The sequence below is a fragment of the Kutzneria buriramensis genome (assembly GCF_003387475.1).
In the GTDB taxonomy this organism is placed as follows: Bacteria; Actinomycetota; Actinomycetes; order Mycobacteriales; family Pseudonocardiaceae; genus Kutzneria; species Kutzneria buriramensis.
Genome location: NZ_QUNO01000031.1, coordinates 1 through 83,415, shown reverse-complemented (window position 1 = coordinate 83,415; position 83,415 = coordinate 1). Strand labels below are relative to the sequence as shown.

The 83,415-nt window shown below is 67.6% G+C and carries 79 protein-coding genes and 12 pseudogenes; 42 read left to right on the top strand and 49 right to left on the bottom strand.

From position 1 onward, the window contains the following. Positions 1 to 670: 670 nt before the first annotated feature. The gene (locus BCF44_RS51110) at positions 671 to 1,153 is read left to right on the top strand and encodes a hypothetical protein (protein WP_116181852.1); all 483 of its coding nucleotides are present in this window, start codon (positions 671 to 673) and stop codon (positions 1,151 to 1,153) included. A 962-nt stretch (positions 1,154 to 2,115) separates the two neighbouring features. On the opposite strand, the pseudogene BCF44_RS51100 reads toward BCF44_RS51110, so the two are convergent. The 3 genes and pseudogenes from BCF44_RS51100 to BCF44_RS59455 all read right to left on the bottom strand — a co-directional run. After that, positions 2,116 to 2,452, bottom strand: a pseudogene (locus BCF44_RS51100) (transposase); the annotation flags it as partial. A 270-nt stretch (positions 2,453 to 2,722) separates the two neighbouring features. Continuing rightward, positions 2,723 to 2,902 carry a hypothetical protein gene (locus BCF44_RS51095; RefSeq protein ID WP_116181850.1) on the bottom strand — a complete coding sequence of 60 codons (180 nt, stop codon included), beginning with the start codon at positions 2,900 to 2,902 and terminating at the stop codon, positions 2,723 to 2,725. Between the two features lie 177 nt (positions 2,903 to 3,079). Then, positions 3,080 to 3,211 (bottom strand): annotated as a pseudogene (locus tag BCF44_RS59455) (MbtH family protein); the annotation flags it as partial. 351 nt (positions 3,212 to 3,562) lie between these two features. Between BCF44_RS59455 and BCF44_RS51085 the strand changes: the two are divergent. Both BCF44_RS51085 and BCF44_RS51080 read left to right on the top strand, forming a co-directional pair. Further along, positions 3,563 to 3,745, top strand: coding sequence for a winged helix-turn-helix domain-containing protein (locus tag BCF44_RS51085; protein ID WP_116181849.1), 183 nt, complete (start codon positions 3,563 to 3,565; stop codon positions 3,743 to 3,745). A gap of 50 nt (positions 3,746 to 3,795) precedes the next feature. Then, the gene (locus BCF44_RS51080) at positions 3,796 to 5,202 is read left to right on the top strand and encodes a sensor histidine kinase (protein WP_170218209.1); all 1,407 of its coding nucleotides are present in this window, start codon (positions 3,796 to 3,798) and stop codon (positions 5,200 to 5,202) included. 82 nt (positions 5,203 to 5,284) lie between these two features. On the opposite strand, the gene BCF44_RS51075 is transcribed toward BCF44_RS51080, so the two are convergent. Further along, positions 5,285 to 5,716: an ABC transporter permease family protein gene (locus BCF44_RS51075; RefSeq protein ID WP_116181847.1), complete on the bottom strand. Its 432-nt coding sequence runs from the start codon at positions 5,714 to 5,716 to the stop codon at positions 5,285 to 5,287. Between the two features lie 56 nt (positions 5,717 to 5,772). After that, complete coding sequence (locus BCF44_RS55065) at positions 5,773 to 5,964, bottom strand: hypothetical protein (RefSeq protein ID WP_147329002.1); 192 nt, start codon at positions 5,962 to 5,964, stop codon at positions 5,773 to 5,775. 753 nt (positions 5,965 to 6,717) lie between these two features. On the opposite strand from BCF44_RS55065, the gene BCF44_RS51070 reads away from it, so the two are divergent. Then, positions 6,718 to 7,830, top strand: a complete 1,113-nt coding sequence (locus tag BCF44_RS51070; protein ID WP_116181846.1) for a PucR family transcriptional regulator — start codon at positions 6,718 to 6,720, stop codon at positions 7,828 to 7,830. Positions 7,831 to 7,880: 50 nt separating this feature from the next. Beyond that, complete coding sequence (locus tag BCF44_RS51065; RefSeq protein WP_147329001.1) at positions 7,881 to 8,105, top strand: hypothetical protein; 225 nt, start codon at positions 7,881 to 7,883, stop codon at positions 8,103 to 8,105. A 93-nt stretch (positions 8,106 to 8,198) separates the two neighbouring features. Here BCF44_RS51065 and BCF44_RS51060 read toward each other — a convergent pair whose 3' ends face one another. Together BCF44_RS51060 and BCF44_RS55060 are read right to left on the bottom strand one after the other, a co-directional pair. After that, complete coding sequence (locus BCF44_RS51060) at positions 8,199 to 9,329, bottom strand: ATP-binding cassette domain-containing protein (protein ID WP_170218208.1); 1,131 nt, start codon at positions 9,327 to 9,329, stop codon at positions 8,199 to 8,201. A 206-nt stretch (positions 9,330 to 9,535) separates the two neighbouring features. Next, the gene (locus tag BCF44_RS55060; protein ID WP_147329000.1) at positions 9,536 to 9,721 is read right to left on the bottom strand and encodes a hypothetical protein; all 186 of its coding nucleotides are present in this window, start codon (positions 9,719 to 9,721) and stop codon (positions 9,536 to 9,538) included. 483 nt (positions 9,722 to 10,204) lie between these two features. On the opposite strand from BCF44_RS55060, the pseudogene BCF44_RS58345 reads away from it, so the two are divergent. Beyond that, positions 10,205 to 10,627: pseudogene (locus tag BCF44_RS58345) on the top strand (hypothetical protein). 403 nt (positions 10,628 to 11,030) lie between these two features. Here the strand turns inward: BCF44_RS58345 and BCF44_RS59450 are convergent. From BCF44_RS59450 to BCF44_RS51015, 8 genes are all read right to left on the bottom strand, one after another. Next, complete coding sequence (locus tag BCF44_RS59450; RefSeq protein WP_394468244.1) at positions 11,031 to 11,240, bottom strand: transposase; 210 nt, start codon at positions 11,238 to 11,240, stop codon at positions 11,031 to 11,033. A gap of 236 nt (positions 11,241 to 11,476) precedes the next feature. Next, positions 11,477 to 11,863: a thiol-disulfide oxidoreductase DCC family protein gene (locus BCF44_RS51045; protein ID WP_211353635.1), complete on the bottom strand. Its 387-nt coding sequence runs from the start codon at positions 11,861 to 11,863 to the stop codon at positions 11,477 to 11,479. Between the two features lie 11 nt (positions 11,864 to 11,874). Next, positions 11,875 to 12,528: a response regulator transcription factor gene (locus tag BCF44_RS51040; RefSeq protein WP_147328999.1), complete on the bottom strand. Its 654-nt coding sequence runs from the start codon at positions 12,526 to 12,528 to the stop codon at positions 11,875 to 11,877. 11 nt (positions 12,529 to 12,539) lie between these two features. Then, the gene (locus BCF44_RS51035) at positions 12,540 to 13,082 is read right to left on the bottom strand and encodes a DUF5819 family protein (protein WP_116181842.1); all 543 of its coding nucleotides are present in this window, start codon (positions 13,080 to 13,082) and stop codon (positions 12,540 to 12,542) included. An 11-nt stretch (positions 13,083 to 13,093) separates the two neighbouring features. Next, positions 13,094 to 14,122 carry an alpha/beta fold hydrolase gene (locus BCF44_RS51030; protein ID WP_116181841.1) on the bottom strand — a complete coding sequence of 343 codons (1,029 nt, stop codon included), beginning with the start codon at positions 14,120 to 14,122 and terminating at the stop codon, positions 13,094 to 13,096. Further along, positions 14,119 to 15,894 (bottom strand): ABC transporter ATP-binding protein, encoded by a 1,776-nt coding sequence (locus BCF44_RS51025; protein WP_116181840.1) that lies wholly within the window; start codon positions 15,892 to 15,894, stop codon positions 14,119 to 14,121. The genes BCF44_RS51030 and BCF44_RS51025 overlap by 4 nt, the downstream gene beginning before the upstream one ends. Before the next feature lie 3 nt (positions 15,895 to 15,897). Then, a complete protein-coding gene (locus tag BCF44_RS51020; protein ID WP_147328998.1) occupies positions 15,898 to 16,740 on the bottom strand; it encodes a hypothetical protein in 843 nt (280 codons plus the stop codon). A gap of 82 nt (positions 16,741 to 16,822) precedes the next feature. Then, a complete protein-coding gene (locus tag BCF44_RS51015) occupies positions 16,823 to 17,098 on the bottom strand; it encodes a hypothetical protein (RefSeq protein ID WP_116181838.1) in 276 nt (91 codons plus the stop codon). Between the two features lie 330 nt (positions 17,099 to 17,428). Here BCF44_RS51015 and BCF44_RS51010 point away from each other — a divergent pair, with 330 nt between their 5' ends. Together BCF44_RS51010 and BCF44_RS51005 are read left to right on the top strand one after the other, a co-directional pair. Further along, on the top strand, positions 17,429 to 18,730 hold the full coding sequence (locus BCF44_RS51010; RefSeq protein ID WP_116181857.1) for a M16 family metallopeptidase: 1,302 nt from the start codon (positions 17,429 to 17,431) through the stop codon (positions 18,728 to 18,730). Beyond that, positions 18,727 to 19,998, top strand: coding sequence for a M16 family metallopeptidase (locus BCF44_RS51005; RefSeq protein ID WP_116181837.1), 1,272 nt, complete (start codon positions 18,727 to 18,729; stop codon positions 19,996 to 19,998). The genes BCF44_RS51010 and BCF44_RS51005 overlap by 4 nt, the downstream gene beginning before the upstream one ends. Positions 19,999 to 20,716: 718 nt before the next feature. Here the strand turns inward: BCF44_RS51005 and BCF44_RS51000 are convergent. The 4 genes from BCF44_RS51000 to BCF44_RS50985 form a co-directional block, all read right to left on the bottom strand. Continuing rightward, positions 20,717 to 20,983 carry a hypothetical protein gene (locus BCF44_RS51000; RefSeq protein WP_116181836.1) on the bottom strand — a complete coding sequence of 89 codons (267 nt, stop codon included), beginning with the start codon at positions 20,981 to 20,983 and terminating at the stop codon, positions 20,717 to 20,719. A gap of 807 nt (positions 20,984 to 21,790) precedes the next feature. Beyond that, the gene (locus tag BCF44_RS56285) at positions 21,791 to 22,147 is read right to left on the bottom strand and encodes a hypothetical protein (protein WP_170218207.1); all 357 of its coding nucleotides are present in this window, start codon (positions 22,145 to 22,147) and stop codon (positions 21,791 to 21,793) included. 495 nt (positions 22,148 to 22,642) lie between these two features. Then, positions 22,643 to 22,945, bottom strand: a complete 303-nt coding sequence (locus tag BCF44_RS50990) for a hypothetical protein (protein ID WP_147328997.1) — start codon at positions 22,943 to 22,945, stop codon at positions 22,643 to 22,645. A 245-nt stretch (positions 22,946 to 23,190) separates the two neighbouring features. Then, the gene (locus tag BCF44_RS50985; protein ID WP_116181833.1) at positions 23,191 to 23,439 is read right to left on the bottom strand and encodes a transposase family protein; all 249 of its coding nucleotides are present in this window, start codon (positions 23,437 to 23,439) and stop codon (positions 23,191 to 23,193) included. Positions 23,440 to 23,781: 342 nt separating this feature from the next. Here BCF44_RS50985 and BCF44_RS50980 point away from each other — a divergent pair, with 342 nt between their 5' ends. The 14 genes and pseudogenes from BCF44_RS50980 to gltD all read left to right on the top strand — a co-directional run. Further along, positions 23,782 to 30,075, top strand: a complete 6,294-nt coding sequence (locus tag BCF44_RS50980) for a non-ribosomal peptide synthetase (RefSeq protein ID WP_116181832.1) — start codon at positions 23,782 to 23,784, stop codon at positions 30,073 to 30,075. Then, on the top strand, positions 30,072 to 30,284 hold the full coding sequence (locus tag BCF44_RS50975; protein WP_116181831.1) for an MbtH family protein: 213 nt from the start codon (positions 30,072 to 30,074) through the stop codon (positions 30,282 to 30,284). The genes BCF44_RS50980 and BCF44_RS50975 overlap by 4 nt, the downstream gene beginning before the upstream one ends. A 34-nt stretch (positions 30,285 to 30,318) precedes the next feature. Beyond that, the gene (locus BCF44_RS50970; protein WP_116181830.1) at positions 30,319 to 30,570 is read left to right on the top strand and encodes an acyl carrier protein; all 252 of its coding nucleotides are present in this window, start codon (positions 30,319 to 30,321) and stop codon (positions 30,568 to 30,570) included. A 5-nt stretch (positions 30,571 to 30,575) separates the two neighbouring features. Continuing rightward, the gene (locus BCF44_RS50965) at positions 30,576 to 31,814 is read left to right on the top strand and encodes a beta-ketoacyl-[acyl-carrier-protein] synthase family protein (protein WP_116181829.1); all 1,239 of its coding nucleotides are present in this window, start codon (positions 30,576 to 30,578) and stop codon (positions 31,812 to 31,814) included. Then, complete coding sequence (locus tag BCF44_RS50960; RefSeq protein WP_116181828.1) at positions 31,811 to 32,878, top strand: beta-ketoacyl synthase N-terminal-like domain-containing protein; 1,068 nt, start codon at positions 31,811 to 31,813, stop codon at positions 32,876 to 32,878. Before BCF44_RS50965 ends, BCF44_RS50960 begins: the two co-directional genes overlap by 4 nt. Before the next feature lie 16 nt (positions 32,879 to 32,894). Beyond that, positions 32,895 to 33,989 (top strand): methyltransferase, encoded by a 1,095-nt coding sequence (locus BCF44_RS50955; RefSeq protein ID WP_116181827.1) that lies wholly within the window; start codon positions 32,895 to 32,897, stop codon positions 33,987 to 33,989. A 19-nt stretch (positions 33,990 to 34,008) separates the two neighbouring features. After that, a complete protein-coding gene (locus tag BCF44_RS50950; RefSeq protein WP_170218206.1) occupies positions 34,009 to 42,042 on the top strand; it encodes a non-ribosomal peptide synthetase in 8,034 nt (2,677 codons plus the stop codon). Then, the gene (locus BCF44_RS50945) at positions 42,039 to 43,256 is read left to right on the top strand and encodes a beta-ketoacyl-[acyl-carrier-protein] synthase family protein (protein WP_116181825.1); all 1,218 of its coding nucleotides are present in this window, start codon (positions 42,039 to 42,041) and stop codon (positions 43,254 to 43,256) included. The genes BCF44_RS50950 and BCF44_RS50945 overlap by 4 nt, the downstream gene beginning before the upstream one ends. Then, entirely contained in the window at positions 43,253 to 44,233 is a 981-nt protein-coding gene (locus BCF44_RS50940) for a beta-ketoacyl synthase N-terminal-like domain-containing protein (RefSeq protein WP_116181824.1), read from the top strand. Before BCF44_RS50945 ends, BCF44_RS50940 begins: the two co-directional genes overlap by 4 nt. A gap of 5 nt (positions 44,234 to 44,238) precedes the next feature. Next, entirely contained in the window at positions 44,239 to 44,595 is a 357-nt protein-coding gene (locus BCF44_RS50935; protein ID WP_246016290.1) for a 3-hydroxyacyl-ACP dehydratase FabZ family protein, read from the top strand. Next, positions 44,592 to 45,011, top strand: a complete 420-nt coding sequence (locus BCF44_RS50930; protein WP_211353634.1) for a 3-hydroxyacyl-ACP dehydratase FabZ family protein — start codon at positions 44,592 to 44,594, stop codon at positions 45,009 to 45,011. The genes BCF44_RS50935 and BCF44_RS50930 overlap by 4 nt, the downstream gene beginning before the upstream one ends. Then, a complete protein-coding gene (fabG, locus tag BCF44_RS50925; protein ID WP_211353637.1) occupies positions 45,008 to 45,748 on the top strand; it encodes a 3-oxoacyl-ACP reductase FabG in 741 nt (246 codons plus the stop codon). Before BCF44_RS50930 ends, fabG begins: the two co-directional genes overlap by 4 nt. Positions 45,749 to 45,757: 9 nt before the next feature. Further along, complete coding sequence (locus tag BCF44_RS50920) at positions 45,758 to 47,377, top strand: phytoene desaturase family protein (protein WP_116181821.1); 1,620 nt, start codon at positions 45,758 to 45,760, stop codon at positions 47,375 to 47,377. A 148-nt stretch (positions 47,378 to 47,525) separates the two neighbouring features. Beyond that, positions 47,526 to 47,721, top strand: a pseudogene (gltD, locus tag BCF44_RS59060) (glutamate synthase); the annotation flags it as partial. Between the two features lie 103 nt (positions 47,722 to 47,824). On the opposite strand, the pseudogene BCF44_RS59445 reads toward gltD, so the two are convergent. Continuing rightward, a pseudogene (locus BCF44_RS59445) lies at positions 47,825 to 47,995 on the bottom strand (lasso peptide biosynthesis B2 protein); the annotation flags it as partial. A 1,396-nt stretch (positions 47,996 to 49,391) separates the two neighbouring features. On the opposite strand from BCF44_RS59445, the gene BCF44_RS50900 reads away from it, so the two are divergent. Then, a complete protein-coding gene (locus BCF44_RS50900) occupies positions 49,392 to 49,760 on the top strand; it encodes a hypothetical protein (RefSeq protein WP_147328996.1) in 369 nt (122 codons plus the stop codon). Positions 49,761 to 50,519: 759 nt separating this feature from the next. Here BCF44_RS50900 and BCF44_RS56280 read toward each other — a convergent pair. Both BCF44_RS56280 and BCF44_RS58335 read right to left on the bottom strand, forming a co-directional pair. Then, positions 50,520 to 50,720 (bottom strand): hypothetical protein, encoded by a 201-nt coding sequence (locus BCF44_RS56280; RefSeq protein WP_170218204.1) that lies wholly within the window; start codon positions 50,718 to 50,720, stop codon positions 50,520 to 50,522. Between the two features lie 167 nt (positions 50,721 to 50,887). After that, positions 50,888 to 51,116: pseudogene (locus BCF44_RS58335) on the bottom strand (IS5/IS1182 family transposase); the annotation flags it as partial. 926 nt (positions 51,117 to 52,042) lie between these two features. Here BCF44_RS58335 and BCF44_RS57135 point away from each other — a divergent pair. Then, on the top strand, positions 52,043 to 52,210 hold the full coding sequence (locus tag BCF44_RS57135) for a hypothetical protein (RefSeq protein WP_211353633.1): 168 nt from the start codon (positions 52,043 to 52,045) through the stop codon (positions 52,208 to 52,210). A gap of 14 nt (positions 52,211 to 52,224) precedes the next feature. Further along, complete coding sequence (locus BCF44_RS57130; RefSeq protein WP_211353632.1) at positions 52,225 to 52,374, top strand: hypothetical protein; 150 nt, start codon at positions 52,225 to 52,227, stop codon at positions 52,372 to 52,374. A gap of 159 nt (positions 52,375 to 52,533) precedes the next feature. On the opposite strand, the gene BCF44_RS50895 is transcribed toward BCF44_RS57130, so the two are convergent. After that, positions 52,534 to 52,818, bottom strand: coding sequence for a hypothetical protein (locus BCF44_RS50895; protein WP_116181818.1), 285 nt, complete (start codon positions 52,816 to 52,818; stop codon positions 52,534 to 52,536). A gap of 343 nt (positions 52,819 to 53,161) precedes the next feature. On the opposite strand from BCF44_RS50895, the gene BCF44_RS58885 reads away from it, so the two are divergent. The 3 genes and pseudogenes from BCF44_RS58885 to BCF44_RS58330 all read left to right on the top strand — a co-directional run. After that, on the top strand, positions 53,162 to 53,284 hold the full coding sequence (locus BCF44_RS58885; protein WP_281283267.1) for a hypothetical protein: 123 nt from the start codon (positions 53,162 to 53,164) through the stop codon (positions 53,282 to 53,284). 3 nt (positions 53,285 to 53,287) lie between these two features. Continuing rightward, positions 53,288 to 53,626, top strand: a complete 339-nt coding sequence (locus BCF44_RS59440) for a transposase (protein ID WP_379796329.1) — start codon at positions 53,288 to 53,290, stop codon at positions 53,624 to 53,626. Positions 53,627 to 53,633: 7 nt separating this feature from the next. After that, positions 53,634 to 54,011: pseudogene (locus BCF44_RS58330) on the top strand (transposase family protein); the annotation flags it as partial. 92 nt (positions 54,012 to 54,103) lie between these two features. Here the strand turns inward: BCF44_RS58330 and BCF44_RS58325 are convergent. From BCF44_RS58325 to BCF44_RS50845, 8 genes and pseudogenes are all read right to left on the bottom strand, one after another. Beyond that, positions 54,104 to 54,345 (bottom strand): annotated as a pseudogene (locus BCF44_RS58325) (IS256 family transposase); the annotation flags it as partial. Positions 54,346 to 54,589: 244 nt separating this feature from the next. Beyond that, a complete protein-coding gene (locus tag BCF44_RS50875; RefSeq protein ID WP_116181817.1) occupies positions 54,590 to 55,171 on the bottom strand; it encodes a helix-turn-helix transcriptional regulator in 582 nt (193 codons plus the stop codon). A gap of 9 nt (positions 55,172 to 55,180) precedes the next feature. Beyond that, positions 55,181 to 55,852 carry a helix-turn-helix transcriptional regulator gene (locus BCF44_RS57115; protein ID WP_211353628.1) on the bottom strand — a complete coding sequence of 224 codons (672 nt, stop codon included), beginning with the start codon at positions 55,850 to 55,852 and terminating at the stop codon, positions 55,181 to 55,183. Positions 55,853 to 55,971: 119 nt separating this feature from the next. Further along, positions 55,972 to 56,568 carry an SDR family NAD(P)-dependent oxidoreductase gene (locus BCF44_RS50865; protein WP_116181815.1) on the bottom strand — a complete coding sequence of 199 codons (597 nt, stop codon included), beginning with the start codon at positions 56,566 to 56,568 and terminating at the stop codon, positions 55,972 to 55,974. Then, the gene (locus BCF44_RS50860) at positions 56,555 to 57,241 is read right to left on the bottom strand and encodes a hypothetical protein (RefSeq protein ID WP_170218203.1); all 687 of its coding nucleotides are present in this window, start codon (positions 57,239 to 57,241) and stop codon (positions 56,555 to 56,557) included. The genes BCF44_RS50865 and BCF44_RS50860 overlap by 14 nt, the downstream gene beginning before the upstream one ends. Further along, positions 57,220 to 58,005, bottom strand: coding sequence for a beta-ketoacyl synthase N-terminal-like domain-containing protein (locus BCF44_RS55055; RefSeq protein ID WP_147328995.1), 786 nt, complete (start codon positions 58,003 to 58,005; stop codon positions 57,220 to 57,222). Before BCF44_RS55055 ends, BCF44_RS50860 begins: the two co-directional genes overlap by 22 nt. An 87-nt stretch (positions 58,006 to 58,092) precedes the next feature. Beyond that, the gene (locus BCF44_RS59435; RefSeq protein ID WP_379796336.1) at positions 58,093 to 58,284 is read right to left on the bottom strand and encodes a thioesterase domain-containing protein; all 192 of its coding nucleotides are present in this window, start codon (positions 58,282 to 58,284) and stop codon (positions 58,093 to 58,095) included. A 35-nt stretch (positions 58,285 to 58,319) separates the two neighbouring features. Then, on the bottom strand, positions 58,320 to 58,727 hold the full coding sequence (locus tag BCF44_RS50845) for a phosphopantetheine-binding protein (protein ID WP_116181811.1): 408 nt from the start codon (positions 58,725 to 58,727) through the stop codon (positions 58,320 to 58,322). 582 nt (positions 58,728 to 59,309) lie between these two features. Between BCF44_RS50845 and BCF44_RS50835 the strand changes: the two genes are divergently transcribed. The 6 genes and pseudogenes from BCF44_RS50835 to BCF44_RS59525 all read left to right on the top strand — a co-directional run. Further along, a complete protein-coding gene (locus BCF44_RS50835; protein ID WP_246016285.1) occupies positions 59,310 to 60,257 on the top strand; it encodes an ATP-binding cassette domain-containing protein in 948 nt (315 codons plus the stop codon). Next, the gene (locus BCF44_RS50830; RefSeq protein WP_116181809.1) at positions 60,254 to 61,051 is read left to right on the top strand and encodes an ABC transporter permease; all 798 of its coding nucleotides are present in this window, start codon (positions 60,254 to 60,256) and stop codon (positions 61,049 to 61,051) included. The genes BCF44_RS50835 and BCF44_RS50830 overlap by 4 nt, the downstream gene beginning before the upstream one ends. A 107-nt stretch (positions 61,052 to 61,158) precedes the next feature. Then, positions 61,159 to 61,257: pseudogene (locus tag BCF44_RS59430) on the top strand (hypothetical protein); the annotation flags it as partial. Positions 61,258 to 61,460: 203 nt separating this feature from the next. Beyond that, positions 61,461 to 61,529 (top strand): annotated as a pseudogene (locus tag BCF44_RS59530) (hypothetical protein); the annotation flags it as partial. Between the two features lie 209 nt (positions 61,530 to 61,738). Beyond that, positions 61,739 to 61,921, top strand: a complete 183-nt coding sequence (locus BCF44_RS59425; RefSeq protein WP_394468243.1) for a Rossmann-fold NAD(P)-binding domain-containing protein — start codon at positions 61,739 to 61,741, stop codon at positions 61,919 to 61,921. Further along, positions 61,861 to 62,031: pseudogene (locus tag BCF44_RS59525) on the top strand (SDR family oxidoreductase); the annotation flags it as partial. The gene BCF44_RS59425 and the pseudogene BCF44_RS59525, both read left to right, overlap by 61 nt. Positions 62,032 to 62,058: 27 nt before the next feature. Here BCF44_RS59525 and sbnA read toward each other — a convergent pair. Genes sbnA through BCF44_RS50805 form a run of 3 tightly spaced genes read right to left on the bottom strand, consistent with a single transcriptional unit; the run spans position 62,059 to position 65,165 of the window. Continuing rightward, positions 62,059 to 63,012 (bottom strand): 2,3-diaminopropionate biosynthesis protein SbnA, encoded by a 954-nt coding sequence (gene sbnA, locus BCF44_RS50815; protein ID WP_116181806.1) that lies wholly within the window; start codon positions 63,010 to 63,012, stop codon positions 62,059 to 62,061. A 4-nt stretch (positions 63,013 to 63,016) separates the two neighbouring features. Beyond that, complete coding sequence (sbnB, locus tag BCF44_RS50810; protein ID WP_116181805.1) at positions 63,017 to 64,045, bottom strand: 2,3-diaminopropionate biosynthesis protein SbnB; 1,029 nt, start codon at positions 64,043 to 64,045, stop codon at positions 63,017 to 63,019. 25 nt (positions 64,046 to 64,070) lie between these two features. After that, the gene (locus tag BCF44_RS50805) at positions 64,071 to 65,165 is read right to left on the bottom strand and encodes a PucR family transcriptional regulator (protein WP_116181804.1); all 1,095 of its coding nucleotides are present in this window, start codon (positions 65,163 to 65,165) and stop codon (positions 64,071 to 64,073) included. Positions 65,166 to 65,617: 452 nt separating this feature from the next. On the opposite strand from BCF44_RS50805, the gene BCF44_RS50800 reads away from it, so the two are divergent. After that, a complete protein-coding gene (locus BCF44_RS50800) occupies positions 65,618 to 66,598 on the top strand; it encodes an aldo/keto reductase (RefSeq protein ID WP_116181803.1) in 981 nt (326 codons plus the stop codon). A 94-nt stretch (positions 66,599 to 66,692) separates the two neighbouring features. On the opposite strand, the gene BCF44_RS50795 is transcribed toward BCF44_RS50800, so the two are convergent. Next, positions 66,693 to 66,965, bottom strand: coding sequence for a hypothetical protein (locus BCF44_RS50795; RefSeq protein WP_116181802.1), 273 nt, complete (start codon positions 66,963 to 66,965; stop codon positions 66,693 to 66,695). Positions 66,966 to 67,559: 594 nt separating this feature from the next. Here BCF44_RS50795 and BCF44_RS56255 point away from each other — a divergent pair. Both BCF44_RS56255 and BCF44_RS50790 read left to right on the top strand, forming a co-directional pair. Next, on the top strand, positions 67,560 to 67,730 hold the full coding sequence (locus BCF44_RS56255; RefSeq protein WP_170218200.1) for a hypothetical protein: 171 nt from the start codon (positions 67,560 to 67,562) through the stop codon (positions 67,728 to 67,730). A 153-nt stretch (positions 67,731 to 67,883) separates the two neighbouring features. Next, complete coding sequence (locus tag BCF44_RS50790) at positions 67,884 to 68,150, top strand: hypothetical protein (protein WP_116181801.1); 267 nt, start codon at positions 67,884 to 67,886, stop codon at positions 68,148 to 68,150. 61 nt (positions 68,151 to 68,211) lie between these two features. Here BCF44_RS50790 and BCF44_RS50785 read toward each other — a convergent pair whose 3' ends face one another. Both BCF44_RS50785 and BCF44_RS59420 read right to left on the bottom strand, forming a co-directional pair. Further along, positions 68,212 to 68,481: a hypothetical protein gene (locus tag BCF44_RS50785; protein WP_116181800.1), complete on the bottom strand. Its 270-nt coding sequence runs from the start codon at positions 68,479 to 68,481 to the stop codon at positions 68,212 to 68,214. A gap of 141 nt (positions 68,482 to 68,622) precedes the next feature. Then, the gene (locus BCF44_RS59420; protein WP_116181799.1) at positions 68,623 to 68,865 is read right to left on the bottom strand and encodes a LuxR C-terminal-related transcriptional regulator; all 243 of its coding nucleotides are present in this window, start codon (positions 68,863 to 68,865) and stop codon (positions 68,623 to 68,625) included. A gap of 18 nt (positions 68,866 to 68,883) precedes the next feature. On the opposite strand from BCF44_RS59420, the gene BCF44_RS55050 reads away from it, so the two are divergent. Further along, positions 68,884 to 69,555, top strand: a complete 672-nt coding sequence (locus BCF44_RS55050; RefSeq protein ID WP_147328994.1) for a hypothetical protein — start codon at positions 68,884 to 68,886, stop codon at positions 69,553 to 69,555. A gap of 269 nt (positions 69,556 to 69,824) precedes the next feature. Beyond that, the gene (locus tag BCF44_RS55045) at positions 69,825 to 70,034 is read left to right on the top strand and encodes a hypothetical protein (protein WP_147328993.1); all 210 of its coding nucleotides are present in this window, start codon (positions 69,825 to 69,827) and stop codon (positions 70,032 to 70,034) included. Between the two features lie 93 nt (positions 70,035 to 70,127). Here BCF44_RS55045 and BCF44_RS50775 read toward each other — a convergent pair. From BCF44_RS50775 to BCF44_RS50765, 4 genes and pseudogenes are all read right to left on the bottom strand, one after another. Further along, a pseudogene (locus BCF44_RS50775) lies at positions 70,128 to 70,373 on the bottom strand (VirK family protein); the annotation flags it as partial. Positions 70,374 to 71,495: 1,122 nt separating this feature from the next. Continuing rightward, on the bottom strand, positions 71,496 to 71,633 hold the full coding sequence (locus BCF44_RS56250; RefSeq protein WP_170218199.1) for a hypothetical protein: 138 nt from the start codon (positions 71,631 to 71,633) through the stop codon (positions 71,496 to 71,498). 141 nt (positions 71,634 to 71,774) lie between these two features. Next, a complete protein-coding gene (locus tag BCF44_RS56245) occupies positions 71,775 to 71,927 on the bottom strand; it encodes a hypothetical protein (protein WP_170218198.1) in 153 nt (50 codons plus the stop codon). Between the two features lie 166 nt (positions 71,928 to 72,093). Next, positions 72,094 to 72,276, bottom strand: coding sequence for a hypothetical protein (locus tag BCF44_RS50765; RefSeq protein ID WP_116181796.1), 183 nt, complete (start codon positions 72,274 to 72,276; stop codon positions 72,094 to 72,096). A 486-nt stretch (positions 72,277 to 72,762) separates the two neighbouring features. On the opposite strand from BCF44_RS50765, the gene BCF44_RS55040 reads away from it, so the two are divergent. Continuing rightward, complete coding sequence (locus BCF44_RS55040; RefSeq protein WP_147328992.1) at positions 72,763 to 72,951, top strand: hypothetical protein; 189 nt, start codon at positions 72,763 to 72,765, stop codon at positions 72,949 to 72,951. Here BCF44_RS55040 and BCF44_RS50760 read toward each other — a convergent pair. Continuing rightward, positions 72,936 to 73,241 (bottom strand): hypothetical protein, encoded by a 306-nt coding sequence (locus BCF44_RS50760; RefSeq protein WP_116181795.1) that lies wholly within the window; start codon positions 73,239 to 73,241, stop codon positions 72,936 to 72,938. The two genes, BCF44_RS55040 and BCF44_RS50760, sit on opposite strands and share 16 nt — an antisense overlap. 500 nt (positions 73,242 to 73,741) lie before the next feature. On the opposite strand from BCF44_RS50760, the gene BCF44_RS57110 reads away from it, so the two are divergent. Further along, complete coding sequence (locus BCF44_RS57110) at positions 73,742 to 73,984, top strand: hypothetical protein (protein ID WP_211353627.1); 243 nt, start codon at positions 73,742 to 73,744, stop codon at positions 73,982 to 73,984. A gap of 251 nt (positions 73,985 to 74,235) precedes the next feature. Here the strand turns inward: BCF44_RS57110 and BCF44_RS50745 are convergent, their stop codons facing one another. The 4 genes from BCF44_RS50745 to BCF44_RS50730 are packed head-to-tail and all read right to left on the bottom strand — an operon-like array spanning position 74,236 to position 78,484. Beyond that, a complete protein-coding gene (locus BCF44_RS50745) occupies positions 74,236 to 75,348 on the bottom strand; it encodes a glycoside hydrolase family 68 protein (protein WP_281283269.1) in 1,113 nt (370 codons plus the stop codon). Between the two features lie 13 nt (positions 75,349 to 75,361). After that, a complete protein-coding gene (locus BCF44_RS50740) occupies positions 75,362 to 76,186 on the bottom strand; it encodes a carbohydrate ABC transporter permease (protein WP_116181793.1) in 825 nt (274 codons plus the stop codon). Then, positions 76,183 to 77,130: a carbohydrate ABC transporter permease gene (locus BCF44_RS50735; protein WP_246016283.1), complete on the bottom strand. Its 948-nt coding sequence runs from the start codon at positions 77,128 to 77,130 to the stop codon at positions 76,183 to 76,185. The genes BCF44_RS50740 and BCF44_RS50735 overlap by 4 nt, the downstream gene beginning before the upstream one ends. 1 nt (position 77,131) lies before the next feature. After that, the gene (locus tag BCF44_RS50730; RefSeq protein WP_116181792.1) at positions 77,132 to 78,484 is read right to left on the bottom strand and encodes an ABC transporter substrate-binding protein; all 1,353 of its coding nucleotides are present in this window, start codon (positions 78,482 to 78,484) and stop codon (positions 77,132 to 77,134) included. A gap of 121 nt (positions 78,485 to 78,605) precedes the next feature. On the opposite strand from BCF44_RS50730, the gene BCF44_RS50725 reads away from it, so the two are divergent. Further along, the gene (locus BCF44_RS50725; protein WP_116181791.1) at positions 78,606 to 79,664 is read left to right on the top strand and encodes a LacI family DNA-binding transcriptional regulator; all 1,059 of its coding nucleotides are present in this window, start codon (positions 78,606 to 78,608) and stop codon (positions 79,662 to 79,664) included. 119 nt (positions 79,665 to 79,783) lie between these two features. Here BCF44_RS50725 and BCF44_RS50720 read toward each other — a convergent pair whose 3' ends face one another. From BCF44_RS50720 to BCF44_RS50715, 3 genes are all read right to left on the bottom strand, one after another. Next, positions 79,784 to 80,356: a hypothetical protein gene (locus BCF44_RS50720; protein ID WP_211353626.1), complete on the bottom strand. Its 573-nt coding sequence runs from the start codon at positions 80,354 to 80,356 to the stop codon at positions 79,784 to 79,786. Positions 80,357 to 81,271: 915 nt separating this feature from the next. Beyond that, a complete protein-coding gene (locus tag BCF44_RS56240; RefSeq protein ID WP_170218197.1) occupies positions 81,272 to 81,718 on the bottom strand; it encodes a hypothetical protein in 447 nt (148 codons plus the stop codon). Positions 81,719 to 82,086: 368 nt separating this feature from the next. Then, positions 82,087 to 82,314 carry a hypothetical protein gene (locus BCF44_RS50715; protein ID WP_147328990.1) on the bottom strand — a complete coding sequence of 76 codons (228 nt, stop codon included), beginning with the start codon at positions 82,312 to 82,314 and terminating at the stop codon, positions 82,087 to 82,089. Positions 82,315 to 83,415 lie beyond the last annotated feature (1,101 nt).

Genomic DNA, 83,415 nt, shown 5'->3' with positions numbered 1-83,415 from the left:
TCCTGGATCGGGTGGCACCGTCACGTCACCCTGGTCTCGACCGCACACCTGTTCCTGACCGAGTTGCGTCTGAGCGACCCAAAAGCTGTTGGGGCAGCTTGACTTTCTACAAGATCCTGCACGTGCTCCAGGTGTTGCTCGCGACCTGGAGTGGTCGATGCCCCACATGTCATCAGCGGCCACCATGACGACCTAACAAAGTCCTACTAGCCGGCTGCGACCTCGATGGCGGGGGCAAGTTCACGGAAGCCGTGCCAGAACCATCTTTCGCGCGTCGCTGACACAATGCGATTCGGCGGGCTGAGGTGCCTGTCGATCATTCGGTCCAACAGGCTGAGCAGATGCTTCTCAGCGACACCCGCCTCGGCGGCGTTGAAGCACGAGCCCCGCCACGCCAACTCAGCGTGAAGCACAGCTCGCGCTGACGGTTCCTGAGCTGCGGTGGAGCGAAACTGTCAGTGCGTGCCTCTACAATATGATCATATCGCATCGCACGAGGGGCCCGTCAGTCGGCAGGTACCGGGCACAGTGTCCACCGGGGCACTGCGCGGCGGAGCTGGCTCCGGGACAGTCGAACATTGAACGTGAACTGTTCACGCTGCTTGAGCTTGTCCTTGGTCGCGGCGAGCGAGACTACTGGCCGAACGGCATCGGCGTATTGCGCGCAGACATGGCCTTCCGCTTCTGGGACCAGCTCATCGTCGTCATCGAGTACGATGGTGCGTACTGGCATGAGGGCAGAGAAGATGGTGATCGCGGGAAGTCAGAAGCAATTGCAAGCCTGGTTGGGCCTGCCGGCGAGGCGCATGAAGTTGTCCGGGTTCGAGAACAGCCTCTCTCTCCCCTGAGCGACAACGACATCGCCGTCCCGAAGCGCGCCGACGCGAAGACCTGCGCACGCCTTGTCCTGCTGCACCTTGCACACCTGTTCTTCGCCCAGCCGTCAGGCCACGACGTCCTCGCCCGGATCGACCTCTTCCTTCAAAGCTACGCGAATCCGGGCAAGGACGAGGATATTTGGTGCCGCCGCTGCTGGCCACGGGCTGAGGCGATCAAGCAGGAGCACCGAGAGCCACTGCCGGCCTCGTACGTGAGTTGGTTCGGCAACGTGCGGTACCGCCGCCGGCCACGGGCTGGAGCCAGAAGGCGCTAGGAGGCGCACCGATGGGCCCTTTGGCCCGACGCTACACCATTCAGTGCCACAGCCCGAGTCGCTCACAGACGCTTCGGAGCCTCGCTTCCCGAGGAGCCCCAAACCATGTTCGAGCACAGCGATGTCAGCTCTGCCAGTGCCAGGCCACAACGGCGTCGGCGCAGCCAGCGCATCGGACCACGACTGCAGCCGGCCCCCTGTCATACGCACGGCACCAGCTTCACTCATCCTCGGTCCCCCACAAGATCCACCGGTACTTGTGCCGGTCAGCGCGAGCGGCCCGCCAGCCTTCGGCATCAGACGGCCGCGTGTCGGGCTCCTCGCTGTCCGGATGCACGCTACTCGGCCGCCACACTTGTGCCTTCTGTGCCACGTAGAGCGTGCTGCCGATCCGGGGCGATCGTTTCAGCGAACACTTCGAACTCTGCCGGCTCCGACGAAAGGTGCTGCACATCGGCTACGACGGCTCCGTGTGTGCTGGGGAGCCCCAAGACGCTCAGCAGCGCGGCCAGTCCCGGCCGCCCCGCCCTACCGTCCGGCAGCACCTGGTCGACGAACGTGGTGCCGAGCAGGAGACCACGGTTGCAGGCGAAGGACGCAATCGCGCCGCGCGCCTTGGCCAGCTGAGAGGGTTGATTCACGGCAGCCGCGGCGTAGCTGTAGAACGCGAGGAGCTTCAGGATCGCCGGCGGGAACGGTCGGCGACTGTTTCGACAACGCGGTCATAGAGTCGTTCTGGGGGCGCCTGCAGACGGAGTTGTTCAACGCCCGCAAGTGATCCCCGACCCTGGAGCTGACCGTGGCGACGGCCGGCTACATCGACAACTTCTACAACCTCTACCGGCGCCACAGCTACCTCGGCAACATCAGCCCCGACGAGGATGAGACGCCCTCAACTCTCATAACCGTGGCTCAGCAACAGGGGGCCACATCACCTGGATCAGCCCAGCGGGGTCATGCCGCCGGCGGTAGCCCAGCAACCAGGCGATCGTGAGCTCGGTGTCCTTGCGGGCGATCCGGGCCGTGCTGCCCTGCTCACGCACCCACGCCCGTAACTCGCGTGTCATAGGCCTTGTCCTCGTGCAACTTCCCGGGCTTACACCGGCGCGGACCACGCCTCGACCGCGCCGCCGGGATGGTCCGCACCAACGGCTTGAGCCCGTATGCGTCGTTGGTGTTCGCAGCAGAGATCGCCACCGAGAACGGCAGACCGGTCCGGTCGAACAGAACATGGATCTTCGAGCCGGGCTTGCCGCGATCGACGGAGCTCGGCCCGGTCAACGATCCCCATTTTTTCGCGATGGTGGCGATCTCGGCGCCGAAGAAGGAGAAGACCACCACGAACATCGCCGAGGAAGCCGGCCCGGTCCCGTTGGGGACCAGGCCGCCGGGCCGACCGAGGTCCACAGGTAGCACCACGCTGGTGATGATCGCGCCGAAGCCCACCAGCGGAATGGCCACGATCGCGGCGACCTTCTTCGTGGAGAGCCAGTACTCGAACGCACCTTAGGACCTCGTCGAAGACAGGTTGGTCACCATCAGCGTGGCCACCAGCGCCAACACCCACAGTCATTGCAGCACGGCAGGCACCCAGCGGTCCACGATCGCACCATCGGCCGTGGCTTCGGCGCCGACCGTCATCACCCAGAACCACCGGTACAGCCACTCCATCGGGAAGCCGGCCCACCGACCGATGGCCTTCTCCGCGTGGCCGGAGAACGAGCCGGTATGCGGGTCGGCCGTGGCCATCTCGCCCGGCTGCGCGTCACCAACAGGATCATCACCTCGGTCAGCGCGCAGCTCAGCACAACGGCCAGACCACCGAACAGACCCCGCCGATCATCCCTCCGATGGCGATCATCGACAGCTGCCATTGGGTGAGCTCACGGGCCAGACCGGCACCCGGCCGCCCATCAGGGATGTCGGTCACTCCCCCATCGCCTTGGTGAGGCTTTTGGGCCACGTGTCGGTCAAGTTCCGCTCCACGTAGTTCAGGCAGTGGGCCAGCGTGTCCGGACCGTACGCCGTGAGCCAGCGAGCCGGAACCGCGGCGAACGCCGGCCACGGGGAGGCGTGCCCTCGTCGTTGACCAACACGAGAGTTTGGATGGTGTCGCCGTCGAAAGGGTTGGTGCCCGCGAGGTTCTTCTCGGTCAGACGATCATGGAACGGCATGATCATAGGATGACCTCCACATGATTATAGGACGACCTCGACGCCGGACGGCATGCCCACCAAACGAGTTCAGAACAATTCCGAGGCGGGCTCCCCACCCACTCGGAACGTCCACTCCAAACCGTCAATACGACGAAGAGGATCCACGAAACACGCAAAGCCGGTGGTTCAGGCCATGAGGACCGGAAGATGGCATGCAGAACGTTGACTGCGCTTGCCCATGGGGGCTCGATGAATCCGCCGACCACTGCCGACAGTCCAGGTCACCGACGACGAGCAGATCCTGGACGGGGTGTGGCAGAACACCGTCGGCAGCGGCACGTCCCAGGTCGACACCCACGTGGGGTGCCTGCGGAGCAAGCTGGAGGGCCTGATCCGCACCGTGCACGGATTCGGCTGTCTGGCTGGCGCCGCATGAGGCGCCGCGGTCGGTCTCTGCGTGCGAAGCTGGTTGTCAGCTTCGTGTGGGTGACTGTGGCGGGACTGGTCGCCGTGCAGGTGATGACCGTGGTCGCCGGCCACCAGGCCTTGTTGGACAAGCTCTCGCGGGGCGTGGAGAGCAGCCGGACCCTCATGGTCGCCTACCTCGACAAGGTCTCCGAATCGCCGCAAGCACGTCCCGATTCGCACAATAGCGCCGGGAACGAGTGCGCCACACTGCTCATCTCACCTGACGGGCAGCTCGTCCGGTACTACGCCGACAACGAGAACGGCGCGCACGACGTGCCAACCCCGGCTCTGGCGCAGCTGCGGGACATGGCCGACTCCGGCCGGGCGCAGATGCTGGGCGGCAACTCGTTCATCGGCGCGGCCGGCAGGCTGGCCACTGGCGAGTACGTCGTGGTCGCGGCGCCCGTGATCGGCTACCTCCAGCTGTGGCAGGACTTCAGCACGATGGAAGGCATAGTCGCGCTGGTCGTCCTCGGTGTGCTGATCCTGACGATCCTCACCATCACCAGGCGCGCGCTGCGCCCGTTGCACTCGATCACCGTGGCGGCTGAGCACATCGCGGAAGGCAGCCTGTCCCAGCGGGTCGACGAGGACGAATCCAGCGCCGAGTTCGCCAGCCTCGCTCGATCGTTCAACACGATGCTGCAGCGGCTCCAGGACTCGTTCACCCGACGCCGGGAGGCCGAGCAGCGGCTGCGTGAGTTCGTCGCGGCAGCCAGTCACGAGTTGCGGACCCCGTTGACCGCGATCTCCGGCTACGCGCAGCTGGCCCTGCTCGGGGCATTGGACGATCCGGTGGAGTTCCGGCAGGCGATGCGTCGGGTGAGCAGCGAGTCGGACCGCATGACCTCGCTCGTGCAGGAGATGCTGTTGCTGGCCGAGCTGGACCAGGGGCGGCCACTGGAGTACGAGGTGGTCGACCTGGCCCTGCTGTGCCAGAACGCAGTCCATGACGCACGGGCCGCCGACCACGGCAGGGAGCTCACCTACTCCGAGGCCAACGGGCCGCACCTGGTCGGCGGCGATTGTCAGCGACTGCACCAGGTCGTGGCCAACCTGCTGGCCAACATCCGCGCGCACACGCCGACCGGCACACCCGCGCAGGTACGGCTGTGTGGCGAGGACGGACTACATTTCATCGACATCGTCGACGACGGTCCCGGCATTCCGCCGGAGCAGCGCGAGCTGGTCTTCGAGCGGTTCTTCCGCGGAGACCGGTCCCGCCACGACGAGCACACCAAGGAACGATCGGGCATGGGGAGCGGGCTCGGGCTGAGCATCGTGGCGGCGATCGTGCATGCGCACAACGGTTCGGTGCGGGTTCTGCCCTGCATCCGGGGCGCCTGGTTCCGCGTCGCGCTGCCCGCGCTGCCCGCCGACCGGTTCACCGACCTGGCGAGCGCGGAGCCAGGCAAACGCCCCTGACCATCGACGCGAACCCCTCAGCCTTTCGCTGCGGCGCTGGCCAGGCTATGCACGAACCACCGCTGGAACACCACGAACACGATCAGCACCGGCAGCACCACCACACCGAAGGCCATGACCTGGCCCCAGTCGTACGGCGGCTGCCCCGCAGCACACTGATGGCCAACGGCGGCGGACGCACGGTCGGATCACTGACCATGAGCACCCGCCACAGAAAGCTTCCCCACTGGGTGAGGAACGTGAGGACCGTGGCCGAGGCGAACGCCGGCTTGCTCATCGGTGCCACGACGGCGAAGCAGGTCCGCCGTACACCCGCGCCGTAGAGTTCGGACGCGTCCTCACGTCCGCCGCGACTTCGCGGAACACGGGTGCAGAACCTGTATGTGTAGGCGTTGGCCATGGACGGCAGCACCTGCGCGGTCAGGCTGTCGCGCTGGCCGGCCAGCAGGTAGGACAGCGGGATGGCCAAGCCCGCGAACGGAACCACCGACACCGCGAGCACCGAACCGAGCACCAGTCACCGCCCGCGCCGGCGCAGCCTGACCAGCGCGTAGCCGGCAAGCGAGTTGATCAGTAGCCCGACCAACACGACGGCGCCGGTCGTGAGCAGGGCAACTCCGACGAAGCCCAGGAATAGCCGGTGTCGGGACCGCTGAACCGGGCAAGCAGTCCAATGAAGTTGTTCAACGTCAACGGATGGGGCACGAACACCGACGGCCCGTCGAGCACCTTGTCGGTCGGCGTCACGCTGCCGATCAGCATATAGAACACGGGACTAACGAACATGCCCACCCGTAGTGCCGGCCGACCTGCGTGGTCCCACTCGAGGCCAGTCAGCTCGTGATGTCCGCCAACATTGTTGGGCCGACGACATCGTCAACGAGGCGCAGCTTTCCGTCGTACGCCAGGCTGCGCATGGTGGGTCCGTCGAACTCGACCACATCGGGCACTGGCGTGGGCTGGGTGACTGTGAGCACCTTGGGTAGTCAGCCTCCGGGATCAGCCGCAGCGTCGCCAGGGTCCCGTGATGGTTCCTGTTGAAGCCGCCCACGATTTTCTGCAACGCCGCCACCTCGCCGCCCCCCGCGGGTGAGCCCATATCGTCGGTCCGCGGCCGTCGACAGCGAGCGAGCATGCGGTTGTGGCGGCCACCAATGCCATCACGATCACTGGCGGTGCGAGCCAGCGCAACAATGAAGCCTCCAACCGACTCCGGTCGGTCGGCGGGCCGTACGCTAGATCATCCGTTGGCGGCGATACAAGCAGCGCCGAGGATTCCGCACATAGTTGACGCGCCTCCTCGGGGCCGCCGATTCCCATCCCGAACCGGAGTGCCACATCATCACAGCCGACACACATACGCGAGCTCACATAGGCAAATATGTGAATAAAGTTCATGTTGTCGCTGCGCATGCGCCCAATACCGAAGGATTTCCCACATTCTCTGGAGAGCTCAGTCATCCGCCCGAGGTAGGGTGGGAGCCCGGTCATACCACGTCACCCCGGGGGTGCGCCATGGAATCCTCCCATCATGAAACAGCGTTGTGGCACATCGCGGAGGGCGTGCGGTCCGGGCTGCCGGAGCCCGGCAGGTCGGTACTCGGCTCACTGTTCGAGCTCATGGTTCCGGTCTTCGCGGACGTGCTCGCCGGTCGCCGACCACAGCCGGGCAACACGGTCCGACGAGCCCGAGTTGTCGGCATTCGCTGCGCCGAGGGCTCGATCCCGCATGAGCCGCTGGCCACCGCACTCGACGAGTTCTGCCAATCGGTGCTCACCTTGCTCTCCGACTCGGCTGACTTCACCGCGGCCGCCCGTGTGGTGACAGAACTGGCTACAGCCCTGGTCAGCGAGCTGCTCGGCGGCGCCCACCAGACCGTCGTCCACACGCCCAACACGCTCAGCCGGGCCAATCGCAACCGCCGCGCGAGGGCCCTGTTGTCCGGGGAGAACTGCCAGCACGGCGAGGGGTACGACATAGCTCCCGCCTACGCTGTGATCGCGGCGCACTACCGTGACGTCGAGGACAGCACACTCGAGCGTGCCATGGAGTCGGTCGGCGGTCCGGGAGTCCTCACCGCGGTCTCGGGCCGCGGCGGCTTCGCCCTGCTGCCGGCGGCGGACGGCGAACGAGCCTACGAGCTGGCTCGCAAGGCACACCGGCAACTGCCCGGCAACGCCTGGCTGGCGGTGAGCTGGCGGCCGGCCGCCGAGATCCCGCTCGGCCGGCGCGAGGCCGGCAACGTGCTGTCGCTGGCGATGGGGGCGGACCTGGATCCGTCCGTCTACCGCATCGACGACGTGTTGATCGAGTACGCGGTGGTGCGGGAGTCCTCGGTGAGCGTCGACCTGAAACGCATCATCGAACCGTTGCTGGAACAGCCGGCCCTGCTGGAGACCCTGCGGGCGGTGATCGCCTCCGACGGAAACCGCAGCCAGGCCGCCGAACGTCTCATCGTCCACCGCAGCACCCTCGACTACCGGCTGCAGCGGATCGAACAGCTCACCGGGCACAATCCCAACAGCATAAGGGGAATCCACCTGTTGTCCGCCGCGTTGACAGTGTGCACGGTTCAGGCCCAGATCACCGTCCCACCGCGGCCGGCGGCCGCCTCGGCGGCCGGCTGAGTCGCCGGCCACCCGGCTCGATGACCTTGGCCCGGACGGACCATGGCGTCATGGCGGACGTGCGCTGGCTGACTGATGAACAAGGAGATGCCTGGATTTCCTTCGTCACGATGGGCCATATGGTGCGCCATGCCACGGAACGTGCGCTCCAGGTGGCCGGCACCGACCTGACGCTGGCCAAGTACGAGCTGCTGCACTGTGGGACCTGCGAGTCGGAGCGACGTATCCGGATGGGCGAGTTGGCGACCGTGTCGCGGCACCCTGAAACCTGTTGACCACCCGCCGCGGCGGTAGCCGGCTTCCAAACTGTGCCGGGGATCTGGTTTCGTCGTGTGCGGAGCGAGGGCACGACCGCGCCACGTGGGGGATCACAATCCACATGCGGAGCCAAGCAGCGCCGGCGAGGTGACCTCACTACCGACCAGTTCGTCGCGGACTTGGCCGTGTCGAAAGACCAGCGCGCGATGGCACACTGTGGCCGCCTGCGCCAGATCGGTGGACACCAGCAGCACACCGGCGCCACGGGTGACCAGTTGTCTCAGCACTCCGCGAAACTGGGGGCCGTGCGTCGACTGTTCCAGCACGATCACGTGCCGTCCGATCTCCAACAGGCGCGAGATAACGACGCCCTTGTCACCGTCAACCATCGCGAGGTCGCCCGTGGTGACGAATCCGACCCCCCGGTCGACTGCGCCGGCAAGGTTGCCGGGCTGAAAGTCTTTGCCACACAACCGCATCCGGCCACCATGGGCTGACGCCAGACCGGCCACCGCACGACCGATCAGCTCCGGTCCCGGTCCGTCGACGCCCAGCAACCCGACGACTTCCCCGGCGCGGACGGTCAGGCACACCGGACCGGCTACGCCGACGCGCAGTTGATCCAGCTCGAGTCTCACCGAATGACCGACTGCCCCGACCTCCAGGCGCGGGGTCGTTTCCGCCGTCACCGCGCGAACCAGCTCCACCGGTGTGAAGCGGGCCAGCGGGCCGGCGCGCACCACCCGGCCGTCCCTGAACACCAGGACCTCGTCAGCCAGCTGGCACACCTCGTCCACACGACGCGAGACCAGGAAGATGTCCACGCCAGTGGACCTCAACTCGTCCAGCAGGTCGAACAGCCGCCGCACACCCCGCGGCGGCAGGTGAATGGTGGGCTCTTCGAGCACCAGCGTGTCCGGATGCCTGGCGAGTGCTCGCGCCATCGCCACCAGCATCCGCTGGGTCGGCGCGAGATCGAATACCCTGTCCTCGGCATCGGCGGGCAGACCGACCACGGACAACGCCCGATCGGCCCGCTCGCGCACCGCCGGCCAGTCGATGATTCCGCGCCGTCGGGGAAACCCGTTGCCCAGCGCGATGTTCTCCGCGATCGTCATCCACTCCACCAGGCCGAGGTCCCGCGCCACAACGGCGGTTCCGGCCGCGGTCGACCGGGCAAGTGATGCGACCGTGGCCAACAGGACCGGCCGGCTCACCCCAGTGTCGGCGAGCAGCGCCACGATCCGCCCGACCGTCAGACCGCGCCGCGCGTCGGCCCAGCTCTGACGATCGCCAGGTTCGAGAGTCACCCGGCCTCCCATTGCCGCACACGGAACCCGATCACCGCAAAACACGGAAAACCCCATTGAGCCAATGGTTTCCGAGCAACAAGCCTCAGCGATGATCGCACACAACCTAACCGAGAAGAGCGCACCTTTTCCCACATTCAGCGGAAGGTGCCGCACAACACCTCCACGCCGACAGTTTCTCCGGAATCGGCGGCCAGATTGCAAAGGATCGTCGACACAACGAGCACAATACCGTTGAATCTTCGAATGCTACTCATTTCTCCTACTTTACGAAAGCTCAAGTCTTCCTCAAGACCATAGGCCGAGGAGAGCGTGAATGCCACAGTCCGGCATCACAGTGAGAGCCCGGCGACACGGGCGGACCGGTTCGGCTGAGGAGCACCTACAGTGAGTTCTCCCGTCGGCAGGGCACCTGTGTCCGAAGACGAGGCATCGATCGGTTACGGCAAGCCGCTGGGCAACCGCCAGGTGCAGATGGTCGCGATCGGCGGTGCGAGGGGTCGATCTCTTCCTCGGCACGGGCGGGCGGCCGGCGAACGCCGGCCCTTCGCTGGTGCTGTCCTACGCGATCTGCAGCCTGGCCGCGTTCTTCGTGAGTTCGTAGGCCCGTGGCCGGCTTCGCTGTCGGCTGGCTGAACTGGCGGGCGCCGGCATCGCCGAGATCACCGCCGTCGGCTACTACATGCACAAATGGCTTCCGCAGATGCCCTACGGGATAACCGCACTGGTCGCGCTCGGCGTGCTCAGTTCGGTGAACCTGTTGTCCGTCAAGCTGTCGCGACCGGCGAGACCAAGCACCCTGCCGGGTGATCCCCCGGGCCGTCAACAGCGTGCTGTGGCGCATCGGCGTGTTCTACGCGGGAACCGTGCTACTGCTAGCGATGCCGATGCCCTGGTCGTCCTATAGCAAGGGGGTGAGGCCCTTCGTCACGGTGTTCTCCTAACTGGGCATCCCCGGCGTCGGCGACGTCATGAACCTGATCGTGCTCACCGCGGCGCTGTTCTCGGCCAACTCCGGGCTCTACTCGGCCGGTCGGATGCTGCGGGCCCTGGCCGATCGCGGTGAGACTCCGGCCAGCGCCATCGGCGAGGACACTGCGACGCCGGTTTGCCTACTGCCTTTGAGGAAAGTAGAAGTAGCCATGACATTTCCTTCTCACAGCAGTCGGGCGTCCCGGCCTGATGCCGAACCGCCCCGACGCGTGCTCGTTCTCTCAGAAGGTGTTTGAGATCTTCGGGTAGCAAGGTCGAAGCGGCGTCGTCCCGGACGCACGGCCGGTGCGCGACGGGCGATACGACGGGTCATCGTGGCAATCGATGCCCACCGAATGACGGCCTCAGACGTGGCGGGATAACGTTCGTAGTCCCGTGCCAGCCGCCGGTAGGCGGTCAGCCAGGCACAACGTCCGTTCGACCGCCCACCTGCGCGGAATGACCGAGAATCCCTTCCGGCCAGGGGGTTTGCGGACGATCTCGATGGTGGTGCGCAGCGTGGTACGGGCCCCGCTCCACCAGTGCCCCGGCGAAGCCAGCGTCGGCGAATAGGTATCGGGTCCGGCGGCGGGTGACCGACAGTAGCGGGTGCTGGCGGTGGTGCAACTCCAGCAGCAGGCGCTTGGCGCCGTTCCGGTCCTACACACACGCCGGAAGCACCACCACCGCCAGCAGCAGCCCGAGGGTGTCGGTGACGATGAACCGCTTGCGGCCGCCTGGTTTCTTGCCCGCGTCGTAGCCGCGGGTGTCCGCACCTACGGTGTCGGCGCCCGTGACGGTCTGGGAGTCCATCAGCCCGGCACTCGGGTCGGGAGACGGCCGGCGTCGGCGCGGACCCGCGCCCCGCAGGGCGTCGAGCAGACGGAAGGTCAGGCGTCGCTGTTCCCACCGGGTGACCTACCTGCACACAGTCCCCCAGGATGGGCAGCCGCCTTGTGGGCGTGCTGTCGGTGGCGGCAACAGAGGCTCGACCACCGCCCACTCGGCGCCGGTGAGATCCGCGGGGTACCGCCGGCCGCGTGCCATCTGATCAACTTTGCCGGAGGTCAGTGGCACTGGGGAGCGGCAGGATCTCAAACACGTTCTCAGCTGTCCCTGGTGATCCGCACCGCGCAGGCGTCGGTGCCGCCAGGCATGCGCTGCCGGTTGCGCGCGATCACGCGGTACACCAGGCCGGCCACGACGCTGACCGGAGGCGTGCTCAACGCCTGGCCGACGAGACGCCAACAGGATCGCTCACTGGCCCGCAGCAGTCGTGCGATGGCGCGGGCACCGCCGACGACTTCGCCGCGCTCCGTCACCCACAGCACCTCGTAGCGCGCGCGCTCCATGGTCAACCCATGTGCCGCGAGGTCGAAGCTCTGGCCGCGAATCGCCTCGACCCCGATCGGCCGCACGTTCCGGAACAGCCACATCACGGACACCGTGCAGAATCCGCAGTCCCCGTCAAACACCAGCACTTCGTCGGACACACGGCCTCCTCTCAGACCCCGACCAGGCCGGACCGGTACGCGCAGATCGCCGCCACGGTCCGGTTCGGCACCTTCATCTTCCGCAGGATGGTCAGCACGTGGCTGCGCACCGTGGCCACCGAAATTCCCAGCTGGCCGGCGATCTCCGGGTTGGTGCGACCTCCGGCCAGCAGCATCAATACCTCCATCTCGCGCTCGGTGAGCAGCCCGCGCAGCTCACGGGCCCGCTCGTTGTACGGGTTGCGCAGCACGGTCTCAGCCAGCACCGGCAGGAACTGCGGCGGCACGAACATGTGCCCGGCGCTGATGGCGCGCACCGCGGTGATCAGTTCCTCGGCCGGCCCGCTGGTCAACACGACACCCATCACGCCGCAGGCGAACAACTCCTTCACCTGCGCTTCGTTGGGATGCACCGCCACCGCGAGCAGACCTCCCTCCGCGACCCGGCGAAAGCGCTCGGCGACCGCGGGAAGCCCTGGTGTGCCGGCATCGACGATACCCACCACCCGGCCCCACACTGCAGCCTCGGCGCAGAGCTGCTCACCGGAGGCGACCAGCTCCACCGAACCGATCTCGGGCGCGATGGTCCGCAGCAGACGAACGTTCTCGTCGGACACGCGCAACGCGCCGAGAACAACGACGGTGATCGCACTGGGTCCGAGCACGAGGCCCCCTCTCAGGGCAGGGGGTGCGGGTTGGACAGGAACAACATCATCGGCTCTTCGGACTCGTCGTAGCCGGCCGAGGTGGCGATGAGGAATTGCACCCGCTTGGTCTCGGGGTGGTGCTTGACCTGGTGGGTGGCGTAGTTGAGCAGCGTCAGGTACGGCACCGTGACCTGCACGTCCTCCTTGCGGTCCTTCAGGTCGGGCTGCATCATGATCAGCCCGGAGACCGCGTCGGTGACGACCTTCTCGGCCCGGCGACCCGGGTACCAGAAGAAGTGCTGCCACTTCCGCTCCTCGACCTGGCAGACCTCCTTCCACGGCGTGGTCTCGCCGTCGGGCAGCTCGTCCCGCACCAGCAGGTGGTAGTCGTGCATGCCGGGGCGGGGCGCGAAGAAGCGCCAGTCCGGGATGAGCGACCCGGTCGGGTCGAACTTGCGGATCTTGTCGAACTTGCGGGTCGGGTCCTGGCTGACAAAGGTCGCGGCCAGCCAGGTGCCCAGCACCGCGTACAGCGAGTACCTGGCCGCCTTGGCGACAGTGGTGTTGACCATCGTGTGCTCCGTCAGTGCTGGTCTGTCGTGGGTTCGGGGTCGACGAGCTTGGGGGCACGGCCGGCACGCGCGGCGTCGACCACCTCGAGCACCACGGCGGCGGTGTGCCGGGCGGCGGTCTGGTCGCACAGGATGCCCAGGTGCGAGACGCCAGGCAGCACCTGGTGCACGCCGGTGTCGGTGAGCTCGGCCAGCTCCTGCTGGAGTTGCAGGTGCACTGGGTCGGCCTGCGCGGTCTCGCCTGCGGTCAGCACGTACAGCGGCACGCCGGAGGAGAACCTGGTGTCCTTGGTCTCGTCGATCACGTGCGAGAGCCAGGCGTCGACCTCGGCTTCGGTTGTCACCCAGTTGCGGGTGCCCATCATCCGCGCCAACGTGGTCGCGCGAGCCGGCTCGGGCAGACCGTCCAACTGCGATTCGGGCCGTTTCCTCGTGCGCCGGCCGAGGCCGAAACGCGACCAGAACAGGCTGCTGCGCACGCTGTTGCGCATCAGCGGTAGTCCGAGGCGCTGTCGGGCCGAGCGGGTCAGCTGCTCGGGATGGGCTGCGTCGACCAACACGACGCCGGCGACCTTGTCCGGGTGCCGCTGGGCGAAATGACGCAGCAGCATGCCGCCGTAGGAGTGGCCGACCAGCACGAACGGCCCCGGCTCTGCGAGCGACTCGAGCAGCAGCTCCAATTCCGCGGTGATCCGCTCGGCCGTGCGGGGCAGCGGGCCGGACTCGCTCCAGCCGACACCGGCACGATCGTGGGACAGGGTCGGCGCCGACACGGCCACGGTCCCCTGGATCCAGGTCCACATCTCCAACGGCGAGGACAAGCCGCTCTCGAACAACACGGTCGGGCCCTCATTGTCGTGCCCGAGCCGGCACGTGTGTATGGCATGCCGGTCCACGGTGACCAGCTCGCCCAGTCCCGGCAGCTCCCGGTCGTCCTTGCGGGTCTGGGACCGCTGGTAGGCGGCGCCGACCGCGAACGGCACGGCGCCGAGCACACCAGCAAGGCCCGCCAGAGCCAGTTTCAGCGTGACGCGGTTCACGTGCTACTCCCGGCAATGGTCTCGGTGAGCTGCCCACCGGGCAGCTCGGGCAGCAGTTGGGTAGTGACCAGCCGCTTATAGAGCTCGTCCTGCTCCATAAGCGACCGGTGGCTTCCGACGGCACGGACACAGCCCTGGTCAAGCACGACGATCCGGTCCGCGTCGACCACCGTGGACAATCGGTGCGCGATCGCGATCACCGTCGTCGACCTCGACCTCTCGTACACCGATCGACGCAGCGCCAGCTCCGCCTCGGCATCGAGCTGCGACGTCGCCTCGTCCAGCAACAGGACTTCGGGCTCCAGCAACAGCATTCGAGCGACGGCGATGCGTTGGCGCTGGCCGCCGGAGATGGCGGCGCCGGACTCTCCGACCGCGGTGTCCAGACCGTCGGGCAGACTGTCGACCCACTCGGTCAGGTTGGCCAGCTCCACCGCACGCCACAGGCTTTCCTCGCTGGCACCGGGGTTGGCGTAGAGCAGGTTCTCCCGGATGGTGCCGTCCATGACCGGGGCGTCCTGCTCGACATAGCCGATCTTGCCGCGCACCACGTCGAGCGGAAGCGCGCGGAGGTCGACACCGTTGAGGAGGATCCGACCCCGGTCGGGTTGCCAGAGGGCGGCGGCCAGCGAGAACAGGGTGGTCTTGCCGGTTCCCGAAGGTCCGACCAGCGCCGTCAGGCCCCGGGTCGACGTCGTGAAGGACACGTCGTGCAGCACGGGTTTGTTCGCCGTGTAGCCGAACGAGACCGACTCGAACTCCAGCGCGGGCGCACCGGCCGGCGGCTCCGGCAGGCCGGCAATGGTCTCGACCGGTTCCTGGGGAAGTTCGAGCAGACCCGTCACCCGGTGGGCCGCGGCCACCCCGAGCTGGACCTGCGACCAGCTGGTGAACAGCGAGATCAATGGGCTGAGCATGTAGAACAGGTAGAGCAGGTAGGAGGCGAAACCGCCGGTGTTCAACGCTCCCGAGGCGATCCGGGCGGCACCGACGGTGAAGACGACCGCGAAGGAGCCGTGGATCCCGAGATTGATCAGCGGCGCCATGGCCGCCTCGAGCCGCACTGCCCGCATGTCGGCCTTGGTGGCCTCATTGGCGTGCCCGATGACCCGCGCGGACTCGCGCTCCTCGGCCCGGCTGACCTTCACGGTGCCGATCGCGACCAGGGCCCGCTGCAAAGCCCCGCCGAACCTGCCGGTCGCCTCCCGGTTCTGGGCCATCGCCCGGCGTACCTGGCGGGCCACCAACAGGTTGGCCACCGCCGCTGCGCTCAGGCAACCGATGGTGACGAGGGTCAGCAGCGGATCGATGAACGCCATCAACCCCACGCCGCCGACGACCATGACCAGGCTGGCCGCGATGTTCATCAGACCCATCACCAGCGAGCCTCGCAGCAGATCCGTGTCGGACACCGCGCTGACGAACAGGTCACCGCGCTGACGTCCCAGATGCGCGCCCATCGTGGCCCGCAGCAGTCGGTCGACGGCTGTGCGTCTGGTGTTCAGCACCAGCATCGCCCCGGTGCGGCCGAGCAGGTACATCTCGATCGCCCGCAGCACGATGTCGGTCAGGAAGACCACGACGAGCACCAGGATCGACCGTCCGGCGAGGCCAGTGCCGGTCAGCGCGCCGACGACATTGCCGACCAGCAGCGGCTGCGCCAGCGAGAGCACCGCGCTGAACAGGCCGACCAGCCCGGTCATCGCGAGCTGGACTCGGTACGGACGCAGCAACCTGGTGATCACGGGGCCGGCCGGAGTGTTCTCGGGCATGGGTCAGCCCCTACGCAGGTGCTTGGAATGGTGCGCGACGGCCGGATACGTGGCGCTGAACGCCCACAGGAACCGGTTGAGGCCCATGAAGGCGGCGTTGCCGGCGTGGAAGGACACGCCGGTGCCCAGCAGGCCGAGCGCGATCGGCTTGGGCGCTAGCAGCGCCAGTGGGAAGGCCATCTCGCCGGCCCACACACTCCAGCCCGCGGCCTTGGCGAACCACGGGAACTTCTGCAGCAGCTCACCGACCTGCTTCTGGCCGTACGTCTTCGTGCGGAAAATGCCCTGCATGCCGCTGCCGTCCCGCCAGTACGGCGAGATGACCTTGGCCAGACCGGCGGCGAAGTAGGAGATCACCGACTGGCCGGCGATGAAGGCGGTGCAGGCGTTGCGGGCCTTCTCGTCGTTGGGGAAGAACTTGCTGGCCGCCAGGGCCGCGCACACCACGATGTTGACGTGGTCCGAGCCGTCGGCGCCGTAGTTGGTGCGCAACTGCAGCAGCACGTTGCTGCCGGCCAGGAACGCGGCGGCGGCCGCCTTGACCTGCCGGCTGCCCGGCAACAGGAGCATCGTCGACGCGGTCAGCCGCATCGCGGTCAGGATCTGGATGCCGGGAGGCGTGAACAGCAGGTCGAACACCTTCGCCGCGCGTCCGCGGACCATGCGCTTGGAGCGGGTGCGGCCGATTCGCCAGCTCAGCAGGCCGCCGTCCTCGACGTCTTCCGGCCGGCACATCGCTTCCAGCGAGCTGAGGATGATCCCCGCGGAGATGAGGATTTCGGTCTCGCGCAGCGCCTTGTCCACGCTGAGCATGTCACCGGCTGGTAGGAGGTCCACCTGTGCCATATGCACTCCAGAGTTCACATTCCACGAAGGAGGGAGATGGGGTGCGCGACCGACGACCCGCGAGCCGCGCACCTCGACCCGGCTACCGCAGGGAGGCCACCTCGGCCCGCATCGAGACCATGTCGCCGACCGTCAGGCCTGCGAGGTCACGATCAACCTGGTAGTCCTCCGGCGCGTTCAGCACGCAGCCGTGGTTCTTGCACTGAACGTAGGCGAAGTAGGTGCCAACGACCGCGCCGATGCCGACGGCGGTCGCCACCACCCACGCGCAACCCACGGGGTCGACGGCGAGACCGGCGAGGTCCAGCGCCGCGATGTCGGCGGTGCAGTCCTGCGCGATCAGCTCGATTCGATTCATGCTTAACTCCTTCTCCACGCGGACGAGCGAGCTCGCTCCCATGAGAAGCTAGAGAGCCAAAGCATTCGCCGACATCAACCAAATTATCGAAACCCGGAACCGCGCCGCCGAGTATCATGTGTGGGGCCATTCTCTGCCCGACACCGCACGGATCGTCAATATGAAGGAGACGGGATTCCGCAGTAGAAGGAAGTTTTTTTCGACACGTGCGCGGATGTCGGCCCCATCGAGCCGAAGCGAGTCAACGACCCTTCCGGCTGAGCTACGCTCGCGGTCACCGGGTCAGTCAGTCTTCCGGATTCTGTCGCGCCGACCGATTCGACGGTGACCATGCACAGTGCTACTCACGCCGCCCACCGCTATCCGGTGCACCGGCTCACGCTATCCAACGGACTACGGGTGTTGCTCTCCCCGGACCATGCCGCCGAAGTGGTCGCGGTCAGCGTCGTCTACGACGTGGGCAGCCGGTCGGAGCCGGCCGACTGCGCGGGCTTCGCGCATCTGTTCGAGCACCTGATGTTCCAGGGATCGGCCAATCTGGAGCGGTCGGCGCATGCACGCTATGTGCAGTCCTGTGGCGGCGCGTTCAACGGCACCACCCACCTGGACTACACCGAATACTTTCAGGTGCTGCCGTCGACCGGGCTGGAACACGCGTTGTTCCTCGAGGCGGACCGGATGCGGGCACCGGCGCTGACCGAGGCGAGCCTGGCCAACCAGATCGACGTGGTGGCCGAGGAGATCACCGGCACGGTGTTGTCGCGCCCCTACGGCGCCTTTCCGTGGTTGCCACTAGCCGCCCTGCTGTTCGACACATTCGCCAACGCGCACAACGGTTACGGGGCGATCGACGAGCTGCGCGGCACGACCGTCGAGCAGGCGCGGCGGTTCTTCGAGCGGTACTACGCCCCCGCCAACGCCGTCTTGTGCGTCACTGGCGACTTCTCGCCAGCCCGGCTGGAGTTGTTGGTGGAGCGCCATTTCGGCGACATCCCATCCCGGGAGGTGCCGGCGAGGCCGGTGATCCACGAGCCCGCCCTGGCGCGGGAGCGCCAGGGCGACTACATCGATCCGCTGGCGCCGATGGCCGCGTTCGCATCCGGTTGGCGCGTGCCGGATCCTGCCGACCTGGTAGCCTATCTGCCGGTCCTCGTCGCTTCGCGGCTGCTCGTTGACGGCCCGCTTGGCCGGCTGTCCAACCGACTGACCAGGGATGAGGAACTGCTGGCCGGACTGGGCTGCGGACTGGGCATCACCGGGGAGATATTCGGCGTGCGTGACCCATCGGCGTTGGTGCTGAGCGGAACCCTGTTGCCCGGAACGGAACTGGACCGGGTCCTGCGCGTCGTGGACGAAGAGGCCGACCGGCTGGCAGTGGACGGTCCCGACGCCGGCGAACTCGCGGCCGCCGTGCGCGTGCTGCGCGCGCAGTTGATTCGCTCACTGGACGGGCTCGCCGCCCGAGCGCAGCAGATGTGCGTGTTCGAACTCCAACACGGCGACGCCCTGCGGATCAATGACTTGGGGCCGCTCGTCAATGAGATCACCGCGGACGAAATCAGGCAGGCAGCCTCCCAGCTGCGTCCCGAGCGCCGTGCCACCATCGAGCTGATTCCGGGGGCTGCCGTATGACCACCACCACGTCAGAGTTCGATCTCGACACCGTTCCGTTTCCCGCTCCGCTGCGCCTGCCGACCGTCGCCGAGAGATCGTTGCCGAACGGCCTGCGCCTGATCTGCGCACGCCGGAGTTCGGTGCCGCTGGTCGAGGCGTGCCTGAGTATTCCCTTCGGCGACACCGAGCCCGGCGCGTCGATGGTGCTGGCCAGCGCCCTCGTGTCGGCGCCGACGCTGCAGGACCGGCTGCGAGCGATGGGTGCCGCCCTCTCGACCGGTGTGGATGCCGACCGGCTGCGGATCGCCGGCAGTACGCTCGCCGAGCATCTGGCGGACTTCCTCGCGCTACTCGCGGAAGTGGCGATCGTCGCCGAGTTTCCGGCCGACGAGATCGCCATCGCTGTTTCGAAGGGCGTGCGGTACAGCGAGATCATCCGGTCGGAGCCGAGTCATCGCGTGCTGGAGGCCTGGAACCGCCGCATGTTCGGCGACCACCCGTACGGACAGGCCGGCCCGTCAGCAGAGGCCATTGCCAGGGTGGACCGGGACACGGTGCTGGACCTGCAAACACGACGGATGCGCCCCAACGACGCGAGTCTGGTGCTCGTCGGAGACCTCGACCCGGACGCCACGCTCGACCTGGTGAACCGATGGTTCACCGGCTGGTCGCCGGGCTCCGATGCCGTAGCGATGCCCCCGGTGCCGCCGTGGGTGCCCGGCGACGAGGTCGTCGACCTACCTGGTTCCACGCAGTCATTGCTGCGCCTGGCGATGCCGGCCCCGCGGCACGCGGAACCCGAGGCCCCGGCACTGGCCATGGCGTGCATGGTCTTCGGCGGCTACTTCTCGTCCCGGCTGGTGCAGAACATTCGCGAGGACAGAGGACTCTCCTACTCTCCGCGCTCCGGCGTGCTACACGTGGCCGAGGCGAGTCTGATCACCATCGCGGTGGACGCGGTCACCGCCAACACAACCGCTGTCGCAACCGAAGTACTGGCCGAACTGGCCCGCATGGTCACCTGCCCGGTCACCCCCGACGAGCTCGACCGCGCCCGCCGCTACACCGCCGGAAGCCTCCGCCTACAGCTGTCCACCCTGACCGGCACGGCGGCAGTGCTGCTCGAACTGGACCAGAACGGCCTCACGCTGGACTGGCTGCGCGACCAGGACGACCGACTGGCCGCAGTGACACCCGACCAGGTCACCGAGGCAGCCGGTCGGCACATGACCGCGTCGAACGCGGTGTCGGTCCTGCTGTGCGACAAGGACAAGGTCTTCACCTGAGCGGAACAGGCGGAAAGCTTGATGGAAATCGACGAGGTCGGTCCGAGTTGGAGTTTCCACTCGGACCAACCTCGGCTGACAGTCTGCCGATCAGATGTGCTTGCTCACGGCATCCAGCAGCGCCTCGCACGACAGCCTGCCCGTCGGCGCCGCCCTGTGCGCGAACTCGGCCACACCGACATGAAAGCCCTGTCCCCGGCAGGTCAGGGTGCTCTTGCGCGCTGGCGCAGGCGTACTCGCGTTACCCAACGCGCTCGGCGGTCGCCAGCCTGATCACCGCCCTCCAGACGGCCGCCCGGGTACACGCGAAGAGCGAACCCAGTTCGAGCGGGGCGATCACCGAACCCACAGATCTCCATAGCGCATCGAACCGCCACCGCCGGACAGAATGTCGCGACCCGGATTGGGCAGTAACCGGTCTCAACGTCGGAGCCGGCCCGACCGGTGGCCCGCCGGATCTCGATCTCCTTGGCGAAGTTGACAGTTTGAACCGCGCGAATTTCCCAAGCGACGACGCAGGACACCGGCCCCGTGGGCACGAACGGGTCCAACGGTTCGATTCCATCGCCGTCGGACGACATACAGATGGCCACAAATGATTCAAGGGAACTCTCGGGACGCGACCGACCCACGGCGGTTGACCGCCTTCACCGCACCACGAACAACGGAGTGGTCTTTTAGCCGCCCACCGCCACGGGTGGTCACTTCATCGAGTCGGTCAGACAGCCGCGACCAGGGCCTCGGTCAGCTGGACGACCGACAGCACGGAACCGTCGCCGGACGCGCTTCCGCTCCGCGTCGGCGCACCGAACTGGCCGCGGGCGCGGGCGCGGGCGAACTGGGCCGTCTCATTCACCACCTCGCCGGCGTAACGCGCAATCCCCTCGAGGCCCTCAACGAGGCAGGCCGTCGGCTCGCCCGGGTTCGCCACAGTCAGCGGCGACAGCACGTCCGACGCCGCGACGGCGCGCTCAACGATGTTCACAACAAACTCCCTGGTAATCGGCGATCCATCCACAGATAGTGGACGCCTCGATCATAAACATCAAATCCGTCCACACGGGCGGTGCTGACGCCCAATAGAGAGAATTCCGAAGCAGCTTGAGAAAAATCCGCGAGATATCCTCCAATCGGAGGATGGACAACTCGCACCGCTCACCACCGCTTGGTGACCAGCGCCTGCGTTCGTCGGTAGTGGGCGATTGGTCGGTTCAGGAGCCTGGATCGCGAGTGGCTCGGCCAGGCCGTCGGGCGAGCGCCACGGTGAGGTGGAGTGATGAGGACAGCCGATCACTGCCGACCAGGATCCTGGAAGCCACGCCCCAGCGACTTGCGACGCTAGGCCATGCGCTCCGACGCGCCCCGAGGAGTGGGACAACAGACGGGGCCAACAGACCGACCGAGTAGGCCTTGGCGACCAGCCTGGCCGATTGGTCACCACAAATTTCCGAGCGATACGGCCGATGTGGTACTCGAATCCCTGCCGGCCCAGGTTCAGTCGGGTGACCAATCTGCTCGTCGCCACGCCCGCGGCGACGCCTTCCAGCACCAGGGCGTCCGGAATCGAGAGGACTCGATGCCGGCCGGGGCGGTCGAGGGTCTCATGCATGACAACGCAGAGCGCAAACAATTCCGTTTGATGATAAGGCGAGAGCGTCATCATGGCCGGCATGGCCTGTTCATCGGGCAACGACAGCATGGTCGTCGTGCCGATCTCGCCGAGACCGGCCCGCGTCAACGGCCCGGGCCCCGGCCTCGGGCTCGCCGCCGCACGGCGTTTTGGGGCTGCCGGTCACCCCGTCGCGCTGATCGCCCTCAGCGGCGAGCGCCTGGCGGAATTGACGGCCAGCCTGTCACGCGACGGGATCCAGGATCGCGCTTTCCCGCCGACGTGCTCAATCGTGCCTCGCTCACCGCAGCGTTGCGGAACCGGCGGGTGCGCGTTCGCAGGAACCCACAATAGGCGACGCCCTGTTCGCGGGCCCAGAGCAGTTTTCGCGCCTTCGGAGTAGGCGCCGGCGCGGTCGCGGCAGATCGCCGCGGCTCCGGAGTCGTCTTGCAACCATTGAGCAGGCGGTTCGGCTTCTCGGCCGTCCAGAAGATCGATTGCCTTGCCGGTGTCGATGTCGAGCAGTACGGTGCCGTACACGTTTCCCTTGCAGGTTCAGCATCTGGCCAGGCCCTCGCAGTACAGTGGGGTGCGGAAGCTCCAACACGCACCTCCGCCGTAACTGTTCCGACGAAGCGCCGAAGGCGGCGCTGAACTTCTCGTGCGCAAAGGTGATTCGGAGTTCGGCGTCAAGACTCGCCGCACACCAGCGGTGCCCGGATTCGTTCATCGTAAGTCCTCAGCACATGTGCTTGGCCGGCACGCGCAGCGGCCAGGCGGTCGGGTCGAGCAGGCCGATGGCGCACGCCCTGGCCATCAATGCCGTTCGGCTCGACACACTCAGCCGCCGCAGCATCGCGCCACGTGGTAGTCCACCGACTGGCGGCATGGCGGCAGTGCTGCTCGAACTCGACCAGAACGGCCTGACGCTGGACTGGCTGCGCGGACAGGACGACCGACTGGCCGCAGTGACACCCGACCAGGTCACCGAGGCAGCCGGCAGGACTCGGACCGACCTCGGCTGGTCAACGACGATCAGCCGTACTGGACCACGGCATCCAGCAACGCCTCGAGCGAGAGGCTGCCCGCTGGCGCTGTCCGGTGCGCCATCTCGGCCGCATTGGCGTGGAACCCCTGCACGCTGAGGTCGGGGTGGCCCTGGGCGATGGCGCGGGCATACTCGCGCTCCCCGACGACGCGCGCCGCCGTGACCAGCGCGGTCACCGCGCGCCAGGCAGCCGCAGGGGTGCACGCGACGGGCGAGCTTACCTCGAACGGACCGAGCACCGAGTCCAACGACACGCCGGCGTGCGCCACCGCGGCTTCAACATGATTCACAATATTCACCTTTCAATCGAAATTTGCTCGGTAATGAACCATTTTCGCCTTGGCCTGGACGCCTTGAGAGGCAGCGGATGTAGCTCAGAAACGGAGGATCATCGCCGTGTCGACGCGACAACGGACGAAGCCTCCAGTAGCAGGGCTGGCGACCAAGAGCAGTCCATACCACCGAACGCTTCGTATGCTGTTCAACCGCGCCGCGCTGTCGCTGTCGCACCAGACCCTGACCTTCACACCCGACCTCATTCGCAGACCCAGCGGCGTTTGCGCCAACACAGCTGGCAGAACCTGCCGCCGACCGGCAGATCCCAAGGACGGGCGGTAACCCATTCCTTGACCCGCGTCGCGACCACCCCACAGCGCCGGCAGACCCGTGCCCGCTCATCAGCGGTTTCCATGTGTACGACTGATAGGCCGTTGTCGTTGTTGTCGTCGACCATGGTGACGACCAAGCCGTCCAGGCCCGGCAGCCGGGTCGTGTCGTTGACCATGCTCGCGGTTCCTCTGGCGCGATCATCCTGCGTAGACAATAGCAATGACCAACAGAGCCACGGCTTCTCCTAGCGCCCAAACAGGTGTCTGACGGCCAGACTGCCACCGCGTAGTCATCAGACCCCGATCAAGCTCGAAGACCCGGATTGTCGGCACCCGCACGGCCTTCGCCGGCAGATTTCGGACTGCCGCAGTGAATCACGTCCGCGATGTACCGGAGTTCCTCTCGGCACTCGCGGATGGCATAGTCCAATTCTCACCGGTAGAACTGTCGCCAGGCAGCACCTATTCGATGTTTTCCTGCCGAACCGCCGTGGAGAGTCCGACGTCTGGAGCGTGCCATGGAAGGCGACCTGCGCACAATGCACCTCCCGTTGTCCAGCGCGCAGGCCGCGATGTGGCTGGCCGAACAGCTGGAGCCGGGCAACCCCGCGCTACGCAGCATCGGCTACCTGGAATTGCTCGGCCCAGTGCACGAGGACCACCTGCTCGCCGCGACGGCGCAGGCGGTCGCCGAGGCTGACTGCCTGCACGTCACCTTCGAGAGCGGCCAAGACGGCACCGTGCAGGTTCCGTTCCCGCCGTCGAACGCCCCAACACCGCTGGTCGACCTGAGCGGCACGCCCGTCCCGGAGGAGGCGGCCAGCGAATGGCTGCGCGACAGGCGGTGGCCCTCGCCCCCGTTCACCGTGCTGCGGCTGTCCGCCGGCCGCGTGTTCGTCGTGCTGCACACGCACCATTCGATGGTCGACGGCGCAGGCTCGCGACTGATCTTCGCTCGAGTCAGCGAGATCTACAACGCACTCGTCGGCGGCTACGAGATTCCCCAAGCGCACGACGCGGGCCTGGCCGAACTGGTCGGTGCCGAGCAGCGCTACCTGACGTCGTCGGAGTTCGGCGAAGACGAGCAGTTCTGGCGGCAACGCTTCGAATTCACGCCCACCCTGACGCCGATCGCCCGCGGCCCATGGCGGGCCCCGCGATCCGGCATGCACCGGACCGCGGAGATCGACGCCACGACTGCGGCCCGTCTGCGGGACCTGGCTTGGCAGTCCCGGATCGCCTGGCCGGCACTGATCACCGCGGCCGTCGCCCGCTACACGTCGATGGTGACGGGCAGCGACGACGTGTTGCTCACGTTCACCGTCAACACCAGGACCGCCGGCCGGACCGAGCGGATTCCCGGCATGTGCACCAACTTCCTGCCGGTGCCGGTTTCCGTGCGGCCCGCGGCAACCGTCGGCGACCTGCTGCGTACGGCGTCGACCGCCATCCGCAGCACGTTGAAGCACCGACGCTACCCGGCCGACCTGATTCGGCGGCAGATGGGTTTGGCCGCCGGTGACGGCCGGCCGTTCGGTCCGACAGTCAACATCATGCCGTCGGCGGCGGCGGTCCAGTTCGCCGGCTGTGTACCGGTGCCGCACGACCTGGACACCGGGCCGGTGGACGACCTCCAGATCACGGTGACCGACACGGCTGCCGGAGGCGTGCTGCTGCACCTCGGTGCCAACCCCGAGTTGTACTCGCCCTACGAGATAGACCTGCACCTGGACCGGCTGCTGACCTGCCTACATGGCATGTCGAACGCAAGCCCGTCGGCGCCCATCGCGCACATCGCCACGGTTGGGCCCGAGCAGCAGCAGTCCGCACTCCGCCAGTTGCGCGGGCCGGCGGCGCCCGTCGAGCCGGTCGACCTGGTCGCCCAGGTCCGCCAGTGGGCGCTGCGCACGCCCGACACGATCGCAGTCGTCGACGACGACACCCGGCTGACCTACCGCGAATTGGTCACCGAGCTGGAGCTGGCCGCTGGCCGCCTGCACGCGGCCGGCGTGAGTGCCGGCGATGTCGTGGCCGTGCTCGCAACGCCCGGAACGCCCTTGGTGACAACGATCCTGGGGACCTGGGCGGTCGGCGCGGCCTACCTCCCCGTCGCCGCCGGGGGTGCGGTCGCGCGGTCCGCGAGGCAGCTCGCGGACGCCGCGCCGCGGTGCCTGCTCACCACCGCCGACATGCGGGACCTCGGCGCGCGGCTGGCCCCGGCCGGCACTCAGGTCGTCGTCCTCGACGAGGTCGACGCACCGCCGCTGGCCGACGGCGGTCCCGATCCGGACGACCTGGCGTACGTGATCTTCACGTCCGGCTCCACCGGCACTCCCAAGGGCGCGATGGTCACCCATCGGGGCATGGCCAACCACCTGCTCGCCAAGGTCGAGGACCTCGGGCTGGGCGCAGGGGACACGGTGGTGATGAACGCCCCCGTCACCTTCGACATCTCAGTCTGGCAGCTGTTTGCCGCGTTGCTGGTCGGTGGTCGGGTGCGCGTCGCGTCGCCGGCGACCGCCACCGACCCGGTCGCCCTGTTCGAACTGGCGGCCGACGCGACGGTGCTGGAAGTGGTCCCGTCCCTGTTACGGGCCGCGCTGGACAGCTGGGACGCAGGAACTCCGGTGTCCCACCTGTGCTCGCTGCGCTGGCTGGTCGCGACCGGCGAGGCGCTGCCACCGGATCTGTGTGTCCGGTGGCTTTCCCGGATGCCGGACATCCCGATGGTCAACGCGTACGGGCCGACCGAGTGCTCCGACGACGTGACGCACGGATTCATCACCGCTCCGGTCGATGGCCACGTCCCGATCGGCCGTGCCGTGCGGAACACGTCGCTGTACGTGCTCGGCGGCGATCTGGCTCCGGTGCCGGCCGGGGTGCCCGGCGAGCTCTACGTCGGCGGGACCGGCGTCGGCATGGGCTACCTCGGCAAGCCCGAGCGCACCAGCCAGGTGTTCGTGGCCGACCCGTACGCGGGCACGCCCGGGGCCCGCATGTACCGCACCGGGGACAGCGTGCTCTGCCGGCCGGACGGCCAGTTGGTGTTCCTCGATCGCCGGGACAGCCAGGTCAAGGTCCGTGGCTACCGAATCGAACTCGGCGAGGTCCAGACCGCGCTGCGCGGTGTGGCCGGAGTGCGGGACGCGGCGGTCGTGGTGGAGACGGACGCGGCCGGCGCGAACCGCCTGGCCGCTCATCTGGTGTCGGCGCGCGATGCGCAGGACGTCCGCGACGACCTCGCCGAACTGTTGCCCGAGTACATGGTGCCGGCGCTGTGGTCCGTGCATGACCGGCTCCCGCTGACTCCCAACGGCAAGCTCGACCGCAGGGCGCTGCCCGCCGCCGCCCTGCTGGCCACCACGCCGTCCCGGCAGGCGCGGTCGCCGCAGGAGCAGTTGCTGTGCGAACTGTTCGCCACCGTGCTGGGCCTGCCGGCGGTCGGCGTCGAGGAGAATTTCTTCCATCTCGGCGGCCATTCCCTGCTGGGTACTCAACTACTCGCCCTCGTCCGTACGACATTCGACGTCGAACTGCCGCTGCGAACGCTGTTCGACGCGCCCACCGCCGCCGCGCTGGCACCGCTGCTCACCGGGCACGCCGACCGGCCGCCGCTACGCGTGATGCCTCGGCCGGAACGGATTCCGCTGTCCGCCGGCCAACGCCGGCTGTGGCTGCTCAACCGCATCGACGAGCGTCAGCCCGTCTACAACGTGCCGGTTGTCGTCGAGTTGACCGGCGAGGTCGACATCCCGGCGCTCACCTCGGCGTTCAGCGACGTGATCGGCCGCCATGAGGCGCTCAGGACCGTCTTCACCGAGGTCGACGGAGCACCGAGCCAGACGGTGCTGGAGCCGGTGCACCCGGTGCTGACGACACATCGGGTGACCGCCGAGGAACTCGACGACGCCGTTGCCGCCACCGTGACGGCCGGCTTCGACCTGGCCACCGAACTTCCCGTACGGGCACGGCTGTTCGTCACCGGACCGGGCCGACACAAGCTCGTCCTGGTGAGCCACCACGTGGCCACCGACGGCTGGTCGTTCCACCGGATCACCGCCGACCTCTCCACCGCCTACCGCGCCCGACGGGCCGGCAAAGATCCACAGTGGACTCCGCTGCCGGTCCAGTACGTCGACTACACGCTGTGGCAGCAGGAATACCCGAACGCCGACGGAATCGCCTACTGGCAGGAGGCGCTGGCCAACCTGCCGGCCGAACTGGAGCTGCCCACCGACCGGCCGCGCCCGTCGGAGGCGAGCCACCGCGGCGACACCATTCACTTCACCGTGCCGGCGAGCCTGCGCAAGGAGATCGGCGCGCTGGCGGCACGGACCGCCACCACGCCGTTCATGGTGCTGCAGGCAGCCACCGCAGTGCTGCTGTCGGCGCTCGGCGCCGGTGATGACATCCCGATTGGCACGCCGGTCGCCGGCCGGACTGACACCGCGCTCGAAGGTCTGGTCGGCTTTTTCGTCAACACCCTGGTTCTGCGCAACGACCTGTCAGGCAATCCGACCTTGACCGAACTGCTGGCCCGCATCCGCGCCGTGGACCTCGCCGCACACGCCAACCAGCACGTTCCGTTCGAGCGGCTGGTGGACCTGTTGGCTCCGGATCGTTCGTTGGCCCGCCAGCCGCTGTTCCAGGTGATGTTGACTCTGAACACCGCACCGGCCGCAGTGTTCGACCTCGACGGCCTGAGCTGCGACACGCAGATGATCTCCACCGGCACGGCCAAGTTCGACCTCACGTTCGAGTTCAGCGAGCAGGACGACGAGCTGGCGGCCCTGCTGGAGTACAGCACCGACCTGTACGACCGCGGCACGGCTGAGCAGTTGGCCGCGCGACTAGTGGCCGTGCTGACGACATTGGTGTCCGACCCGGCCCGGCGAATCGGATCGGTAGACGTGCTGACGCCAGTCGAGCGGCGTCGAATCCTGCGGGATTGGTCCGGCTCGGCGACGGTCGTGCCGCCGAACACGACGACAGCGTTGTTCGAGTCGACCGCACGTACGGTGCCGCACAACAAGGCGGTGGTGTTCGACGGCGTCTCCTTGACGTACGAACAACTCAACAGCCGCGCGAACCAATTGGCCCGCCAACTGCTGCGGACCGGTGTCGCCGTGGAATCCGTGGTGGCGCTGGCGCTCCCCCGCTCGGCCGAGATGATCGTGGCCATGCTCGCGGTGCTCAAGGCCGGCGCCGCGTTCCTACCGGTCGACCCGGAGTACCCGCGCGAGCGGATCGCGCACATGGTCGCCGACGCGCGACCGGCGGCGGTCGTGACCACCGCCGCGATCGCATCCTCGCTCCCGCACTGTGAGGCGCGGCTGCTCATCGACGACGTCACCGTCGGGTACCAGCCATACGGTGACATAGCCGACGACGAGCGGACTTGCGCGCTTGGCGCGGACAACGCCGCCTATGTGATCTACACGTCCGGCTCGACCGGCGCGCCGAAGGGTGTCGTGGTCCGGCACCACGGCGTGAACGCGCTCGTGACGGACTTCGCGACACGGTTGGGGATCGGCAGTGGCACCCGGCTGCTCCAGTTCGCGTCGTTCAGCTTCGACGCGTCGGTCTTCGAGGTCTTCGCGGCGCTCCTCGACGGTGCGACCGTGGTGGTCGCCGGCACCGACGACCGGACGCCCGGCGCCCCGCTGGCAGATTTGATCCGGCGCGAGCGGGTCACGCTCACCGTACTGCCGCCGACCGTGCTCACCGCGTTCCCCGAGAACGTCGAACTGCCGTCCGAGTTGACCCTGCTGGTCGCTGGCGAGTCCTGCCCGCCGGAGCTGGCCGAACGCTGGTCGGCACGTCACCCGGTGCACAACTGCTACGGCCCGACCGAGACGACCGTCTGCGCGACGGTCAGCGCACCGCTGACCGGCACCGGGAAGCCGTCGATCGGCCGGCCGATGAGCACCACCACGGTCAGGGTGCTCGACGGGCAGCTGCGTCCCGTGCCGCCCGGCGTGCGCGGTGAGCTGTACGTCGGTGGCGAGCAAGTCGCCCGCGGCTATCTCGGGCGCCCGGGGCTGACCGCCGCCCGGTTCGTCGCCGATCCCCTCGGCCGCCCCGGCGACCGGTTGTACCGGACCGGCGACATCGCCCGCTGGCTGCCCGACGGCACGCTGGACTACCTCGGCCGCTCCGACGACCAGGTCAAGATCCGCGGCTTCCGGGTGGAGCTCGGTGAAGTCGCCTCGGCGCTGCGCTGCCATCCCGGCGTGGCGCAGGCTGCCGTTGTCGCCCGTGAGGACCCGCCTGGGCGGACCACGTTGGTCGGCTACGTCGTCACGACGGCCGACATGGACAGCCGGACGCTGCGCGCGTTCGTCGCGCGTTCGCTGCCGGCACACATGGTGCCGGCCGCGGTGGTCGTGGTCGCCGAGATTCCGTTGACTGCCAATGGAAAGGTCGACGTCCGAGCGCTCCCGGCACCCGACTTCGCACACACGACGGGACGAAGGCCTTCCACAGCACGGGAGAAGGAGCTGTGCGCGGTGTTCGCCGAGGTGCTCGGCGTTGGGACCGTCGGCGCCGACGACGGCTTCTTCGACCTCGGCGGCGACAGCTTGCTGGCCGTCCAGGTGGCGGCCAGGGCGCAACGGATCGGCCTGGCGGTCACCCCGAGGGAGCTGTTCACCCACCAGACCCCCGAGGCGCTGGCGTTGGTCGTGCGGGCCTGCCGACCGAAGCCGGTGGGCAGGCCCGAGCCGGCCCTGTCACAGCGACAGCTGGCCGAGATCGCCACAGATTTCGACACCGAATTCGACATGGACGCAGAAGGGGAGCCCTGGCTATGACCAATCCGTTCGACGACGAGAACGGCACCTTCCTGGTGCTGCGCAACCACGAGAACCAGCACAGCCTGTGGCCGTCGTTCGCCGAGGTGCCGGCCGGCTGGGACGTGGTCAAGGAGGCGAGCACCCGCACAGAGGCCCTGGACTACGTGCAGCAGCACTGGACCGATCTGCGACCGGCCAGCCTCGTCGCCCGCATGGCCGCCCGCTGACCACCCCTGCCCGCCCCGACCCTGAGGAGCCACCGTGAGCACCGCATTGGCCGAGAACGCCGACAAGATCAAGAGCATCGTCTGCTACATCCTGGAACTCGAGCCGGACGAGGTCATGCTGGACAGCTCGTTCGTGCATGACCACGGCGTCGACTCGATGGGCGCGATCGAGCTGCTCGCCGCCCTCGAGCGTGAGTTCGACGTGGAGATCGAGCCCGAACAGCTGGCCCGGATGACCACCCTCGCCGGCGTGCAGACGGTGCTGGCCGAGGTCGCCGGCTGGTGACGGGGATGGGAACCACACACCACGCAACCGGCCGTCGGGTGGTTGTCACGGGCATCGGGGCCGTCTCCAGCATCGGCACCGGAGCGGCGGAGTTCACCTCAGGCCTGCGTGCCGGTCGCAGCGGCGTGCGCCCGATCAGCCGCTTCGACACCACCGGCTTCGCCAGCGGCAACGGGTGCGAGGTTCCCGACTTCGAGCCGCGGCGCTGGCTCAGGACGCTCGACCCGGACCGGCTCGGCCGGGCCACCCAGTTCGCCACCGCGGCGTCCAGCATGGCCGTCGCCGACGCCGGTCTGACCGCCGAGCAGCTGCGGGCCGTGCGCGGCATGGTCTCGATCGGCACCACCGACGGCGAGTCCGCCGATCTGGACAGCCTGGTGGAAACCGAGATCAGCGACGGCTTCGGCGCGACCGACCGGCTGGTCGTCGAGCGGGTGTCACCGGTGCGGCTGGCCACGGCCACCGCACAGGAGCTCGGATTGTCCAACGTGGAGGCAACGACCTTCGGGACGGCGTGTTCGGCCGGCAATTACGCCGTGTCCCACGGCTTCGACGCCGTCCGCTCGGGCGAATCCGAGTTCGCCCTCTGCGGAGGCACCGACGCGATGTGCCGCAAGACGTTCACCGCATTCTACCGGCTGGGCACGATCGCACCCGAGCACTGCCAGCCTTTCGACGCCGACCGCAAGGGCATCCTGACCGGGGAGGGCGCCGGTGTGCTGCTGTTGGAGAGCCTCGACTCGGCGCTTCGCCGAGGCGCCGAGATCTACGCCGAGGTGCTCGGCAGCGCGCTGAACTGCGACGCGCACCACCCGGTCGCCCCCAACCAGGCAAGCATCGCCCGCTGCATACGCAAGGCGCTGAACAGCTCGGGCGTCAAACCGTCCGATGTGGACTTGATCTCCGCGCACGGCACCGGGACCAAAGCCAACGACATCACCGAGATCGGGGCGATCAGCGAGGTCTACGGCGACCGGCCGCCGCGCACGGTGTCGCTGAAGTCCATGCTGGGACACACAATGGGCGCGGCCAGCGCGCTCGGCGTCGCCGCCTGTGCGCTGGCGATCAAGCACGGTTTCATCCCGCCGACCATCAACCACGTGCGCACCGACCCCGAGTGCCCCATCGACTGTGTGCCCAACAAGTCGGTCGCCACAGAGCTCAACGTGGTCCAGAACAACGGCCTGGCCTTAGGTGGCAACAACGCGATCGTGCTGCTCGGCAGATACGGGGCGACACGATGACGGCCGCTGTGATCACCACCTGGTCCGCGGTGTCCCCGTACGGGATCGGCAGCGCGGCCCTGGTCGACGGCGTGCGGACCGGCCGGCCGACAGCGGCCGATGTGGACGCCGACCGGTGGGCTGTGCCGGACCGGCTGGCCAACCTGCTGCCGGCCTTCAGTCCGACCTCGGCCCTGGGCAGGAAGGGCACCAGGGCGATCGACCGCGCGACCGCCATCGCACTGGTCGCGATGCGCGAACTGGCCGAAGGCCCAGGCGTCGACGAGGAGACGGCGATCGTGCTCGGCACCACCACCGGCAGCCTGCAGAGCATGATGGAGTTCACCAGGACCTCGTTGCTGGCCAGCCGGCCGACGCTCGTCGATCCGGCTGTCATCCCCAACGGGGTGATGAACCGCGCGGCCAGCCAGTGCGCCATCTGGTACGGCCTCCGCGGGCCCAACGCCACGATCGCCAACGGCCGGGCCGCCGGGCTGGCCGCCCTCGCCTACGCGAAACGTCTACTGGACGACAACCGCGCGACCAGTGTGGTGGCCGGCGCGGTCGAGGAATTCTCCGACCAACGATGCTGGCTGGAGCACCGGCGGTGGGGCGAGGTGTGCGACCGCCGCGCCCCGTTGGGTGAAGGCGGCGTGCTGTTCCTGGTCGAACGGGCGGACGCCGTCCCGCAGGGCCGTCGGCCGGTCGCCGAGATCCTCGCCATGACTTCACGCGTGCACAACAACAACGACGTCGACGGCATTCTGCGCACGGCGGTCCTTGACGCACTAGCTGCTGCCGGCATCGATCCGGCGCGGGTCTGGGCCGTGGCGCGCAGCGGATTCGCGCCAGACGCCACACACCGCGCGCTCGACGACGTCTTTGATCACGACGTGCTCACCAGGGCGCCGGACATGACAGCGCTGGTGGGTGACACCGGGGCGAGTAGCGCCGGCTTCGCCGTCGCCGGAGTGCTCGCCTCGGCAACCGATGAACCCGCCATCGCCGTCATCACGGCCGTCGATCCCGACGGTCTGCTCGCAGTCGCAGTTCTGCGGCTGGGCAATCGGCACAAACCGACGTAGTCACCAGGAGCACACCATGACCAACATCCTGCCGCTGGTCGATACCGGTCTGCTGCCAGCGGACGGCGCCAACTCGGACGTCGTGATGGCTGCGCACCGGGTGTACGAGCACCTCATCGCGCTGTGGGCCCCGGGCGTCATCGAGGCTGCCCACGACCTGGGCGTCTTCGACGCGCTCGGCACTGCCCCGGCGCGGGCCGACGAGCTCGCCGAGCAGCTGGGCACCGACACGAAGGCGACCGGCGTGCTGCTCGAGGCCCTGTACGCGTATGAAATCGTCGCTCGCGAGGTCGCCGACGACGGCGTCGTCGGCTACACCCTGGCTCCGGCGATGGCCGAGGTGCTGTCGCCGACCGGGCTTTTCAGCCTGACCGGCAAGATCGGCTACGACCGCAAGCTGGCCTGGGACGCCTGGCGCGGGCTGGCCGACGCCGTTCGGTCCGGCCGCTACGACGCCAGCGGATCCGAGCAGGGCAACCGGATCTCCGAGTACGAATACGAATCGCTGGTCACCGGCATCAACTTCTGGGCGCCGCCGATCGTGCGCGAACTGGGCCGCGCGCTGCGCGAGCTGGGCTGGCCGACCACGGAGTCCGCCCGGATGCTGGACATCGGCTGCGGCTCCGGCCTCTACAGCCATCTGCTGCTTCAGGAGTTCCCCGGACTGTCCGCCGTCGGCATCGACGTGGAGCTCATACTCAAGATCGCCGTGGAGCAGAGCCTCCGGCTGGGCGTCGCCGACCGGTTCGCCACCTTCGACGGCGACTTCACCAGCGACGATCTCGGCCGCGACTTCGACCTGGTGCTGTTGGTGAACATCTTCCACCTACAGAGCGGCGACAGTGCAGGGCTGCTGGCCAAGCGGGTCGCCTCGGCGTTGGGCGACAACGGGATCGTCGCGATCGTCGACCAGATCATCGATGACCGGCAGGGCCCGCGCTCGACACACAACCGCTTCTTCCGGCTGTTCGCCACCTCGATGCTGGCCACCGGCGGCGGCGGCGCGTACACCGTCGACGACTATGACGCCTGGTTGGAAAGCGCTGGGCTGCATCGGATCGCACTGGTGGACACACCGATGCACCGGGTGCTGCTGGCCAAGCGAAGCTGATCCCAGAAAGGACGAACGCGTGCGCACGAGTCTGTCCGACGTCCTGGCGGTCACGCCGCTCCAGGAAGGCATGCTGTTCCACTCCGGTTTCGACCAGCACGGCGTGGACGTCTACTGCGAGCAACTGGTCGCCGAGCTCGATGGCGAGCTGGACTCCTCGGCGCTGCGCGAAGCGGTCCAGCTGCTGCTGGCCCGACATGACAACCTGCGAGCCGCGTTCCGCTACGGCCGGTCCGGCCGGGTCGCCGCGTTGATTCCCGACGCCGTCGCCGTACCCTGGCGTGAGATCAACGCGCCAGCCGGCGAGGTGCCCGCCGTCGCGCTCGCCGAACGTTCTCGACGGTTCGACCTCGGCCGGCCGCCGCTGCTCCGCGTCGCCCTCGTCCACACCGGTCCCGCCGCGCACAGCTTCGTCTTCACCATCCACCACCTGTTGATCGACGGGTGGTCGATGCCCTTGCTGGTCGACGAGTTGCTTGCGTACTACCAGCACGGCGCGGCCGCCGTACTGCCACCTGTCACCCCGTACCGCGACTACCTGGCGTGGCTCGCGGGCCGCGACCGCGACGCCGCAGTGACTGCTTGGCGGCGGGTATTCGCCGACTTCGCCGAGCCGACACGGCTGTACGCCGACGGCCCCGCCATGATGCCGGAGCGGGTGACGGTGGAGCTGTCGGCGGTGGACACCGACCGGCTCACGCGGTGGGCGCGGTCGCGTGGCCTGACGTTGAGCACGGTGGCTCAAGGCTGCTACGCCGTCCTGCTCGGCATGCTGACCGGCAAGACCGACGTCGTCTACGGCACGGTCAACTCGAGTCGGCCGCCGGAGCTGTCCGGCGTGGAGGCCATGATCGGCCTGTTCCTGGACACCGTGCCGGCCCGGGTCCAGCTCGACCCATCCGCGACCGTCACCGAACTGCTGACCGGAATCCAGGATCGGCAGTTGTCATTGCAGCCGCACAACCACATCGGTCTAGCTGCGGTACAACGGGCCGTCGGCGTCGGCGAGCTGTTCGACACCATGTTCGTGTTCCAGAACAAGTCGCTGAGCGGCCAACGGCGCGAAGAGGTTGCCTCCGGCCTGCGGCTCCGCGGCGTCGATATGTTCAGCGGCACGCACTACCCGCTGACGGTCTTCGTCGAGCCCGGCACCGGACTCAGCCTGCGCGTCGAATACTCGCCGGCCCGAGCGACCCGCGCGCAGACCGAGGCGCTGGCCTCCAGGCTGGCCATGCTGCTGCGCCGAGTGCCCGAGAACGCCGACCTTCCCCTTGCCTGGCTGAGCTTCCTGGACCTGGCGGAGCACGACAAGATCGTCGGCCAGTGGAATGAGACCGAGCGTGCGCTGCCTTGGCAGGGCTTTGTCGAGCTGCTGGAACGCCACTGCGAGAGCGACGCGGCCGCCGTGGTGTGCGACGGCCAGCAGCTGACCCACCGCGAGTTGCACACCAGGGCGAACCGACTCGCCCGAATGCTCGTCGACCGTGGCGCCGGCCCGGAACGTCCGGTGGCGGTGGTGATTCCCCGCTCGATCGACATGGTCGTAGCGGCGTTGGCGGTGTGCAAGGCGGGGGCGGTGTGCCTGCCGATCGATCCGGGATATCCGGCCGACCGCGTCAAGTTCATTCTCGACGACGCGCAACCTGTTGTCGTGCTGACAGATACCGCCGGCGCGGACGGCTATGACGCCAGCAGCCTCGGCGTTCAAGCCGATCCTGACGGCGCGGCCTACGTGCTCTACACCTCCGGCTCGACCGGTGTGCCCAAGGGTGTAGTCGTCACCTGGTCCAGCCTGGTCAACGTGCTGATGGACATGTGCGGACGGCTGGCGGCGCACAGCGGTGATGTGCTGCTCAGCGTCAGCACCTTCGGCTTCGACATCTGCAACACTGAGCTGTTCGTCCCGATGCTGACCGGCGGCCGGCTGGTGCTGGCGACACACAGCGAGGTCCGTGACCCAGACCAACTCGCGGACCTGGCCATCGCCGCACGCGCCACGATCATGCAGGCGACGCCGACGCTCTGGAAGTCACTTGTGGACAGTCGTTCGGACTGCCTGGCGGGCATCACCGTGCTGACGGCCGGCGAGCCGCTGACCGACGCACTGTCCGAAGCGCTGCGAACGGCCGCGAAGGCCGTCATCAACGCGTACGGTCCGAGCGAGACCACCATCTACTCCACGTCCAACGAGCAGGGCACGCCGTCGATCGGTCGTCCGTTGGCCAACACCAGCGTCTACGTGCTGGACGGCGCGCTGCGACCAGTGCCGGCTGGCGTCCTCGGCGAGCTCTACATCGGCGGCGCGGGACTGGCCCGCGGCTACCTCGACCGCGCCGAGCTGACCGCCCAGCGATTTGTCGCGGATCCGTTCGGGCCGCCCGGCTCGCGCATGTACCGCAGCGGCGACCTGGCCCGGTGGACGGACGGCGGTACGCTGGAGTATGCCGGCCGGATCGACTTCCAGGTCAAGCTGCGCGGTCACCGCATCGAACTCGGCGAGGTCGAGGCGGCGCTCGCCAGCCAGCCGGGCGTCACACACGCGGCCGTGCTGCTGCGCGAGGACAAGCCGGGCGACAAACGTCTGGTTGGCTACGTGGCCGGTGCGGTCGAGGCGACCCTGCTGCGCAAGGCGGTCGCCGAATTCCTGCCGACCTACATGGTTCCCGGCGTGGTAGTCGTGTTGGACGCGTTGCCCACCAACGGCAACGGCAAGCTCGACCGAGGTCGACTGCCCGCCCCGGAGTCGACCGTGAAACCAGTCGATCGCCCGGCCACCGATCCGCGCGCACAGCTGTTGGCCGGCCTGTTCGCCGAGGTGCTCGACGTGCCAAGCGTCGGCGTGGACGACGACTTCTTCGCCCTGGGCGGACATTCACTGACGGCCGTGCGGCTGGTGAAGCGGGTCCGGTCGGCGCTGGGCGTCGAGCTGTCCGTACGGACGCTGTTCGAAGCGCCGACCGTCGCCGGCCTCGCCCGTCGGCTGGACGGGACAGCCCCGGCCCGGCCGCCGCTGCGGGCGGTCGAGCGACCGGATCCGATCCCGCTGTCCTATGCGCAGCAACGGCTGTGGTTCCTCAACCGGCTGGAGCCGGACAGCCCCGCCTACAACATGCCGCTGACCTTCCGGTTCACCGGCGGCCTCGACGTCGCCGTGCTGCGATCGGCGATCGGCGATCTGAGCCTGCGACACGAGAGCCTGCGGACGGTTTTCCCGGACGTCGACGGTCTGCCGTACCAACACATTCTCGGCCAGCCGGTGACCATGGACGTGATCGAGACGCACGATCCGGATCGGGCGGCGTGGGACAGCGCACGCCGCGGTTTCGCCCTGGTGCGGGACGTGCCGTTGCGTGCCGAACTGTTCGTCGGTGACGAGGCCAGCGTGCTTCTGCTCGTCCTGCATCACATCGCGGGCGACGAGGGCTCGCTGCGGCCGCTCAGCAACGACCTGACGGACGCCTACACGGCACGGCTGGCCGGCCAACCGCCGAACTGGACCGACCTGCCGGTGCAGTACGCGGACTACGCGCTCTGGCAGCGCGACCTACCCGTCGACGACACCTACTGGCGGGAAGCGTTGCGCGACCTGCCCGAGGAGATCACCCTGCCGACCGACCGACCGCGGCCGGCGGTCGCCAGCCAGCGGGGCGGCGTCGTCACGGTCGACTGGGACGCGGCCGCACACCGCGGCATCGTGGAGCTGGCTCGCACGAGCTCGACGACCGTGTTCATGCTGCTGCAAGCCGCGGTGGCGGCGTTGTTGAGCCGCCTCGGCGCGGGCCAGGACATCCCACTGGGTACGGCCGTGACCGGCCGTCTCGACGAGGCGACCGACGACCTGATCGGCGTCTTCGTCAACACCCTGGTGCTCCGCACCGATGTGTCGGGCACACCGACTTTCCGTGAGCTGCTGGAGCGGGTGCGCGTCGCCGACCTCGCCGCGTACGCGCACCAGGACCTGCCCTTCGAGCGGCTCATCGACGCCGTCGGGCCGGAGCGGTCAAGGTCCCGCGAGCCGCTGTTCCAGGTGTTGATCGGCGTACACGACGACAGCTGGACGCCGCCGCCGCTGCCCGGCGTCGAATGCACGATCGAGCCGATGTCCACCGGCACCGCCAAGTTCGACCTGTCGTTCGAATTCGTCGAACACGGCAAATCCGGCATGCGACTGCAACTGGAGTACGCGGCCGATCTCTTCGACGCCTCGACGGCCGAACGGATCGGTGGCTGGCTGCGGCGCCTGCTCGCTGAAGTGGTCCGCGACCCGGATCAACCTGTCGCGGCGATCGACGTCTTCAGCGCGTCGCCGCTGGTCGGACCGGCGGGCGCGGAACACCCAGGGGTGCTGGCCAGCATCGTCCGGCACTCGGGCGATGAGCCGGCCGTCGACTCGGTCAGCTACCGAGAGCTGTTGGCACGCGCGGGTTCCGTCGCGACGCGGCTGTCGCCGGGCCGGCTGATCGGCATCCTGGCGGAGCCGGGCCCCGACGTCATCGCCGGTGTGCTGGGCGTCTGGGGCGCCGGATCAGCGTACGTCCCGCTGGACACCCGGGCCCCGCTGGGCCGCCTGAAGACGCTGGTGGCCGACGCCGGCGTCGAGCTGCTGCTCGTCAGTCCAGGCTTGGCGGATCTCGGTTCGCAGCTCGCCGAGGTTATGGTCCTCGACGGCTCCACAGTGGACGACTGGACGCCCGTCGTGCCCGATCCGCTTGATCTGGCGTACGTCATCTTCACCTCGGGCTCGACGGGCCGACCCAAGGGCGCGATGGTGCACCACGGCGGGTTGGTCAACCACCTGCTCGCCAAGGTCGACAACCTGGCGCTGGACCCCGACAGCCGGGTGGTGCAGAACGCCCCACTGACCTTCGACATCTCCGTCTGGCAGATGTTCGGCGCTCTGATGGTCGGCGGCCGGGTCATCACCGTGCCCCGGGAAACCGCGGCGGATCCGGGCGAGTTGTTCGGCGTGACCCTGGATCGGGCCATTACTGTGCTGGAGGTCGTGCCTTCGCTGCTGCGCGCGACGCTGGATGCCTGGGACTCGCTCGCCCAAGTCCCTCAGCTACCGACGCTGCACTGTCTGATCGTGACGGGCGAGCTGCTGGCACCGGACCTCTGTGCCCGTTGGTTCGCCCGATTTCCCCGAATTCCACTGGTCAACGCCTACGGACCGACTGAATGCTCCGACGACGTCACCCACGCGGTGCTGCTCGAGGCGCCCGCCGGCCGGACGCCGATCGGCGATCCGATCCTCAACACCCGGCTGTACGTCCTGGACGAAAGGCTCGCCCTGGTCGGCGTCGGTGTCACCGGCGAGCTATACGTGGGTGGCCACGGCGTCGGCCTCGGCTATCTCGGCGACACGGACAAGACCTCGCGGGCCTTCGTCGCCGACCCGTTCGGGCCGCCGGGCGCCCGGATGTACCGCACCGGCGACCGGGTACGGCAGCGTGCCGATGGCCAACTGGAGTTCATCGAACGGCTTGATCATCAGGTGAAGGTGCGTGGGCATCGGATCGAACTCGGCGAGGTCGAGGTCGCGCTGCGCACGCTGCCCGGCGTGCGTGCCGCGGCGGCGGCCGTGCGCGGATCGACCCTGGTCGGCTATCTCGTCGGCGGCCCCGAGCCGGCAACCGCCCATGCGCTCGCGGCGGAGGTGCTGCCGGACCATCTGGTGCCGACGGCGCTGGTCACGCTGGACCAGCTGCCGCTCACCGCCAACGGCAAGCTGGACCGCAAGGTGCTGCCGACGCCCGATCTGGTCTCGAGGTCGAGTCGGCCCGCCCACACACGGGTCGAGAAGCTGCTCGCGGAGGTGTTCGAGTCCGTGCTCGGCGTGCCCGAAGTCGGTGCGGACGACAGCTTCTTCGACCTCGGCGGCGACAGCATCCTGTCGATCCAGCTCGTCAGTCTGGCCCGCCGCGCCGGTCTGAGGATCACGCCCGCCGACGTGTTCACCCACCGGACCGTCGCCGGTCTGGCGACCGCGGCCGGCCGCGGCGCCGCTGTCGTCGCGCCGGACGATGGCGTCGGACGGGTCGAGCTGACGCCTGTCATGCACGACCTGCGGGAACTGGGCGGCCCGGTAGACGGATTCAGCCAGTCGGTGCTGCTCGACGTGCCGGCAGGGCTTCGCCTCGACGCCCTGACCTCCGCCGCGCAGAAGGTGATCGACCACCACGACATGCTGCGCATGCGGTTGAACGACGACTGGACTATCGACGTCCTGCCCGTCGGCTCGGTCGACGCGGCCAACGTCGTGTCCACAGTGGACTTCGCGGCGGACGGCTTGCCCGATCTCGTCCGCGAGACGGCACGTGCGACGCGCGAACTGCTGCAGCCGCCGGACGGCGTTGTCGTTCAGATCGTGTGGTTCGACGGTGGCCCTCGGGAGCGGGGACGCCTACTGATCACCGTGCATCACCTCGCGGTGGACGGCGTGTCCTGGCGCGTGCTGCTGCCGGACCTGCTCGCCGCCTACCAGGGCGAAACCCTTGAACCGACGCTGACATCGGCGCGGCGTTGGTCCGAGGTGCTGCGGGACGCAGCTGCCGATCGCGGGTCCGAGCTGCCGCTGTGGACGGCTATGCACGCCGGCCGCCTGCTGGAAGCCGACCTTTCCCCCACGCGCGACAAGACTGCCACCATGGGTACGTTGCGGACCGCACTGCCCGCCGCACCACTCAACGGCCTCGACATCGAGCGGACACTACTCACGGGGTTGGCGCTGGCACTCACGGACTGGCGCGGTGAGGGTCCGGTGGCCGTCGAACTGGAAGGGCACGGACGCGAGGCGCTGATGTCCGATGTGGACCTGACCCGGACCGTCGGCTGGTTCACCAGCGCCTACCCGGTCAGCCTCGACGTCACCGGGCGCTCCCCCGCCGAGGCGCTCGACGAGGTGACACGCAGGCTCGACGCGGTGCCCGACAACGGGATCGGCTACGGCTTGCTACGACACCTCAATCCGGAGACCGCGCCGGCACTGGCCGCGCTATCCGCACCACAGATCGGGTTCAACTATCTCGGCCGGCTCAAGCCGGTCGCCGGTGACTGGTCCCCGGCAGCGGAGAACGAGTTCATCGGCGCAGGCGCCGATGACGAGATGCCGCTGCGTCACGTGCTCGCGGTCGATACCCTGATCCAGGACGACACCCTGGTGGCGAACTGGACCTGGGCCAATGAGCTGCTGGCCACCGAGGACGTCGAGACGATCGGCTTTCTGTGGGCCGGCCGAGTCGCCGAACTCTGCGCCCGGCCGTCGATCCGTAGCCGGGAGGCGTTCGCGCCGGTGTTGCCGATCCGGCCCGGCGACGACCAGCCTCCCCTGTTCTGCGTGCACGGCGGCGTCGGTCTCGCGTGGCCGTATCTCGGCCTGTCCGCTCATCTGGACACGCCGATCTACGGGTTGCAGACCGGCGGCATCCTCGAACCCGCCAGGCCCGCGAAGAGCGTGTCGGCAATCGCGGCCGATCATGTCGAGCGGATCAGGCGGATCCAGCCGAACGGACCGTACCGGCTTCTCGGGTGGTCGTTCGGCGGCTACGTCGCCCACGAGATCGCCGTGCGGTTACAGGACCAGGGCCAGCAGGTCGACCTGCTGGCCATCCTCGACACCTACCCGGCCGAACGGGCACAGCCGATCCTCCCGGAGCGTGAACTGCTCGTGCAGCTGTTGGCCTACCTGGGATATCGCGCCGACCACTTCGGCGACGACCAGGACGTCGGCTCGATTCTGGCGGCGGTAACGGCGGAGAACCCCGCGCTGGCCGGCTTCGGCGCCGACCAGCTGCGCAACCTGATCGCCGTCATCGGCAATCACGGGAAGCTCGGTACCCGGTTCGTGCCGCGCCGTTTCGCCGGCGACGTGACGTTCTTCCGGGCCGGCCGGGACGCGCCGCCGGCCGACGAAGCGGTCCGCCGCTGGTCACCGCATGTGGCCGGCGAGTTCACGTGCCACGACATCGACAGCGAGCACGAGCTCATGCTGTTGCCGGCGCCGTTGGCGACCATCGGCCCGCTGCTGGCGGCGGAACTGGGGAGGCGGCCATGAGGACCAACCGGGTCGTGCTGACCGGACTGGGCGTGATCTCCAGCATCGGCATCGGTGTGCCGGAGTTCACCGACGGGCTGCGCTCCGGCCGCAGCGGTGTCCGGCCGATCACGGTGTTCGACACCACCGGCTTCGCATCGGGAAACGGCTGCGAGGTGACCGATTTCCGGCCGGAGCACTGGATCCGCACGATGCCGGTGGGCGAACTCGGCCGAGCCAGCCGGTTCTCCGTCGCGGCGGCCCGGATGGCCGTCCGGGATGCCGGTACCGACGAACAGACCCTGCGCGACCGTCGGGGGCTGATCTCCATCGGCACCACTGACGGCGAGGCGCACGAGCTCGACACGCTGACCGAGTCGGAGCTGGCCGGCGGGAGCGCGCTCGATCCGCTGCTGGCCCGCCGTGCCGTGGCCAGCCGGCTGGCCACCGAGGTCGCGCGCGAGCTGCGACTCTCCGATGTGGAGATCATGACCGTCGGGACCGCTTGCGCCGCAGGCAACTACTCGATCGGCGACGGTTTCGATGCGGTCCGCGCCGGCGAAGTCGACTTCGCGATCTGCGGCGGCGCCGACGCGATCTGCCGCAAGACCTTCGCCGGCTTCTACCGGCTCGGCACGATCGCGCCCGAGCACTGCCAGCCGTTCGACGTCGACCGCAAGGGCATCCTGACCGGCGAGGGCGCCGGCGTGGTGTTCATGGAGACGGTGGACTCCGCGCTCGCCCGTGGTGCGCGCATCTACGCGGAGGTGTTGGGCTGGGGTCTGAACTGCGATGCCTTCCACCCTGTCGCACCCGACCAGGACAGTGTCGCGCGCTGTGTCGAACTGGCCCTTGCCGACGCCGGCATCACCCCGGACCAGGTCGACTTGATCTCGGCGCACGGCACCGGCACCAAGGTGAACGACGTCTCCGAAACCAAGGCGATCCGCCAGGTCTACGGCGACCGGCCGCCCCCGACGGTGTCCCTGAAATCGATGCTGGGGCACACCATGGGCGCGGCCAGCGCGATCGGAGCCGTCGCCTGTTCGCTGGCGATCACACACGGCTTCATCCCGCCGACGATCAACCACGTGCGCACCGATCCGGAGTGCGCCATCGACTGTGTGCCCAACGAGGCCGTGGCCGCGGAGTTGGACATCGTACAGAACAACGGACTCGCGTTCGGTGGCAACAACGCCGTCGTGATCCTTGGCAGGCACCGGGAGCGGTCGTGACCAAACTCGTGCTCACCGGATGGTCCGCGATCTCGCCGTACGGACGGGGCCGCGAGGCCTTCCTCGGACGCAGGGCCACCGGCCACGATGTGCCGGACTTCAGCGCGCGGGAGGCGCTCGGCAGCAAGGGAACGCGGTCGATGACTCGACTCACGGCGCTGGCCATCGCCACCGTCGGCGATCTGATCGCCGACACGGGCTGCGACACCGGCGCGGATACCGGGCTGGTGCTGGGCACCACCACCGGCAGCGCGCAGAGCATGATGGACTTCACCCGCTCGTCGCTGACCGCCGCGCGACCGCACCGGGTCGACCCGGCACTGTTCCCCAACACGGTGATGAACTGCGCGGCCGGTCAATGCGCGATCTGGCACGGGCTGCGCGGCCCGAACGTGACGATCGCCGGCGGCCGGACGGCGGGTCTGATGGCTCTTTCCTACACCGGCAGGCTGATCCGCTCCCACCGTGCGAAACGTGTGCTGGTCGGCGCCGCCGAGGAGTGCAGTCCGGCGCGGGCACGGCTGATCGACCTCGCCCGTCCGCCCCACGAGATCCCGAAGCCGCTGACCGAAGGCTGCGCCGCGACGCTGGCCGAGTCGGTCGACCACGACGCGCCAGGCCGCGCCGAGATTCTCGCGGTCCGGTCGCGGCTGTGTCTGGACGGGAGTCCGGGCGCTGCCCTGCGTGACTGTGTGGACGCCGCCCTGGTGTCGGCTTCCTGTGCCGGGAACAGGATCTGGGCCGTGTCCGGCACTGGAACCACGCAGGAAAGGGAACTGCTGGCGGGGCGGCCGACGTGGATCGACGGCCTGCCGGGGGACGCGTCGTCGGCCTCAGCCACCTTCCAACTCGTCTCCGTACTTGCCGCCGCCGAGCTCAATCCGTCTCATGTGGACCGATTCGCGCTGGTCACCGCGGTCGACACGGACGGATCGTCGGCGTGCGTGGTCCTCCGGCTGATCGGGAGCCCGCGTTGAAGACTGTGAGCCCCGTCATCGGGCAGCTCCAGGTGGTGTCCGGCGACACGGTCCGCGTGCCGATCAGTCCGGACGAGCCGGTGTTCGCCGGCCACTACCCGGACTCCCCCATCTTCCCCGGCATGTGCCTGGTCGAGTACGCGCGACTCGGCGCGCTGCTGCTCGCGCCCGAGGCCGGCCTCGAGCTGGCTGCACTCGAATCGGCGCGGTTCAGGGCGCCGGTGCTGCCTGGCGACGAGCTCACCATCACCGTCAGCTGGCGCCGGGACGGCCAGCGGTGGCGCTGTTCCGCACACGCGTCGACCGGTCGCGGTGCCGTGGCCACAGTCCGGCTCCGTCTGCGAGTGGGAGGAACGGCGTGACCGAGATCAGCGAGATCCTCGCGCACCGACCGCCGATGTTGCTCGTCGATTCGGTGCGAGAACTCGTTGCCGGTCGCCATATCCACACCGTCAGGAAGATCACCCGGGATGAGCCCTGGTACCACGGCGCCGATGGCGCGTATCCCCAGGTGCTATTGGTCGAGTCGTGGGCGCAGAGCGCCGGCGTGCTCGCCGGCAAGCCCGACGCCGGCGCCACGATGCTGCTCGGCGCCGCGACCGAGGTCGAGTTCCATCGCCCTGTCCTGCCAGGCGACCTTCTGGAGCACCGCGTCAGCGTCGCCGCGGTGCTCGGCGACACGATGATCTTCACGGGCGGCAGCTCGGTCCGGGGCGCACCCGTCCTCACGGTGTCCAGGATGGCGGTCAGCTACCGGAATCTCCACAAAGGATGGTGAGAATGTCCAAAGTGGCATTGGTCAGCGGCGGATCCCGTGGAATCGGCCGGGCCTGCGTGCTCCGGCTGGCCGAGGACGGGCACGACGTCAGCTTCTGCTTCCGCTCCGACGAGCGGGCAGCGGAGGATCTGATCAAGCAGGCGGCGGAGTTCGGCGGCCGGGTGCGGGCCGAGCGGGTCGACGTCACGGACCCGCTCGCCGTCCAGCTCTGGATCCGGGCGACCGAACGGGACCTTGGGCCTGTTGACGTGGCCGTCACCTCGGCGGGAATCACCCGGGACGCGCCGCTCGTGCTGATGAAGGACGAGGACTGGCACGCCGTGATGAACACCAACCTGGACGGGGTTTACCACGTGTGCAAGGCGGTCGCGTTCGGCATGGTCAAACGCCGGTCCGGCAGCCTGGTCACCATCTCGTCGGTGTCGGGCGTGTACGGCAATCCGACCCAGAGCAACTACTCGGCGTCCAAGGCGGGCGTGATCGCCTTCACCAAGACGCTGGCCAAGGAGGTCGGACGGTATGGAGTGCGGGCGAATGTGGTCGCACCGGGCCTGATCGAGACCGACATGACCGGCGAGCTCACCGACAAGGCCCGCGCGCGGCTGCTCGACGCCGTCCCGCTCGGCCGGTTCGGCACGGTGGACGAGGTCGCCGGGCTCACCGCCTTCCTCGCCTCCGAGCGGGCGGCGTACGTGACCGGATCCGTTTTCCATATCGACGGCGGCATCGCCATCTGAGGAGCCATCATGGGCTGGGACGCGATCGTCGTCGGCGGCGGGTTCGGCGGCCTGACATGCGCCGCCTATCTCGCCACGCACGGATACCGCGTGCTCGTCGCAGAACAGCACGATGTCGCGGGCGGCAACGGCCACGTGTTCCGTCGGCGCCGGACGTACGAGTTCGACGTTGGCGTGCACTACCTCGGCGACTGCGGCCCCGACGGGACACTGCCTGCTGTGCTGTCCGGGCTCGGGCTACGAGACCGGGTCCGGTTCCTGCCGATGGACCAGGACGGCTTCGACCGGATTGTGCTGCCCAGCCTGGCCGTGGACGTGCCGACCGGCTGGCCTCGCTACCGCGACCGCCTGGTGCGCGCCCTGCCCGTCGAGACTAGCGGGATCGATGAGTTCATCCGCATCTGTTCCTCGATCTGCGACCCGGTGCGCACGGCGAGCGTCGAGTCCCTGCTGGCCAACCCCGAGCTGACCGGATGGCGGCGACGCAGTCTCTCGGAACTGTTCGACCACTGTGGGCTGACGCCCCGAGCCCGGACAGTTCTCGCCGCTCAGGCCGGTAACTACGGCGCCGCACCGTCGAAGATCACCGTCGGCAATCACCTCGACATGCTCGACTCCTATCTGCGCGGCGCCTACTATCCCGAGGGCGGCGGCCAGACGATGGTCGCCGGTCTCGTCGAGGTGCTGGAAAGCCACGGCGGCGAGCTGCGCACGCGCACGCCCGTCGCGGAGATCCTCATCGAGGACGGCCGGGCTCGGGGCGTGCGGCTGACCGACGGCGCCATCGAGCACGCGCCGCTGGTCGTCTCCAACGCTGACTATCGCGCCACCGTCCTACGTTTGGCTGGCGGCGCCCGCAACTTCCCCCAGGCGCTGATCGCCCGCACCGAACGAGCCGCGATGCGGTCGGCCGTCGTTGTGTTGTATCTCGGGCTGGACCGCAGGTTCGAGCTGCCCAATGCCAACCTGTGGTGGCATCCGACCGAGGATGTCGAACGCAGTTGGGCCGGGCTCGACGCCGGCGAGATGCCCGACACTCCGAGCCTGTTCTGTTCCTTCGCCTCGGTCAAGGACCCGTATTCGACGACATGTCCGCCGGGGCACAGCAACCTGCAACTGATCACGCTGGCCCCGACTGGATACCCGTGGGGCGCCGGAGACTATCGCCGTGACAGCAACTACCTGGCCGCCAAGCGGCGATGGGCCGCGGCGATGCTGGCGGCTGGCGAACGAGCCCTCGGCCCGCTGCGCGGCAGCATCGTGCACCAGGAACTGGCCACGCCGCTGACCCAACGGCGCTACGTGGGTTCGAGCGGCGGCACCCCGTACGGAGTGGCCAACTGGGGCGGCATCAGCCGCCGGCCGAGCTTCCTGACACCGGTCGCCGGGCTGTACGTCGTCGGCCAGAGCACTCGCGCCGGCATCGGCGTCGCCGGCACCATGATCGGCGGCGCACTGTGCGCCGGCGAGATCCTCGGCCGTGACGTGCTGTCAGAAGTCCGAGCCGGCACCGTGTTCGCCAACACCTCGTTGCTACCCGATCGAACAAGAGGCTGGGATCCGCTGCGGGTTTCCCGGGGCATCGCCCGACGTGACGCCCGCGGCCTGGCCCGCATCGACAGGCGCTGAGACAGCTCAGCCCATCACCACAGCGACCAGCGCGGCACCGCCGCAGACCAGGTAGCCATGCGTACAGACCCGGGGGTGGGTCCCTGCGGCGGCCATCGCAAGTGACGTGGGGAACAGCCGGCGGGAAACGACGCCAGGGTGAGGTCGTCTCGGCCTTCAGCTTTCCGCCCGCGGCACGCTTTCCGTCGGTTCCGACCGCCACACCCGGTGTTTCGGCTGTGTGGCGCCCACCGGGGTGCGTCGCTGGTGGTATGGGCAATCGCCGAGGGACGCTCGGTGGCACACGCCGTCGCAGCTACCCGATCGGTTCATCCGAGCTACCCAGCCCGGTGCGCCCTGCTGCCGCTGGCCGTGGTCTGAATCGCCTGAAAGAAACCCTGGTCCCCGACGACCACACAGGCGTGGGCGGCAAACTCCCTGCTGCGAGCCCCGACACACCACGTCGGCCACGTTCCCCCAGGCCCGACACAGCAGTGCGGCGGCCACAGACCGTTTCAGGCATCCGTCCTGCGCGCAGCGCGGGCTCACCAACACCACCGCGGTCCGCGCGGCCGATGCCTGACGATTGGTCGCGGGGCGAGCACCGCGGCTGAGCCGCTCCAGGACCTGACGCAGCCGCCGGAGCGGAGTTTGATGACCAAGTTCGCCACCGCGACCGCCAGCAGTAGCAGTACCCGTTGCGGCAGCGCAAGCCTGGCGCGTTGGGCGAGCCCCACGGGCGAGCTCATCGCGTCATCAGCCCGGCGTCGACCAGTCGGCGGACCAGCGCTTGGCGAGCGCTCGGTGTCAGGAGCGTCGTTGGCGGACCGCGATGACGACGAGGCGAGTCGGTGACGACGGCCTGCAGTTTCACACCAGGTCGGCTGGGGCCGCTGGCAGCGGGCGCGGGGCCGAATTGTCGGTGGCCGCCCTGACCGCAAACCGGGGTTCAGCTCGTCTGCGTGCCGCACCGACCGGCGACCGCGATGGCGCGATCACGTGGGTGCCTGCAGCCGCGTCAATGCCGGAACGGGGTCGTCGATCGCGTGCGTCGACAACCCCGTTCCGACAGCAATCCAGTTGGTCGCAACCAGGTTAGATGTTCGAGATCATGGTGTTCAAGTCATCCACCGACATAGCGGAGAGCTCGCCCCGCGCGGCAATCAGATCCGATCGCGTCGACTGAAGAGACGCCGCGCCCCCCCGCACCGCGCGAGCTGCGCGCGTCCGCTCTAGCGCGTAAGCAAACCGTTCCGCGAGGGCTTCCGTGCATATGACGGTGGCGCACAGCAACGGAAGCATCTCGGTCGACATCTCCATCGATTCAACCGATCCTGCACCCCATCGACGAGCAGCCTTTTCGACAGAGTTGATCTCCATACATTCCCCTAGTTAGAAGGACAACACCAGAAGGTGCGCTCCGGGTTTCCTAGCCGATACACCGGAAAGTCTAGCAATAATCACACCAAGATGACCACCAGAGAGGTGAGGGAGAATCTTCTGCATTCGCTGAATCGTCGATCTCGAAGGTGTCGAGTTTTCACCCGGTAATGCCGCAATAGCACGACTCCGGACGCGCCGCTGACAATAGCGGGCGGATCCGGCGGGTCAGGTGCACCGTGCGAAGCCCCGCGAATGACAGCATCGGACGTGACGGCATGGCGCGCGGCTCTCGGCCAAGCCGCCGATGTGCTGTCAATCAGGCCTGCCGTCCGCGCGGCCGCCCGCCTTGCGTGGGACGACAACGTCGCCTTGGTCGGCCGGCTTGCGCGCGATGCGACACCCTGGGGACCCGTCAATACACCCGGCCACGGCTCGATGCACCACCAACCCGTCCTGACACGCCGCCGATCGGGCCGACGCCTTCGTTGCGGATCCAGCAGCTTGACCAACGGGAAATCCTGACTAATTGAGCCTCGCCACCCCCGGATAATATGTCATCATTTAGCGGAGATCAATGGTGAGAACACGGAACTGGGCATCCTCAGGTCGGTGGATGTGACAGTGACGGGAGTTGGATAGCTTTGGCCGGAAGTTGCTGTTGGCACTTTCGTCAACTTCCCACGATAACGTCTGCGAGGGCAACGTGATGATTGATATCGAGTCGTTCGTCAATCTACAGCGGGTCGACAACTCGCCGCTGGCGTTCAGCGTCTCAAACTCGCCGGTCGCCTGCGCCGCGGCCGCCACGGCCGCCGAGGCGGCCGTGGTGGCGGGCAAGGGATTCGGCGCGGCCGCCATCGTCACCGCCGGTATCGCCGGCTTCATCGGTGGTGCTCTTGCCACCCACTACCACATCGGCCACTACACGTCGGCCCCGGTGACCCTGCCGGCTGGCGGCGTCCCAGGTACGGACCTGTCCAGCGCCGCACTGACGACGCTGGCGGCAAGCCTGCACGACTGACCTACACGCGCTCGAGTCAGGGTCTGGGGGCAAAGTCGTATAGGGCTGGTCAGGCCAAGTAAGAGGCAGGCACGGCCGTCAGTGATCATCTGGATGTCGAGTCCCAATGATCACCGAGGAGTGCCGCGCCTGCCGCCCGATCATCGCCGATGCCCGCGTTCCTGAACCAGCTGACCCATCTGATCACACTTGACACGCCCCAAGGGGCGAAAAAGTCCGGAGGAAAGCGACAAGAGACCACATTTAACTCGCCACCCGAGAGTGGCATGGCCAGTATTTGTCACGCCACCCGAGATTGCGAAACCGGCATCCGCGGGGTGTATTAACACCCGCGATTTCAGCGCTACCCCTATGCGGGCATGCGCGCCGGTTGTAAGGGTACCGTCGGCTTTAACAACCCCGACAGACCAGACTTTCTCACTGACCGCGTCACCGTGCGGTCATTGCTGAACAAGCCCGTCCCGCGTATCGCTCGACGACCTCGTCGACGACGTGTAAAATGTTTGACTGACCTGATGGCTCCAAGAGTTCGGGTCCACCCGTCTGTCGTGAAGGGTTTCCTCACATGACACGCGAGGAGATCCTCAACTGCTCCGCTCGCGGGCCGATCGACCCGACGGTGGCGGCAGGCGGCCGGGCAAAGACATCAGCCACCACCGCCATAGCGTGACAATTCGCCAACATTCACTCTGACGAAACTAACAGTCAGGACGAATCAGCATCTCGGTGGACGCGCGGCCCACGTCGGCCGGCCAGCAGTCACACACCGATCGGAAAGGGATTTTTGTGCGCCGAATCGAGCAGGCCGCCACGACGGCATCCTTGACTCCACTCGAAGACATGACGGCGATGCATCCGATCACTTGCGCCGCCGGGGAGGCCGTCGTCGCCACCACGGCGTTCGCGCGATTTGTACGCGTTCTGACAAAGCAGGCCGCAGTCGAGGGACACGGTTTCCACACGGAACGATACTTGAGTTCCGCAGACGCGGCCGAGGTCCGACTCGGACCATCGGTGCATCGACTGATCACGCTGCGAACCACGCACCAATAAGCACGTGAAGGCGGTCGGATGACCTGATCATACTCAAGACCGGTCGGCCGACCGCAAGTCAGTCTCGCCGACAGGGCTAGATCAACTAAATCGCCCCCGCGTATCTTGTGTTCGCTGGAGTAGAAGGGCCGGTCGGCGGCGACCCAGTCGATCGGGATCAGCGTCCGGTCGATCACCACGTACGTAGGCCACGCCCAGTCGTTTCGCCTTGCGCAGCGCGGACCCCAGCTTCGGGGCCCGCCCGGCCTGCAGTTCGACGACTTCGGTGACATAGAGCCAGCATGTTGCGGTGGAGACCGTGCCCGACGATGCCACTACCAGCGGCAACACCTCAAACATCACAGCCTGCGGTCGGGTGCACCCTCGATCCCGTAGTCTCGTGGTTGCGGAGGCTGGTCACGAGCACCCAAGCGATGACAGTCAACGACATGCACGACGGTCACGTCGCGCTGGACATCCAGCGCCTGGACCGGATCTACCTCAACGCCTACGTCCCCCTGCAGACCAGCGCCCAGGTTGTGGCCTTCCTGACCGGTAACGTCAGCTACCCGTTCCCCTCGCTGGCGCTGTTCCGGCAGTCCGGTGACCGCTTCCGCCGGCCAGTGGCCTCCTACGCCCAGGCCAACAACATCCCCTGGATCAAATTCGGCAAGCACGACGTCGGCGGCAAGCTGGAGATCATGCGCCCGCACCTAGACCACACAGGCCGCCACCGGCCGCTCCGGCGTCGCGGCAAGCGGAGTCGCGCAGGAGTCCCTGCGGGTCTCAACCGCCTACGAACGCCAGTTGGCCTCCGGCGCCCAGCAGTAGTCGTCCGTCAAGACCGAACGGCGAGTGACCGTGTACTACTTCTACCTGTGGGACATCGACTTCGGCCCGGCGTTCGTCAAGGTCTGCAGCTACTTCCCCTGCCCGGCCAAGATCTAGCTCAATGGCCACGAGTGGGCCAAGCGGCAAGCGGACCGGGCCAGGCTCGGGTTCACCGCACTATCCAACGGCTTCGCCACCACCGACGACCCCGTCGTGCTGCAGGCGATCTACGACCGGCTCGGCGCCGGCGTGATCACTGTGTTCGTCAGGCGTTGGCTGGCCCGGCTGCCGCTGCCCTTCGGTGACAGCGACAGGGACGCCGGCTACTGGTGGGAAACCTCGATGCGGCAGATCGAGATCTCCCACACCATCGTGTTGGCGCACCCCGACACGCCCGCAGCTTCTGCGAAGCCCTCATCGTGGACAACCTCGACCTCGGTCGACCCCACAACGTCGAGATCCTGTTCAATCGGCCGGTCCGTCGCGACACGGTCGGCACCTTTCACACCGCGATCGACCGCCGCGGCAACGGCGGTGTGCTGCTCAACGTGTACTACAAGCACTCTCTCGCATCAAGCAATACCTAAAGGACGGCCCCGCGATGCGCATCGAGACCATCATCAACGCACCTCGAGACCTGGGCTGCAACGCCCGTCTGCCCAACCTCGACGACCTGCAGACCAAAGCCCGTGCGGTCAACCGCCGGATCCTGGATGCTGAACGGGTCGGTCAGGGCTGTGTGATCACCTGATCCACCAACTCCTGCGGGAACATCCTGGTCTGCAGCCCGATCGCGATTCGGTCCGACAACCGGACGTCTGTGTCGGGCTTGACCTGTCCGCGCCGCGGCACCCAGGCGCCTCCTGGAAGCACGACCTACCGGATAACCCTTAAGTCACCGGTATTGTCTTTAGGCCAGACGGAGCGCGGCCAGTTCGTCGACCGACAGATTCCCCGTGGAAAAGGCCGCGGCGGCATCTGCCGACTGATGGAAGGCACCTGCTGCGGCGATCCTCGCCAGATATATCTTGGCCAGGCCCCACTGGCCAGCCTGCTGGGCAGCCTTTGCGAGCGCCCACGTCTCCAGCACAGCACAGCTCACCAGGTTCTCGGCGACCGCGAACTCCAGCGGGCCCAGTGCACCGCCGGAGGCGGGCACCGCCTCGACGGCGACAGCTTCAACAGCACCCATCATCGAAAATCCTCATCTTCTTCGTCTTCATCGGCGCCTCTTTGCCGCCACCCCGACCGTTGCTCGGGCGACACCAGATTACACCGGCACTGCGCCGCCCCTACCGATTTAAAGGAGAATTCCGCAGATTTCACAATCAAGGCCGTAAGGCCCCGCCAGGCGGCCTACTTCACGTCACGCTTCGTACTGTTGGAGCGTGACGTGAAGTAGCACGCGGTGAGTGGATGCGCCGATTAGAGGAGGTTGTTCCGAGTTCTGTGGAGCGATCTCATCAAGCGCCGCACGGTGGCGATCAACGAGCTCAAGGCCCAGCTGCACGTCTGGCTCGCGCCGGAACCTGGCGACGGTGACAGCGCTGGTGAACAGCACGACGACCACGACGCATGCCCGCCAGGCGCTGATCGACATGATCACCGAGATCGCCGAGATCAACCGCCGGGTCCACGACCTCGACACCACGATCAGGTAGCTCGTGAGCCCGTTAGCGCCTGCGTTGCTGAAGGTCACCGGGATCAGTCACAAGTCGCCAGCGGCCCTGATCACCGAGAGCGGTGACATCACCCGGTTCGCCGCCTCGGCCAAGCTCGCGCGCTACACCGGCTGCGCACCGATCGCTGTCTACTCCGCCGACCAGAAGCGCGTCGGCTGCACCGCCGCGGCAACCACCGGCTCAACAGTGTCGTCTACACCGCCGCGATCGTGCAGGAACGCCGACACCCAGCCGCGCAAGCACTCCTGGTCCGCCACTAACCCGCCAAAGGCTCGCGCGGAGCCCGCCGCATCCTCCAACGCCACCCCATCTACGTCGTGATCATGGGATGTCACGCGCGACCGACTACCGGTACCAGGACGAGGTCATCACCGTCCCTGCCGATCAGCCACCGGACCTGCACGACGCCTCACGGAAAGCCAAAGACGACGGCATGACCCACCTCATCCTGGATGGGCAGGTCTTCACCACTGACCGCTGCGGCGAACAGACCATCACCGCCACAGGGAAGCAGATCGACGCGTGGTACTGGGGAGAGACCGACGAGCACGGCGGCAATGCCCAAGTGCTGTCGGCGCCGACAGGGTTCCCGCTGTGGGTCAGTGACGTCGAGACCGGCTCGGTCCACGACCTGACCGCCGCCCACAAGCATGTGCTGGGCCGCCTCCCAACTGGATCTGCCGACGCTGGCGACGGCGGCTATACCGGGGCCGGCCGGCGTACACACGCCGGTCAAGCCGCCCTTCGATGGCCAGGTGCTCGATGTCGACAACTGCGGCATTTCGATGATCTTCAGAGCCTTTGGACCCAGGCGGGCCTGATCGCCGAGGCGAACCTGCGGCGCTCGCCGGTCTCAGGATCGACGCGCTTGTCATTGGCCACGGCGTGATGACGTCCACCGTTCCCGCGACGGTGAGGACCTCCCGGGACTAGTGATAGCCGTTGCGCACGACCAGGCGGTGACCGTGCTCGTCACGCTCGTCGGCGAACGCGGCAACATAGGCATCGACCTCGGCCAGCAGCGCTTTGGCCAGCATCCTGGACGTGGCTTCCGAACGACGCGCCAACGTTGGCCTGCTTGAGACCAGTTACTCGATCACCGGAAAAGTGCGCACTTCACCGGCCGATCTACAGATATCGAGCATTGCTCGGTGCGAGGACGACGGCTCTACCCGCGGTTCGAGGTCCGGACCCGGCGAGTTCTAGCAACGCTCTGCAAAGGCCTGAACTGGTTCGGGTTCGACTGAGTCCTCGCACCATCCACGTTGCGTCCCGGCTGGAATGCTAGGCCATGAACTCCGGCGCGACCCGCGGGGGCCAACAGTCGGGCCTGAACAGCCCGGACGAATAGGCCTTGGCGACCAGCCCGGTCCGGTTGGTCACGCCGAACTTCCTGGCCATCCGGCCGAGGTGGTATTCCAGCCCCTGTCGACTCAGGTTCAACCGGGTAGCCAGTCTGGTCGTGGGCACGCCCGCGGCGACAGCTTCCAGCAGCTGGGCGTCCAGCAGCGAGAGGTCCCGCTGGCGGCCCCTGCGCTCGGGAGTCTCATACGGGACAACGCAGAGTGTCACCACGATCCGGTTCTGGGGGATGGCGAGGGCAGTCATCATGGCGGGCGTTGCCTGTCCGTCAGGCAGCGACAGCATGGTTGTTGTGCTGATCTCACCCTGACCAGCCTGAGCCAGCAGGCTCAGCGTCCGCCCCTGCTCCCGCGACACGCTGGGATGCAGCAACTCCAGCACACACCGCTGTCGCAACTGCTCAGGGGGAACGCCGAAGATGGCGCTGAACTCCCTGTCCGCGAAAGAGATCCGGAGTTCGGTGTCCAGGCTCGCCACAAACCAACGGTCGTTGGTCTCGTTCATGGTCAGTCCTCAGTGGATGTGCTTGGCCGGCACGCGCAGCGGCCAGGTGGTCGAGTCGAGAAGGCCGGCGGCGCACGCCTTTGCCACCAACGCGGTTCGACTCGGCACGCTCAGCCGCCGCAGCATCGCGCCCACGTGGTAGTCGACCGACTGGCGGCTCAGGTGCAGGCGCAACGCCATCCGGACGGCCGACTCCCCTGCCGCCAGACCCTCCAGGATCCGCGCGTCCACCTTGCTCAGTAGGACCGACGGCCCGTCGTCCCACACCCGCCACGGCGTGTCACCCGGATCGACGACCATGATCAGCGATGACGGATCCAGGAAGCGGCCCGTGACGTCCGCGAAGAAGACCCGTTCCCCCGGCCGCATTCCGACCAGTCGTTCGGCGAACCGGAGGCGCCGGCCGACCGCAAGCTCGGCGAGCTGCCGACGCATGGTGTCATGGACCGGCGCGAGGAACAGATCGGGAAAGCGGATGCCAACCAAAGTCGAAGGCCGGGTATCGAACAGAGCGCCGAGGGCGGCGCTGGCATTGGTGACGAGCAGTTCTCGGTTCAGCACAGCGACGCCGGCGCCGGACCGGTCGAACAGCGGCCGGCTCAGTCCCGAGTCGTCGGTGTCCACCGCTCGGACGCGGTCGTCCCGCAGCCGCAGGACGGTCGCGCTGACAGCCTCGGACATCGCCAAATCCTCCCCGACAATGGATTCCTCGATATGTGGGCACATGCTATGCACCGGGTGTCGCGGGTAGCACGAATTCCGCAATTCATCGGGAACGATGTCCGAACAACGCGGATGATTCAGTTCATCCGCAGCACCGCGCCGGTCACGTGCCTGGCCCGGCCGGAGATCAGGTGGCCGACGCGTTCGGCGACCTCGTCGGGCCGACAGCGGCCTGGAACCAGGACGTTGACCCGCACACCGTAGCGTCGCACGTCGGCGGCCAGCGCCCGGCAGAAGGCGATCGTCCCAGCGACGCAGTTGTCGTGTCCGACCGAGTCGCATGACTGAGCGGGCGAACAGATGGCCACGACCACACCCTCCTGCCTTTTCATCATTCTCACGACAACCGCCCGAAAAATGTTGTGCAGACCTGTGGAATCGCTGTCGACGGTCGCCGCCATCGCGATGGTCACCGCCGCGGATACGGGTCCGAGCAACTCCTCGGTGCGGGAGATCCACTGTCGCACGTCGTCCGGGTCGCCCAGGTCGACGCCCGTGGTCAGCACCCGGCGGCCGACGGCCCGCACCGCCGCGAGACCGTCAACGTCGTCGGCGGTCCGCCGGACGCTGAGGTCGAATCCGTCCCTGGCCAGGCGCATCGCGGTGTCGGAACCGATCCCCGACGGTCCACAGTCGACCAGAGCGACCCGACGGACCGCCCTACCCCACCACATCAGTCACTCGCAGCAAGGCGCACGCGACAGCACCGGCCCGATCCACGGCACTGACCAGGGCCAGTCCGCTTGCCCCCGCTGTTCCATCCTCACCAGCACATGCGCCACCTGGAACAGAGGCGACGCGGCCCCAGTGTCGCCGATCAACTGTGCGATCGGGCGATCGTCCAGCGCGTCGGGCCGAAGCACGCCCTCCAGGTCGGCGACGTCCGGCGTAGGTTTCCATGCTCAGCATGACGCATCCCTCGCCAAGCCGTTCGTCGTTGCCGCTGGGGCGTTCGATCACTGACCGGGTGTGGGAGAACTCTTCAACGGCCCCGACCAGCACGGTCAGCGCCCAACCGTTGCGCAGCAGGCTCGCCGCGCCCATGGTGTGTCCGAGCATCGATTTCACCGATACCTCCGGCGGCGGCTGGTCGGCGTAGACGCCGCGGATGACGGCTGTCTCGGTGACGTCGTTGGCAAGCATGCCGATGCTGTGCGCGGATGTGAGGTCCACCTGTCCCGGCTCGGCGGCGGCATCCCGCAGCGCCAACTCGACGCACTCCTTGATGCTGGTCTGGTCGGGCGCGGCCGGGTAGTGGGCCGTCTCAGGTGAGGCTGTAGGCGAGGATCTCGGCGTAGGTCGGGGGCCGCAGCCCAGCGCGGAGTTTATGCTCTCCAGCACGAGCACTTCGGCCTCCTCGTCGGTGAGGATTCCCTCGCGGCCCTTGTCGAACGTCGGGCGGCAGTCCAGCGCGACGGTGCCGTGGCGGTAGAAACCGGCGAACGTCTTGCGGCACAGGGCGCGGCACCGCCACAGAGGGCGAAGTCGACCTCGCCCGCGCGGACCGCGTCGAAACCGTCGCCGATGGCGTAGTTGCCGGCCGAGCATACCGTCGCGACCGCGAACCGGCGCGGCCGACTCAGCTCCTCGACGTCGCTTCGGCGAATCCACCTCGACGGGTCGAAGCTCCGGATCTCGCAGCCGTTGGTGTGTTCGAACCCGGTGGCGTCGAACACGGTGATCCGCCGGACCCCGCTGCGCCCGGCGCGGAGCGCCTCGGTGAACTCGGCGCGGCCGGTGCTGATGCTGAAGACCACACCGAGGCCAGTCACAAGCACGCGGTTGGTCATCGTGTCTCCTCGGTTTCCGGTGTGTGCGGCGCCAACTCTCCCAGCGTGCGGGTGAGCGTTTCGCCAATCCACGCGAGCGGTTCCGCCTTGGTCATGTCGACATGCGAGCAGTCGAACCCGGTGGACCTGGACTGCACCGTCCACATAGGGGTGCCAGCTCGTCGCGGCCTCGGCCTTTATTGCGGCCGTGTCGGCGGCGAGGGACGCACCAGCGTTGCGGTGTAGCTGTCCGGCACGAACCTCGATGACAGCTCCTCGTTGTTTGCGCCACGCCCTTGTCTGTCGGCGCAGGCGCGTCTCGTCGAGGTCGGCGTCCGCCACCAGTCGGGCGACCGTCGTCGCTGTCAGCAGCTCGGACGGGGCCGCTGTCCGAGGGCGTTCAGGATCACGGAGTAGATTTCCTGATCCTCAACCGTGCTGGCGCAGTGGTTGTGCAGCGGGTGGCTGTCCAGAGTGACCACGATCGCCAACTTTGTGGCTCTGCCGTTGCAACAGCACGACCATGTGCTGCGCCAACAGCCCGCCGAAAGACCAGCCGAGCAGGTGGTACGGCCCGTCCGGCTGCACTGTCCTTATCTGCTCGACGTAGTCCCTGGCCATCTCCTCGATGGACCGCAGCAGCTCCTCGTCGCGGGTCAGGCCGTGGGTCCGGAGCCTGTACAGCGGATCTCGACGTCGAGGTGCTTGGCGAGGCGGACGTACGATGGGCTCAGACTGCACACCGGGTGCGCGCAGAACAGTGGTGGGCGGTTGCCGCCGGCGCGCTGGGCAATCAGCATGTCGAACTCCCCGGCGTCGTCGGCCTGCCGGGCGATCCGCTTGGCCAAGCCCGCACCCGTCGGCTGCTCGAAGATCGCCTGGACACCCAGCTCCACCCCGAACTCCGCACGGATGCAGCTGCCCAGCCGGATCGCCGTCAGCGAATGCCCTCCGAGATCAAAGAAATCGTCGTCCACACCGACCTTCTCCAGCCCGAGTGCCTCGGCGAACAGCGCGCACAGCCTGTGCTCGGTCCCAAATACCGGGTTCACGGCCCGCGACATGAACGGTCAGCTCCAGCAGCGCCTTGCGGCCCAACTACGCGCTCCTCGTCAGGGGGAAGGCATCCGTGCGCACCTCGCCGTCGGAGACGCGTACTGGGCTTCCAGCGGGTACGGTCGCCCGTGCGGCACATCCGATCGCCCAGCTCGCCGGACGGATTGGCCACGAACCTCTCCGCGGTCAGGTCCGGTCGGCCGAGATAATCGCGAGCCAGGTTCATGCCCGGCAGGTGCATCTCCCTTCCCGCGCCGGCCGGCACCAGCCGAACGTTCCCGTCAATAACGCAAACCTGCGTGTCCCCGCACCGGCTTGCCGATCGGAACCGCATCGACCGTCGTCCGCTTGGAGGCCCACGCAGTGACCTCGATGGCGGCCTCGGCCGGCAGCACGACCTAGCGCTGATGCTCCTGCTCGACCCGGAACCGCACGCGCAGGCTCTGGGCCTCCAGCATGACCCATCGCCATCGCCCGAAGGCGACAGTATTCGGAGGGCGGGACTGGCAAACCGCCAATGCGCCGTTGGCGCCGTGCCCATCCATTTCGGACAGGATCACACGGGATGTCAGCGGGAAGGACGGTCCGCAGTGGACACGATCATTGAAACCCACGGACTGCGCAAGCGTTTCCCCGGGCATGAGGCGTTGCGGGGCATCGACCTCCAGGTTCCGGCCGGCACGGTCTTCGGCCTGCTCGGGCACAACGGCGCGGGCAAAACCACGACGGTGCGGATCCTGGCGACCCTGCTGCGCGCCGACGGAGGGCAGGCTCGAGTGGCCGGCCACGATGTGGCGAGCGACCCGCTGTCGGCTCGGCGGCACATCGGTCTCGCCGGCCAGTATGCCGCCGTCGACGGCCAGTTGACCGGTCGGGAGAACCTCGTCCTGCTCGGCCGCCTGACCCGGCTCAGCCCACGTGACGCCAGAGCTCGTGCCGTTGAGCTGCTGGCCCAGTTCGATCTCACGGCCGCGGCCGACCGCCTGGCTGGCATGTACTCCGGCGGCATGCGCCGCCGTCTGGATCTCGCGTGCTGCCTGGTGCACCGGCCGTCCGTGCTCTTCCTCGACGAGCCCAGCGCCGGTCTGGACCCGGCCAGCCGACAGTTGCTGTGGGCCGAGATCCGGGCTCAGGTCGACGCGGGCACGACTGTGCTGCTGACCACGCAGTACCTGGAGGAGGCCGACCAGCTGGCCGACCGGATCGCCGTCCTGGCCGCGGGCGAGGTTGTCGCCGAGGGCACACCCGACCAGCTCAAGCGCGACGTCGGCGGCGAGTGGCTCGAGGTGTCCCTGGCCACGCCGGCCGACCTGCCTTACGCCTGGTCCGTGCTGGCCCCGTTGCGGCCCAAGGACCGTGATGCGGCCGAGGGCCGGCTCTCGGTTCCGCTCAGCGACGGCATGTCCACGGTGGCCGCCGCCGCCGTGGCGCTGCGCGACGCCGGCCTGGAGATCGCCGACTTCGCGATCCGGCGTCCGTCGCTCGACGACGTCTACTTCAGTCTCACCGGCCCCACCAGCCAGGGAGCACAGCTATGACCACCGCTGTCGTCGACACGTTGACGATGCTGGACCGGAAACTTCGCCACCTGCGCCGGGCGCCCGGTGAGCTGCTCGGTGTGACCCTCACCCCGGTTACGATGGTGGTGGTGGTCGGCTATCTGCTCAACAAGGCGATCACCATGCCCGGCAACGCAAACTACCTGGACTTCATGATGGCCGGGGCCGGGGCCCAAGTCGGCCTGGGGTGTTTCGGTACCAGCGCCATCTCGGTCGCCGATGATCTGCGCAACGGCCTGGTCGATCGGTTCCGGTCGCTGCCGGTCCACCGGATTCCAGTGCTGCTGGCGCAAACCCTGTCCGATCTCGCGCTCACCGGCGTGGGCATGGCGCTCGCGGGGGCGGTCGGCTGGCTGCTCGGCTGGCGGATCCACACCGGACTGCTGCCCGCGCTGGCCGGCTTCGCCCTGCTGTTGGCGCTGACTTTCCTGTTGTCCTGGTTCGGGGTGCTGGCCGGTCTCGTGGTACACAGCATGTCGGCGGTGAACTCGCTGTCCGGGCTGGTGCTGGTCGTGGGCTCGTTCCTGTCCAGCGCGTTCGTCCCGCTGTCGAGCCTGCCCGGCTGGCTGCGACCGGTCGCGGAGTGGAGCCCGATCAGCACGGTGGTCACCGCGACCCGCCAGCTGTGGGGAAACCCGGTCGCGAACACCGGAGACAGCCTCGCGATCACCCATCCCGCGGCGGCGGCCCTGGCGACGATTGCGTTCCTCATCATAGCCGTGGTGCCGCTGAGTGCGCGACTTTACCGCACCGCAAGTGAGAAAAGCCGCTGATTACAACAACACCTGAGACTTCCTCTCGGCGGTCGCGGATGGTGTCCGACCATCGGTGGTGGGAAAAACACCACCCGCGAGGGTAGCGTCACCCGAGGAGAGACATCATGCGCGCGGTCATCAACGATGAGCTGTCCGTTCGGATCAGGGACCTGGTGTGCGACGTCTTCGCGCTCGACGCGAACGAGGTCACGGCGGACGGCAGCTTCGTGGACGACCATGGGGTGGACTCCGTGGCCGCAATCGAACTGGTCCAACGTGGAGCGCGAGTTCGACATCGAGCTCACCCAGGAACAGTTGGCCGGCATGGCCACGCTGTCCGGTGTGATCGCAGTCGTCATGGAAGCCACCGGTTGGTAGTTCGGATGGTTGTGGTGACGGCACCGCTTCGACGCGTTGACCGTCCGCCGTGGCGTTCTCGATCGACCCTGACGAGTCAATGTTCGCCGGCCACTTCCCTGGTTTGCCCATCTTCCCTGGTGTCTGTCGTCGTCCGTACCTCGCGACACGAGGTCGCGACCGTGCGGCCGGAGCCGTCGTGATCGACATCGCCGGGCCCTCCCACACTGGCCGCCGATGCTGCTCGTGGACGAGATACTTGAACTCGTTGCGGGCAACGGGTCGTCACCACCTGGGCGCCGCAGACGGACGCACAGGCCCTGCTCCTACTCTGCGGCCTAGGCTGGCATCATCAGGTTCACCAAGGCACTGGCCAAGGAGCTCGACCGCTTCGGCGTGCAGGCCAATGTGGTGGCGCCCGGGATGGCCGAGTCCGACATGACCGCACGCATGTCGGACAAAGCGCGGACGAAGCCGGCCGATGCCATCCCCTTGCCCGCTTCGGCTTGGCGACTGAGCTCGCCGAGCTGACCGCCTTCCTGGCCTGGGGCCAGGCCGCCTACGTCTCCGGTTCCGTGTTTCGGGTGGACGGCGGACTTCCCTCTGAGTCAGCCACAAAGCGCCGTCGGCCCAGCACGTAGCAGGGCGAGGCCGACGACGTTGTTCACTCAGCCTCGCGGTGCGAGCCCGAACTCCTCAGTCCAGCCGTCGTCGTAGACGGAGTCCAGGTAACTCTCACCAAAGTCGGGCGCAATGGCGACCGCGGTGACGTCCCGCCCATCACGATGGTCGGCCAGCCACCGAATGGCCCCGCCGACCACGGTTCCGGTCGACCCGCCGAACAGCATTCCCTTGGCCGCCAAGGCGCGACAGGTCCGCACCGTGTCCTGTTCTTCGACAATCACCACCTCGTCCACATAGGACTCGTCGAGTAGCGCGGGGCGTACGCCGGCGCCGAGGCCGGGAATCATCCGCACACCAGAGGGCCCGCCGAACGTCACCGAGCCGGCCGCATCGACCGCGACAACGGTCGCCGAGCTGCCGGCATCCCTGAGATAACGGGCGCAGCCCATCAGCGTGCCGGCGGTCCCCGCCCCGACGAAGAGCACGTCGAGGCCCGGAAACGCACGCAGCAGTGCCGGTCCGGTGCGACGGTAGTGCGCGCCCCAGTTGTTCTCGTTGTGATATTGGTCGAGCCACACGGCCTCGGGGTTCTCCGCGCACAGCGTTCGGACCTGCTCCAGCCGGGCCTCAAGAAACCCGCCCACCGGCGCCGGCTCTCTGATGACGTGCACCTCGGTGCCGAGAGCCTCCATGGCACGCTGGCTCGACGCCGTGCACCGAACGTCGGTCACGCAGATGAAGTGGTAGCCGCGGCTGGCCGCGATCACGCTGAGGGCGACGCCCAGGTTGCCCGACGAGGACTCCACAATGGTCGAGCCGGCTGTCAGCGTTCCGTCCCGCTCGGCGGCGGCCACCATCTCCGAGGCCGCCTTGAGCTTGATGGACCGGGCGAAGTTGAAGCCCTCGCATTTGATCAACAGTGGCACCGCCAGGCTGGCGCGCAGGTCGAGATAGACGTCGTCGGCGTTGAAGTCGACTGGCGACGAGATGATGGGCACCGGGTCACCGCCGTCCGTAGTGGTCCAGGTCGGTGAAGAAGCCCGGTACCGCGACCAGTTCGCCCGCCCGCTCGAGTTCGTGGTAGACATGGCGGCCGACGGCCAGGTCCAGCACCCCGAGGCCGAACGGCGAGAAGATGACCGGCCGGTCGGCGGGCAGCAGGAGACGGCCGGCCATCACGTCGTCGAGCGTGCCATGCACGAAGTTCCGGTTTCCGGTCAACTGCTCGGCCAGGTGTGGCGAGGTGCCAGCCTTCAGACAGTGCTCGACGTCATCGACGATATTGACTGCGGACAGGATGATCTCCGGCGCGAGATCGCGCAGGGACACGTGCAGCACTACCGGGTTGTGTTCGAACCACGACGGGTCGTGAACGTGCGGTTCACCGGTGACCGTCGCGAACACGACAAGGTCGCTGGCTCTGATGAGGTGCTCGGCACCCGAATAAGTGGTGATCTCGGCGCCGCTGCCGGCGCGCCGGAGGTGGTCGCCGAACTGCCGGGCGTGCTCCGCGGTCACGTCGTGGAGCCCGATCTCGTCGAAGTCCCAGTCGGTGGCGGCCAGGTAGGTGTGCACGTATCTCGCGATCAGTCCGGTGCCGATGAAGCCGACGCGGCGGGGACGCCGCCGGCCGCGGGTGAGCCAGTCGGCCGCCAGCGCAGCCGACGCGGCCGTCCGGGATGCGCTGATCACCGAGGACTCTAGGCACGCGAAGGGATAGCCCGTCATGGGATCGTTGAGCACAAGCACCGCGGACGCCCGCGGCAGGCCGACGCCCGTATTGGCGGGGAAGCTGCTGATCCACTTGAGACCGTGCACCGGCGCCTCGCCGCCGACCGACGCGGGCAACGCGATGATGCGTGCGTCCGGCCGGTCCGGGAAGCGGAGGAAGTAGGACGGCGGATTGACCGTCAAGCCAGCGCCGTGCATCCGGTAAGCCGCCTCGACGATGTCCATGGTCGCCTTCTCCCTGCCCGCGAGGACGTCGAGGACCTGGGCGCCGGACACCACAGAGAAAACAGGATGAGACAAGGACTCTCCTCAGGTCGGTCGCCGGTCAGGCGGCGCGCCGGTTGCGGAGTGCGGCGAGCCGGTACATCGCCGTCGCGGCGGCTAGCACTCTCAGACCTCGCACCGAGCAGGGTGAGTACCCGGTCAGTTGGCCGATGCGCTGCAACCGGTAGTCGACGGTGCTGCGGTGGATGATCAGCCGCTCGGCCGCTCGGCCGCGGTTGCCGTCCTCCTCCAACAACACCTGCAGCGTCTCCCAGAGCACCCGCTGCTTGACCAGCGGCTGGATCACCCGTAGCAGCGCGTTGGACACCTCCGGAGCGCGGGAGGCGGCGAACTCGATGAGCACGTCCCGCATCCGGTACACCCCGCCGGCGAACTGCTGGGCGACCGCGGTGGCCAGGATCTCGTCGGCGACAGCCTTGGCCGACGGCAGCGTGCGGTTCTCCGACCACACCAGGGCAAGCCTGATGTCGGTGCCGACGGCGCGAAGCGCGCATGCGCAGCGCTTGGCCGCGTCTTCCTCGTCGACGGCAGCCAGCACCACGTGTCCGCCTTCCGGGCCAAGCACCGACACCGTCGCCGGTCCTCCCCAGCGCAGCAGGGCCCGCTCGAGCGCGCCATGGCGTTCGCCAACGGCGCCCACCGCCACCACGGCGTACCCGAGCCCCGGACCCGGCTCGACCAGATCCGACGAATTCACGGCGAGCAGAGCGGCCACCCCGTCAGGACCGGACATCCGCTGTGCCGCGGCACGTCCGCCCTGGAACCCGGCGGCGATCTCGACCAGCACCTGGCTGCCGAGCCGGCTGACCCGGCGGACGTCGGCGCAACGCTGGGCAGCGTCGACGCCTGACCGGGCGAGGGCTTGGTCCACCAGGTCGCTGGTCAACTGCCGGACCTCCGCCAGCAACACGTCCACGTCCCGGCCGGCTTCCGCCCATGAGCGGCCGACCTGGCGAACGCTTTCGATCTCCGGGCACCTTCCGATGGGCTGGGCCGGCGCTAGCAAGGGCAGCACGCAGCGCATGACCACCTGCCGTGGCAGGTCGTCGCGGTCCACGGGCTCGTTCTCGGCCGCCGCCGGCAGGACGGCGCGGGCGCCGAGATCACTGACCACAGCACTGATGTAAGCCACCATCTGACTTCACCTCGTATCGCCTGATCCCACTGCCGGACCAACCTGTGGTCCCCGCAGACCAGCTCGCAGTCAACGTCCGAGTCCATTTACGGCGAGTGACTCACATCATCACCCGACCAGGCTAAAGATGAGCTCAAAAGTTCCTCAGATGGGTGACGCGAAAAACGCGGAAGGTTTCCGTCATTCCACTCATCCACGGTTTGGAAAGCCCCGACCATCGGCGTTCAGATGACTCGGACACCTCGGACAGATGACTCGTACACCGCGGATCGGCGGCCCGAGCACGGCGAACACACCCTCACGACCGACGCCGATCTCAAGGTTCCTTCCGATTTACTCGGATACCGACACCGCCATCAATCTGAAAGGATCAGCGAGAATAACTGTTCACCCCTGGCCGGCCAAGCCCGGATCCACCTCGCCGGAAGTCCCGACGACCGAAAGGTGAACTGATGCGACGACAAGAACTTCACGGCAACCGGTCGGTGAGCTCGGTGAGTGAACTCTGCCTGGGCACACTGGATTTCGGTGGCGCCATCGACCGCGCGACGTCATTCGCGCTGTTGGACACCTTCGTCGAGGCCGGCGGCAACTTCGTGGACACCGCGAACTGCTACAACAGCTGGTCCGGCACCGGCGACGAGAGCGAGCTGACCGTCGGTGAGTGGCTGCGCGGTCGGTCCGACCAGGACTCGCTGGTCGTCGCGACGAAGGTCGGCGGACGGCCGACAACTCCCGGTTCGACGACCGAATTCGAGGGACTCAGCGCAGGCGCCGTCCGCCACGCGGTGAGGGAAAGCCTGCGCCGGCTAGGTGTCGATCACCTGAAGCTCTGCTACTCGCACGTGCGCGACGAGTCCGTCGGACTGGCGGAGACCTTGGGCGCGTTCGAGGAGCAGCGGCAGCTGGGCCTGTTGGACGCGATCGGACTGAGCAACCACAGTGCCACCGACGTGTGCGCGGCGCGAGAGCTGGCCAAGAGCAACGGTTGGGCGCCGGCCGGGTGTGTGCAGCAGCGGCACAGTTACCTACAGCCGATGCCGGGCACCTCGTTCGGTCCGCAAATCCCGCTCGACCGTGAACTCGCCGACTACGCGGCGTCCGAGTCGAACCTGCTGGTACTGGGCTATTCCCCGCTCCTGTCCGGCGCCTACGCACGACCCGACCGGCCACTGCTCCCGCACTATCTGCACGCCGGAACGCCGCCCCGGCTGCTCACACTCAGCCGGGTCGCCCATCAGCTCGGTGCCACGCTCAACCAGGTGGTGTTGGCATGGATGCTGCACAGCACGCCCTCGGTGGTGCCCGTGATCGGCGTCAGCTCACTCGACCAGCTCAACGAGTGCATCGAGGCGGTGCACATCCTCCTTGACCACGACCACATGCGCGAACTGGCCGTCGGCGATATGGAACGCGCTTCGCACCCGGCGTGACACAAGGTTGGCCGGCGCAAGGCCAAATCGCCCGCGGTGACACGACACGGCGCCGCCGCGGGCAATCGCGCTCAGCGAACGCTCATCAGGGCGATCAGCTGCTCGCTGGACCGATCCACGGGTGGCTCGGCCACGCCGCCCGGCACGGTCGAGCCGGGCAGGTAGCCCGAGGCCGCGAGCGCGCGATAGAGTTGTTGCGCTGGGCGGCGAACTTCGCCGCCCGGGCGAGCTGGGCCTGGCCGGCGATGGCTCGGACGATGCCGGCGAACAGGCAGCTCACCGGAACAACTTCCGTCGCGAAGCCGAGCGGCTCGATCGAGCCGAGGACACTCCGCACGCTGTTCAGAACGCTTTCAACACTGTTCATGGCGTTTCCTCTTCCACAGCGATCCCGAACCAGAGAAACCGACGCTACCCATACCCGGCCGCGCTGTATCGATCTAGTTTTTCAAATTCAAACAAGAATCGACCAGAGGGTCGAGATAGTCAGAGAAATCCGGACACCGCGTTCGGCAAGAAGTCCAGGCATGCTACCTGCAAGCGTGCCGACACCCGGCGGACGAGACCGCCGCAGACATCCAGGGAGGATGACCGGTACCGCGCCGGCCGCCGGAGGCGACGACGAGCGGCCACAGCTCGGCGATCCCGTCACGGCGAAGATTCGACATCCGATTCAACCATGACCAACCGGTCTCCACCATTGTGACGACCCTCTGGTGCGACCATCCGCGACCGCGTGACCGCCCGTTCGACTTTGCCGGAAGGAGCGGCCAGCGCGTTGCTGGAACACGGGTGACCCGGGTAACAAATCCGTCCATCGCAGCCGCGAGACAGCAGGATTGGGCGTCCCCGGGAGGGCAGGTCCGTGAACAGAGTCGAAAGCGCGTTCACGTCGCACGTGGCACCACAGTCACTGTGGCAGGGTGAATCAACACCAACCATCACGTGTTGCCCGGCGGCCGTGGACTTCACGTTCGTCGCCCTCGCCGCCGCCGCCACCGCGTTCAACTTCTGCAAGGCGCACTACCACGGCGGCCATATTCTCGAGGACTCCCACACCATGTACTCGAGCGACGTGGCCGACCACTCGGTCTCCGAATTGGCCGGCCTCAGGCTCGCGGTTCTGGACTGAATGGACACCGCTCAGCACTATGGTGGATGACATCCCACCCGTGTCCGAGTAGTTTCTCCAAGAAACCAACGCTTACCATAAGCAACCCGATTGAACCGTGGAGCAATTACCATCTCGCCGGAGGGCCGTGCAGTGAACAGAGTCGAATACACGATGGCGTCATTCTTCGGCAGCAGCTGCGAGGTGTCTCCCCCCGGATTCGTGTCCGCCGCGCAGCCAGTCACCTGCGCGGCCCTGACCACCGTAAAGACCGCCGACCTGGTCGGCCTCGCACTCGGCGCGGCTGGCTTCGCCTACTTCGCGGCACGAGCCCACAACCACGGCACCTTCGACGGGACAGAGGACATCCCGGCCCAGCTCGGCAACGAGCAGGCCACGGTGGAGGAGTTGACCCTGATGCGCCACGCCGGAGTCAGCTGAATTCGCCAAAGACAATAAATGGGGTGAGGTCGCCGCCGGCAACCTCACCCCATTTATTTGATCAGACGGAACGCTCACGCACCGACAGCAGGTCCAGGACCGATGACCGCGCCGTAACCCCGTCGCCAGCCGCCGCAACAACGGCCTTGCTGGTGATGACACCCGGACCGTAGTTGGCCGCGCCGTAAGCCGCGAACGCTTGCTCAACCACGTGGGCGATATGGCCAATGAACTGCGGGGAATCCGCCGCTGACGGGGTACCGACGTTGCGTGACACAACCTTGTCGAGCGCCTCGGACACCCGGGTCTCGATCGTGGCCGCACTACCCATGAAAGAACCTCCGACTACCAATGGAATAGGCCCGTACGCCCTATAGCAAACCACCGGGCCAAGCGGCCGACCATCAACAGCCTCCACAATCAGAATTATTCGATCCGTGGCTTGGATTTCTTCCGCCATCCGCGTATGCCCTCAGCAGTCCATCGCGTCGAGATGGTCGGCCAGGTGGACGGTCGCCAGGTCCACTCGCGCATGGCAGCCCGCCTTGGCGAAAACCCGGGTCAGGCTGTTCCCAACGGTCTTCTCGCTCGCCCGGACGCCGGCGGCGATCTGACGGTTGATCCGCCCCCTGGGCGGCCAGCTCGACGATCCGACACTCGGTGTCGGAAATCGTGCCTTCCCTCGGGCTGGGGAACGACCGTGCCGCCGCACCATCTGTTTGACAATCTGTGCATGGGCATCAGTCCCATCCTGGCGAGGATTTCGATCGATTGCTCGAACAGGACTCCCGGATCCTCAGCCAGCACCGCCGCGACCGCGTCGGCAGGCAACTGCGCCAACTGGTTCTCCGGCGCCCGCCGCGCCTCGTGGACCACGGCCATCACGTCCTCGGCGTCCTTCTCCACCATCGCCCGCACGAGCATCACGCGTCAACCGCGACGCGCGACCGGGCTGCCGGAAATGCCGCTCCACAGCCTTATCGAGCAGCTGCCGCACGAGTTCGGGCTGGTCACTGCCGGCGCGCCGGCCCACAGCCGCAGCATCAGCAGGTTCATCCCGACGTCGTCGCCCAGCCGCGGGGGTCTCTTCGTAGGCGCGCAGACCGACAACCATGCCCTCGCCTTTGTCGCCTTTCCCTGCGAGCAGACCACATTCCACTCAGCCGCGGGCGGCCAAGAGGGTGCTGGTCGTGTCGTCGGTCAGCCAGCAGCTCGACTGCTGGAGCTCGCCGCGATTGGAGCACCTCTCGGCAACCACAAGCCGAGCCAGCCCGCGCATCGGCGTCTTCGGCCTGGTCAGGTCCAGATCGATCGCTGCGGTCACCGCCGCGTCCCAACCGCCTCTGATGTCATCACGCAACAGTTGGTGGTACGCGGCGAGCAGCCCGTCGTGCGGTGGCCGTAACTGTCCCCGTAGATGCTGCGGAAGACGTTGACCAGGTCGAATTGGGCGTTAGCGTGCAGCAGGTCGTCCCGGCCGCTTCGCCGCGGTCGCCAAGGCCGGTTGCGCCGCCGCCGAACTGCTCCGGATGTCACTGGTGGCGGCCCGCGACCGTGACCATGGCGTGGCCGGTGCGGCGCTGCGCCTGGCACCGAAGCGCGCCCAGCCAATGGAATTGGCGAGCACGACCAACTGTCTGATCCGGTTCGGCGTCGCCGATCCCGCCCTGCTCTGTGAGGCGTACGACATCCCTGGCGTGGCTGAACATCGTGCTCCGCCGACACTGGCTGCGCGGCTCGATGCAGGCGTGCGGCATCACGACACCGGGCCGCCGCCGGCCGATCGTCGAGGAAAACGAACGCCTGCTCGCCGTTCTGCTCAGCGAGGGTCTCAGCAACGACCAACTGGCGAGGGTGCTGCGAATCAGCCGGAAGACCGCATAGGGCAGGATCGCCCAGGCCTTCGCCCGCACCGGTTACGGGTCCCGGGGCGAACTGGCCGTGGCGGGGCTCGACGACCAGTTCGACCACTGAGGATCACTGGCGAATGGCGAACGAGGCGCCCTTTCCGTTGAGCCAGCGGTACTCGTTGTTCGTGAGCACTGTGCCGTCGGCGGCGAGCGCCGTGGTGCTGACCGTGATGACGTCGTCCGTCGTCACCGCGTAGCGGATGTATTCGGTCACCGGATGGTTGTTCGATTCCAGCGGGCAGCGCACGTCGGAGAACGCGATGTGTTCGGAGACCAGGTATCCGTTGACGCACAGACCGCCGCTGACCGCCGGGCCCGGGCGCCTATCGCCACCGACGTGTACTGCGCGAACGACACCGAGACGGACACGTTCTCGCCTTGGCTCAACGCGCTGAGCACCCGGCCGTAGGTGGACCGCGGGGTTGCCGCGCTGCTCGTGATGTCCTGGGACAGTACGAGCAGTCCACCCGACGCGAGCTTGGACGAGGCTTCGAGCCGCTCTTTCCTACCCGCGGAAGTGCACCGGGATGTACTCGCCGTAGAACCGGTCGGCGGTGGCGGTGAAGTCGGCGCACGTGACGATCGCGCACTGGACGTCCACATCACACGTGGTGCCATCGGGAAGCTGCGGCTTGAGTTTGAGCGTGGTGTAGAACGAGCCACCCGGCTCGGTCGGGATCGTGGTCCCCGGGGCGCCGTCGCGGAGTTGGTGATTCTGCGCGACGAACCGCCCTTGACCTCGCGGCCGGCCAGACGGAGCGTCGGCAGCGTAGTGTACGTCGACGGATCACCGGCTGTCACACTGTCCTTGACGACGCAGAAGGCAAGGAATATGCCTGGTTCTCGTGGTATCCCAGGCCATCGGCTGAGCCAGTGCCATCAGTAGCCGGCAGGGTGGCTGGGGCGGCGATCAAGTTCGGCACGAACTTCTGGCCGTGCGTGGACGTGGTCTCGCGACGGGCGGCGCCGACCGCCGGGCAGGCGATCGCGGTCCCGGCATGCACGACGACAAGCGCGAGTGTCGGCTGCCGCAGCCGGAATGCCTTGTACGAGCATGTTCATGGTGGGCTTGCGCACTGCGAAGCGAGCTGCTCCGAGTACTTTCGGCCGGATCGTGGGCAATGGCCGACAGCCAGCGTCCGACCAAGTTCGGAGCAAATCCGAGAACAGCGGAACCGTATGAGCATTCACCGCGACTGACTCGGCCGGCCGAAGGCCGAGACCGCTGATATAGCCGGACACCGCGCGTTCGGGCGATCCGCGCGGCGTCCGGTTGTCGACGGCGGAGCAGCCGGCCATTCCGGAGAACGTGACGGTCAGGGGCGGTGACAGTTTCGTTCTCCGGTCAGCCGCTCTCCATCCGCGACGATGACGGCCGAGGCCTGCGGGTTCAGGCCGGCCGAGGCCTGCTGGTCATGGTCGATGGCCGGGCCCGTCACACGGTCGGCTCGGCGTCGAGGTCGGCCGCGTCGACCTGCGGTGAGGCAGGCTCGGACATGGCGGAAAGGACCGCCACCAAGGCAACGAGCGCGCCACTGACCAGCGCCGCGAAGACAACATGAGAACGACTCATATAACCTCCCGTTCTGACTTGCCACGACCCACTTCACTTTATGTCCGACCGTCTCGGGGTGACCACGGCACCCGCGGGATTTCCGAGATGTTCTGAATCTGTCGCCCGTGGCCAACCGATCTGCACGATTTTCCACAGAGATCAGTGCCACGCAGCCAGCTCGCGGTTTCGCTGTGCCGCTGTCGACCGGGAAGGGACCTGGCTGCTGTCCAACCGATTCCCCAGCAGCTTCTCCCCACCGTCGGCGCCGACGACCAGGCGGCGGTCAACCGTCTCCAGCGCGTCGACGTCCACCAGGCCGAGTCGATCGTCGAATTCAGCCAGAACTGCGACGTCGCGGGGAGCTGCCAGGATCTGGAGGCACGCACGGTCAGGACCCTCGCGACCACAAACCACCGCCGTGAACTCGGGCGCTGACTCGTCGACACCAGTGGCGAGCTCAACCACCGGACGCTCCCGCTCAGGCCCTCGCCCGGACCGTGGTGCTTGCTGCGCAGGTGATCCAGGGATGCACAAGCCTGCTGAGCCGGCGCATGGTCACTCTGCCGGTGTCGAGCTCCGGCTGAGGCAGCGTCCACGGCTGAGGCAGCGCCCACATCGGCGGGTTGTTCCGTTCCTTGTTGGCCTTCGCCAGGGAGATCATCCGACAGCTCAAAGCCGTCGAGCCCGGCGAGCTGGCAGTACGGCGCGCCGTCGAACAGCGCGCCCACTGGCGCCGTGGCGCCGTTGTTCGTACGGCAGCACGTGTGGTGCCGTTCCTGCCTGTCGAGCTGCGGCAGCTCGCAGCACGTCACAGGACGGACGGCAGCTGGTCTGCGGTCTTCGACCGCCACGCGAGCGGGCCCTGCTGAGCGAGGCCAACCCGTCGCCCGACGATCTGATCGACGTCGGTGTGAAGGACATGGCCCAGTCGTCAGCGTATCTGATGATCACTGCTCGGGCAGAGGTCAACGTGGCCAGGCACATGATCGCCGTGCTACGCATGCGCTGCCCGGAGTCGATCACAGCGAGTATCGCGGCGATGGCCGTGTCCAGGATGAGAAGCCAGCGGGTGTCGCCGGGTGCGCCACTACGCGGCCGAGTTGTTGGACCCGAGCCACGTGCTCGCCGAAATCACCACGATCCGAACGTGGCGATGCTGACCTACATCTCACATTCCCACGCTCAGCTCCAGCCCGACATGGCCGACAAGCACGGTGCGCTGCTGAAGTCGTCGACCTCGCCACCGCGAGCCAGGCTGTCCTTGCCACCGATCTCGCGGGACCATCGAACGGCACATGCGACGCCCGTCTGCCTTTCCGATCAGCCGATCGCGTGAACCAACTCAGCGATCGACATGTCGGCGCCGCTCCCGCTCAGACCGGAACCGGCGCTGCCCGAGGCGACGTACCCACCGACAGCCTGAGCCAGCGCGCGGTCGACCTGGCCGACCCAGTACGCAGCCGCCGCCCGGGCGGTCGCCTGCCGCGCGAGCTGGACGGTGAGAAGGGCGTCGGTGGCGGCGGCGAAGCAACTCACCGGGGCGGCCCGGCCCGCCGGCTGGAGCGGGGCGAGAACGCCTCCCTGCGCGGGAACATCTCTGGTGGCAACGATCTCAAGAGGACTCATGGGCCGAACATAAGCGTCAACGGGTGAGCTGGAGAAGAGCGACCATCACGTGATGCGGCAAACTCTCCGCGATTTCTGAGCCATGTCGACGCTTCGACGACGAAGGACGGGCGTCGTCAGCCATACGACCGAGCCGCCGCGGTTGCACCGCGGCACACATGACGGTCAGGCCTCTGGGATCTTCCGGCCGAAGTTCTCCAGCGTGACCGAGACCGGCTCGGGCCACACCGCACGCCGCGGTCGAGTCCATCGATCGTCGCGAGTTCGGCGTCGGTCAGTGCGAAGTCGAAGACGGCGAGGTTCTTGGCGATCCACTCCGGTCAGGTCGACTTCGGAATCGCTGACCGGCCCCCGCCACAAGTGCCAGACCACTTCGAGCGAGGCAAGCGACAGGTTGGTGTCGTGGCCGAGGTGGGTGTCTCGGCGCAGACCGTCTTGCGCTGGCATCGCGACTGGCTGGCAGCCGTGCGGCACTGGAGGGCGCCGGGCGGCGCCCTTGGTTGTCCGACGAACAGGTGAGCCAGGTGCGGGCGGCGTTGACGGAAGGCTCGAAGGCCAACGACTCGGTCATCCCGGTGGCCGCCTACGACCAGGACCCGCTCTCGGCCTGGGTGGACGGCCTCGAACTGCGGGTCCATGCCTTCGCCGACGGAGCCGAACGCACGGTGGTGATCCCCAGCGCCGTGGGACCGGGCGAAACAGCCGCTTCCATCTGCGCCGGGAGGGCGGCCTCCTGCGGGTGACCACCGACAGCCCCACCCCTGGCGGCTGCGCCTCGACGGACCTGACAGACCCTCGCACGCCAGTCCCGCCGGAACCCGGACGGCCGACTTCCCGTTCCCGACCTGAACCCGGCGCCGACGGGACGTTCTGTCCTCAGGCGGCGGCTGCAGGTGCCCGGCCACCGCGGTCCGCGGTGCGGCCGGGCACCACGCGGACCCTCAACCTTCGTCTGTGGATCGAGGCCAAAAGCGCATTCCCCGTTTTCGCGAGCTCACGCGCCGAGCAGTGCGGTGCCGGCCTCGTGCAGCGCGAGGTTCAGTGTGGGGGCGGCCGTGCCACCGAAACAGGCCCGCGCCGTCTCGGGCTCGGCCAGGCGGGGATCTCCGCCGTCGGTGGACAGATAGTTCACGAAGCTCTCCACACTCCGGTCGGGAAGCACGAGCCAGGCATAGGCCTGGTCGGGTTGGGCGGGCGGATTCTGGATCACCAGGCCGGAGCCGTTGAGCGGCTCGTAGGGTCCGGTCAGCGCGGGTGCGACGAAGCCGTAGAGCCCCGTCGGCGCGCTGCCCGCCGGATGGAAGGCCTGCCGGCTGGTGCAGAAGAACAGATAGTACCGGCCTTGGTGGACAACCATGTGCGGCCGTTCGATCTCGTGGTTGACGCCCGCGGAGACCAGCAGGGGTGGCAGGAGATCCCAACCCGCAGTGGTTGCGCCGGCGAGCGCGACCGCACCGGTGAAGTGGCCGCGCCACGGCACGGAGGCGGCGATGAGGAGGTACTCGCGTCCGTCGGCGGGGTCGCGGAACCGCCCGGGATCCCGGAACGCCATGATGCGCCCAGGGCCTCCTTCGACCTCGTCCGCCGGCAGGTACGGGCCCTCCCCGCGCAGCACGACGTGGTGCTCGACGTGTGGTTCGAACTGGACGACCCCATCGACCGCGCCGAGCCGCGCCCGAGCTTCGACGACCCGCTGACGGAACGTCGTGCGGGACTCGCCGCGCAAACCGGCAGCGGTGTAGAAGACCGACACCGTGCCGTCCAGTCGACGGACAGCAGACCCCGACCATTCACGGCTTCCCGGCGATGCGCCGTCGGGGAACACGTCGCCGAGGTCACGCCAACGGTCGGCGGTCCTGGCCAGCAACCGGATACGGGCACGGTCGTGGCGTTGCTCGGGGTGACCGACCGCGGGTGCGGTCAGTGCCATCCACAGTTCGGCGCCGTCGACGACAGCGGTCGAACCGTCCTCCTCCTGCACCGGCCAGCTGTCCCAGATGTCGTGGTACGGCAGCGCCCGCAGTGCGCGGCCGATGGTCGGTGCGGTGGTTGCCGGAGCCTCGGCAAGCCGGGCGAGATGATGAGGGGTCCATCGGGCGGTTCGGATGTCGGTCAGTGGATCAGCCCTTCAAGGAGCCCTGAAGCAGGGCGGCGGCGAACCGGCGTTGGAAGATCAGGAAGACGACGAACGTGGGCGTCAGCACGAGCAGCGATCCGGCGCACAGCAACGGGATGTCGGTTCCCCACTGCCCCTGGAAGGCACCGAGCGCACCGGCCATCGTCCGCTGGGTCGGGTCGTCGACGAGGACGATCGCCAGCAGGAACTGGTTCCAGGTCCACAGGAACAACAGGATCGCCAGCGACGAGATCGCCGGCATCGCCAGCGGCACCTGGATGCGCCAGAACTGCTGCCAGCTGGTGGCGCCGTCGATGTGGGCCGCTTCGGAAATCTCGCCCGGAACGGTCACGAAGTGGGCACGCATCCAGAACACGCCGAAGGGCATGAACAGCCCGACCAGCGGCAGGATGATCGCCCACCTGGTGTTGAGCAGGCCCATGTCCCGGATCTGGTAGTACAGCGGGGTGATGATGCTCTCGAACGGGAGCGTCAGGCCGAGCACGAACGCCAGGAACACCACCCGCCGGCCCGCCATCTTCAGGTGGCCGATGGCGAAGCCGGCCATCGTGGCCACCAGCAACGAGATGGGCACGACGCCGAGCACGATCAGCGCGCTGGACGTGAGCAGCTCGCCCATGTGCGCGGCGTTGAACGCGGTCAGGAAGTTGCCCCACTGGGGGTCGCTCGGCCAGTCCAGGCCGGCCGGGTACGTGCCGGACGGGTGCAGCGCGGTGAGGAACAGGCTCACGAACGGCACGATCGTGGCCACCATCAGCAGGACGAGGAACACTCGCCCCGTCCACGCCTCGCGACCCCGGACGATCACGATTCCTCCCTGGTGAGCCGCTGGATCGGAAGCACGCAGACGAGCACCAGGACCACCAGCACCACCCCGAGCGCGGAGGCGACGCCGACCTGCCGTTCGACGAAGGCCCGGTAGTAGATCTCCAGGCCGGGCACCATCGTCGTGTTGCCGGGGCCGCCCTGCGTGGCGATGTAGATGATGTCGAAGCTGGCCAGGGCCGCGATCACCGTGACCGTGACGCAGACGCCGATCTCCTGCCGCAGATTCGGCACGGTGATCGAGAAGAACTCCCGCAACGGTCCGGCGCCGTCGAGCCGCCCGGCCTCGTACAGCGCCGGGTCGATCTTGCTCATGCCGGCCAACAGCAGCAGCGTGCACAGACCCAACAGCACCCAGGCGCCGATCACGCCGACCGCCGGCAGTGCGGTGGCGAAGTCGCCCAGCCACGCCCGGGTCACGCCGCCCAACCCGATCGCGGACAGCAGCTGGTTGACCAGGCCGTCCGAGGACAACAGCCAGGTCCACGCGATACCGGCGGCGACAAGCGGAATCACCTGGGGGATGAACAGCACCGCCCGTGCGACGGCGGCGAGCCTGCTGGTGGCGATGCGCCGGATGGTGGCCGCGATCGCCAGGCCGAGCAGCACCGGGATGCCGCTGAAGAACACGATCAGCTCGAACGCGTGGACGATCGTGCCGACCAGCTCCGGGTCGGTGAACACCCGCACGTAGTTGGCGAAGCCGACCCACGGCGACGAGCCGATGCCGTCCCACTGGTAGAACGAGTACCGCACCGTCTGGACCATCGGCGCCAGCACGAACACCGTGTAGACCGCGATCGCCGGGGCGGCGAACAGCCAGCCGATCCACCGCTGGCCGTGCCGCGGCGCCCGACCGGTGGCCTTCGCACCCTTGGGCCGAACCTCGGTCCGTTCGGCCGACGGGGTCAGCGTCGCGCCGGCCACCTCAGCTCCCGACCTGGGTCTTGTAGTCGCTCTGCACCGACTGCAGCAGCCCCTGTGGGGTCTGCTGCCCCGCGAACAGCTTCTGCAGCTGCGGGGTCCAGCTCTTGGCGTAGATCGAGCCGGTGGCGTTGGCGATGAAGTCCATCGCGCCGTTGTCCTGGGCGATCCGGGCGCCGGCGGCGAGCGTCGCCGCGGTGACAGTGCCCTGCTCGATCTGTGGCATCGGCGCGTCGGCCGGCCCCATCGGGTGCGAGCCGCCGACCTGCACGGCGATGCGACGGGCGTCCGCGTTGGTCGCGACCCAGTTCAGGAAGAACGCCGCGCAGTCGGCGTGCTTCGCCTTGGCGGCGATGCCGACCGTGAGCGGCGCCGACATCGTGACCACCTTGCCGCCCTGCTCGGTGGGCAGCGGGAAGAACCCGACCTTGCCGGCCATCTGCTTGTCGAGGTTGCCGGACTCCCAGTCGCCGTTGAACATGAACAGTCCGCCGCCGGCCTGGAACTCGCTCATCATCTTGGCGTAGTCCATGGCGTTGGCGTCCGCGGTGAAGTAACCCGCCTTGATCCAGTCCTGAAGGTGTTGCGCCGCCTTCTGGTTGGGCGGGGTGTCGATCGTGGCGCCCGGCTTCTGGAAGATCCAGTCGTTGATTGGGCCCGGCTGGCCGTAGGCCGCCATCAGGTTCTGCAGCGGGAACGCGAATCCGCCGGTGGCGCCGCCGTTGAACTGGACGATCGGCGTGATGCCGGCCTGCTTGGCTTTCGCCAACGCGGCGTCGAACTCGACGAGCGTGGCCGGCGGGGTGGTCATCCCGATCCGCGCGGCGAGCGTCTTGTTGTAGAAGACGCCGGTGATGCTGAAGTTCAGACCCATCGCGAACAGCGAGCCCGCACCGCGCGCGCCGCCGCCGGGCTTCATCCGCAGCTGCTCCAGCTGCGACGCGGGCCAGGAGTTCCAGCCGAACACCCCGGCGTACCCGTCGAGGTTGCGCAGCAGGTTGTCCTTCACCAGCTCGGAGACCTGCGGCAGCCGCATCAGGTCCGGCGGGTCGTCGGCCAGCATGCGCGGCGCGTTCTGGGTGATCACCGCGAACTGGTCCTCGCGGATGTCCCACTTGACGTTCGGGAACTGCTTGGAGAACTCGTCGGTCAGCGCCTTGGTCATCGGGAAGCCGGTCTCGAAGTACCCGCTGAGCGTGACCGGATCCGTGCCGCAGGTCGGCTTCTGGGTGAGGACCGCGCCCGCGTCGGCCGACTGGGTGCTGCTGCTCCCCGGCCCGCCGCAGGCGGCCGCCAACGCCGCCGTCAGCACGACGATCCCGATCGCGCTCCTGCGGTATCTGCTGTGACGCGGCATTGCGTCTCCTCGGTGTGCTCGTCGGGGCAGATCGGCGTCGCGCCGCTTGCTAAATCGAGTTAGCAAGCTGAAGTGTTACGCTCCACGCCAGCCGAAGTCAAGAAGCACGCTGGGGGTCGCCTTGAGTCCACGACGGGTCACGCTCGCCGAGGTCGCCGAGCACGCCGGCGTCTCGCGCACCACAGCGTCGCTCGTGCTGGCGGGGCGGGCCCGAGAGCTGCGGATCTCGCAGAGCGTCGAACAGCGGGTCGTCGAGGCGGCGCGAGAGCTGGCGTACCGGCCCAACGCCATGTCCGTCGGGCTGCGCACCGGCATGAGCCGGACGCTCGGCTTCGTCTCGGACACCGTCGCCACGTCCCGTCTGGCCGGCGACATGATCAAAGGAGCCCTCGAAGCCGCGCGCGAGCAGGGCCTGATGCTGTTCATCGGCGAGACCGAGGGCGAGGCGGATCTCGAGCGCGGCCTGTTGCAGGCCATGCACGATCGCCAGGTCGACGGCATCATCTTCGCCTCGATGTTCACCCGGGCCGTCAAGGTGCCGGCGGCACTGACGGCCGGTCCCGCCGTGCTGCTCAACGCGGTGCCGAAGCGGACATCCCCGCTCTCGTCGGTTGTGCCGGACGAGGTCGAGGCGGGCCGCAGCGCCGCCCGAGTTCTACTCGAAGCGGGCCATCGCGACGGAATCCACCTCATCGGCGCAGGCCCTCGGCTCCGCGATGTGCCCCCCGAGGCCCTCGCCGGTGTCCAACGGCTCACCGGCATCAGCGAGGTCCTCGCCGGTGCGAGGGTGAGGATCGCCGGCGGCCACGTCTGCGTCGACTGGCAACCCGAACACGGATACGAGGCGACCCGCCAACTCCTGGAAGACACTCGGCCACGCGCGCTGATCTGCCTCAACGACCGGCTCGCCGTCGGCGCCTACCAGGCCCTCGACGACGTCGGCCTCAAGGTGCCCTCGGACGTCTCCGTCATCTCGTTCGACGACCACCCGGTCGCAAGCTGGATCCGTCCCAAGCTCACCACTGTCGCGCTCCCCCACTACGACCTCGGCCACAAGGCCGTGGAGGTGCTCCTCGCCGAGATCGACCGGAACCGTGAGGGAACCCCGCCGAGGGGCGAAACATACCGCGTATCCATGCCGGTTCGAACGCGCGACTCCGTGGCCGCGCCCGACGCCTGAGTCGCCGAACCCTTGACTGCGAGTCCACAAAGGAAGCACGCGTGTCCGGGCCACCGAACATTGCACTCGCTCGCCGCCGGCCGAGGGGTCGCCACCGACGCGACGGCGAGCACCTGCTCCTACCCGTGGAAGTGCACCGCAATGTACTGGTCGTAGGTCCGGTCGTCGGTGGCGGTGTAGTCGGCGCGAGTGACGATGGCGCACTGGACGTCCACATCACAGGTGGTGCCGTCGGGCAGGTGCGGCGTGAGGTTGAGCGTGGTACGGAAGGACCCGTGCGGCCCATACGGAATCGTGACACCCGGCGTGCCGGTCGCCGAGTTGGTGATCCGGCGGGCTGAACCGTCGGTGGACTCACGGCCACCCAGGCACGGCGTCGGCAGCGTGGTGTACGTCGACGGGTCGCCGACCTTCACGCCGTCCTTGACCGCGCAGAAGGCGAGGAAGATGCCCTGGTCCTCGTTGTAGCCGGAGCCGGCGACCTGGACGGTGCCGCCGGCGACGGGCAGCGTGGTTGGCCCGGCGATCAGGTCCAGATGGAACTCCCTGCCGTCCGGGGACGTGGTCACCCGGTGGGCCACTCCGACAACCGGGCAAGCGGCCGCGGTCCCCGCCTGGGCGACGACCAGCGCCAGTCCAGCCGCGACGACGGGCAGGCCGCGGGTAATGACCGTTGTAAGGGGATTGCGCACTGCGAACCAAATCCTTCCACTTGCGACACGTTTCATCGTATTGTTCTGGCGCGTGTCGTCATGCGGCAACACAACCGCGACAGCATCAATCCCATGAGGAAATCTCTCCGCAGGCGTCGGATCCCACGACCGACACGAGGCGCGTCAGACGAAGCCCGCGAGGGAACGGCCATGCGCAGACCGAATGCCACGAACACCACGCCACCGAGCCGCGCCGCCCCTACTTGACGGCATCCGCTGACGGGTCGAACGAGTCACCGATACCGTCGCGGACGCGACCGCCGATCTATCGACACACCATGCGCTGGTCGCAGCACAGCGATCGCCGATCTCGACACGCTCTGCTTGGCTGAAGTTTACGCCGAATGACGGACAGGGCCGTGCGAGGCTGAGGTAGCCGCTGGAAGTGACTCTCGTAAACGTCGACCACAACGAGTCGGCAGGGCTGTTGTCCCAGCAGGTTCCGGTGGCGCCACTGCCAAGACGCACCTTCGCGATCAGTAACCCGATCTTGGTGAGATCACTTCACCAGGGGAGTTCGCCGTATCACTAGCACTCAAGGGACTGACCTGCGACTTCATCCTCCTGAGCCGACCAGAACCGGCCCACAACTGTGAAACACGGGACCGACACCTGCGATGGGATGCGCGGCACCGTCGCGGTCCGCGCTCCGGCACACCGCCGGTGACTTCACCCGATCGCTCGCACTGCCCGGATTCGTATTTGACCAGCATCAACGACCTTGCCGAGGCCACGCGCACAGAGGATGACACGCCAACGCGACCCCTGCTCGTGATCAAAGCCTTCGGCAATTTTGATCATCAGGGGCCGCGCCTCTCGCTGCCGAACCGGACAGGAACGGACGGTGTCGACACATACGCAGGCGATCAACTCACCTCGCCGACCGAGAACACCTCAGGCGTCGTAACAGCTATGCACCTCGTTACCAGCGGCACCATCGAAAGAGATCGTATAGTCACACACCGCGGATTTGTGCAGGAATGAATAAACCATCCCATTGCCGGTCCGGGCCCACATATCAAGCCAAGCCTGAGGATCCCTACTAAAGTAACCCCAGTTGACGCTTTCCCCCTGCTTGTCTATGGACCCTGTCTGCCAGTGGTAGACCAGGTTCCCGTTGCGGTCATAGAGGTTGGCCTGGGCCGACCAGGTGTTAGAGGCCACATAGACGGGCCGAGGCACAAATTGCATAAAGTGGTTGTGCGCCGGCTTGGAGGCCGCATGCGCTTCCATCGAGAAACCCGACGTCAGCAGCAAGGTTATTCCAGCGACAAGGGCACCCGCCCGCCTCCCCGCCAGAGATCCCCCCCGGCGAGCGACGCTGAAGCGAAACTTCGTCATTTTTCTTTGCTCCTCTCTACGGCCTTCTGACCAACAAGCTTCCCCTGGAGCTCCTACCGAATGTCGACCGAAGCCGATGCGACGCTCGCACTGTTCTACCGGGGAGCCCCGTTCGGCCAGTGCTCAAGCTCTCACAGTCCATCGAAGGCGGCGGGCCCATCTGGCACTGGGACGACGAAGAGACTACTACCCAACCACACTTCCCCACTCCACGTCGGCCACGGAAGGCTTTTTCCGCATTTTAGGGAAAAAATCACTCACTTTTGGATACACCCAGTTCCCATAGCACCCGCACCTCTAGGCAGTCGTACGATAATCGATCTCACAATCAGGCCGAGAATCACTCAACGTAGGCGAGCAACTACCCTTCAAGAAAAGCTCGGTTGACCTCTTCGGACGGCCTTCGGGACATGGCCAACCGCACTCTGCGACCGGTCATTGTTGCACCAGCCGACCCACGGCAGCACGGCGCGTCCGACCGCCGCCTGGTTCGACCAGGTCCACCGATCGATCAACTCGACCTTGAACGTGCCCTTGAACGCCTCGTCCATCGCGTTGTCGTAGGAGTTGGCTACCGACCCGACCGACGCGGTCACGCTCACCTCGGCCAATCGCTGCCTGTAGCGAATGGACAGATATTGAGCGAGTTCGGCTGACCGTCGGAACGCCCTGGCTGGAAGGTGGAGCGACGCAGTATAGGCCGAAGCAGAAGCAGGTTCGTGTCTACCTTGGTCAGGTCCCGTCACCGAGTCGGCCGACGGTTGCCTGACGCGAACACCGTGCCAGGTTTTGGGCCGCGATCACCACCGGCGTCCTGACCGACGAGGCATCGGAAGCGGCGGGCGTGTCGGCATCGGTCGGCTAACCACTGTTTCCACCACGCTGACGGAGTGAACCCTCAACTGTCCACAACGGTCTCTGGCCGGCACTTCTCCTTCGTTGAGCGCGAGGACATTGCGCTGCTGCGCGCACATGGCCTCGGCGTGCGGCGATTGCCCAACGGCTTGGCCGGGATGCCTCGAGGGTTTCCGGGAACTGCGGCGCAACGCCTCGACTCGGACCTACGGCGTTGGCCACAAGGTCTCGACAGCCACAGCGGGAACCCGTGGAGTTCGGTGAGCGCTTGGACGTCGCCGCCGGGTTCGCGGTGCTTGCCTGAGTGCCAGGCGTCAATCTGCCCGCCTGTGACGCTGGTGGTCTGCTCGCCCAGACGATCGGTGGAGAGCAGTTCGCTGTCCAGGATCAGGTGCGTCACGCCGTCGGCTTTGGCCGTACTGAGCACCTCGTGCAGGTCCGATGCTTGCTCGGCGAGCACTGTGATGACCTCGTCGAGGTAACGGTAGCCCGAGAGATGCCGCGGTCGCGGGCCAGCGCGAGAACAGTCGATGTTCCGGCGGAGCCAACGCAAGCCCAACACGGCCTGGTGAAAGCAGGTCAACGCGCGACGCTCGCGGCAAGCGCTCCGTATGCAACTATCAACCTTGAGTAGCAGGCCGACGTACTGGACAAGTGCACGCGGACCATCGAGCCTGGCACGAACGTGACGTGAAGGTCTTCTTTGGCGAGAGCTCTTCCATCAAGGACTCCACGCCCACCTCGAAACAGGATCGCACACGACCGCCAAGACCAGCCCCTTCGCGACCATCACCCCGATCTTGGCGTCGAGTAGCCGGAGGGAGTCTCACCCTCCGGCTCTC

Excerpts from the sequence above, each read along its gene's own strand:
- BCF44_RS50980 (WP_116181832.1), top strand. The coding sequence starts at position 23,782 with ATGGAAGGCGACCTGCGCACAATGCACCTCCCGTTGTCCAGCGCGCAG.
- BCF44_RS51095 (WP_116181850.1), bottom strand. The coding sequence starts at position 2,902 with ATGGCCACGGCCGACCCGCATACCGGCTCGTTCTCCGGCCACGCGGAG.
- BCF44_RS51070 (WP_116181846.1), top strand. The coding sequence starts at position 6,718 with ATGGAATCCTCCCATCATGAAACAGCGTTGTGGCACATCGCGGAGGGC.
- BCF44_RS50960 (WP_116181828.1), top strand. The coding sequence starts at position 31,811 with ATGACGGCCGCTGTGATCACCACCTGGTCCGCGGTGTCCCCGTACGGG.
- BCF44_RS50790 (WP_116181801.1), top strand. The coding sequence starts at position 67,884 with ATGGCGTCATTCTTCGGCAGCAGCTGCGAGGTGTCTCCCCCCGGATTC.
- BCF44_RS50760 (WP_116181795.1), bottom strand. The coding sequence starts at position 73,241 with ATGAGTCCTCTTGAGATCGTTGCCACCAGAGATGTTCCCGCGCAGGGA.
- BCF44_RS50975 (WP_116181831.1), top strand. The coding sequence starts at position 30,072 with ATGACCAATCCGTTCGACGACGAGAACGGCACCTTCCTGGTGCTGCGC.
- BCF44_RS50920 (WP_116181821.1), top strand. The coding sequence starts at position 45,758 with ATGGGCTGGGACGCGATCGTCGTCGGCGGCGGGTTCGGCGGCCTGACA.
- BCF44_RS57130 (WP_211353632.1), top strand. The coding sequence starts at position 52,225 with ATGCGCATCGAGACCATCATCAACGCACCTCGAGACCTGGGCTGCAAC.
- BCF44_RS51065 (WP_147329001.1), top strand. The coding sequence starts at position 7,881 with ATGGCGGACGTGCGCTGGCTGACTGATGAACAAGGAGATGCCTGGATT.
- BCF44_RS51035 (WP_116181842.1), bottom strand. The coding sequence starts at position 13,082 with ATGGTCAACACCACTGTCGCCAAGGCGGCCAGGTACTCGCTGTACGCG.
- BCF44_RS55065 (WP_147329002.1), bottom strand. The coding sequence starts at position 5,964 with ATGCTGATCGGCAGCGTGACGCCGACCGACAAGGTGCTCGACGGGCCG.
- BCF44_RS56250 (WP_170218199.1), bottom strand. The coding sequence starts at position 71,633 with ATGAGTCGTTCTCATGTTGTCTTCGCGGCGCTGGTCAGTGGCGCGCTC.
- BCF44_RS50945 (WP_116181825.1), top strand. The coding sequence starts at position 42,039 with ATGAGGACCAACCGGGTCGTGCTGACCGGACTGGGCGTGATCTCCAGC.
- BCF44_RS51020 (WP_147328998.1), bottom strand. The coding sequence starts at position 16,740 with ATGGCACAGGTGGACCTCCTACCAGCCGGTGACATGCTCAGCGTGGAC.
- BCF44_RS50765 (WP_116181796.1), bottom strand. The coding sequence starts at position 72,276 with ATGATCTCCCTGGCGAAGGCCAACAAGGAACGGAACAACCCGCCGATG.
- BCF44_RS50985 (WP_116181833.1), bottom strand. The coding sequence starts at position 23,439 with ATGGTCAACGACACGACCCGGCTGCCGGGCCTGGACGGCTTGGTCGTC.
- BCF44_RS50955 (WP_116181827.1), top strand. The coding sequence starts at position 32,895 with ATGACCAACATCCTGCCGCTGGTCGATACCGGTCTGCTGCCAGCGGAC.
- BCF44_RS55050 (WP_147328994.1), top strand. The coding sequence starts at position 68,884 with ATGGGCATCAGTCCCATCCTGGCGAGGATTTCGATCGATTGCTCGAAC.
- BCF44_RS51010 (WP_116181857.1), top strand. The coding sequence starts at position 17,429 with ATGCACAGTGCTACTCACGCCGCCCACCGCTATCCGGTGCACCGGCTC.
- BCF44_RS50800 (WP_116181803.1), top strand. The coding sequence starts at position 65,618 with ATGCGACGACAAGAACTTCACGGCAACCGGTCGGTGAGCTCGGTGAGT.
- BCF44_RS50845 (WP_116181811.1), bottom strand. The coding sequence starts at position 58,727 with ATGTCGCGGGCCGTGAACCCGGTATTTGGGACCGAGCACAGGCTGTGC.
- BCF44_RS59435 (WP_379796336.1), bottom strand. The coding sequence starts at position 58,284 with ATGGCCAGGGACTACGTCGAGCAGATAAGGACAGTGCAGCCGGACGGG.
- BCF44_RS50875 (WP_116181817.1), bottom strand. The coding sequence starts at position 55,171 with ATGAACGAGACCAACGACCGTTGGTTTGTGGCGAGCCTGGACACCGAA.
- BCF44_RS50795 (WP_116181802.1), bottom strand. The coding sequence starts at position 66,965 with ATGAACAGTGTTGAAAGCGTTCTGAACAGCGTGCGGAGTGTCCTCGGC.
- BCF44_RS50730 (WP_116181792.1), bottom strand. The coding sequence starts at position 78,484 with ATGCCGCGTCACAGCAGATACCGCAGGAGCGCGATCGGGATCGTCGTG.
- BCF44_RS50785 (WP_116181800.1), bottom strand. The coding sequence starts at position 68,481 with ATGGGTAGTGCGGCCACGATCGAGACCCGGGTGTCCGAGGCGCTCGAC.
- BCF44_RS50805 (WP_116181804.1), bottom strand. The coding sequence starts at position 65,165 with ATGGTGGCTTACATCAGTGCTGTGGTCAGTGATCTCGGCGCCCGCGCC.
- BCF44_RS51110 (WP_116181852.1), top strand. The coding sequence starts at position 671 with ATGGCCTTCCGCTTCTGGGACCAGCTCATCGTCGTCATCGAGTACGAT.
- BCF44_RS50830 (WP_116181809.1), top strand. The coding sequence starts at position 60,254 with ATGACCACCGCTGTCGTCGACACGTTGACGATGCTGGACCGGAAACTT.
- BCF44_RS59420 (WP_116181799.1), bottom strand. The coding sequence starts at position 68,865 with ATGGTGCGGCGGCACGGTCGTTCCCCAGCCCGAGGGAAGGCACGATTT.
- BCF44_RS50865 (WP_116181815.1), bottom strand. The coding sequence starts at position 56,568 with ATGTGGTGGGGTAGGGCGGTCCGTCGGGTCGCTCTGGTCGACTGTGGA.
- BCF44_RS51025 (WP_116181840.1), bottom strand. The coding sequence starts at position 15,894 with ATGCCCGAGAACACTCCGGCCGGCCCCGTGATCACCAGGTTGCTGCGT.
- BCF44_RS51015 (WP_116181838.1), bottom strand. The coding sequence starts at position 17,098 with ATGAATCGAATCGAGCTGATCGCGCAGGACTGCACCGCCGACATCGCG.
- BCF44_RS50965 (WP_116181829.1), top strand. The coding sequence starts at position 30,576 with ATGGGAACCACACACCACGCAACCGGCCGTCGGGTGGTTGTCACGGGC.
- BCF44_RS51005 (WP_116181837.1), top strand. The coding sequence starts at position 18,727 with ATGACCACCACCACGTCAGAGTTCGATCTCGACACCGTTCCGTTTCCC.
- BCF44_RS56240 (WP_170218197.1), bottom strand. The coding sequence starts at position 81,718 with ATGACGAAGTTTCGCTTCAGCGTCGCTCGCCGGGGGGGATCTCTGGCG.
- BCF44_RS50895 (WP_116181818.1), bottom strand. The coding sequence starts at position 52,818 with ATGATGGGTGCTGTTGAAGCTGTCGCCGTCGAGGCGGTGCCCGCCTCC.
- BCF44_RS57115 (WP_211353628.1), bottom strand. The coding sequence starts at position 55,852 with ATGTCCGAGGCTGTCAGCGCGACCGTCCTGCGGCTGCGGGACGACCGC.